Genomic DNA, 115,343 nt, shown 5'->3' with positions numbered 1-115,343 from the left:
GGATCTGCACCCACAAACGCAGGCAAAAATGAGTGATGAATATTAATCACTTGCATCGGCCAACGCTTCACGAAATCAGACGATAGAATCTGCATATAACGCGCTAACACCAGTAAGTCATTACCTACCATCAGCTTATGAATTTGCTTCTCCGCTTCTACCTTATTCTCTTTGGTCACGGGCACATGGTGAAAGGTAATGCCGAAGTTTTCAACCGCTTGTTGTAAATCAGGATGGTTACTCACCACGCAAGTAATCTCGCAATCTAGCAAGCCACGCTGATGTCGCCATAATAAGTCTAATAACGCGTGATCAAACTTTGACACCAAAATACCTACTTTGGTTTTCGTGGCATTGTTATGTAGACGCCAGTCCATGTTATGGCGCTTAGCCACAGTATGCGCAAAGCTGGCCTCAAAGTTATCGATGATATCGCTCAGACCTGCCAAAGCAAACTCCAAACGCATGAAGTACTGACCGCCTTCATGAGCCGTCGAATACTGATCTAAGGTGATGATATTCGCGCCGTAACGATGAATAAATTCAGAGACTGCTTGCACGATGCCAGCCTGATCTTTGCATTTAATGAGTAGCGTCGCTGTATCAGTAAAGCTAGGGATCTGCTTGCTCTGTGAGGCTGTGTTTGTTGTATTTGATGATGAAACCGGTTTGGTATTGTCTGACATAATACGCCCAATATAAGAAGTGATGACTGATCGCTGAAAAATTGCTGGCAGCGTAGTAAGCCGGTTATTTTAATCTTTTTTGCGATGCTTTGCTGAGCGAGTTAGTTGTTTTTGGTTATTTAACTCCATAAAACAAAAACCCCTGACATGTGGTCAAGGGTTTTAAAATATCAACTTTCAATATTGACTAATATTATTCAACCTTTATAGTTCTGGTAAAACCTACTCCGTTACTAACGATTCCTAATGTGGCCCCTAATTCAAACGCTTGATTGAAGTCTACAATATAACTGTTATAACCTTGCGATTGTGTATTTGGTCCGACACCATTAATCGATACTGCATAGCTTGGCTGATATGGTGAAAGTATCACTTTCGTAGTATCTTTTTCGGCATCGATATTAACACTCAAGCTATTCACACAGGTTGCATTACCTGGACCAAACGGGCTCGCATCTGCGATCCAAGGGCTGAATAAGGTATCATCAACGATATCCAAGTCACCATCCAAGTATGGTAGCGAATAGTTCAGGCTTTGGGTGTTTTCACTACCATTTAAGAAGGTTGATGCATCGAATCTGACTTTTACCCAGTTTGAATAGCGGATAGGATAGCGAACTTGGAAATCAGCACGTCCTTCTGCGTCAGTGATAAAAGAATAGCCGTCATCAGCAAATGTTCCACCAATAATAGCAACTGGGTTAATGGTATCCAGTACACCATTGTTGTTTACATCATCGTCATTATCCAAGATGTAATTATACTCCGGACTGTCTTCACTCGTAATCCAGTTAGACCGTAACAAAATGGCAGATTTTTCAGAGAATGTTTTAGGTTCTGGCGTACTGATGTTACCTTCTCCATCTACTATATTAGCCCCTTGATACGAAGTGCTACTATCTAGCAGACACACGCGACCTTGTGCGTACTCCACTGCATAAGACTTGATGGATACCTCTTTGTTAGCAACGGCCTGTCCTGAGCCATCCATAACCGATATCGAGCCACGAACTGTGTAGTAGATGTCGTCAGAAGATATTTTATTAGCAAACGTCAATGTCGTATAAACAGCATCTTTTGACACGGTAATAGTAGTGGACTTGCTACCAATATTGTTAGGGTCATTCAATAGTCGAGCGTTTAGAGTCACACCATTGATCGGTGAGCTGGCGTTTGCCAAATACACTACACGTGCTTGACCTTTACTATCAGTAATAGCAGTTGCAGCAGACAATCGTCCTGCTGAGGAATCAGAAGCACGGCTAAAGACGACTGTCTGTCCTTCTACAGGCACATCATTTTTATCTTTGACGGTTGCGACAAGCTCGGTACTACTACCTGGCGTAATCACTGATCTTACCGCTTGGAACAGTATCTTAGCTGGCGTAGTGGCTCTAAAACGCGTATCCACGGTTGTTTGATACTTGAGCTGACCGTTATTCATCTCACCAAGTACCGTCGCCTGCAATACTGCTGTGCCAGCAAGTGGAGAATTCAGTACGACTGGAACTGTAATAATATTACCTTGAATATTCGCAGCTGTTATCGCTTGGGTCGAGATGACATCATTGTTCGCAAACGTTCCAATCGTTGTTTGTACTTCTAAGAGCTTACCAATAAGTGCATTCGCCTCAGCTACAGAGTTAGTGCGAATCTGTATATTAATATTCTGAGCCATATTAACATCGTAAACATCTTCAATATCGATGAAGCTAATACCTGCTTGCGATACCTTAACCAAATCAATGCTACTGGTACTACGCTGCGTGGTCAGCTCTCGCTCACCCACTGCTCTCACAAAAACACGTAAGTTACCATTGCTATCAAAGCTCAAATCACTTTCGTTGACAGTAAAGCTAGCTTTACCTTCTGCATCAGTGATCGCGGTTGCATCATCAGCAATAAGGTTACCGTCAGTATCAATGAGTTCTACATTGGCATTTGCAATCGCAAGTCCCGTCCCATCAGTTAAAGTAGAAGACAGGGTGGTTGTACTATTATCCTTGAGGTTTTTCTCAGATGCTGTAAGGGTGAGTGTTGTACCAATTGCAGATAAGCTCAGAGACTTTTGTTCACGCACCTGCATATTGACATTACCATCTACATCATATTGCGGCGTGACGATTTTGGCATTAATCACGACACTATGATTCAGGCGAGCATTGATACTATTAGCTGCTAACAATACACCCACATCAACCCGACCACTACTATCGCTTACAACTGTGCTCGATGTGGTCAATGCTGCTCCGCTTGACTCTAGGTTTTCGATGCTTAACTGTACTGGCACACCTGTGAGAATACCACCGTTATTATCTGTTACGATGAATGAAGCTTGGGTTTGGTCGCCACCTGTAGTCAATGTTGGCTTATCAGAAGACGCTATTAGCTGGTAACTCTCAATTGTAGACGTATCCACTGCGACAGTGTATTTTTGCTCTAGCTCGACATTTTCTGCTGTTATCGTTTTCGCTGTTAATCGAATACCATCCTTTTTTAGAACTTCTTGGTTAACGCTAGCACCATCTTCCAATGTAAGGTCAAAAGTTGCCACACCGTCACCATTAGTTGTAACAATGTTATTGCTAATAGTTACGCCAGTTTGTAGAAAATCGTCAACATATAGTTCAACTTTACGATTGGCAATACCTATAGTCTTGTCGGCATTGTCAGCGTTGCCTTTGATGTTATTAGCAACTCGCACAAAGACCTTGAATGTATCTCCTCTGGTATTGACGACTTTATTTGCACCGATGGCAAGGCTTTCAGACGTACCATTAAGATCTGGAATCACTGTCTCAACAGTACTTGTCTGCGTCACAATGTTCCCACTACTATCAGCTGCTGATAATGCCACCACAAAGCTTTCGCCTATTGCCGCCTTTTGAGCATCGGTTAGATTATTAGGTACAGCAATAGTAAAGACTGCTTTGCCTGAATCATCAGTAGTCTGACTGCCACCTGAAACCAAAGTAATCCCTTTACTAGCAACAGATGCTGGCAGTGCGAGGAATACTTTTTGTCCGCTAATCACATTGCCTTTGTTATCTTCTGCTATCACTTCAACCTGTGTTTCACCACCATTTAGGTTTAAAGCACTTACTGGATTACCCAGTAAAGAGATAGCCGCTGTCATAGATTGAACTTTAACCTTGATTTGTTGTTGCTTGCCAGTCAATGTCTCTGTCAAAGTGGCGGTCAATACTTGCTTGCTAAGCGCTTCTTTTTGCTCATCATTCAAGTTATTTGGAACTACAACATTAAAGCTAACCAAACCATTGGCATTTGTACTAGCAATGATATTTGATGATCCAAGCTGACCATTTACTGTGAGCAGGCTTGCTAATTGTGGATTATCAAATATCAACTTCACTGTCTGATTAGTGACTTGCTCACCAGATGACTGATTATTTAGCTGTGCTTGGATAGTGGCAGTACTACCCACATTGTTTAGGATATATCCTGCTTGATTATCGATGTTATTGGTGGCGTTCAAGATATTTAAACTAACGTTAGGCGTAGTGATTTTTACTTTCTGTATCTCTGACTTATAAGAAACGTTGTTTTCAACATAAGTTAGCTGATAGTTGATACCTGTATTCTTTAAATCCTCTCGCTGTACAGCTGTCAAACCTTCAGGTACATTAATAGCAAAAATCGCCTCACCATTAAAATCTGTAGTCGCTGTAGTTTGAGTAACTGTAACACCGTACTCTAATGCTTTTGCACCTAGCTGGATAGTAACTGCTTTGTCTTTGACTGGCTGAGCACTACTCGCTTTGGATGTCAATCTCACACCAATGTTACCGTTACCGCCTAATTCACTAATTTCTGGAGTTGTAATAGAAGCAAATTGTATACTCGTTACTGGCTGCTCAACGTTTACTGTCTGAATAATTTTGGATTGAGTACCATCTTCATCAGTCAATACTGCGGTGTAAGCAATACCTGTTTTTATTAGTTCATCACGCTGTGCTTGGGTCAGATTCTGACTGATACGAACGGTAAATTCTGCCACGCCATTGCTATTTGTGGTTTGTTCGTTACCTTGAATGGTAATACCTGTCGTAAAGCCTTCGTTAATGACAAGCTTAACTGTACGTCCCACAGCAGCGCTGCCATCTTTACGCTTACCTAGGATTTGCAATTCAAACTGCTCATCTAGTATATTTGCAATTGCAGGTACGCTTTGCGCAGTCAATGTAATATCGCTTTGTCCGATATCTGAACCGATACGAATACTCTCACTATTAACGGTGCTCGGTACCCCCGATGCTTCTGTTATATTTGCAGTCAATGCAAAACTACCTGCATTTTCGAGCTTCGCTTTTTGTGACACTGTTAGGTTATTAGGAACTCGTACCGTATAGCTAACTTCACCTTTAGCATTAGTGGTCTGTTCTGAATTATTCTCTAAGGTTAATAGACCTGCAGACGCTAGGCTTGCTGGTAAACTTGCTATTACCTTTTGCCCTGCAACTACACCGCCGCGGCTATCATTAACACGGAAACTAATGACCGCACTACCACCTGAGCTTGATAGCTCTTTTTTGCTGCTTTCGTTGAAGTTGATTTTGTACTTCGCAGTTGGAACAATAACTACGCTAGAAGAGCTTACTGTTGCTGTCGAACGATTCGGTTCTGTGAGTACGATAGTATAACTAATACTTTTGTCTGCAAGCTCCTGACGTTCGGTGACGCTCAATGTTGGTGATATGTTTAATGCTACCGTCGCTTGACCATTGGTATCTAACACCAACTGTTCACTCGCAAGACTCACACCTTTAGGAGCATCATTTAATTTGATTGTTGCCTTTGCACCATTAATTTGAGTCGATACATTTGTATTTTTAGGTGAGGCAGTGATAGTAAGCTGCTGTGTATCACCATAAGCACTAAGCTGTGTTGAATTTCCTGAAACTTTTAAATTATAGTCAGATATCGGTAATGCGACAGATAACTTTCCATTTACTAGCTTGGTCGCACCGCTGTCTTCTTTGATACTAATAGCATAGTTAATACCTTGTAGAAGTGTATTACGTTCAGCAGCAGACAGGTTTTCATCTATTTGTATTATAAAGTTTGCATTACCTCGAGCATCTGTGTTTTGGCTCGCTGCTTCAACAGACACCCCTTTTATAGAACCTAGTCCCAAACCTACTGCCACATTTGGAACCAATGCACCTTGTTCGTTTTTAAGTTGAACACTGAATACCGCACTATCTCCATAAGGGTTCAAGAGATTGTTAGATACGGAATTTGTATCAATGCTAGATTTCACAATGAGTTTGCTTTCGATAACTTGGGTACCATCACCGCTCCCTTCTCTACTAACAGAAACTTTTAACTCCTGCGGTGCGATAGCTGTACCGTCCGCTTTATTCGCAGTAGCTATCAATGTGAAGCCTTCTGTTATTAGTGTTTCTTTATTTGCAACTGCCTGTGGATTCAGCTTTAGTGTATATACAGCATTACCATTGCTATCAGTCACTTGAGTGCTTTGACCTTCAATAGTGATACCATTAGTTTCAGAATCCACTACTTTTAAAGTAACTGCTTTGCCAATCATCGCACCACCTGATCCTACCTCGGCAGCTTTAACTGTAACATTGAAAAGAGCCTGCTCATCAGATAGCTCGATGATAGTAGGTAATGTACTAAGCTTTTGTAAAAAGAAATCAGGCTCAACCTCTGGCACTTGCTCTCCGCCGCCATCGCTACCATTATTTTCGCCAGGCTGCTGAACCCCTAAGTCAGGTGCAGGTGCAACAGAATCTACAGTGTCACCATCACCGCCTCCACCACAACCTGCTAACGCTAGCGCGCAAGTCAAAGAAGTAAGTTGAAATAACTTAGAAGTAAAAGGCAATGAGCTATATGACATGTTTTTGACTCCGCATGAGCAGTAATTTATTCGAGCAAAAAGGCAGAAAACCATTACACAGAATTGAAGAATATTGGTAATGATACTTAGATTTACAGTGATACCGATGTATTAACAGATTGTATTAAATATATAACAGCAACTTTACTGACTTTTGTTATAACTTACAACTAAAAATTAATCTTTACTATTAAACAATCAACAACATAGCGCGCTTATTTCAGGGTATAATAGCCCTCCTTTAATCCAACAGTTATTGTAAAAATATTTGAGTATTCATTTGTTTTATGGTATAAATGTCGGCTTTAAAATTTTCTGAATTGGTCAGCCTGTTATTTGCCTTTAGATAACAGCAAAACCAGCTCAACCTTCATATAGTTTTGTTTGGTGCAAAGCTGCCGCTTGCTGTGTCCATGCCGCAAAAACGTGCAACTTGCCCAGACTGGTATGAGAAAAACTCATACCTCATAGATTAGGAGTTCGCCATGTCTCGAGTTTGCCAAGTGACTGGAAAGCGCCCTATGGTGGGTAATAATGTTTCGCATGCAAACAACAAAACCCGTCGTCGCTTTCTACCAAACCTTCACAACCATCGTTTTTGGGTAGAGTCTGAAAACCGCTTTGTACGTCTACGTGTGTCTACCAAAGGTATGCGCATCATTGACAAACTTGGTATCGATAAAGTGTTAGCGGATCTACGCGCACAAGGTCAAAAAGTTTAAGTTAAAAATAGCAGCTGAGTGATGACTCTCATTATTTAGCTGCCGTTTTGCTACATTGTAGGTAGCGACTTATTCTTCTAGACACGTACCTATCGTTTGAAGACCCCTCATTTACAGGAAAGCTATCATGAGAGATAAAATTAAATTAGTATCAACAGCTGGTACTGGGTATTACTACACCACTACTAAAAACAAGCGCACTATGCCTGGCAAAATGGAAATCAAAAAGTTTGATCCAAAAGTACGCCAGCACGTGATCTTTAAAGAAGCTAAAATCAAATAATCTCCATTTTATAAATGGTACTATTTGAACGAAAAAAGGGTTTATCAATTGATAAACCCTTTTTTCATGCTTGTATATTTAGCTATCTTCAGCTCGCTAATACCCTAAAGATCAACTGTAGTGCGTTGGTTCTTTATCATACACATGCGCATGCCACTTACTCATCTGCTTTTGCATAATAACCTGAATCGCAGCATGAATCATATGTTGACCAATGGCTTGAGTATCGCTACCAAGTAGCTCTTTTAGTTTGTCAGAAAAGTCGATAGTCATTAGCGGCGCTTCGTCTTGCTCGGCATCACGCAACAACAATCTACCATCATCTGCTTCCACCAGCTCTAATGTGGTTTCTTTGGCGAACCCTGCAAATTGATCGCTACTTTCGTTGTCTACTTCTATATCGTTATCGATATCATATGGCATTAATATGTTCCTTATTATCCCGTTTAGTACTGGTAGAGAAACTAGTCATTGCAAAGCAGTTATTGATTGAAAACAAACTCATTCGGCAAATCTATCATCTTACAGTAACGCGGGTAAATCTGTCTTACTCATACAATGGACGCTTTAACACTAGAATTCAAGGGCTATCACATAAGTCTTCACTATAAAAACAAACCTAGATACCTTGCAATAAGGACACATTAGCGCCAATAGCGCAGTTTCGCTAACGTAAATAAGAAAGCAACGAACATCCCAAGGTAATAGACCAGCTTTAGCTCAAGGGTGGGATCACGGTATTTAAAAGGCAGAGCAACAGTCGCCGTTGCAGTCGGAAGTATCAATAACATCAGCAGCCAGTTCTCAATAACATTGAGCCAACCCTGTAAATCTGTCCCGTTACGCAGTGAAGCGAGCCCCATCAAAAGACAAGCTATGATTAAGCTAGTAAACAGGCCATTTGGTAAGTCTTTAGGATATATAATTTTGGCAATACTGGCCGGTACAATTCGCATATAAAATTCCAGCCATACTTACAAAGCAAGGCTTAACGATTAAAAAAGTATAGAAAATAGCTTATGAGAATATTACAACGCTATATTTATGAATAGATACTATCTGCTAAAGCATTTAACTATAAGTACCCATCAGCCATAGCATCGATATACAAGAGGTCAAATAGCCCAAACTAATGGCATTCCAACTCTCGATATGCAGGCCTTTGACTTTATTGAGTATGCGAGAACCCACTAAAAAAAATAGTGGAATACCTAACATGAACGCAGGCACAATGACCGCTGCATGGCGCAACACTGTTCCGACATCATCACCCACCATCAGGCGAAAGCCATAACCTGCCAAGCTAAGTACCAGTGCAAACATAGCCATGCCAATGGTAATGCTTTTGGGCACTAAGCTACGTTGCGGTGTCTCACTTCTTGACTGCCTAGCCTGCTGATTCAACGCTTCATGAGAGTTTGCTTGCTCAGAAGGGTCTGCCGAACTGCTAGAATGTTTTGTGTCCATATTTCACCTTTACGTGACTGACCGTTATCTAGTCATAAGTTATATAGCACATTTTAATAGTATTGTTGAATGGCTAATAGCGTTTATTAACCATCCAACACTTGCTAGCTGTTGTTTGCTAATAACAACTCTGCGCGCATCTCATCAATAGCCGCTTTATAATCTTCTTGATTAAAAATCGCAGAACCCGCAACAAACATATCAGCGCCTGCTTCAGCAATCGCACGGATATTGCTGGCTTTAATACCACCATCAACTTCCAATCGAATGTCTCGACCACTAGTAATGATACGCTGACGTACCTGGCGGACTTTATCTAAAGTACTATCGATAAACGACTGTCCACCATAGCCAGGATTCACACTCATTAATAAAATCTGATCTACTTTATCCATGACATAATCAAGATAATGTAATGGGGTCGCTGGGTTCAATACCAAACCGCACTCTGCACCGCCATCTTTGATAAGTTGAAGTGAGCGATCAATGTGATGACTGGCCTCTGGATGAAAGGTAACGATACTCGCCCCTGCTTCCAAAAACTGCTCAATCATACTATCGACAGGTGAAACCATCAGATGCACATCAATTGGCGCTTCAACACCATAGTCACGCAATGCCTTACAAATCATGCTACCAAACGTCAAATTGGGTACATAATGGTTGTCCATTACATCAAAATGAATCACATCGGCACCCGACTCTAGTACCTTCTCCACTTCTTCGCCCAGCCGCGCGAAATCAGCTGAGAGGATCGACGGTGCAATAAGATAAGGTTTAGCAGGACTGTTCATAATTGGGCTACCTAAGTCATGTTTATATAAAATATTGGTAAATTAAAAAATTCTAATCGGCTCACATATGCTGCGAGCCTTTGACATATTGGTGTTAAATACTTAGTTGTTTAGCGCTGCTTGTATTGGGTCTTACAATAAGCGCGGCCAACTTCAAAAGAGCGCTTTGCCTCATGCTTGGTAGCGCGATTACTCACTCGCTGACGCCATAAGCGAAAGGATGACGGCTTTAGCTCTTGGCGCATGAGTTTGATAACCGCAGTCTCATCGAGACCGTAGCTATGCTCTATCGCACCGAATGGCGTTCTATCTTCCCATGCCATCTCTATCACGCGAGATATTTGTACGTCATCAAGTACTCTATTGCCAGCGTCGTTGACGGTTTTTGCGATATACTCTTTTGCTTTCCCTTCGGACACGTAGTCGCTATCGACATCATGTTGATTTTTTGCCAAAGCTGCATCCATATCAGCCTTCATAGTAGCCTTTGTAGAGCCTGCATCTTCTGATTTATCTTTTATATTAGAAGCGGTCAAATCTTGATAACTTGCCATAAAAGTCACCTGTTGAGCATGAATGAGATCGTCAAAAATGTATCACGGTCGCCTGCACGGTATCTTAACTCAGTTGAGCCATATGCCAATGATGCTCGATATGATCATTCATCATGCTTTGTATAAAATAATAGCTGTGATCATGTCCAGCGTGATAACGTAGTGTCAGTGGTTGCTTGGCTTTTTCGCAGGCCTCTTGGAGTTTAGAAGTCTGTAGCTGACCTTCTGCTAAGAAGTTATCAGCGCCGCCTTGATCCACCAAAATACTGACATACTGCTGACCTGAGTTTGCAATGACTTTTGAGGCATCAAAGTGTTCCCACAGGGCTTTGTCTTCGCCGAAATACTCGGTATACGCTTGTTGCCCCCATGACGACTCACTGGCTGCACACACAGGCGACATGGCTGAGACACTAATAAACTTACTGGGGTGCTTGAAGCCTAATAACAATGACCCGTGTCCGCCCATTGAGTGTCCCATGATACCCATATTGATAATTGGGAACTCTACACGTAGCAAATCATACAACTCATCAACGATGTAGGTTTCCATATTGAAATGCTGCGCCCATGGTGCTTGAGTGGCATCTACATAATAACCTGCACCTTGACCAACAAAATAGCGCTCATCATCAGCCACATCGATATCAGCATGGCTACGTGGAGAGGTATCAGGGGCAATAAAAATAATACCAAGCTCGCTACATTTTTGTTGAAAGTGCCCTTTATGCGTCACATTGTCTGCGTTACACGTCAGACCTGATAGATACAATATCGCAGGACAACGTCGTCCAGCCAACGCTTCGTCAGGCAAATAAATACTGAACGTCATTGGAGACTGGGTGGCTTTTGATTCATGGCTATAATAATGCTGCTCACCATCAAAACAGCGATTCACACTTTTTTGCGTAAGCTGCTTATTGTTAGACAAACTATGACTATAAGAATTTTGCATGAGTGATATCCTTTTTATTCAAAAAACCAACGATAGCGTTTAATAAGTGCTTGTTATTTGATACTAGCATTTGCCAGTTACTAGATCATTTCTCATATTTATTCGATAGCTGCATCTACTTCGCCTACCGATAGATTAGTAGTAGTTTCAGGTAAAACATTAACGGTCGTAGAAGCAGTATTATTCGTAATACTCGCAACTGAAGGTCGCGCTTTATCAAACAGCACTTGCTCAAACGCAGGTAAGGCGGTTTCCATCAAACTACCGATTACCATCTGCGGCTCTGATGGCTCAAATCCCATTGCGCTCTCACGCTCATTGACACGTATACGAGCATCCTTGAAAGCGGACTCAAAACTGGTATTTCCTCGCAAGCTTTCAGCAAAAAATGCTTGACCAAAATACGTCATCTCAGCCGTATTGGTACAGCCAAACGATGCTTTATCAGCGGCTGATGCCGTTATTACCACTGTGGTCGGAGACGCCAGTTCATCGATGAACGACCCTGAATAACAAGCAGAAACCACAATCACCCGCCAGCGAATACCTGACGCATCCAACGCTTCGCGCAGCCATGTGGCATCGAGATTATCCATCGCGATTGGCGGATTCGCTAACTGAACGATATCCTCGTTACCATGTGAAGACAACGTCAAAAACAACACATCTTCATCAGCATTCATCTGCTGACCAATTTTTTTCAATCCGCGTAGGATACTGGTTTTGGTTGCGATTGGCTCATCCAGCCAACTATAGGTATTGTTAATCAAAGACAACGAGTGCCCGCTGGTCCCAAAACGCACATCAAACAGCTCGCGTACCTTATTGATCTCAGAACGAAAGACGTTTTGACCAGAGAACCCCGCCACACCCATAAAGTACCAGTCGGTTTTGCCATCGATACTTGGGTCTATACTATTTAATGCTTGCTGCAACAGCCGGGGCTGCTCATATAGTGCTGCCTCTTCTAACACAGGCTCTACCGGAATTTGCTTAAAGATAGGCTGATCAGCGACATTGCGCTGCCAGATCGTCAACAATGCCACGGCACCAACTAGGATAATAATTCGCTCCCACCATGGTATGCGCAGGCGACGAGAAAAAATCCATAGCAAAGCGAGCGTCTGCCATAAAAACAATACCAAAAATAGTATGGGTAAAAACGAGTAACTCCATTCAGGTAACCAGCCATAGCTACCAAAAAACTGTACCAAACTCTGTAGTAATGCGGATAAAGTATCAGCAACCAACCAAAGAACAACAGGCACAAAAACCAGTGTCTGATTGCTCGCTCGCCGTGCCAAGATAATACCACTTAATAAAATAATCATCGGCCAGATCAAATAACTGACCAAGCCTTGCTCATTGAACGTACTGCTACTTTCAGCCGCTAACCACGAAAATAGGACATTACTACCAAGTGCCAATAAGGCAAATACAGCAAACTGTATAAAGGTGGGCTTTACCCAAGAAAACGCCCGAGTTGAACCCACCAACATCCACAAAGTTGCGATAATATTGGCAGCGAAATTGAGCGAAAAACGCTGGAGCGATACGGTTTTTAACGACGTAAGTGACAAAGACTTAGACCTCTAGCCAGTCGAGAAAAATAAAATGACCCAATGATAACTATCATGATGTCGTCGCCGTTTTATGTAATCGACTTACGATTTTTTCACGGCTGTAGACATCTATTTATATTGAATTCACGATGGAATGTTTATCGAAGATGACTAGCATTAACTAATAGTTTAGCTCGCTAATCTATCGCGATTGTAACGGATTGTCGGTCAAGAGGATAAGGATGATTTGTAAAATTCATTCAAATATGACCATAAACCTCAATAAAAAAGGAGGCCTTGCAGACAAGACCTCCTTTTACATCAATTACCAGACATTATCTCATCAATAGCTCATTAACGCGCTTTAGATAAGCGGCTGGATCTTCTAACTGACCGCCATCTGCTAACAATGCTTGATCAAAAATGACTTGCGCCAAATCATCAAACTGCTCGCTGCTCTCAAGCTTCTTAATCAGTGGATGATCAGGGTTGACCTCTAGCGTTGGCTTACTTGCTGGCACATCCTGACCCATTTGTTGTAGCATCTGGATCATTTGCGGTGATAGCTCACCTTCACCAACGACTAAGCAAGCAGGGCTATCAACCAAACGCGTTGAGACTTTGACATCTTTAGCACGCTCACCTAACGCAGTTTTAAGCTTATCAACGACAGGCTTTAAAGTTTCTTCGGCCTTCTGTGCTTCGGCTTTTTCTGCTTCATCTTGCAAATCGCCTAGATCTACTGCGCCTTTCGCGATGTTTTGCAGCGGCGTGTTATCGAATGAGGTTAAGAAGTTCATTGCCCATTCGTCGACACGGCTGGTCATCAAAATAACCTCGATGCCTTTTTTCTTAAACAGCTCAAGTTGCGGGCTGTTTTTTGCGGCAGCTAGATTATCAGCGGTGAGGTAGTAGATCGCTTTTTGCCCATCTTTCATACGGCCTTTATAATCTTCAAAGCTGGTCTCAAGACCATCTTGCGTGCTGGTGGCATAACGTAATAGCTTAGCAATACGTTCTTTATTACCGGCGTCTTCACCCAAGCCCTCTTTGATGACATCGCCGAACTCTGCATAGAACTGGGCAAATTTCTCTTGCTTCTCACTGTCTTCGCTATTGGCAAGGCTGGCCAGCAAAGTCAAGATACGGCGGGCGTTACCATCACGGATAGATTTTACATCGCGCGACTCTTGTAGTAGCTCACGGCTCACGTTCAATGGCAAGTCGGCTGAATCGATGACCCCTTTCACAAAACGCAAATACATCGGTAGTAGCTGCTCAGCTTCATCCATGATAAAGACGCGTTTTACATAAAGCTTTAGACCGTGCTGCTGCTCGCGAGTGTATAGATCCATCGGTGCTCTTTTAGGGATATATAAAAGCTGCGTATACTGTACACGGCCTTCGACACGGTTATGCGTCCAAGTAAGCGGCCCATCCATGTCATAAGAGATATTCTTATAAAAATCGACATACTCATCATCGTCGATTTCAGAGCTTGAGCGAGTCCATAGTGCACTGGCTTTATTGATGGTCTCCCACTCATCAGTGAGTACCATCTGGCCACCAGCAGGCGTATCATCGTTTTCGTCTTCTTTTACGTCTTCCTGCCAGATCTCTTTACGCATCTGAATAGGCAAGCTGATATGGTCAGAGTATTTATTGACCAAACGCTTGATTTTGCTGCGATCTAGGTAGTTATCTTCGCCCTCGCTATATTCTTCTTTTAGGTGCAAAGTAATCGCTGTACCGCGCGCGTCTTTGGTAATAGGCTCAACAGTAAAGCTACCAGTACCATCTGACACCCAGCGCACGCCTTTATCCGCAGGCTCACCCGCTTTGCGCGATTCAACGCTGATAGTATCAGCCACGATAAAACCAGAGTAGAAACCAACACCGAACTGACCAATCAATTGACCATCTTGTTTTTGTGATTCAGACAGTTTATCCAAAAATGCTTTGGTGCCTGATTTAGCAATCGTACCCAAGTTTTCGATGGCATCCGCTTCGTTCATGCCAATACCGTTATCGGTAAAGGTGATGGTTTTAGCTTCCTCATCGATAGCAATACGGATTTTTAATTCGCCATCATCTTCATAAAGGCTGTCATCATTGGTCGCTTCAAAGCGCAGCTTATCACAAGCATCTGACGCGTTAGATACGAGCTCACGGACGAAAATATCCGCGTTAGAATATAGTGAATGCGTGACCAAATGCAGTAACTGCGCCACTTCCGCTTCAAACGTATGTTTTTTTAATTCTGGATTCAGACCTTCAGCTTGAGTTGCTTCACTCATAAAAACTCCTTTAAATTCTATGAAAGACCTATTATCAGATAACGATATACTCACTAAGGCCGCTCTCATAATGTTAGAGAACCTGCCGTATGTGATACCGTTAAACTGTCTATACTAATAGGGTCATTGAGAAAAAATTCAAGCTCAAAAGCTCTATTCAATAAAAAACACCGCACTTGTTTGTCAAGGCGGTGTTCTAGTATCGATCGTTTTTTAGCGTAAGAACAAAAGCTAACCACTATTCTGAATAAACTTCTATCAATAACTCCCAAATAGTCGTTAGTTTTTTTGAAAATTGAGTATGTGCTTTCATAATAACCTCTATGTCGATTGATATCGTCTGGTTGGTAATATCTTCTTATTAGTTACTATTAAAACCATTTCTCCAATATTTGTATAATTAATTGATTACAACATATCGTTTCGTTTTCCAAAATCACCAGATAAATAATTCTTTCTCTTTTAACGTGGCATCGGACGAATGGTGAGAATTTGTTCACTACGACCGAACGGCCCGTATACATCGTGCAATACTGCACTGGTCAAGCCAATACCATCATCGCCATACTGTTGTACGGCTTCAATACCTAACCAACGACCTTTCGGAGCGCGATGCATATGGATTTGCAAATCCGTATTAGGGAACATCCATTCTAACTTAGACAATCCAAGACCCAATCTTGGTACAACACCATTGGCAGTATCGACCATACCTAATAGATGCACCAAATCATCAGTCAGCTCACCTTCCACCATATCGATATCATTGGTGATCCATACCATGCCGCGTCCGGGTCGACGATCCTCTGTCGCCACTAGACGTACGCTTTCAATAAAGCCGCCCGGCCAGCCTTTCATGTCTTCCCAAACGGGTAACTCTTCAGGTTTATATTTTGCTGGTTGATCTTCAAGTCCGGCAATCTCACTGGTATCTTGCGTAATCAGTCGCCATGCTCTTGCAATGATGGCATCACGGCCTCGGCTACTCATAACCGCTTCAATCAATTCAATGGTTTTACCGGGTCGGATGCAGCGAGTAGTAATGGTAAAGTCATCGAGCGGTATGAGGCCTAAAATATCAAGACTGATACGAGCAATACGGGTATTGGCTTGCGGCGCAAAGTTATTAATCTCAGCTGTCAGAAGACCTGTCGCTGGTGCCATATGCTGCTCGTGCTCATTCCAAGCGCCTTGTGCATGCTTGGTTGGCTGATAATACGCCACACTGACGTCGTCCTCTGGCTGTTCGCGTTTAATAAATTTGTAATAAGCAGTCATAGCTATCCTATATTTGGCACTTTCACCTATATTTTTTATTTATGCTTGTACTGTCTATTTATGGGTAAGCTCTTGTTTTCTTAGTATAAGAATACCGCGAGCTTTTTGTATGAAAAACAGTAAGCAAATCATTATGACTGCGAGTACAGCATAAAGAACGCTTTTTTCTGCCATAAACTTCATGATATTCATAAACAGTACAAAGACCACTGCCACCATCACGAGCATATTGAGTTTCAGTTGCTTATTCACTTCAGCGAGCGTGGCTTCTGCCAATACAAATCTGGCTTTTGGTTCTTTCATGCGAGCTTATCCATATAAATGACGATTCATACAAATACGATGGCGTGTCCTAATTACTTACCAACTTGGGTGATAGGAATCCGTAAGGCTTTTGGCAAACTAAACGTTACGTTTTCTTCAATACCAGATAGCTCACTAGGCAGATCGCCACCCCAGTCCTGCAACTGTTGTAACACTTCTTGGATCAGCACTTCAGGCGCGGATGCACCAGCAGTCACACCGATACTCTGCACACCATCCAACCAACGCTTATCCATCTCACTAGCGTTATCGATTAGATACGCACGGCAGTTCATACGCTCTGCTAGCTCGCGCAGACGATTAGAGTTTGACGAGTTTGGCGAGCCGACAACTAAAACGACTTCGCAGCGACTGGCCAAATCTTTGACCGCATCTTGGCGGTTTTGGGTGGCATAACAAATGTCATCTTTGCGAGGGCCTTGAATACTAGGGAACTTTTCACGCAGTGCATCAATAACGCGAGCCGTATCATCCATCGATAGGGTCGTTTGGGTTACGAATGCCAAGCGTTCGGCATTTTCCACAGTTAGAGCAGCAACATCAGCTTCATCTTCCACTAAATGGATTTGCCCACCGTTTTTTGCATTAAATCGACCCATAGTGCCTTCGACCTCCGGATGTCCGGCATGTCCTATCAATACCGCATCCATACCGTCTTGTGCAAATTTTGCCACTTCGATATGTACTTTAGTGACCAAAGGGCAAGTGGCATCAAATACAGTAATATCACGACGACCAGCCTCATCTTCGACTGCTTTAGAGACGCCGTGAGCAGAGAAAATCACCACAGACCCGTCCGGTACTTCGTGAAGCTCTTCAACAAACACCGCGCCCCGATTGGCCAAATCCGACACCACAAATTTATTATGTACAACTTCATGACGGACATAGATGGGTGGCTCAAAACGTGTTAGTGCTTCATTCACAATCGCAATCGCACGGTCCACACCAGCACAAAATCCACGGGGATTAGCAAGATAAATTTGCATAAAAAGGCCTATCGTCGGATAATTTATATCTAAAGCTTATGTATAAAAGCTTTGATTCAAAAGTTGGGGCAAAATCAATGCTCTACTTTAGCATAATTTAATTTTATTGCCCTCAAAAATAGCAGTGCGCTCATTGCAATATGTCAGGTGCAAACATCAACATGCTAACTACATATTGCAAAACCCGCTTTATCTCACATAAAAGCAGTTTATAATGACGCAACTATTATGATTTCTATCGCCATACATGATGGCATTTTTTCTTTTTTCCAGTCTCTACCATTGACTGAATCGTTTTTTAGTCTATTACTAAGACGCATTTTACTAGCACATATTCTCTTAGGATAAATTGTATGACAGGTTCATTATTTATTGTTACTGCCGCCTCAGGTACAGGCAAGACCTCACTGGTTAAGCAACTGCTTGCTACGACCAACGACTTAACGGTCAGTGTCTCACATACGACTCGCACCCCACGCCCAGGCGAGATTGATGGTCAGCACTATCATTTTATAGATACCGAGAGTTTTACCAATGGTATCAATGCGGGTCTATTTTTAGAGCATGCAGAAGTATTTGGCAACTACTATGGCACGTCAGAGGAAAGTGTACGTACCCAGCTAGCGGCGGGTATTGATGTTATTTTGGAGATTGACTGGCAAGGGGCGACGCAAATCAGAAATATCTTTGCCGATGCCATTATGATTTTCATTCTACCACCTAGTATTGCTACATTGCGCCAACGTCTCTCAACCCGTGCGCAGGATTCTGTAGAGGTGATAGAGCGCCGTCTAGCTGGCGCGGTCACCGAAATGGCACAATACGTGAATGCTGACTATGTGGTGATCAATGATAATTTTGACGTAGCCTTAGCTGAGCTAAAAGCGATTATTGTGGCGGATAGACAAACCCTTAGCCGTCAGCAACAACGTTATCATCGCACGATTAGCAACTTGCTAAATAAGCAAGTAGAAGAGTAAACTAGGCTACAATGCTCGTCAGTTGCTTATCTAATAAGTAGATATAAAAAGCAACTACGCGACTTGGCAAAAAATGCTATAATATTTAGTTATCCCCCTTTATGTATTTGATATTATTTTTATTGAGTGGCGGGCAAGGTCCGTGGCTAATAAAAACAACCGAGGTAGCTATTTATGGCACGAGTGACGATTGAAGATTGTTTGGATAATGTTGATAATCGCTTTGAGCTAATTTTGGTCGCAAGCAAACGCGCCCGTCAATTGGCCAAAGGTATTGCCGAGCCGTTGGTTGATGTCGATAACGACAAGCCTACAGTATTGGCGTTACGTGAAATTGCCGCTGGCAAAATCACCCGCGACATTCTAAATCAACCAGAGCATAACTTTGCAACAAGCTCACTTGATTTGGCATTATCAGGCGATCATAGCTTCTAAAAAGCTATTCTTGATAAGGTTTGTTTTATCAAGTCTTTGAAGCTGATAATGGCTTTATAAGATAAACATGACCTTTATTGATAACAAAGACCACAGCATAGGCTGTGGTTTTTTGGTTGTAACTGTATTGTATTTGCTGTTTTGATAGCCATTTATCTATCAAAATAGCCCACTGAGTCAAATTTTTTCATCGCCTACTCGCTTATCAGTTGACATTGAATGCGATTTGCGATTAATTAGAGGATGGCCTATCCCTACTTAAATTACGTATGGTTGGTCAATATTCAGTCACCATTCACTGCTTACTTCGATCCAGGATCAAGTCAGTCAGTCATGGAAAATAGGATCGTCATTTATGAGTCAAACCCTACCCAAACTCAGTCATCATCTCGTCGATGACGCTCAATATAACTTGCTGCGTTCAGTCGGTTATCTCACTGCTGCTGAGCGCCGTGACATTGTTGATGCCTGTGAGTTCGGTGATATTGCGCACATTAAAGACAAGCGTAAATCAGGGGAACCTTATATCACTCACCCTATCGCAGTGGCTGAGATACTGGCTGGCTTTCGCTTAGATCGAGATACGATTATTGCAGCGATTTTGCATGACACGGTCGAAGACACCGACGTGAGTGACGAGCAGCTCGAGCAGCGCTATGGCAAGATAGTGGCTAGGCTGGTCGATGGTGTGACGAAGCTAAAATCGTCATCTCATAATAAACAACAAAACAAAGCAGCGACCTTTCACAAAATTTTAACAGCCACACTCGCAGATCCACGTGTACTGATCATTAAGCTTGCTGACCGTCTGCATAATATGTCCACGCTTGATGCCGTGCGCCCTGAAAAACAACGTACGACAGCACAAGAAACGTTAGATTTTTATGTGCCATTTGCACGCTTGATGGGTCTTAATGATATCGCTGATTATATTGAGGTGCTGTGTTATCGTAACCTTGATTCTGACATGTACAACAAGATATCTGACAAGCTGCTACAGCATGGACTTGGGCGTAATTTCCAAAGAGAAGCCATTCATCGTTATCTGAGTATCGTGCTCAATAACTTGGGGCTCAACGGACTGGTCAAAGTATTAGACAACCGCGTGGTTATTTACCGTCAGTTTTTCCGCAATCGCGGAGAAATCAACACGCTGCTACGTCACTATGCATTTGAGATTGTCCTCGACAATATCGAAGCTTGTGATAAGTTGGCGTATTACCTTATTAAAAAGTATCAAATTGATGATACGCATATTGCGGATAACATTCGCAGGCCGTTACCAGGTGGCAATCAATCACTCACGCTCATTTACGAGCGCGACAACGATGTCGTAAAAGTGACGATCTTGACCAAGCAAATGCAAAGTGCTGCAAGGCTCGGTGTTATCGGTGCAGAGCATGCTTCTGATGTGAGTCAATCGGTTATTCAAGCGTCACTGCGTAACATGAAAGACTTGGTCGATGAAGACAACTTAAATGAAAACAGTCCTAACTTTTCGGCAGCGGTCTCGACTATTAATGAGCTAATGGATTATTTGCATTCGAGTAAGATTATTTGTTATAGCCCGCAAGGTCGTGCTTATGAGCTACCACAAGGGGCAACCGCGCTAGACTTTGCTTACGCAGTCGGGCCTATGGTCGGTAACGTCGCTGTCGGTGCCAATATCGATGATAAAGCAGCAAAACTCGGTACCGTGGTAAAAAACGGACAGTCCGTTGAAATTGAGATAAACAGTCACTCAGAACCAAAAGCAGAATGGTTAGGATTTGTGGTGACCAACAAAGCGCGTGAAGAGATATTACGTTGGTTCAAAGACTTATCTACCGCTGACAAGCAGCATCATGGCCGTCAAGCGTTAGATCGTGCCCTCAAAACCTATCAAAAAACGCTCGATGACCTAACAGAAGATGATTGGAAAGATCTGACTGAATGGCGCGGTGTGACTGAAAAAAACGCCCTATTCGAACAAATAAGCTCAGGTACACTACTGCCACAGCTTGTAGTCACTCGTTTGTTTAACGATGAAGTCAGTGACGTGCAAGCCAAAGCACACAACGAAGACATGACACAGCCACAGCAGCTGATCGCCAATGCCTCTGGGGTTGAGCTTGATTTTGCTAACTGCTGTCATCCAATCTATGGTGATCCTATCGTTGGGCACTTATCTCGGCACGGCTTGGTCGTTCATCGACACAAATGCTTTTCGCTTGACGACATTCGTAAGGACAATCCCTATCAGGTGATTCAACTGCGTTGGCGTAGTGACAATGCTGTAAAACAAGGTGAAACAGACGAGCATGATATAAAAAATAGCGGCAAAATTCGTTTTCCTGCTTACTTAAAGCTGTCTATTGCGCTTAGCGATGAGCAAATCAGTGAAGTGATTTATCATCTGCGCCAGCTGCATATGGGTGTTGAGACCGTTGACGTGCGTAATAGTGATACTATCATCCACATCATCGTGCGCAGTCGCAATCACTTGGCTCAAGGCATTCGTGAGCTGCGCTCATTACTCGGCTTCCCTAACATCATACGGCTATATCAATTATAATAACCCTGTCTGTCTAGCAAGCTCTTTGTCTAGTCAGATTTGAACGCATCACGCTGAGATTTTGATAATCTCTAAAACAATAATAGGTACTGTTGCTGATTAGCGTGCAACAGACCACCCAATAAAATACGAAAAGGACACAATATGACTCGTCAAACGATCCAAACGGATAAAGCTCCCGCAGCTGTAGGCACTTACTCACAAGCCGTGAAAGTTGGCAACACCGTTTATATTTCAGGTCAGCTTGGTTTTGACCCTGAAACCATGGAATTAAGAGAAGGTTTTAAAGCGCAGGCTGAGCAAGTGTTCGAAAACATTAAAGCGATCTGTGAAGCGGCTGGTGGCAGTATCAATGACGTGGTTAAATTTAATGTATCTTTGACTGATTTAAGTGACTTTGCGGTTTTAAACGAAGTATTTGTGGCGAACTTAAGCGAGCCATATCCTGCTCGTGCTGCCGTACAAGTCGCAGCCCTACCTAAAGGTGGCGTGGTCGAAATCGAATCTATCTTATATATTGACTAAAACTGATAGCAATTTTTGTTTATATAGTTCTATTATTTAGATAATCCTATAACAGTCAATCCATCATAAGCTTAGCATCATGCTAAGCTTATTGGTCTCTGCCTCTTTTTCTCTATTTCACATCCATATTAATCTGATAAGACTGCGAAGCCGTTTATGTTGGTACAAGTTGCGCTGCCCGTACCCCTTTATCGAGTGTTTGACTATAGCTTACCGGCGGATATGCTTGCTTCGCCAGACCGTCTTATGCCGCCAATTGGAAGCCGCGTTGAGGTTTCATTTGGTCGTCAAACCTTAATTGGTATCGTGATTGCTCATGTTTCTGAAGATGAGAGCAGTGTACCCGTCAATAAAATCAAACCGATTAATAAGTGTTTGGATGCTGACCCTATTTTGGATCCCAGCATGCTCAAGCTGGCCTATTGGCTGGCGCGCTATTATCATTATCCGCTCGGCGATGTCTTAGCCGTCATCCTGCCAAGCCTTGTCCGCCAAGGCAAGCCACTAGATCTGCTAATTACTCATTGGCGAATATTGCCACATATCACTGATGATGATTTTCGTGCCAATGCAAAGAAGCAAAAACAGCAGTTTGACATGTTAAAGCTACATGGTGAGCGCGGTGCTAGCGAAGATGTTTTGCTACTAGAAGGTATGCAGCGAGCATTTTTAAAAACGCTCGAAGACAAAGGTCTAATTGAGCGCTATATCCAAACCAAGCAATCCCCTTCTCCCATGAAATTGGCAAAAATGCCACTTAATCTCAATGATGAGCAACAACTTGCCGTTGATGCCATCGTTGCTGCACATGAGTCTGAAATCTATACTGGCTTTTTATTAAATGGTATTACTGGTAGCGGCAAAACTGAAGTCTACCTACAAGCGATGCAGGCGGTACTAGAAGCAGGCAAGCAAGTACTTATTTTGGTACCTGAGATTGGTCTCACACCGCAGACACGTGCACGCTTTGCCAGTCGATTTGCCGCTCATATTGTTTTGTTGCATTCAGGCTTGACTGATACCCATCGCTTGCAAGGCTGGCAAGACTGCCGCACCGGTCATGCACAAATTATCATCGGTACGCGCTCAGCAGTGCTCTATCCATTTGCAGCATTGGGATTGATCGTCGTTGACGAGGCGCATGATGGCTCGTATAAACAGCAAGACACACTGCGTTATCATGCGGCTGATGTCGCACTCTATCGCGGCCTACAGCACAACATTCCAGTCATATTAGGTACGGCAACGCCTTCTCTTGAGCATCTTAAACTGGTCGAAGATGGCAAACTGGTAGAGTGTCAACTATTGACTCGTCCCGGCAATGCCAAGCCTGCAACCATGCAACTGATTGATGCGCGCCTGCAAAGCACTCACCAGCAAGCGCAGGATGATGGCGCTCGCTATGACACGGGGCTGACAGACTCCATGATTGGGGCAATCAAGCAAACGCTAGAAGCCGGTGATCAGGTATTGATATTTTTGAATCGTCGTGGCTATGCCCCTGTTTTATTGTGCGAGGCTTGCGGTTGGCAGGCAGATTGTCCCCGCTGTGACGCTCATTTGACCGTTCACTATAATAGTCAAGCGCAGCGCAGCGGCTATTCAAGTAGCTCTTATTTAAAGTGCCATCATTGCGATTGGCAAGCTTATATTCCTACAGTATGCCCTGATTGTGGCAGTCAAAACCTAGATGCCAAAGGCATGGGTACTACCAGACTCAGTGAAAACCTGCATGCGATCTTTGCCAACCCCCAAACCAGTAAAGAGCTCTATCCGATTATTCAAATTGACCGTGATACCACAAGGCGTAAAGACAGCTGGGAGAACATTTATCAGCAAATTCACCAAGGCAATCCTGCTATATTAGTCGGCACACAAATGGTCGCTAAAGGTCATCATTTTCCTAATGTGACGCTGGTCTGCTTGCCTAATGCTGATCGCGGATTTTTATCAGCAGATTTTCGCTCACCAGAGCATACGGCACAGCTCATGATTCAGGTAGCAGGCCGTGCTGGTCGAGGCGACAAATCTGGTCGCGTATTGATCCAAACTCTACAGCCTGACAACGAGCTACTGTTAAAACTGGTCAAAGATGGCTACTTGTCATTTGCCCGTGAGCTATTGCAAGAACGTAAAATGATGGGCTTACCGCCTCACAGTCATGCCGCACTCATACGCTGTGAGGGCAAGACGCTGGCAGCCACCACTCAAGCGCTCAAAGACGCCATTTCTCATCTGCCAAGCGCCCATAATTTGGCTGTCCTCGGCCCGATTGACGCTCCGATGAGTAAAAAAAATAGCCGCTATCATGCACAGCTGCTGCTCTTAGCCAAAAACCGGCAGCAACTGCACCATGTATTGCATCAATGGTGGCAGCCCGTACTTGCCTTACCAAGTGCTAAATATCTCAAGCTTACCTTAGACATTGACCCCATTGGTTGGTAAAACCGGCATTTATCATTCGTAGGTGTTTCGCATGGCATTGTAATTTTTGTAATATTTATGATTTTTGCATTCTGGTTATTTTTACTTCGTCGTTACAGCTTCTGATACTTGGCTATGTTAAATTTATAACCCTCATTAAATGGTATGTGATCAAAATCTCACGTCTACTCGATCTACAATCGATACTGTTTACTTAACCTAGCTATTCGCTGACTTGAGTGTTGTTATGAATCAGAATAATCCAAACCCTGAAGAGCACAATCATCGTCATCAAAATGATAGCCATGAGCACTCAAGTAACGATTATGACCGTAACGATACTCATAATCACGAGGACAGTCACGACCATGATGATCATTTAGAACAGCAGACAGCATCACGAGACACCAAGGGTTACCAGCGCACCTTGCTCTTTAGCTTTATTATTATCACCGGTTATATGTTTATTGAAGCTATCGGCGGCTGGCTCACTGGTAGCTTGGCATTACTATCCGATGCAGGGCATATGTTAAGCGATGCCATCGCGCTTGGCGCCACCCTAATGGCATTCAAAATTGGCGAAAAAGCAGCCACGCATCAAAAAACGTTTGGCTATAAGCGTTTTGAAATACTGGTCGCGACCCTCAATGGCGCCACGCTCGTTATCATTGCCTTGATGATTTTTTATGAAGCGATCAAACGCTTTAACTCTCCACCAGAAATCGCAACCCAAGGTATGCTAATCGTTGCCACTGTCGGTATGCTGGTCAATATCTTAGTTGCATGGCTCATGCACCGAGGCAGTCAAGGTGGGGAGTCACACGGGCACAATCATGGTAGTAACGATGTCGCATTAACAAAAACACCCGATAACAAAGAACCTGTCAATCTCAATATGCAAAGTGCTTATTTGCACGTACTGAGCGATCTGCTGGGCTCTGTTGCTGCTATTATCGCTGCGCTGTTGATGATGGGATTTGGTTGGGTATGGGCAGATGCCATGGCATCCGTGATTGTCGCCATTCTTATATTAGTCAGTGGATACCGTGTCGTACGTGATTCTGTGCATATATTAATGGAAGGCACCCCTGCCAACATATCGCTAGTCAACATTGAGCAAAAATTACTCGCACACCCTCAAGTACAAAAAGTCCATGACCTACACGTTTGGAGCATTACTAGCGGCTTGAACGCGCTATCTTGCCATGTGGTGGTAGATGGAGAAATGAGTATTCATGAGTCGAGCAGCCTCATTGCCAATCTTGAACAAAGCCTATCAGCGCTCGGTATTCATCATGCGACTATTCAAGTAGAAAGCTTGTCACATCCACAAAACAGCTCACATAGTGAGGCTCTTGTTTGCGATATTGCAGGGCAATCATCTACTGGCAACAGTCATATTGGACATAATCATTAAAAGCAAATATCAGCGTTGATCAAAACCTGACCAATTATTAGTTACTTTTCATTAGATGATAGAAATAAAGCAATATGTGCCAAATAATCCAAGCAGCCACCAACATCCAAATACCGATACCAACCACGAGTAATGTCATTCTGATCGAAGCATCTAGACAGCCATTGCAGATATTTGGCAAATAGACTGAGCCCATGTTTGACATCATCAGCAACCAAAACCCAAGTGCAAATATGACTCCGGTACAAATGACGATAAAGGCTATTTTGCCAATGATTTTCAATGAGGCTCGCCACTTAGGACAGACTATCAGTTCTGATGAGTAGTTGCTCATAAAGGTCATTCTCAATAATCTGATTGGCCATAAATCATTGTTGTCTTATATAGTATTAAAAATAAAAACCTATGAGCCAATAAAATAAGAATATTTCGCTTAAGTTTGCCTCAAACTTGTTTCTACGATTGTAATAGCATGTTAAAAGTGATGAAAAACCCTATCTCTCGACCATATTTTTGATATAAATTCTGTATACTTAAGACTGACTACCCCTTTTCACGATCCATTGATGATATAACATTATGTCTAGACGCTCAGCACCCTTTGTCGCCCCAGACTATATCGATGATCCTACGTCAAAAGACGGCAAAAAACACGCCAAAGTTTTGCTATCGACGTTGCAAGAGGACATTGCAAACTTTCGTCATGAGCAATTTCCGCCTGATATTTTGCGCCAGATTCGCGATATGCCTATCTATGAAGGCAACTTAGCAGAGGTACAGACTTATCAGCAGCGCTGGCAAAATCTACTTGAGCGCGCCAAGGATTTTTATCCAGCGGCCAATATGCCACCTGATTATCTGCCGCTCCCAGCCAGTCTTGAGATACCGCAGTTTATCTACCATGTTCAGCGCCTACATTTAACCAAAACGCGAGCCAAGGAATCTAAAAGCTTTGGCTCAGTTGGTGCGCTGACTGATAAATGTGGACACTACACTGATGATGAAGTTGCCCGTATGACAGCGGTACTGGATAATGATGACGAAGCGCGTTTGGTCGCTCATCGTGAATTTATTGACCTACGTGCTTATGTTTTTTGCCGCGATAGCAAGGGTGAGATGCTAGAGCCTGAACGGGTACGTTTTTATCGTACTGGCCTTATCGTCCATGCTTTGCCTGATTTTAAGATTGTTGATAGCAGGCAAACACCGCGCAAGCGCCGCAACGATGCTTATAACAATTCACTTGCAGATAATGGTGTTTGGAAGATTTATCGCAAAAAATAATATATGTTGATTTTATATTTTTTCGTGATACTAATTTTAGTTATATCCGTTTTAAATTGCTTATTTTGTCCTAATTTCTGAGGATTCCAGATGTTCGCTGCCGCCGCCGGCTCACCAAATCTAATGTTACAAGCCACTATCTTTTTGGGAGCAGCGCTGCTCTTTGTTCCCCTTGGTAAACGCTTCGGTATTGCAACGGTCCTAGGCTACCTCATCACAGGGCTTATACTGGGTCCAAGCGGTTTGGATGTGGCGGGTGACGCTGAAAGTCTATTGCACTTTTCAGAGTTTGGCGTGGTCATGCTGCTGTTCATTATTGGTCTTGAGCTACAGCCCTCACGGCTTTGGGCGCTGCGCCGCTCTATATTCGTTCTTGGCGGTCTACAGGTTGGGCTGACTGGTACGCTATTGATGGGGCTATTGCACCATTTTTTCGCCTTACAGCTAGATACCGCTTTTATCGTTGGCTTTGGTTTGGCACTCTCCTCGACCGCTTTTGTGCTGCAGATATTGACCGAAAAACAGCAGCTTTCAAGCACACATGGCCGCGAAGCTTTTACTATCTTGCTATTCCAAGACATTGCGGTTATTCCTTTATTAGCGGTCATTCCGTTCTTATCAGGAGTTCGTGAGCAAAGCTACGATTTACTCTACTTTGGGAAAGTATTCGCAGTCTTTGCTGGTTTGATTTTTGCCAGTCGTTATGTGGTTCGACCCTTCTTTAAATTTGTGGCCTCAAGCGGTGCTTCAGAATTACTAACGGCGGTCGCGTTGTTTATCGTCATGGGCGTGTCTATTCTGATGGGGCAAATTGGTCTATCAATGGCACTAGGTGCATTTTTGACAGGTGTGTTGTTAGCCGACTCTGAGTATCGACACGAGTTAGAGGCCAGTATCGAGCCGTTTAAAGGATTGCTATTAGGTCTATTTTTCATGTCAGTGGGTATGCTCACTGACGTGAAACTTATTTTGGCCAAGCCGATATTTATTATTGGCTGTGCCCTCGCTTTAATGTTTATCAAGTTTGCAGTGATTGCAGCCATCGCTAAAGTATCCGGTAACCGCTGGCCAACGAGTATCAGATTGGGTGTGACCTTGGCTCAAGGCGGTGAATTTGCCTTTGTCCTGTTCAGTGTCGCCACCGCCCAAAATGTCTTACGTCCTGATCTTGCCAATACGCTGAACCTTGTCGTTACGATCTCGATGGCACTGACACCGCTAGCCTTTTTGTTATTAGAAAAAATAGGCGAACCATTATTTGCCAAGCGCAAACCAAGTCGAGAATATGACACCATTCCTGATCATGAGCATCAGGTGATCATCGCAGGCTTTGGCCGAGTCGGTCAGATCATCGGTCGTGTGCTTCGTATGCATAACATTGAATTCACAGCCATTGAACGTTCTGCCAACCGAGTAGATTTCGTACGTAAATTTGGTAATCAAGTCTATTACGGCGACCCAAAAAACCCTGAGATTCTACGAGCGGCAGGTATTCAAAAGGCGCGTGTCTTTATTTTGGCAATCGATGACCTAGAGCGCTCTATCACCACCGCTCAGTATTTACGCAAAAACTATCCTGAGTTGATTGTATTAGCCAGAGCGCGTGATCGTCAGCATTACTACCGCTTGCGCGAAGTTGGTGTGCGTCACATTTGGCGTGAGACTTACTTGTCATCTTTAGACATGTCACGTGAGTCGCTACAGCTACTCGGTATCTCTCCAGAAAAAGCTCGAGAAACAGTGAAAACGTTCCGTGATTATGATGACGACCTGATTGAGCGTCAGCAAGCCATTTACGATGATGAAGCCAGCATGATTGAGTCCGCACAATCAGCGATGGCAGAGCTTGAAAGCCTATTTGATGAAGATATCGGCAAAGCGCGCAAGATGGATTTGACCGATTTCTACGAAGCCTTGAAGAGCCAAGCGACACCAGTTGACGAAACAGACGATACCGCAACAGACTCTAAACACTAGCAAAAACTAGATAGGTATAGCTCCTAGTCAGACAGGCAGTTTTTAGGGGCTTGTTTTTTATTCAGTGAGCTTGTGCAGTCCCAGTTATCACTGTCTGGTATATGATAAAAAACCAATGTCTGCTCGTTCAGATAGCGGATTGGGAACGTCACATTTTGAATCGTTGCAATCACTGCACAATCAGTCATCGGCACGCCAGCAGCTTGAGTATCGACATACATGCGCACCTGTTGCTCCTCGGTACTGAGTGGCAAATCTACAGGACACCGCCCTGTCTGCTGATAAATCAACGCTACTCGGTTTTGGGCATTTTTGGCAATATCATAAGCATCAAATAGCACTTCATTTTCTTTTGGTTTGGCAATAATAGGTAAAAACTGCACCTTAATGACCAATAATGCAAAGGCAAAAAAACCAAACCCTAATGCCAATCCAAATAAACTAACGCCGCCTTCTTTTTTCAAATGTGCTTGCTGTGCCGCCTCATCTCGCGGATAATCGTTAATTGCATCTGCAATCTCACGTCGCGCCATCCGGTAATAATATGCATCTGTCCAGCGTGCCACCATAGCAGACCAAAACAACCAAATAATCGCAGCAATACCGATTCGCGTCGCCATTTGATAAACGTCTGGTACATAAGACATCGCCACAAACTCAAAGGCAACTAAGACGATAGCAACATTAAGCTGAATAAATGACCACCCTGCCACGCTATATACAATGGCATCCATATAGCGCTTGCGGTATAGCAGCCAAGGAAACGTCATAAAAAATGCGGCCCAATGCCATTTTGGCGACAGATAGCCTTGCCGATCAAACTGCTCAAAGCGCTTGAGATAATAGCGCTGGGTACGATCACCGATAAACCATTGATCCAGTTGCTTGCGTTTAGCAGGTGTTAATGACTCTTGATAAAACGGTGGCGGTGAATCCGTCTCAATAAATAGCATGGCAATACGCTCTACTGACTCTCAGAAAAAATATCTCTTAACGATGACACTATGATAACGCTAAAAACCATATCTAGGATAGAGAAACGACAGAACTGAGCAGCAAACGCGCTAAAATAGGATTGCACGTTCACAGTTGTATGGATTTAACTTATAATGAGCCAACCTCACTCACTTAATTAAGCCTTACAAATCCTATGAGTCAACATTCTGATATCAATGACAGCATCAATAGTAATGATACTACTGATGAGCAAACCTCTAATAATACTAGTGCGCCTATCGATACGGCTGCAAACGCTAGCCAAGAGATTGAACCTAGCTCTGACAAACACATTCGCATCGTTAATACGTTCATGAAACGGCGCACGCATATGAACAAAAACGCCGAGCTAGCACTCACCGCACCAGAATTTTCTGAGTATTTGGTCAATAACAGTTTCGGCGATGGCGACCTTTCAGGTATTGATGACTTGCGAGCATTGTTCGCTGATAGCCCGAATGGTTCTGACGCACCGCTGACCTTAGAGATTGGTTTTGGTTTGGGTGATTCATTTATCGAGATGGCAGCCGCAGAGCCCACGCGCAATTTCGTCGGTGTCGAAGTGCACGAGCCAGGTATTGGTAAATGCGCTTACATGGCAGGAACGCAAGACTTAAGCAATGTCAAAATCATCAATGGCGACGCTATTCAATTGCTGAAGCAACTACCAGAAAATCATATTGACCGTATTCAGCTATACTTTCCTGATCCATGGCAAAAGAAGCGTCATTACAAACGCCGTTTCGTCAGTCCTGAGCGTATGGCTATCGTTACGCGCAGTCTAAAACAAGGCGGTTGGTTTCATACAGCCACTGACTGGGAGCATTATGCATTTTGGATGGTTGAGGTATTGGATGGTTTTGCTGGATTGACCAATAAAGCAGGCGCAGGCAACTTTACCGACCGTCCTGACTTTCGTCCAATGACCAAGTTTGAGCGTCGCGGTCTTGAGCGTGGTCACGGGGTCTGGGATTTGATCTATATCAAAGACTAACAAACACAATCTTGCTATCGATAATTTTGACAAAGCGGCTATTCTATTTAGCCGCTTTTTTGTGCCCGTTTATAAGCTTGCTATCATGGCTATAAATATGCTTAGCGGGTCGTTGGTTGCTTTTATCTCGTCATACTCTTGACTTCAAAGCCCTATAGTATGGTAATACGTGAAAGAATCATAAATTGTAATTATGTGAAACATAGCGCCTAGGGCCCCATTTGTCGATGAAAAATCATCTTTGACACACAACATTGGAAGCTTGCAATATATAACCTATACACGCAAGCATAGATACCATAAGGGCTTCGAGAGTTCTCCCCATAAGCTGTGGATAACCCTGTGTATAAGTCACCACTTGACAACTATATGCCTAGGAAACTTAAAGGATAAGGTAAAATCGTTCATTTTTTGTACAATTAAAAAATTATTTTAAATCAAATACTTATATCAAATACAAAGCCATAAAAAATTATTTTAAATATTTTCAAAAATAATTTAGCCGTTTATAATGTTTCACAATCAATAAAAATAAACACATTATTTGTTGTGGACAACTCATAAGTCTATTGACAAACATAGCTGTTATCAGGTTCAAAAACACATTTGAACAAATGGCTATCTTCGTGAATCCTCACTCTTATATCGTACGACATTCAGTGTCGTTTAGCGTCGTCCAAGACTCAATATAGCGCTTGGATTTTGTTATAATCACTCTATCGAATCAATAGCATTACAGAGACTCAGATAACTATTAGTCATCAATATCCGACTCAAAATCTATTGTAACTGTGATTGATTATGAACTTATTTTTACTTCTCTCGTTATTTAATTTTACTGTATAGTAGAGCGATATCTCGATATTACTACTGATAGCAGTCGTATGACAACCTGTTTATTTAAGCCAGTTGTCAGAGCGCTAATAGCTATGTTATTTACCTTACTAGCGCTGCTCAGTATGCACCAGTTATCACTCTTAGACGTATAAATCTTTTATCTATAGCGCCAAATCAATTATCAAAAAAGGAATCCAGTATGGACGACAATAAAGCCAAAGCCCTCAAAGCGGCATTAGGTCAAATTGAAAAGCAATTTGGTAAAAATACCATCATGCATCTGGGTGATGATTCAGCCATTCTTGATGCCGATGTGGTCTCAACAGGTTCTCTTGGTCTAGATATCGCACTTGGTATTGGTGGATTGCCAAAAGGTCGTATCATCGAGATCTACGGCCCTGAGAGCTCAGGTAAAACCACAATGACCTTGCAAGCAATCGCAGAGTGTCAAAAACAAGGCGGCACCTGTGCGTTTATCGATGCTGAGCATGCGCTTGACCCTGTGTATGCACGCAAGCTGGGCGTCAATACCGATGACTTACTACTATCGCAACCTGATAACGGTGAGCAAGCGCTTGAAATTACTGACATGCTCGTGCGTTCAGGCGCGATCGATATGATCGTTATTGACTCAGTTGCTGCCTTGACTCCGCGTGCAGAAATTGAAGGCGAGATGGGTGACTCACACATGGGTCTGCAAGCGCGTCTGATGAGCCAAGCGCTACGTAAGATTACTGGTAATGCCAAACGCTCTAATTGTATGGTTGTGTTTATTAACCAAATCCGTATGAAAATTGGTGTTATGTTTGGTAGCCCAGAGACTACAACTGGTGGTAATGCCCTTAAGTTTTACGCCTCTGTCCGTATGGACATTCGCCGCATTGGCGCGGTCAAAAATGGTGATGAGATCATCGGTAACCAAACCCGTGTCAAAGTCATCAAAAACAAAATGGCACCACCTTTCCGCCAAGCTGAGTTTGAAATTACTTATGGCGAAGGTACCAACCATTTGGCTGAAGTGATTGACTTGGGCGTCGAGATTGGCGCGGTTGGTAAGGCAGGTTCATGGTACAGCTATGGCGATGAAAAAATCGGTCAAGGTAAAGCGAACTCTGTCCTATTCTTAAAAGAAAACCCTGCTATTGCCAAAGAGATCGAAGATAAAATTCGTGACGAAAAACTTGGTACGAAAAAAGATAGCAAAGCGCCTGAAACTGACGATGTAGAACTGGCACCTGAATCTGTACAATAATGGTTTGCTAGTAACCATTATCAGTGACCGCTATAAATAATCATGACTTATTATGAAAATTAAAACATTGGCTGAAATCTTAGCTGAGTCGGAAACCGACTCAGCTAGTTCTGTTGATAGCAAACGAAAAAAACCTACTAAACACTCCTATCAAAACACATCTAAAAAATCAGGTAAATCTAGCAGGCCTTCCAAATACCCAGCTCAAGATGATTCAAGCACTAGTGAGCCTACTGTTGATACAGCGTATTTTGAAGAATCTTCTGCTAAGATAAAAAAGACCTCCAAATCCAAAAAACGTAAAAAGCGCTTTCATCCAGCTGCTAACTTCACCGCTGAGCCAAGTAATACACCTGCTTATCAGCCACCTGAAGCACAAACCATCAAAGAGATGCTGGCAGAAGTCAAACTCAGCGCTCATCGTGATGAGACAGAGGATAGTTCAGCTATAGACAATAGTATTGAACCGTCTTCAGGAAGCTCGGATCATGAATCCGAATTGTCTACCGCTAATGATAGTGATATAGACAGCCAAGACGATAATATACCAGCCGCTCTCAAAGCTTACTTACGTACCCCTGAACAAAAACAAGCAGAAATCGATGCCATTAAAGCTGAAAGCCGACTACGTTGGCTCGCATTCTATTACTTGTCACGCCGTGAATATGGCAAGGCTGAGCTCAAACAAAAACTGATCGACAAAGAACAAGACCCAGAAAAAATCGATGCCCTACTCGATGAGTTCGCGGAAAAAGGCTATCAGAGCGATTATCGTACTACCCTAATGCTCATACGTGAGAATATTCGTAAAGGTCGTGGACGCGGGCGAATCAAGCAAGAGTTCTATCGTAAACAAATCGCTATGCCAGGCAATATCGATGAATTGATTGATATGGCAAATAGCGACTCTGAAGAATTTAGCGAATTTGTCGATGACAGTGCAGATAATTTGGTCGATGGCGTAGATTGGCTAAAACTCGCTGTGGTAGCCCGTACTAAAAAATACGGTGATGACATACCTACTGAGCAAAAAGACAAAGCCAAACAACTGCGATTTTTGCAGTATCGAGGGTTCAATACAGATATCTGCTTTGCAGCGCTCAACTATACAGTGGAGACGTTAGATGAGCGATTTTAAAACCTTAATACTATTACAATAGACATAAAAAAGAGCACGTCGTCAAACGTACTCTAAATTTATGACTCTAAGCTTTTTTAATTCAATCCGTTACTTTAAAGTACCGAGACGATTAGATAGCTGACTGATAATTTGATCAATCTCTTCGTTGGCTTCAGCCTCATTATCTAGATTGCCATTAGGCGTGAGCTGGTTCATCACCTCAGGCAGTAATTCAGCCAAACCTTGACGTACTTCTGCTTCGTTTGCACCCGTGCGCGCTGCTACTTGCTGGATTTCGTTTTCGTCAAACAGCTGGTTTATTTCATTCGGGTCCAAGTTGTCATTGACCTCATTCGTGCTCATCCAAGAGCGTGCTTGTTCAGCATGACCCATGCCAGTAACTTTTGATAATGCACCGCCTATACCGCCATTACGCTTGATCCAGCTCAGCACCATTGGCATAAGGACAGCGATAAGCATCCCTTTGCCGCCAAAGCCACTACTGTTACGCTGACCGCCCAACACACTACCTAAGATATCTCCCAGTCCACCAGCGCCTGAGCTGACGCTACCACGCTGATTGCCACCAGCCAAACCACCAATGATATCGTCTAGCCCGAAGCCATTATCTGGCTTACGATCGTATTGCTGCGGATTATAGCCACCTCCTTGACTACCGCTGCCCAATACGCTGCCTAATATATCGCCCAAGCCGCCAGTACGACGTGGGTCGGTGCGTTGGTTGACTGGGTTGCGCTGAGCATCGTCTGGATTCATTGCGCTACGTGCGACTTGGCTGACCAAATTCCCTAATAAGCTCATACTCTATTCCTCTTTTTGTCATATTATTTATCATAAAAACCTACTGCCTAATCTTATAAATACTTGCTTTTCGCTTGTATAAATTTGAAAAATAAGACAGTCGGTTTATGTGCTTTGTTATTGACTTTTAATATAACAAAACTCTTTGAGCATCGAGATAGTTGTTTTGTTATGGCATGTAGGTAATCGTAAGCTCATAAAAAAGAGAGAAAAACTGAATAAAGATATGAAGACTAATTAGCAAATTTAACCTTTATTGATATTGGCTAAAATACTAAGCTCTCGCCATTGCTCAAGGCTTACTTGATCGCGAAATATAGTCATTGATAAAGATCGCTGATAAGGCTCAACGATACTGAACTCAAAAACCATTGCCAATTGATAGCGGTTGACAGAGATTAAATGCGCTTGCCATAGCTCATCGCCGCGGCCTGTTCGCATCAACAACTGCCATTGTTTATCCATACGCTGACCAAGGGGTGGTTGGCTAAGATGCAGTATGGTTGGTCGAGATATGGCTAGATAACTTGCAACCGCTGCTGACACTATAAAGATAATTAGGTACTGCCAAAACGCTAAAGAGGCCAGCCATGCCAACACAATCATGATGGCGGCCAAGCTAACATACAGCAGCCAACGTAAGTAACTGGCAGGCTGGATAGCTGTATCAATGCGTAGAGACGTTACTAATGTCATCTATATATGCCAATCAATTGCACAGCATCTATACCAAGTCTTTGGTATGACGCCATGTTTTTATCTTATTGACTAGCGCCCATATGTCATCTTCTTCTGGACGATTCTGATTGGTAAAATAATCTAATAGATCAGGGTCTTCATGGGTGAGCATTTGGGCAAAGGTTTCTTGCTCAGCAGAATCTGCTGTCAGATATAGCTCTTTGACATAAGGATCGATATAAAAATCTAACTCTTTTAAGCCGCGACGAGCTTGATAAATAATACGGCGCTGCTCATTGGTCGGTTCTGGCTGAGTGATACTGGTCATAGAGATACTCTCTTTTATTTCAATAGTTTTTGATGTGATATTCAATCATGGTGGAGAACTGGATTGTAAATATTGCATTTATATGCTTATCGTGATGCATCTTTATCAAGCATTTGTACTAATAATACGATGCTCATGATGGTACGTCGCTAATTGACTCCATAAGGCCACTGCTTGCTGCATCATCCCTACATTATGCGTGCGGATGATGCTTGCACCTTGTTGTAGCGCAAATATCCCAGCAGCAGTCCCTACTGCATCTCGTTCTGTCGCTTGAGTGGTTTGCAATACTTTGAGACCGCTATTGGTCAATACCTCTGCCAAAAAGCGCTTACGTGAAATACCAAACATCATTGGTAAACCCAATGCCCGTAAGCTATCCAACTGACTTAATAAAGCACAATGATGCTCATAGTTTTTGGCAAAACCAAAACCTGGATCAATAATAATATTTTCCTGCTTAACCCCAAGGCGCATTACCTCTTCGATACGTGCGGTCAGTTCTGTGCTCACTTCATCAATCACATCGTCATACTGTGCCAGATTGTTCATCGTCGTTGGCTCACCGCGCATATGCATCAGCATGACAGGAATATCGAGGCTAGCGGCCAGTTCTGCAGCGCCAGTACGTTTTAGTGCTCTGACATCGTTCCAAATATCAGCACCAGCATCAAACGCTGCCTGCATGACCTCTGGATTGCTGGTATCAATAGACAACCAAATACCGTCTCCACAATGCTGGCGTATAGCTTGTACTACTGGCACAACCCGTTGTAGCTCCTCAGCAGTCGCTACAGCATCTGCATTGGGACGAGTAGATTCGCCACCAATATCAATAATAGTAGCACCGTTATCCATCATTCTCTGACAATGAGCAACGGCACTTTCTACCGCATTGAACTGCCCACCATCTGAGAATGAATCTGGCGTTACATTCAAGATACCCATGATATGCGGCTCAGACAAATTCAAGGTTTTATTACGGCTTGATATCTTGTAGTTGGGTAAAGGCTGAAATAATGACATGACCGATCCATCATAAATAAATTGTATAAAATAGCTCGAGGGTTCGTTATCTGTGCTTATGATACCAGTAAATCTTATGACGTCCTAAGCCCTTCATAAAATGAAAGCAATAAAAAAGCCCTTTCTCATAAAGGGCTTTTTATCAAATACAAATCAGATATGTACTACATCGCTGGTAATGGTGGCGGTGTAGAAGTAGTCGTTTTAATGTCGTTTTTTGACAAGTTAACTTCGTTATGCTGATAGACTCTTGGTGGACGCGGTTCTTCACCTGCTAGAATATCTTGCAATTGGTCACGATCAATGGTTTCCCAGTTCATGAGCGCTTCGACCATTGCATGCATTTTATCTTGATTGGCTTCAATCAATTCGCGAGCGATATCGTACTGCTCTTCTAGCATACGGCGCACTTCTTCATCGACCTTTTGCTGCGTGGCTTCTGAAATCGTACGACCACCGCCGCCAAAGTATCCTTGCGAGCTGTCATCATCTTCATACACCATGACACCTAGTGCATCAGACATACCGTACTTCGTGACCATTGCGCGTGCCATTTTGGTTGCACGTTCAAAGTCGTTTGAAGCACCCGTTGACATCTGATTGATAAAGACTTCCTCAGCGATACGACCACCGAACAAAATCGCAATGTCGCTTAACATCTTAGATTTGTACATGCTGGTTTGATCGTGCTCAGGCAACTGCCAAGTAACACCAAGCGCAAAACCACGAGGCATAATAGTGACCTTATGCACAGGATCAGTACCTGGCAGTAGCTCAGCTACTAGCGCATGGCCTGCTTCATGATACGCAGTCGCACGGCGCTCTTCTTCGCGTATCACCATCGATTTACGCTCAGGACCCATGTATAGCTTATCTTTGGCATCTTCAAAGTCATTCATATCGACGCTGGTTTTGTTGCGACGCGCCGCAAATAATGCCGCTTCATTAACAAGGTTTGCTAATTGCGCACCACTAAATCCTGGCGTACCACGAGCAAGAGAACCTGCATCGACACTGATAGTGTTTGGCAGTTTTCTTAAATGCACTTTTAAAATCTGCTCACGGCCTTTGATGTCTGGCAAGCCTACTTGTACCTGACGGTCAAAACGACCTGGACGCAATAGCGCTTTATCTAATACGTCAGCGCGGTTGGTCGCTGCAATGACGATTACCCCTTCATTGCCCTCAAAGCCATCCATCTCAACCAATAACTGGTTCAACGTTTGCTCACGCTCATCATTACCGCCGCCCATACCAGAGCCACGATGACGCCCGACCGCATCAATCTCATCGATAAAGATAATACAAGGCGCGCTCTTTTTCGCCTGCTCGAACATATCGCGTACACGTGATGCACCTACACCAACGAACATCTCAACAAAGTCAGAACCTGAGATTGAGAAGAATGGTACTTTAGCTTCACCAGCAATGGCTCTTGCTAGCAATGTCTTACCCGTACCCGGTGGACCCACCATTAAGATACCACGAGGAATCGTTGCACCAAGTTTGGTAAATTTATCCGGATCACGTAAGAAATCGACCACTTCAACGACTTCTTCTTTGGCTTCTTCACAACCAGCCACATCTTCAAAATTTACCTTGATTTGGTCTTCCGTCAACATCTTCGCTTTTGACTTACCAAAGCTCATTGGGCCGCCGCCTTTACCGCCAGCGCCGCCTTGCATATTACGCATAAAGAATAAAAACAGACCAATAATCAGTAAAATTGGGAAACTGGCTATCAGTAGTTGCATCAATACGCTTTGGCGCTTTGGTGCGGTCCCTTGGACTTCGACTTGGTTCTCACGTAGCATTGGCATCAACTGGTCATCTGTCACAGCTGGTCTAATGGTCTCAAAAGATGAGCCATTTTTCTTCTCGCCGGTGATCTGTTCGCCGTCGATTTCGACACTGGCTACTTGGTTTTCTGACACAGCGGTCACAAACTCAGAGTAGTTAAGGTTATCTGGCTCAGATGATTGATCAAAGCCACTAAACACCAGCACCAAAACGCCGATTACCACCAGCCACAATAAGGTATTTTTTACCATGTCGCTCACTAGTTATTCCCATCCCTTACTTATTGGTGTGTTTACTAAACACGTGACGTCTATAAACGTATTACTCATTTTCGATAAACTTCCTAATATCAAAAAAACTTCACTTAGACTTGTATGATATATAAATAGCATAAAGACTGTTTTTACAAGTAATCAATACAATATAAGTGCAAACTTATCATCATTGAGCTTATAAAACGCTTATTATCAGACGACTTTGCCTAAAACATATGCTAAAAACAAAGGTAATATACCATGATATGTGGTGCCAACCCGTATAATTCAAGCAGCTTTCATGATTATTCAGTTAACGATTGTAGCGATTTTCACCCTATGATAATAATAGTCTATGGTGATTCATTATATCGCTTACAATAGCAGCAACTTATTGATGTTAAAACTATTTAATCGCTATCCAAAACATCTCTTTTGATCGCGGTCGCGAAGCACCTGGCTTTATACTACGAATCTTACTAAAATCCTGCTGCATCTGCTTGCGTAATTCTTGTGTACCTTCACCTTGAAACACTTTCATAATAAGTGCGCCACCTTTGGGTAAGGTTGATAAAGCAAAGTCCACTGCCAGCTCGCATAAGTACATCATACGCGGCTGATCGATAGCGCTATTTCCCGCCGTATTGGGTGCCATATCAGACAATACCACGTCGACTTGCCTATCGCCTACTTCTGCCATAATGGCATCAAACACTTCAGCTTCACGAAAGTCACCCTGAATAAAGGTAACGTCAGGCAAAGCATCCATCGCCAGAATATCAGAGGCAATCAAGATACCGTCGTCACCAACCAACTGTCCCGCTACTTGAGACCAACTGCCAGGCGCACTACCCAAGTCTACAACCGTCATGCCTTTTTTAATCAGGTTGGTTTTTTCATTAATCTCTAATAACTTATAGGCGGCACGGGCACGGTAGCCATCTTTTTGAGCTTTCTGTACATAGTGATCGTCAATGTGCTCTTTCATCCAAGCACTGCTGCTCTTTGATAGTTTTTTGTTTTCGATACGCGTGGCCAAAATACCTGCTCCTATTGCTTGACTAAATCTAGCTGCTTTAATTGCGCTATCACTTACAAACTGATACTAATCCGTTGCGGATTATTCTAAATACGGTGTTAATCAAATTTTTTATTCATGGTTGGTCGCAAACTGACCAAATTCTATTGGTTAAATAACTGTTTTATAAGGCAGTAGCGTTTATAATGTACCAAACATTCAGTTTAACATTTTCGTCACGTAAAATCGTGCAAAATCCTGCTGATCTCATGCAAGATGGTCACAGATTATCTATAATGATCACTAACTGTTTTTGACAGTACCATTTTTATTTTTACCAACACCTAGGAATTCTATGCAACTCGATAACGCTACCATCAAACGTCTAAAAGGCATCGGTCACGAGCTAAAGCCTATCGTTATGATCGGCAACAAGGGTATTACCCCAACCATTACCGAAGAGATTGATCGCGCGCTAACAGATCATGAGCTTATCAAAGTAAAACTGCCTGCTGGCACAAAAGAAGAGCGCGACATCGTTGGCGCTGAACTTGCTAAAGCGGCTAATGCGTCTTTGGTTCATTCTATTGGACGTATGGCATTATTGCTACGTCAAAACCCAAATGCCAACCCTAAACTGTCTAACCTAGCACGTCACGCGCAGTAATATGTCATGACAGGCTTTGTTTGAGTAACAGTACGCCGCATCAGCTTAAATAATGACGGTAATTATAAAAGCCGCGATGCATCTTGCTCGCGGCTTTTATGTTGTCTGCTGGTTTTGGATTTACTTAGTTTGTCGTATCAGCCTAGGGCGTGTCCCTATTTTAAAAATGGTGATAAACGTTTGAATTAGGGATACGCCCTATTTAGTCGGTTGAATCATTTTCCATTACTTTTTAAAAGTACTACAGAGTTTGTTAAACAATGAACCAATTTTTTAATCTTGTTATCGCCACCGAGACGCTGGAAAGTGACGCACAGCAACTGGATGTGACAGTAGAAGAGTTACAGCGTATTTGCGTCAAGGTGAACGCTAAGATCGTTCGACAGCCAGCACTGCAATTACAGTTGACCTATCAAATCGCTTTACCCAGTCAAATATTAGCCAATCAATTGGTTTGGCCGACTTGGCAGCAAACCCAAGTAAGATTTGCTGACTATCTATGGGAAGAAACTTGCCTTGAATGCTTTATCGCTGGTGACACTTCAAGTGATAAAGACATTACTGAGATTCAAGACGCTGAATCTTACATTGAGATTAATACCAACCCTGATGGCCGCTATGCACTCTATAAGTTTAAAAGCTATCGTAAACCTGCCACATTACCACCAACACCTTTATACGAGGCTGATGGACATACACGTGCTTCTATTGAGTGGACGGATAATATAAATACACAGGACATAATACAGAAAGCGTTATTTGATAAATCACCGGAGGCGTATTCGCTTCATTACTATGAGCGAGGCTTTAACATTCCTCTAGTCGAATTTCCTAATCAAAAATACGCCATTGCAAATACGATTATTGAGCAGATACATCCTTGTGTTATTTTACAGCTCGGTGAGACTAGTTTATATTTTGCCCCTCAGCATGCCTCCCCGCCTGATTTTCATAATCGCGACTATTGGCCAAAATTTGTGCTTTGATTTCCTTCTACGAGCTGCGCTTATTTAGATATGGCTATTCTTAGATATCATTATTTAAAGCAAAAAAAACCCAGCAATGTCATAAAGAGCATTACTGAGTTTGGAGAAAACTTTTAATTCATTTAACTGACAATTAATTGTCAGCCATCGCAAGGTAGATACCACGGTCTGATGCATCATCAACATACCGCGAGTCACGCCATGTCGTATAGCTGTAGTTACCGCTATATGGGCTAATGCTGTTTTGACGGAAATCAGATACCCAGTCATTGCCATCAAAAATCTGGATATGACCATGTGGACGGCTTGATGTGCGGTTATAGACAACGACGTCACCAACTTGAGGTTCCATATCGTTACTGATTTTGGTAAAGCCTGCTTGGGCTAGTGTGCCACGAGAGGCATATTGATAAGCTGAAGGATTAGGCGTAAATTCGTAACCTGCTGACTGTAGCGCTTTACGTACATAGCGGGCACAGTAGCCAGAACTTCTAGATAGTGCGACTCGTGATGCGTTTGCCGCTGCGATAGCAGGAGCAGAATTGCGGTCAGGTACACGGCTTGCTTGCTGTTGACGCTGCTCGTATGATAAACGGCTAGTGAGTGACGCAAGCTGATATTCTTTTTGCTTAGCATGAGCGCTTAGGTTGTCAATGGCTTGACTGATCTCATCGTTGCTATATACATGAGCACCACTGTTAGTGCTGTAGATGTTGCGACTAGAACCATAGTTCGCAGAAGTAGAAATATTTGTGATGGTATGACTCAAGGTATTATTTGGTTGAAAGGTTGTTTCAGCAGCACCGCTCGTCTGTGCGATACCCATTCCCAATACTGACAAAATTAATAAAGCTTGTTTCATAAATTTACTACCTATTGTTAATACAAGTCTGCTCGTCATCCGTGACGAAACATCAATTAATTTAGAAGATATAATCATTAAACAAACATGATAAAATCTTTATCACAACAGCTCGTTCTTTTATAGTGACTAACACCAGTATCATCGCCCGTTTAGTCAACTACCTCATAAAATTTTGCTATATATCGCTTTTAGCATGTCTATTCTACATATCGAGTTTGTCACCTAATAGATGAGTCATCACGATGTCAAAAAAACAGCCTAATCGGCTTGCCCAGCTTATAGATCATCAAGCGTTTGCTGGTAGTGCGCTACCTCAAACTCTTGCTAATAACATGCAGCTATATATAGAAGCGACCAATGAGGTAAAAGAGCTGCTGGTAGACTGTCTACCTGAGGAAATCCTCAATACCTGTTGGGTCGTAGGCTTAACCTCTGAGCAGTTAATACTCAGTGTAGGCTCGATGACAGCGGCTAATCATATTCGCTATTTACAAAACGCGTATTTGCAAGTATTAACAGAGCAGTCAATTACATTTAAACAACTCAAGCAAATTCGCGTTGTAGTAGCTAAAACATCTGCTAATAATTATTCATCTAAACAATCATCAGCGTTATCAGCAACCTTGTCCAAACCTTGTAAAGCCAATGAAAATCAGGCTCTTAGCCAAAACACAAAACGGACTATATCACAGGCTGCAGAGCATGTCACCACTGATGAAAATCTAAAAAAAGCCCTCCTACGCCTAGCAAATCACTAAAAATACAGATATTACAATGTAAAGTTATGTAAACAAAACCGTGAAATGAGATTGATAACGCTGCCTTTTTGTAATGTCCTAAACAAAAAAAACCATCTATTGGTGACATTCAATTTATGAATAGAACCAATAGATGATTTGGAAATCACCTACAGCTTTTACGCACTCTGCCTTGGAATAAAATTCACAAAATGCTATAGACTTTATATTCAAAATATTGCATATTATATAAATGTAATTATAGCGTTGCTATGTAATATTGCGTAAATGTTTCGATACTTCGTGTATATTCCTGTATTTATCCTTCAACTGCTAAACCATTTAGCGGTGAATATTCGATTGGGCATGTTACATTGTCATCAAAAGTTACAATTTCAAAGTTATTTTCATCAGAGAGTATTTCACGCACTAACAAATTATTTAATGCATGACCAGATTTGTAGGCATTAAAACGACCGACGATAGGATAACCAATCAGATATAAATCTCCGAGCGCATCTAAAATTTTATGGCGAACAAATTCATCATTAAAGCGTAGGCCTTCTTCATTAAGAATATTGGTATCATCAATGACGATGGCATTTTCCATACTACCGCCCAAGGCCAAATTGTTCTGGCGCATTGCCTCGATATCACGCAAAAAGCCAAAAGTACGTGCTTCGCTTAGCTGCTCAATAAAGTTTTGGGTGGAGAATTGCAACTGAGCATGTTGAAAATTTTTGTCAATAGCAGGGTGATCAAAGTCAATCTCAAAGTTCAATTCAAACCCGTCATAAGGACGTAGCTCTGCCCATTTATCATCTACTTTGACTCGTACTGGTCGTACAATCTTAATGAATTTCTTTAAAGCATCTTGTTCACAGAATCCTGCATCAAGTAGCAAAGCAACAAAAGGAGCGGCACTACCATCCATAATCGGTATTTCTGAAGCAGAAACACGAATCAATAGATTATCTACGCCAAGCCCAGCGATCGCACTTAACAAGTGCTCAACCGTACCTACGCGCGTACCACCAAATACTAAGTTTGATGACATCATCGTGTCTTGCACCAAAAAAGCACTTGCTGGAATAGGTTCGCTGCCTACAATATCAGAGCGCTCGAAAACAATACCAGTATCAACCGGCTGTGGATGAAACTCCAAGTCAACAGGCTGACCACTATGGAGACCAGTACCTGTAACGGCTATCGCTGTCTTTATGGTTCTTTGGTTCATGGCTGTCTTCTCACATATTTTGTTACAATTGACATAGTGTACCACTACCTCCCCCATATTCGCTACAAATAAAAAGCGTTAATTTCCTTATCTCTTTGATTGATAACACTTATCGTCATTATCTCACCATATGTTTTCACAGTTTTATGCCCTATTAAACGCTTTAAAACACTAAATTCTGGACATATTTTTCGATCAGAAACATTTTGCGATACTCCTGATTTTGTCGTTCTTCTTTTATAAGCTAGTATTTTCTATGCAGACACAAAAAAGCCAGCGTTTGAGCGCTGGCTTTTTTTAACTGAATACTAAAAAACTATTTGTTCTGTTGACGCTTCAGATAGTCTTGGATGCTGTTGGTTTTGGTTTTTGTCTGCTCTTGAGGCGCACTTGGGCGTGCAGTATTAACGTTATCTTGATGCAGTTGAGCTTGTGATTTCTTCTGGCTATTTAATGCACTGGTATGTACATTAGGATCGACAGGTTGTGTACTATTCACAGAAGGAACAGGTTGCTCAACCACTTCTGGCTCTTGGCCTGCGTTTTCATCTAAGGTCAGACCCGTTGCAATAACCGTCACATGCAAGTCATCACCCATTTTTTCATCGATTACAGAACCGTAGAAAATATGAGCATCGTCGATATCAGTGATTTCTTCAACAATAATGCTGATTTTGCTCATCTCATCGAGTGATAGTGACTCAGAAGAAATCACGTTGACAAGTAAGCCTTTGGCATTCTCTAGACGTAAATCATCAAGTAGTGGTGATCTGATGGCTTTTTCGGTGGCTTGACGCGCACGATCATCACCGCTTGCACGGCCAATACCCATCATTGCATGACCTTTAGCTGTCATTGCCGTACGAATGTCGTTAAAGTCAATATTGATCATACCTTCGCTAGCGATCGTCTCTGCAATACCTTGAACCGCATGTAGCAAAACATCGTCCGCTTTTTTGAAAGCGTCTTGCATAGAGATGTTGCCGTATACGCTCATCAACTTATCATTTGGAATCGTGATAATTGAATCAACGAAATTGGTCAACTGCTCGATACCTGCTTTCGCAGCTTTGATACGTTTGCCACCTTCAAATTTAAATGGTGTGGTCACAACAGCAACCGTCAATACTTCCATTTCTTTGGCAATACGTGCAACCACTGGTGCTGCACCTGTACCTGTACCACCACCCATACCAGCAGTGATAAATACCATATCTGAGTGTTCAAGCAATGCACGGATAGCTTCTTCTTCGCTTTCTGCTGCTTCACGACCAACTTCTGGATTTGCACCTGCACCTAGACCACGGTTCGTTTTTGCACCCAGTTGTAGTTTGTGCGGTGCAGTCAGACGATCTAGCGCTTGCTTATCTGTATTAGCACAGACGAACGTTACACCTCTAATCCCTTGTTGTACCATATGTTCAACCGCATTACCGCCGCCGCCGCCAACACCGAATACAGTGAAGCTCGCTTGGCCGTTATTTTGAAGCTGGTTATCATCTGGCATGGTGTATTTTGACATAAAAAAGATTCTCCAGTTGCAGATAGCGTGTAGGTCGATACGTAGTAACGCACTCATATGGCGCGCTATCGACATACTATATATAAATGTATTTAAATAAAACAGGGCTATGGATCAAATAGTTCAGCGCGGACCATAATAGGTCATCATCGCTTAAGGTATTACTGTTACTGTTTAGCGCATTGCTTTCAATATGACTTCAATTTTTGCTTACTTTATTTAAGAGCATCCTACAAAAGCGTTTATGCTCTACATATTTGGTAGGTATGTCTATAGTATTTTTTTCAACACATCAGCAAAGCGTTTGCCTGCGCTTTGAAAGACCCCTGTGACTCGATTTTTTTGAATCGTATCAGGTTCGCTTTTTTCACTGCGGTGAAACTGCTCACTTTGACTATATAATAGTGTGCCAAAAGCTGTTTGGTAAGCCCGGTCATTGACCTGACTATTAAGCTGTTTAAATGACTCATCGTTATCAAAATGATTGTAAGCACTAATAGCAGGATGTGTATTGGTCAATACCACTGGCATTTTGAGCAGCCGTTTAGCAAACGGTATCATTCCTTTAATCGTACTACCGCCACCTGTCAGCACGATACCTTTGTCAATATAGCCTATTAAACCTGCTTCATGCAGTTGACGAGCGACTTCAGTGAATATCTGCACATAACGCGCTTCAATGATACGTGCTAAATTATAGATACCGATGTTGATTTCATCACTCGATCCTTGCGGTTTAAACAAAAAGAATGAGCTTGGGTCGACACTATTGGCATCAGCGGTACCATGAGACTTTTTCAGTTTCTCAGCTTCAATCATCGATATACCAAAATCAGCGGAGATATCCATTGTCACTTCATGGCTGCCAGTAGCAATGCAGTGCGTAAAAATCAATTTGTTTTCTTTGTAGACGCAGATACTGGTCGTACTAGCACCGATATCTACTAAGCAAACCCCTTGCTGACGCTCTTCAGGCATTAGGCTATATTCAGCACTGGTCACTGCATCAAATACGATATGGTCAATACCAACATCGCAGCTTTGTAGTAGTTTTTGAATATTTTGGCGGCTAGCGACAGGCATCATCATCATGTGGTACATCACAGTGATATTATGTGCCATCATCTCAATCACATCGTCGACCATGAAGTCTTGATCATCAACATAGATACCTTGCTGGCAGCAATGCATGAGATAGTAATCGGATGGCAGATCGCGCGACTTGGCATTAGACAAGGCCTGTACCATATCTTTGGCACGTACGAACTCGTCCTCAACCCTCACCTCTCCAGCACTGTTTTTACTAGATAGCTCAGGTGTTGCGAGCGTCAACCACACGCTATGCACGCGGCAATTGGCAGTATCCTCTGCTTCTTGGATGGCTTGCTTGATAGCACCTTGTAGGCGTTCACGATGCTTAATTTGGCCTTGATAAAAATCGCTATTTTTAACTTGCCCTACGCCTAAGATACGAATGTCTTTTGCAGAGACAACATTGCCAATTACGACATACACTGCCGTGGCACTTAGATGGACAACAACCAAATTTTCGTTATATTTCATGGTACCAGACAAATTATTACTAAATAGGAGCGCAAATAACGCCATCCTATTGAATCATTAAAAAAAAGCGCTGTTAATACGCTATGATGTTGTACATATATTATTCATTTTGGGCAAACAGTTTCGACTCAAGTAATCACTCATCAGTATTGCTTTAATTATTTGGGCTCATCAACTGGCGGCGCTGACATATCCCAAGCAATCGTAAAACCGTTCTTGTAGCGTAAGTCTACAGACTGCATCTCATCTCGGCGTCCGCTTAACTGATTACCCAGTAACTGGCTTAGATTCAGTAGTTTTTGTGCGGTATTCTCATTATCGACGATGACGCGCAAACCATTATCAAAACGAATGAGCCAAGTCATTCTTGGTGACAAAATAATGTCTTCAACCTGCATATCAAGTGGCGCATACCAATCATTGACTTGCTGCATTTGCTGCATAATGACTGGCGCTTGAGCCATTTCACCTTGCAGAGTAGCAAAGCGCTCTTGCGTCAAGTCATTACTATCAGCAGGAACGAACACAGATCCTTTTGCATCAACCAAGCGCTCTGTCCCAAAATTAGCGACTGCTTGCTTAGGTAGTGCAGTAACTACAATGCCGCGTTGCCAGTCTCGAGAGATACTCACTTGATCAACCCATGCAAGGCTTGTCGTAATATCTCTTAATGCTTGCAAATCAGAAGTAAAAAAACTGCTGACCTTTTGCTGGTCCATCACTGTCTGCAATGAGTTATATTGAGCGGTAGAGAGCCCTTGGTTGCTGACATGAATCTCAGCAGGCGGTGCATCACGTAACGCTTTACCACCCATTATCAATATTAGTACCAATAATCCTAATACCAATATCATAAAAAGATATCGGGCCGAGGTCGGTAGTTGGAGTTTAGATACTGGGCGACCGGCTTTATCACTCATCAAGTCAGTTACCTCGTTGACAGTTTGAGCCATAACGACCTTTGTCCCTATATTTGCATAAAACTGATCATGCTAATTATTGATGTAAACCTGCAAGTTTTTGCAGAAGCTTATTAAGGCAATATATTATCAAAGACTGTCAATAAAAATACTGATAGTCAGCGATTATTCTTATTTAAACGTAACATTTTTCTTAGGTTATGAATAACTTATAGGTTATCCCTACAAAAAACGTAAATATTACTAAAACAAAGCTATTCTTACAATATTAACGTATTTTATAGGCAAACAATAGCGTAACGCTCGCTAGCAGCCTTGAATTTACACAAGTTTACATGAAACTGTGTTATAGCAGCTCTAGTGACACATTAACGACTTTTTTGGCTAAAATCGCCATGCTACAAAAGTGATAAAGCTGAGCAGTTATAAACTTCTACATAATTTATCATTGCCCATGCTTTAACATGGCTCATTTACTCGAAGTGATTGTCATCAGACTCATTGTTAAAAAATTATGATAAATACGATGAACATCACATCAAAAAATTAGACTGTCTGCGATAATATGTGCCAGCACAACGTATCAAAATCCATGCCTCGAGCTTTGGCTGCCATCGGTACCAAACTATGACTGGTCATACCGGGCACAGTATTGATCTCAAGCAACCAAAAATTCCCTGCTTCATCCTGCATGGCGTCAATACGTCCCCAGCCTTTTGCATCCACTGCACGGAATGCCGCCAGACTTAAATCTTGCAGATGCTTCTCATCAGCAGCACTCAATCCGCAAGGAATATAGTAGCTGGTATCGTTACGATTGTACTTAGCTTCAAAGTCATAGAAGTTTGTGATATCAGCAGGCTCAAGGCGAATGACAGGGTAAGCTTCGTCATCGATAATCACAATCGTAAACTCACGGCCTGTGATCCAGCGCTCAGCCATCACGGCATCACCACACTGCACTGCTGTGGCATAGGCAGCAGGTAGCTCATCAAGATGGTTGACCTTGGTCATACCAATACTTGAACCTTCATGAACGGGTTTAATAATAAGTGGTAGCCCTAGCATGTTGACCACTTGCTGCCAGTCGGTATCAGCCGTCAATAATGAAAACGGCGCTGTGGATAAGCCGCAACCTTGCCATAGTTGTTTGGTACGCACTTTGTCCATACCCAGCGCTGATGCCAAAATGCCAGATCCCGTTTGCGGTATATCAAACCACTGTAGTACACCTTGCAATAGGCCATCTTCGCCGCCACGACCGTGCAAGACATTAAACACACGATCGTACTCACGCAATTCTGTAATGTCTTGATGCTTAGGGTCAAAATGAGTGGCGTCGACACCTTGGTTTTGCAGTGCTTGCAGTACGGCCGCACCGCTATCCAAAGACACGCTGCGCTCATTGCTGCTACCACCATAGATCACAGCGACTTTACCAAACTGAGCGGCATCTTTTACATGACCAGTCATCGTACTGATAGATTTTTCATTCGCTTTTTCATTTGGCGAAATGCTCGCGTCGCTTTGTCCTGCTTGTGCAGCCGCCGCCAATGCTGGTTCTGGATTGCTAATGGCTGACTTATCTTCGGTATCATCGATAGCGAGATTCTGAGTACTCATGTTTTCTTTATTATTAGTCGTCATGAAGATGGTTCCTAAATTTTAGCTTACTTGATGTAAAGATTATTGGCAGCCAAATCAATAGCGATCTGCCCCACATTACCCGCGCCTTGCGTGATAAGCATGTCATTGGCTTTTAATAAACGCTGCATCACAGGGGCAAGATTGTCTTTGTCAATAATCGTCGGTTCAACTTCACCGCGCAGACGGATACTACGTGCTAATGACTTGGTATCAGCGCCTATAATCGGGCTTTCACCTGCTGAATATACATCCAATAGTAGCAGCTCATCAACACTTGATAGCACTTCAACAAAATCGTCATAGCAATCACGGGTACGGCTATAACGATGCGGTTGAAATAACATCACTAAACGGCGATCAGGAAAGCTTTGGCGAGCGGCTTTGATGGTTGCGTCAACTTCTTTTGGATGATGACCGTAATCGTCAATCAATAGGACATTGCCATCATCGATATCGACCGAGGCATGCTGCTCAAATCGGCGGCCTACCCCTTCGAATTTCTGCAAGGCACGCTCAATCGCTGCATCATCGACACCTTCGTCCGTTGCCATGGTGATAGCAGCCAGTGCGTTGTAGACATTGTGTGTACCAGGAATGTTTAACGTCAGACGCAATGGTTCACGGTCACGGCGCAATACCGTAAAGTGAGTCTTGGTACCTTCTGTCACCAAATCGACAGCTTGTACGTCATTAAATGGCTCAAGGCCAAAGGTCAATACTGGACGACCAATATCATCGATCATTGCATACAGCTCAGGGTCATCACCGCATACCACGGCCAAACCATAAAACGGCATATTATGTAAAAATTGAATGTATGCGGCTTTTAAATTATCAAAGCTGTTGCCATAGGTTTCCATGTGATCTTGATCGATATTGGTCACAATTGCTGCCATTGGACGCAGTGATAAAAAAGACGCATCGGACTCGTCCGCTTCTGCTACCAAGAAACGGCTATTACCTAGTGCTGCATTTTTACCTGAGGCATTTAGCTTACCACCAATCACATAGGTAGGATCTAGCTGTCCTTCTGCCATCATGGTGGTGAGCAAACTGGTCGTCGTTGTTTTACCATGAGCACCAGCAACGGCAATACCATGACGATAGCGCATCAACTCGCCAAGCATATCGGCGCGGCGTACGACTGGCAGGCGAGCTTCAAGCGCGGCTTTTACCTCAGGATTGCTACGATCAATCGCTGATGACACGACAATGACATCAGCGTTGGCAATGTTTTTGGAGTCATGACCAATCGATATTTTGATGCCAATCTGCTGTAGACGCTTGGTCACCAAGCTTTCTGCAATGTCAGAACCACTGACTTGATAGCCTTGATTGTTCATTACCTCAGCGATACCGCACATGCCTGAGCCACCAATACCAATAAAATGCAAATGCTGAATACGGCGCATTTCTGGTATTTCAATCAAACGCTTAGGAAGGGCTTTGGCAGAGGTAGACATAAAATTTTCTCTTTATTAAGGGATAATAAAAATTAAAGGACAGTAAAATATGATCAGTAAAAAATAACGAGTGGCAAAAGGCGAAACTATAAAGCTTGCCAAATAATATCAGCCACTTGCGTACTCGCACTACGATTGGCAAGCGCATGACCTTTTTTGGCCATCTCAAGGCATTTCTCTCGACTAAGTACGCTAAGCTCATCACTTAAACGTTTGGCCGTTAGCTCTGACTGTGGCAATAAGATCGCAGCAGCATGTGAAGTCAATGTGCGCGCATTGGCGGTTTGATGGTCATCAACCGCATGTGGTAGCGGTACAAAAATAGCAGCAATACCGACATTTTGGATTTCAGTCACTGTCAATGCACCAGCGCGACAAACGATAATATCTGCCCAGTTGTAGGCCGCCGCCATATCATCGATAAAGGGCTGCACTGTGAACTGATGCTTGCTTAAATCTTGCTCGCTATAAGCCGCCTGGGTGGCTGCTTCGTTATTGCGTCCGCATTGATGAAGGACTTCAAATGGCTGGTTGAGTAACGCTAGTGCTTTTGGCACGGTATCATTCAATACCTGAGCACCAAGCGAACCACCCACGACCAGCAGTTTAAGCGGTGAGCTATCATTGACGTCATAACGCACCGTTGGCTCTGCGACACCAGTGATGGCGTTACGCACAGGATTGCCAACTGTTTCAAGCTTGGCATCTTGTTCACTATTGGCAAAGGTGTTCTCGAATGCTTGTAATACTTTGGTAGACAGCTTAGACAGATAACGATTGCTCATACCAGCGATGGCATTTTGTTCATGGATAATCAGCGGTGTATTGGTCAGACGTGCAGCAAGTCCACCAGGCGCACTTACATAGCCACCAAAACCAACGACTACGTCAATCTGATTGCTGCGAATCACTTTCACCGCAGCCATCGTCGCTGACAATAACGTTACTGGCAGCTTAACTAAACGACCAACCCCTTTACCACGCAGCCCCTGCATATTGATGGCATGAAAAGGATAACCCGTCGGTTCAACCAAACCGTTTTCCATACCGTTTGGCGTTCCAAGCCAATGAATAACCGCACCGCGACCGGTCAGCTCGTCGCTCACTGCAAGCGCAGGAAAAACATGTCCGCCCGTCCCAGCTGCCATCATCAATATGTGCGGTGTTTTCATGAATATCTGCCTATCTTTACTTTACTTATATGAAGGATTTGTCCTACTACTATGATGTCATTTACTAAAAAAATGACACGGTAAAAGCCCGCATAGTATAGAGGAAATCATTGTCTTATATACAGTACTTTATGCAGCAGAAATAACAAAAAAACCAAGCCATGAGCTGGCACGACTTGGCGTCATGTACTACTGACACACGACCATAAAAGGCAGTGCTAAACGAGGTATTAAGACGTACTTTCTTTAATGAACATGTGTCTTAGACTGCCTAAAACTATACCGTAAATTTATTTTCGATTGCCATTATAAAGTCGGTCGCGATATCGGTACCGCATTGATCATCAATCTCACGTACGCACGTTGGGCTGGTGACATTAATCTCAGTAATACGCCCACCGATCAAGTCCAAACCCACAAACATCAAACCTTTTTCTTTAACAATTGGCGCCACGACTTCTGCCACTTGACGCTCAATATCGGTTAATGGCATCGCCACACCGCTACCACCTGCGGCAAGATTGCCACGGGTCTCGCCTTTGCTTGGGATACGCGCCAAGCTATAGTCGACCACGACGCCATCCACGATAAGTACGCGTTTATCGCCATCGACGATCTCTGGCAAATAACGCTGCGCCATGATTGGCAAAGTCTCAAGCTCAGTCAGCACCTCAATCGTTACGCCAATATTTGGACTATCAGCAGTCAGACGGAAGATACCCGTACCGCCCATACCATCTAGCGGTTTAACGATGACATCTTGATGCTCAGCGATAAACTGACGAATGTGAGCTTGTTTGCTGGTTACGATCGTTGGGCTCATATAATCACTGAACCACGTCGCAAATAATTTCTCATTACAATCACGGATGGCTTTTGGATCATTGACCACAAGCACGCCTGCTGCTTTGGCATGATCAAGCATATAAGTGGCATAAATAAAGCGCATATCAAACGGTGGGTCTTTGCGCATCAAAATCACGTCATAGTCAGCAACCGAGCCTGTCGTTTTATCACCCAGTGTATAAAAATCTGCAGGATCACGCTGCACCGTAAGCGGCTGCGTATCAACCATTAACTGTCCACGATCCAACCACAAGTCATGAATCTGACAATAACCAAGCTGATGGCCACGGTCTTGAGCGGCCCACATCATAGCGAGACTGGTGTCTTTTTTATAATTGACCCGCTCGATAGGATCCATAATAACGAGTATTTTTAGCGATTTTTCTTGGTTTTGTTGGCTCATTGTTTGACTCATAGTGGGGCTCACTTACGTTATATTATTAGTATAAAACAGGCTCAGTGCCTAACTATACGCCGTACTGCTCACGGTAATGTTGCATTTTGGCTAACTGGGTCGCGTCTTTATATTGGCTATTTTCGTCTGCCAGATAACTGATTAAATCGTCGATATCAACCAATGCACGCACTGGCACTGCTAATGTGGCAGCAAGCTCTTGAATAGCAGAGTGCTCAGCTTGACCTTTTTCTTTGCGGTCAAGCGCGACGATAATACCCGCAACGCTTGCCCCTGCTTGCTCTAGAATCTCCACCACTTCGCGCATCGCTGTACCCGCTGTGATGACATCGTCAAGCACCCAAACAGCCTTGCCACTTACGTCAGCACCGACCAAATTGCCCCCTTCACCGTGGGTTTTGGTTTCTTTGCGGTTGTAACCCCATTTGGCATTGATGCCATGATGTAGCCATAACGCTTGCGCGGTCGCTGCGACAAAAGGAATACCTTTGTAAGCTGCACCGAAAATAACCAGCTCTTGCTCATCTGTGCCATCAGTTGCCGCGCTCATTTGTTCAGCCAAGGCATCCGCATAGCCGCGTGCTAGCAGTGATAACATCTCACCCGTTGCAAGCAGGCCTGCATTAAAAAAATATGGACTGATACGACCTGATTTGAGGACAAACTCGCCGAATTTAAGTACTTGGTTATCTAAAGCCAGTTGAATAAATTGATGAGATGAAAACGTAGGGTCTTGCGGGCGTGATACGTGAGACATGGTGACATTCCTATCGGCAAAAAGAGGGGCGAAAAAATTTGCATTATTGTACGCATTATTGATCAGCTTGACCAACCATTGATCTCGTAATCCTGCATATTGGCATAGCGAGTCAACAAACCGCTACGCGACGAGATATTAAAATAGCTCTGGCCATCTGCTCGCACTTGTATCTCCCAGCCTAAATGATAAGCAGCAACAATAATGTGACCAGCAAAAACTCGAATCTGTCGATACGCGTGACGCTGCGTAGGCTCACAGACAATCTGACTCAGCAAATAACTACGTACGTGCTGGCAAATTTGCGCGGCACTATAGCTATGATTGATACTTTTGCGGGTGCTGCATTGCTTGAGAGCATGGACGGCAGCGCTACACGCCATAATATCTGTTGCCAAACTGCCCTCACCTGTCTCAAATTGCTGCGGTTGCAAAATCACTTGCCAATCATCGGCATACAGGCTACTCAGCAGCTCATCAGGATTATAGCGTTTGATCAATGCGCGCAGAGAGGCTGAAGACTCGTTGATGTCGTTATTGTTATTTGGATCAGCCATCTCGTCGCGGTCAGCAGAACCAAACCCGTAACGGTTGAGTTTTGGATAGGCACGAATCGCCTGCTGGATATCTGACATGTCTAATAATGTCATCTCTGATAATGGCGATAATAAGGGCTGATCACTGTGGTTTTGATAAAAGCTATCAGGCAACTCGACAAGCTGTGCCGCCTTGAGTAACGATAGATGCTCCGCCAAGGCTTCTGAAGCAATCAGTGACCATTTTGACAAGCTGGCATCATTAGGCTGATAAAACCGCGTCGAATTACCATAAAGCCGGCGCAATTGACCGTTTAAGCGGCGGGCAGGCTCAGGAATATCACTCAACGGTCTGGCAGGATCAAGGGGTGACTGTTTGGGATCAAAGTTCGGATGTACGATCGCAGGTTGCTGTGAATCAGCTAGCATAGAAGACTGCCCAGCATCGCCTTTTGTGAGCTTGCTACCTTCTGCTGCCAGACTAGCATGAGACAAACGGTCATCAGAAGTAGAAGGCTGGGTCATGAAATCTCCATACAAAATAAAATATAAAACCAATAAAAACGATCGAACTAAGAGACGATCTTAAGCTCAAGAGCTTATACTTAAATACTTACGCTGAAAAACTTACCCTTGATGGTCTAAAATATCACGGTAGCCTGTTTGCCAATCAGCATAATCAAGCCAAGCTAACGGAATATTGCTGTGCAAGCGCTTTCCTGTCACTGACGTCTTTTTTTCATCGATAATAGGCGCAGTTTCACCGATTTGTTCACTCAACCAAACGCCAAGCTCAAAGGTGGTCACAGGTCTGTAGTCTGTCGCAAGATAGAGTGGCTTTGGTGCTTCTGTCGTCAATACGTTAGCGATAATAGTGATCAAGTCGCGATCCATAATACGATTGCTCCAATGCTCGGCGGCTACTGGCTCTTTTTGTGGCTCGCGAGCTTTGCGTAATCGCATAAGACGCTCACGTCCATAAATACCGCTAGGACGAATGATGATGGCTTTATCACCAAAGCTTTGTTGCAGTGCTTGTTCTGCTTGCAGTATGACCTTTGATGCGTCACGCTCAGGCGTCATAGGTTCAGTATGCTCGTCGATCCATTCGCCATTATCTTGACCATAGACACCAGTAGAAGAAATAAACACGACGCGCTGTAGAGTCGCCAGACTAGCAGCAAGCGTTGCCAAATGCTGGCTGATCGCTAAATAGCTGTCATGATAACCGCTGGTCGAATACTCATCAGGAGTGACGATAATCGCAATATGCGTAAATGCGTGCAGCTGCTCGGTTGTCAGAGTTAGCGCATCAGCCTGCAAAAAATGGGCGCTATCCACTAATGCATAGTGATCACGCTCACTACGAGCCAGCCCTGTCACCGAAAAGCCATCTTGTGCCAGCTTATTGGTGACTGGCAAGCCGATATCGCCTTGACCGATAATGAGTATATTTGATGTATTCATAAAGCATCTTTCCTTTTATACAACTTATACAACGATTACAGCGCTAAGAGACACCCTTAGCTAAAAGTACCGTCTGTATGACAGCTGTATATCCTCATTCGCATCGACGCGCTCTTGCCAGTCATAACTGGCGTTGATACGTAGTGCTTGTTTTTTATCAATGTCGTATTGTAGACCGAGGCTTGAGATCGGTTGCCAATAATGACCACGAACGTTGGACTCATCGCTGCTGCCATGATACCAATATGGCAATTGCAATTCAGCTTGCGCACGTAACTGATTGTTAATCTGATAACGACAGCCTGCATTGACGCCTGCACCTACCCGAAAACCTTTATTGATAGCGCGCCCTACTTGCGCTGTCCCTGCCAAAAACGTATAGCATAGTTGCGGCGACATCTCACCCGTACCTGTGCTTGGCGTACCAAATGCCCAAGACCACCCCGTCTCGTAACCCACACTACCCACCAGATGATCACGCCCGCCCTCTTGTGAGCCATCATTCACTCGCGTCGCCTCAATACTTGCGCCCCACGTTTTGCCTTTTTTGCCAGCATTGATAGGATTAAAAGAGCGTCCACGAATCAAAGTCGCATTTTGCAAGACCACACTATCTGGTTGATTGGATTTATTATCATCTGTGTCATATAGACGTAAGGTCGCAGCCAACCCTTCTAAATTAAAAAACTGTGGATACCCTGACGCGTGGTCAAGCGTATCATGAAACCCTGCTCTAAACCCAATATCGATATAGTCATTGTCACCGTACTGACCGATGCCTATCGTCCCCAGCTGTAGTGAATGCCTGTCTATTGGGTTATTATCCGATACGTCGATTTGACGTTTGCGTAACCGTTGTCCATCATCTGATAGGCTTGATACAGGATTGAGCTGTGCCGACTTTATCTCATTTAAGGTTTGTTTGGCGCTGTTATGATAGCCAAGCTGCGCGCGTTGTTGCTTAACGTCATTAAGCTGAGCTTGACGCAACGTATTATCGGCCGGTGTGTAAGTGGCATTTGCCAAAAGGTTTTTGCTGTTCAATAGTTGAATAACATCAGAGGGCACGACCACATAAGCCAGTTGCTTCAGTAGACTTTGCTGCGGACGAACCACGTCGATCAGGCGCAGGATCTCAGAAGCACAATTATCTGTGGTGAAGTAGTACGGCATTTTTAGCGCTTTGGTCTCCCAAACATGGCGCATAATCTGCTTTACTTCACTAGGTGTCAGATTCAACTGATACGTCCACGTATCACGCTCATCGTCTTGTAAATATTTTGCGAGCTTCTCTGGATAAGGGTCTATCTCGATGGCGCTATCATAACGGCCAATCATAGACTTGGTCGCATAGATTGGAAAGCTATCGTCTGGATCACCATCCACCGTATAATTGAGCGCATACGCCTGGCTGATTTGATTAGGGTCTGCTACGCTGGATTTTGAATCAATGCGCAGTAGCGTATGACCAAAGGCAGAGAGTGGATTGTCCAGATACTCTTCAGCAAACACAATAGAGAGCTGCTCAGGGGCCAATGTCGACATCCATTCATCCAGTTCTGGACACTCAGCCGAGAGACTTGCATCATCGATGGCTAACTTCTCTTTTAGCCATGCCACTCGCGCTGGGAAACGGCACAAAACGGAACCATTATCTGCTTGGGTTTTTGTATAAATGTTTGCTTGGTTATTACCAGTCGCCGTCGACGATGTCAGTTCTTTTGCCAATGCAACCAGTGTCGCATCTAATTCTGCCGCTGAGTCTTTCTGACCATTATCATTCAAAAAAAAGCGTGGATCATCGACCAAACTCTGCGTTTGCTTTTGAGCAAATATGCTATTTTTATCATCGTAAAAATACAATAAGCGTCGCCATGTTGTATGCTGTGCTAGATTCTCAGTTTTTGCCTGTCGACGCCATGTTGCCAGTAACTGCTCTGTCGCCATAGCTGACCCAGACGCAGTATTATTTTGACTATTGTTTCCAGTATCACTGAGATTAGATGTCTCAATGCGAACAGTAGCTTTAGCGTCATTAGGTGACATACTATCTGATAATTCAGATGAAAGCACACCTTCAGTGACCAATAAAGGTGTCGGTAAAAATGCCTGCGTGTTTGTAGAAAACAATAGCGCCGCTATCGCCAATGGTAGTCGCGCTCGCTGACCAATGGTTATTAGAGTATAAGTTCCAGACGTAGACATCAGTTTTATAGACATGAGGCAGGCTCTCACACGTTATTATTTATACGCTCTTCGCGCTGTTAAGGTTTACTATGCTAGAAACTCAAATGACATAAACAGGCTGTGACTATTTAGGGACACGCCCTAGCTACTTTGATAAACTTTTTATCACAACATCACCAATACTATTATAAAAAGAGAGCTTTATGCCCGCTTCATCCTCAAATTCATCATCATCTACATTGCCAATGACAATCACAGAGGGTCTGCTATCAGCCGCTACTTGGCTGGCCTCGCCAAACTATAATGTCAGACCAAAAGGTGTCAGTATTGATGCCATCATTATTCATAATATTAGCCTACCACCCAATGAGTTTGGTGCGTGCGACCCTAGTGGCACACATTATGTAAAGGCATTATTCACCAATCAACTAGAATGGGATGCACATCCTTACTTTCAGACTATCAAAGGTGCAGAAGTGTCAGCGCACCTGTTTATCGAGCGTGATGGGGCTATCACACAGTTTGTCAATTTTAACGAACGCGCTTGGCACGCTGGACGGTCTAGCTACTTGGGCCGACCTGAATGTAATGATTATAGCATTGGCATTGAGCTTGAAGGGTCAGATTTTGTGTCCTTCACTTCTGCTCAATATGAGAAGCTCGCAGCGGTAATTGCGGCTATTTATGAAGCCTACCCCAAAACACAGCGACATTTGACAGGGCACAGTGATATTGCGCCAGGGCGTAAGACCGATCCTGGGGATTATTTTGAATGGGCAAGGTTGCGGGAGCTAATTGCAGGGTTATTATGAAATAACTCTTTATCACTGCAAAAATGATTTCCACATCCAATCCATTTATCTCAGTGATGAAAGTGCTATAATTCGTCAGTTTTTTTGCAGCGGCAAATCAGTACACCCCCTCTTATACAACCCTATACACAACTTAGCAAGATAGGTTCTCATGGCAAAAAGTCGGTTATTTCGTTCAACCATGGTAGTCAGCAGTATGACCATGTTGTCTCGTATTTTAGGTTTGGTACGTGATGTCGTATTGTTAGGGGTTTTTGGGGCTGGTGGTTTGATGGACGCCTTTTTGGTCGCGTTCAAAATCCCAAATTTTTTGCGACGACTGTTTGCTGAAGGGGCGTTTAGCCAAGCATTCGTTCCTGTGCTGTCTGAGTACAAGGAAAAATACAGCTTACAGCAAGTACAGATTTTAGTCAGTCGCACCTCAGGCGCGCTCTTGCTGGTGTTGTCAATGCTGACAGTGGTTGTCATCTTAATCGCACCTTGGGTAGTGACGTTGTTTGCCCCCGGGTTTGCCGATCAGCCTGACAAATTTGCCATTACCGCTGAATTACTCCGTCTTACCTTCCCCTATTTGCTGTTTATTTCTATGACGGCTTTTGCCAGTGGTATTTTGCAAAGTTATGGCCGTTTTGCTGCGCCCGCCTTTGCCCCAGTCCTATTGAATTTATGCATGATTGGTGGTGCGCTGATTTTTGCACCGATGTTTGATACCCCTATTATGGCGCTTGGCTATTCCGTAGCGATAGCAGGACTATTGCAATTTTTAATACAACTGCCGCAGCTATGGCAACAAAAACTACTGGTCGCGCCCAAGATTGACTTTCAGCACGAGGGTGTTCGCCGCATTCTAAAATTAATGCTACCGGCTATCTTTGGTGTGTCTGTCACTCAGATTAACTTATTGCTGAACACCGTTTTTGCCTCGTTGATGATTGGTGGTTCGGTTTCTTGGCTCTACGCGGCTGAGCGTATGAGCGAGTTACCACTAGGGCTGATTGGTGTGGCGATTGGCACGGTCATATTACCAAGTCTGTCAAAAAGTGAAGCGCAAAAAGACGATGTTAGTTTCAAAAAGACCATCGACTGGGCCGCGCGCCTTATCATTTTGGTCGGTGTGCCTGCCTCGGCTGCGCTCTTTGTGCTCGCAGATGTATTGATGCAAGCGCTGTTTTTACGTGGTGAGTTTACCCTCCGTGATGCACAGATGAGCTCGCTGGCTCTGCGTAGTATGGCAGGTGGTATCTTAGGATTCATGCTGATCAAGATCTTTGCTCCTGCATTTTTTGCGCGTCAAGACACCAGAACACCTGTCAAAATCGGCATCATTTCTGTTATTGCCAACATGGTATTTAGTGTCATCTTTATTGGGATATTCTACTTCTTAGAGATACCACTACATGGTGGCCTAGCCTTGGCAACGACGGGCGCAGCGTTCGTAAACGCAGGCTTGCTCTATTACTTCTTACACAAGCGTGATATTTTCCGTTTTGGCCCCCATTGGAACAAACTATTCACGCAGTTTGCCATTTCGACTGGCTCCATGATTGGTGTGCTTTATCTCATGTTGCCCTACTTCCCTACTGATGAAGCCCAATGGCAACGCATCATCGCACTCGTGATTATGTGCGTCGTGGGAGCGCTCGTCTATGGCGTGGTATTGCTAGCGACAGGTTTCCGTCCTCGCCAGCTCAAACACGGATAAGCCAACGTAGATATAGGCATGAGCTTGGCTTACGAAACCAAAACAAGCCTATCATCAGAATTGACAATGCTTGCCACCGATCGTTGTCATAATGACCTATTAATGAATAACTGACATTTGAGGTTTGATATGACAACGAAACAGCCACTCTTCCAGCGCTTACCGCTTCTACTTGCAACAGGTGTCCTTGGTACTGGACTACTGCTGAGCGGTTGCAGCAACAATGAGTCTGCAGACACTGAAACTGCTGCCAATAATGAAGAGGTTGCAGCTGTCGTTGATACTTCAGAAGAAGGCACAGCTGAGCAAAAAGAGACAGCAGATAGCACGAGCGAAACGACTCAAGCCACAGATGATACTGAGAATAAAACGACCATTGATAATGACAATATCAATCCAGTCACTGCCCCGACCAACCAAAAAAGCCTAGTGACCAATCCGACTCAAGCTGGTACACCAGAGGACACGGTCAAAAAAGCACTAAATAGTTTGTATTATGGTGATGTAAAGGATGCAGCAGGCTACTATCAAGTAGATATGGCAAACTTTGAGCAAGAGCTTGCCAACACTCAATCGGCATTTCAACAAACGGTCGATGGCGTGACTATTACTGATACAACATACAATGATGACAAAACGCGCGCTACCATTACTGGCGAGTTGATGCTCAAAGGACAAAGCGACCCTGCACCATTGACCTATCAACTACAGAAAATCGACGGTCAATGGAAGATCTTGGGTTAAGGTATTTTTGTCTAATTATCTGAAATGTCGTCCGATGCCACGGCTTTACCAAGCATCACGACATCAGCGATAAACCCGTCCATATCGCAAACTTCTGGCATATATCCCCACTGCTCAAAGCCAAGTTTACGGAACAGTCCCAGACTTGGCTGATTGTGAGCAAAGATAAGGGCAACGATATTTCTGATTCCTAAGCTGGGCGCTTGCGTCAGCATCCAGCGTGTCAACAGACTGCCCAGCCCTTTACTCTGATAATCTTGGTTTAGATAAATGCTAATCTCAGTACTGATATGATAAGCGGTACGCGCATATAAATCACTAAAGCTACCCCATGCAACAATTGGCAGTTTTGTACTTTGTCTATCGGCATCACCTTCTGGTAATGCTTTAACTACATAAATAGGCCTCGTTGGACTATCTAAATGCTCCTCAAACCAAGCTGTGCGTTCTTCGACCGTTACTAACGCCAAATTTGCCGTTGCTTGTTTGCCAGGAATACTTTGGTTATAAATCGCCAAGACTTCTGCTAAGTCTTCTTTACTGGCACGTTGCACCATAAATTGCTGATTCAGTTGATGTGTCAACAGGTCAGTTGCTATGACATTTAAGGCAACATCGGACATAGAGTCTCCATATTGATTGGCATTATTATTGGCATTCATGATGATAGTAAAAAATCGTCATACTGATAATAAACGTAAGTACGAACCATGAAATTCATAGAGCGTCATTCATACTTGCATTATCCGTAGACTATAGGATGTTAGTGTGGCTATTTTACTTTATAATGGCTAATTTTCGACACATCAATTTTGACCATAGATGTGTTTTTTCGTTTTTTATCTGGTCTCATCATAGCTGAAAACTTATGAAAACCTATTTTCTTGAGCAACTGATTGCATCATCAAATGCCGCGTTTACTACTAATGACCCAGTAGAATTAGCGCCTTGTGTGCTCACTATTGGCAATTTTGATGGCGTACACCTTGGTCATCAGGCAATGCTGGCCCAAGTTCGTGATATCGCGCATACTCAAAACTTGGACGCTGCGGTCATGATATTTGAGCCACAACCACGTGAGTTTTTTGCGCCAGCTAAAGCTCCTGCGCGTTTGACCAATCTAGCAGAGAAGCAGGCACTCCTAGCACAATATGGGGTTAAAACCTTAGTGGTGGCAGGTTTTGATGAGGACTTTCGCTCGTTATCAGCACAAGCCTTTGCCGAGATATTAGCCACGCGCTTAAATGTAAAAGCGCTGGTATTAGGTGACGACTTTCGCTTCGGTCATGATCGTACTGGCGATAGTCAGTTTTTGCGCGATTATGGTTTGGATGTGACTAACCTAGATACCGTCACTGATAGCAATATTGACAACGACCACTTGAATGATGTCAATAATGAGGCTGCACGTATTAGCTCTACTCGCATCCGTAATTTGCTATTGGCAGGTGATATTCATGCTGCCAATATACTTCTAGACCGCGACTACGCCATTACGGGGTCAGTCGTCCGTGGTGATCAAATTGGTCGCACCATGGACTTTCCTACTGCCAATATTGATTTGCAGCGAATAAAACCCGCTTTGCACGGTATTTTTGCCGTTGATGTCGTCAGCTTAGATGAGAATGGAGATGTCATACCTGATGGTTTAATAAAGCTGGCTACTGATAACAATATAGGCGTCGCAGGTTTGCGTCCACATAGTTTGTTCGGTACCGCTAACATTGGCAAAAGACCTTCTGTTGATAAAGGTGATGATTGGCGATTGGAAGTACACTTTCCCAAACTAAAAGCAGATTTATACGGGTTGACCCTACAAGTACGCTTCTTGCACTTTTTGCATGGTGAACGTCGCTATGATGGTTTGGACGCTTTGAAAGCCGGTATTCATCAAGATGTCATTAACCTACTGGCTTGGCGTGATAACCAAGTTTAGCAGTCAGACATATCCTACATAAATAAAAAACCCCACGATATGAATATTATCGTGGGATTTTTTTATTATACTTTTATGTGCTCTTAAGCATCAGGATGCATGCGCACATTTAGATCATCAATCACTTCTACCCATGCTGCATCTTTTTGCCATTCTTCTTGTAAGAACATACGCTGGCTATCGGTCCAGACATCAGCTTCTATCAATTTCTCTTCACTTGATAGCTGGTTGTCTGCGATAAACTTATCAATCGCTTCATCAGAGCTATCTAGACCTAACTGAGCAAACAACTCATTCATATTATATTCTGGCTCACCTAACATATTTTTCTCCTTAAATGGTGTAGAGGTAATTGTGCTTATCATTCAAATTAACCCATTTATTGTAGCAAGCTTTATACTAATAGCTGTTAATCAACGTTTATCTAACGTTATCAATTGTATTGACAGCAAACAGGTATTGCCATTTAAAAGGATGCGATAGATTACTTTTTACTTCATCATATATTTTGAATAAAAAAATCTTATAGACACAAAAAAGCCCTCCTATTTAAGAGGGCTTTTTTTTCACGCATTACTTAAGTTAAGACAGCTATATAACTGCTTAGCTTATGGTAGCAAGTGTGCTACTGCATCACGCTCTTCACTAAGCTCTTGCTCAGTGGCAGCCATTTTCTCTTTAGAGAAATCTGATGATACGTCAACGCCGTCCACGATAGACCAGTCGCCGTTAGTACATGTGCATGGGAATGAGTAGATCAAACCTTCAGCGATACCATATTCTCCGTTTGAGTAAACACCCATAGAGACCCAATCGTTCTCGTCAGTACCTAGTGCCCACGTACGCATATGTGCGATAGCAGCATTGGCAGCAGAAGCGGCAGATGATGCACCGCGAGCTTTAATGATCGCAGCACCACGTTGTTGTACTTCTGGGATATACGTGTTTTCGTACCAGTCGCGATCAACAAGATCTAGCGCAGGCTTGCCGTTTACTGTACAAGCAGTTAAATCTGGATACTGAGTTGACGAATGGTTGCCCCAGATAGTCATGTTTTTGATGTCATTCACTGTGCTGTCAGTCTTGTCAGCCAACTGTGCCATCGCACGGTTGTGATCTAGACGAGTCATGGCAGTGAAGTTACGTGGATCAAGATCTGGTGCGTTACGCTGAGCGATAAGCGCGTTGGTGTTGGCAGGGTTACCGACGACCAATACTTTTACATCACGGCTAGCGACTTCGTTCAATGCTTTACCTTGTGCTGAGAAGATCGCAGCATTGGCTTCTAGCAAGTCCTTACGCTCCATACCTGGGCCACGAGGACGTGCGCCAACTAGCAAAGCATAATCGATATCTTTGAATGCAACATTGGCATCATCAGTCTGGACAATACCAGCAAGCAATGGAAATGCACAGTCTTCTAATTCCATGACCACACCCTTTAGGGCGTCAAGCGCTGGCGTAATTTCAAGTAATTGCAAAATAACTGGCTGATCTTTACCTAGCATCTCGCCAGATGCAATACGAAATAGCATCGCGTAGCTGATATTACCAGCGGCACCAGTGACGGCAACACGTAAAGGCTGTTTCATTGACATTGAATACTCCCTAATTGATGATTGGATAATGCATAGTTTTAATTGATGATTATCATTATAGATATCGACTTGTCTGCCGCATTGCAGCACACATAAACCGAGAGCTAGTGTAGCACTTCATCACAGCGACCGTCTAGATACAGTCATAGACCCATCAGGGACTATATTGTTACATTTTATACGAAAAGAATATCTATAGGCTCAAAGCCTGTGCATAAAGGGCTGTAGAATTTTCCGATACGGTCCATAGTATGTTTTATCGCTATGAGACGAGTAAATAAGAGCATAAAAATGACAATGTAATACTGCCAAGTTCACTCAGATTTCATTAGAAATAGGATTGAAAAGGATGTAGAAAAAGAAAGGTAGAGTATCTAAAAAATAGTTGAATAAAGGCTATCTACCACCTGAAATGATGAATTGGCTACCACAGTTATCTACAACATTGTGACAAGTACCAAAACTGCTGCTCTCATAGCACACATGAATATCCGTCAGTATCGATTGACGACGACTGCCTTCTTGGCAAATGAGATCAACACTATTTGATGACATACCCCTATTTAGACGCGTCATTTGACTAATAAATCGAGATTTAGAGACTGTATAACTGTTGCCCGTATTCAGCTCGTTAGGCAGTTTTAGTTCACCAGCGTAGTTAGTGATTTGTCGGAAGTAACTACTGGCACTCAATGGGCTACAAGCACCATAGCGCTGCCACGTTTGGCTACGTACTGTCGTATCAGGCATGATCCGATTGACGACCTTTAGTTGTAGTGGCGTCAAACGTGGCTCGCTACCACGACCACAGCGTTCGCCGTAGCCCATGTCTAGACCTGAAACTGTCAATGAATAGCCTTCTAGACATTGACGCATGCGGGCTCTTGTCGGCTGCATGCTACATAACGCGGGGGTCATTTCGACCATCAATACGCGCTGACCAGCTTTGGCCGTACTCGCCGCATATGCTGGCGTAAGCATAAGACCTTGTATGATTAACAAAGCACCAAAACTCGTCGTCTTATTAACTTTACCCATATGATGCCTATTTATCAAACTTCCACTTATCAAACTTCCACGGAACTGCACCAAGAAACTGGATGTCTTAAATTTTGAGCTTGTTTCTGCTTTTGTATTAGATAACGGGGGCGCCTGAATCAGTAACGGTTGCCGAGTTTTCGATAATACAGACAGTTTGAAGTATTTTTTGATCATAGGGCTGGGAGCAATTAGCAATGATAAAACATGGACTATCACTTAAATCATTGTGCTAACAGCATTAAACACATAGCGATCTAAGAACAAGATTAAAGAACTTAAACATTAATTAAAGCAATGGTAACAAAATGTCTTTTTTAATCTATAGCAAAAACGTAAACGTTGTCGTACTCGTCAACAATTACAAAACTAAGTCCAGTATTTATTATGCAGAATAGAAAAACTTGCTGTCATTTAGCCCATAAAAAATAGACCATTAACTATAAAAGCTAGTGGTCTATTAAATACGAATTCACTGATTAAAATGCAGCAGGTACTGTACCCATACGTTGACTGATTGGCTGGCTACGACCCAACAGACTACTATAAATAGTGGCGTTTTCCATCACGTGTTTGACATAGTTACGCGTTTCAGGAAAGGCAATCGATTCGACATATTGATCTGCGGCGATTGCGCCATAGGTTGGCTGCCAGCGTTTGGCATTATTAGGACCCGCGTTATAGCCTGCAGTTGCTAACACTGGCTGATAGTTCAGTTTACTTAAGATATCACCCATATACCATGTACCATAACGGATATTGGTATCACCACTGTTAGCTCGGCTCGCACTATAAGTCTCACCTAGATTACGAGCGATATATTTTGCCGTATCAGGCATGACTTGCATTAACCCACTGGCACCCACATTTGAGCGCGCAGAAGACACAAAACGGCTCTCTTGACGCATGATGCCATAAGCCCACGCTGGATCAATGCCCGCTGACTGGCTATAGCGCACCACTGAATCTTGGTGCGGCATTGGATGCGAAAGTGCGAGACTATCAACTCTATCGGTATTATCAACGGCATAAATCGCCCGATCGAGCCAGCCCATGTCATAGGCTTGACGCGCCGCCGCAATAATCAAATTGTCATCACGATTATCGCGTGCTTGCTTCACAGCCCAGTTCCACTCGCGGTTGGCATACGCGCGGCTAGCATCAGAGTTATATAAGGCAAATGCACGAGCAAAGTTGCCATCTTGCATCACGCGCGCGCGGTCAGCGGTACTGACATTAGGTAAATTGCTACCACCTAGGCGGCTGGCATCAAATCGCTGACCGATTCTGTCTTTTGCCATCAAGCCATAGTAATCGTTACTTTTCGCTAGATTTTGATACATCTTTTTAGCGGTATTGCGTTTGCTACTATTGCTCGATTGCTCATAAGCACGAGCCAGCCAGTATTGCCACTGACCATCCTTTTGAATTTCACCATCCATTTTTGAGATAGCTTCAACAACATCATCCCAGCGGCCAAAGCGAATCGCTGCCATAGCGTAGTCTTCCGCTTCTTCAAAGTTAAAGTCATCATCTAAGCTATTGCGGAACCAATCAACAGCCTCAACATTAAAGCCGTCATCTGTATTGTGGTTCATGCGCTTAACACCAAGTGTACGATAGGCGTAACGACGTGTTTCATCATTCAATAGTTTGATAGCGCGCTGATTGTCTTGCTTGATATCAAAATCTAATTGTAGTGCTGCTTCTCGATAGGATTTATCTGCGACACGGCCAATAGCATATAGGTATAGGTATTGATTGGTTTGGCTGGCAGGCTCGCGACCAAAGCGGCTAAAAAACGACGAGGGATTTAGCTGAATTTCACTGAGCGCCGAATACGCAATCGGCGTACCTAGGCGTGACGACAGTGCCATAATGTCACCTGTTTTGCCTATTCGTAGCATACGCTTGAGACGAGAAGCGCGATCCTGATTGCTAATGAGCGCGTTATTATTCATCTCCATCGCTAGCTGGTCACACAAGGCGGGCTGCTTTTTGGTGGTTAACCAAACATCAGATTTGGCAGCCATGGCACGCATGGTATCACCGCCATTATTGAACCCAAGGGCGATAGCGCAGCGCTCGCTAGCATCGGCATTGGTGATGAGATTCGCCACTTGTCTGACAGAGGCGTAGTCATTCGATCCCGCTTTGGTCTCCGCAAAATCAGCCACTAACTTCTCGGCCATGACCGTATCTGGATACTGGCGTACAAACTGCGATACTGCCGCTGAACTTTGTGAATTGAGATCTAGATTCATCCGCCAGTAAGTTGGATACATGGCAAATAGACCACCGCTCATTATTTGCTCATAATTATAGAGAGCACCCACATCGCCGCGATCCGCTGCGATAGCCGCCGCTGTAAACGAATCAATACTGCTGTCTTGTTGATAGTTGCTCTCTTGTTGGTAGCTTTCCTCATCGCCCCACGTCAACTCCGCGCAAGCCACTTGCGACATACCAAGTGCACTTACCGCTGTTGCCACGCTAAACGCACTCATCCGTAACGTACCGGCTGCGATCCGCTTCGACGCGCGCTTTTGACTGACTGATTCTTCATCCTTGATGCTATGCGCAACACGCAACTTTGTCATACTGACTCTCTTTATGATATCTCTACAAATATATGAATAACGGTTCGCTAGGTACCGCCAAGGGTATATCAATCATCATACTATACTCATTGTACTTTCAACTATCTCCTTTACCTTTTGTTAATAAATAGGACAGCACGGTGTAACATAGAAATGATGACGAGCCTCAGTTTTTATAAATGGTAATATTAATCACAGTAAATAATTGATACTGCTATGAATTATTTATCATATTGACGACCCATCGCCTATGCTAATTTTTCACATTGGTACAGGGTTGTGATAAAATACGCCACTTGTTAATCGGCTACTCCGCTATATTTTTGGTCAATCATGGACTTATCCTTATGAGTGTTACTGTATTCAATCCCCGCATCGATGACGATGCTGCTGCTGAGACGACTGTCACCGCACGTGCTGTCACTGCACTCAAAGAACCTGGTTCAGCCCAAGCGCCCGTCGAAAAAGCCGCAACCAAGAAGGTATTCATCACAACCCAAGGCTGTCAGATGAATGTCTATGACTCTGACAAAATGCTAGACGTGCTTGGCGATTCACACGGTATGGAAGTGACTCATGACATTGATGAGGCTGACGTGCTGCTGATGAACACCTGCTCCATCCGTGAAAAAGCCCAAGAAAAAGTATTCTCAGAACTCGGCCGCTGGCGCAAGCTCAAAGAAAAACGTCCTGATCTCGTGATTGGCGTTGGTGGCTGCGTGGCTTCACAAGAAGGCGACAGCATCCAAAAACGCGCGCCTTATGTGGACATGGTGTTTGGCCCACAAACCCTGCATCGCCTGCCAGAACTATATGATCAATCACATGAGCAGCGTGGTATCGCGCCCAAAAACCGTATCGGTACGATTGACGTGTCCTTCCCCAGTATTGAAAAGTTCGACTTTTTACCAGAACCAAGAGTAGAAGGCTACAAAGCCTTTGTCTCGATTATGGAAGGCTGCTCAAAGTATTGCTCATTCTGCGTCGTGCCTTATACGCGTGGCGAAGAATTATCACGTCCACTCGATGATGTGTTGGCTGAGATTGATAGCCTTGCCGAGCAAGGTGTGCGTGAAATCAATCTACTCGGTCAAAACGTCAACGGCTATCGCGGCGAAAAAGACGACGGCAGCATTTGCCGTTTCGCTGAGCTGCTGCATTATGTCTCGCACGTCGATGGTGTCGAGCGTATTCGCTATACAACCAGCCATCCGCTTGAGTTTACCGATGATATCATTGATGCTTATGCACAATTGCCAGAACTGGTATCGCACTTGCATCTACCTGTTCAAAGTGGCTCAAATGCTATCTTGGCAGCGATGAAGCGCAACCATACCATTGATGTTTATATCAATCAGATCAATAAGCTTAAAGCCATTCGTCCAGATATTCACTTGTCGAGCGACTTTATTATTGGTTTCCCAGGCGAGACGGAACAAGACTTCCAAGATACCTTGAACTTAGCGAAAGAATTGAACTTCGATCACTCGTACAGCTTTATCTACTCTAAACGTCCGGGTACGCCAGCAGCAGAACTGCCAGATGATGTCAGCTTTACGACCAAAAAAGCGCGCTTGGCTGAGTTCCAAAAAGTTATTATCGACTCAACGCTTGCCAAAACGCATGAGATGGTCGGCACCACGACTCGCGTCTTGGTTGAACAAATTGCTAATCGTCACCCTGACTGCCTAATCGGTACAGCGGATAATACCCGTACGGTCATGTTCCCTTATAACGAAGACAAAATGGATGAGTTACTTGGTAAACTCGTCAGCGTGCGCATCACTGATTTTGTCAGCCCGCACATGGTAAAAGGCGAGCTAATCGAAGTATTGGCATAGAACTACATATAACAGTTCTAGTTAAATAAAAAAAGGCCGTTCACTATAATAGCGAACGGCTTTTTTGCAGGTGAATGTTAATCATCACTATTCTGACAACCAATCTGTCTTCCGTAACTGCTGCTTGGTCTCACGACGACGTTTTTTTCGGACGATATCAATATCTTCTTTTTCATGGATACCGCCTTTTCTTAACAGCGGATCAAGCGCCAAATAATTACGCGGCTTGACAGTGCCTAGCGAGTGTTGCGTACCTGATTCAGCTTGTTGCTCTAACTGCCGCTCAATTTTTTTGGCCTTTTTTAAGGTTTGTTTTAAGCTCATTATCTTATCCTTTATTCTTTGCTACATTTTCTATAGCTTTCAATTTTTGTGGCATATCTTCACCTGTGACCATCAAGATGTCATGGTGATTGTTACAGATGAGCCAATCATAATTTTTAGAAACAAAATAGCACTCGTCAAAGAAGCAGATTTCATCGAGTATTTTTATTATTGCCTCAATTTTACCCTCGTAAAACCAGATTTTCGAACGCTCCTTAAATGTTCCTGTGACACCAAACCAAACACTTTCGTTGGGCTGAATTAAACGTTACAAGTAATTCTCGAGAGAATCTTTGATTTCTATTGAATACGTTTCTTGTATCAGATTTTGCCATAACCAAACTGGACGGCTTTTACCATTTTCAATTTTGCAAAAGGTTTGATAAATCTGCTCTTCTATGCCTTTGTAATCATCGTAAGGGGTTAGAACTCGAAAAGATTTATCCGTTAAATTCAGCTCAGTTTTCAAGCACATAATCTCTGCTCGTATATCAGCCCATTCTTTTGATTGGGGTCTTTTTTTACCATTCTTATTGATATAAGGATAATCTCTCATAATTGTCTCCTCAATTTGATCTTGCGTTATAAGATGCTGACAGTTAAAACAAGATCAAGTTTCATGAAAAAGCTAGCCCTTAATACACATGACTTGCTTCAACGTATGCACCACTTCAACCAAGTCTTTTTGATTAGCCATCACTTCATCAATGTCTTTGTACGCGCCAGGTATCTCATCGATAACGCCTTTGTCTTTACGACATTCAACACCATCGGTTTGCGCTTTTAGCTCATCAATGGTGAACGCGCGTATCGCTTTACCACGGCTCATCTGTCGCCCTGCCCCATGTGAGCAAGAACAAAACGACTCTGCCGCGCCTAAACCACGCACGATAAAAGATTTTGCACCCATAGAGCCGGGGATAATGCCAAGCTCACCGGCATAGGCACTGATTGCGCCTTTACGCGTCACGTAAACCTGCTCGCCGAAATGCACCTCTTCATTAACGTAGTTGTGATGGCAATTGATGGCTTCTTTGGTCAGGGCAAACCGTGGCAATCCTGCTTGCGGCGATTGCAGCGCCTTAATCACCAAACGCATCATCTCGCGGCGATTCTCTAGCGCGTAATCCTGCGCCCAACCAACTGCCTCAACATAATCAGCAAAGCTGTCAGAGCCTTGGGCAAAGTAAGACAAATCACGATCGGGCACATGACCAAAGCGTGATTGACGCTCTTTTTTGGCCAGATTGATAAAATAGCGCCCGATACAATTACCAATACCGCGACTACCAGAATGCAGCATCACCCAGACATCTTGGTTTTCATCCAAGCACAGCTCGATGAAATGATTGCCACCACCAAGTGTACCCAACTGTTTGGCCCACGTACGCTCAAAGCCTTTAAGCATTTTGAGCAATCCTGGATGCTTATCGGTAATTGGCTTTAGGCGTTTGCCTAATGGATCAAGTGTGGAGTTCTTCGCTTGGATTTGCTTGTGCATGTCGAAACCCACAGGCACTTGCTGTTCCACTACCAAACGTAATGACCTTAAGCTATCAGGTAAATCACTTGCCGTCAGGGATAAGCGCACGGCGTTCATACCGCAGCCGATATCCACACCGACCGCCGCAGGAATAATCGCAGACTTGGTCGGAATCACGCTGCCAACGGTTGCGCCTTTGCCAACGTGTACATCAGGCATCACCGCAATGTGCGAATGTATAAACTCCAGCTGCGCCAAGTTGCGTAGCTGCTGCATCGCGCCTTGCTCGACATCTGAGGTATAGATTTTGACAGGCACGCCATGTTTGCCATTTTTATTTAACGTTAATTGAATGCTCATTATTTTTATTTCCATTCTTTTATTTTAAAGCCATGTATTTTTTTAATTTGCCTATTTATATTTTTTAGACATTACTTATCTGTTTCGATTAAACATAATGTTTAACAAGAAATAAAATCATCAATTAAGAAATAATAGACAATAAAAAACCGTATTTTTATTAATTAAAAATCAATAAAAATTCATGGCTGCTTTATTATGGACATTTTAAAGAAGAGTCTTTCATACCAAAAATAAGAGCGTAAAAATTATGCGCACAGGTAGACAATCGCTAAGTGTTAGCGTGAATAATTTTTTGGTAATAAAGATACAGCAGAATGTTGGATAAACAGATAACGGCAAGCGCGAAACTACTTAGCACTATCGCATCGCTATTTTAACAAAGTAGATGTAGAAGAAGGATGGAGCGAGTACATATAGAAGGCTATTCATTGATATGAATAGATTGAATATCACTCAATAGCTATATATAAATTTAGCCAAACCTTTTCGAAGTCTTCATTGTTGTCATGCTTTTCATACATTCATTCTTTAAAAACGTCTTAACAGTTATATAGGACACGATGATTCCTCCATAGGTTGTGGCTAATGTCAGGGCGACAGTAGCAGATTTATTAGAAATTTATAGCAAGACTATAAATCAGTGAGATAATAATAACGATTTAAAAAATATTGTCAACTATTAATTTTTAAATAACAAAAAAAAACGCAGTACTATAGCAATTCATTTAACAAATTAATTATTTCAAATAATAACTAATAACTTTTTATACCATAAAACTATTAATTACTTCAGCAAACAAAGCCGCTGCAATTATGATAAAGATAATGCCGCAACCACGATTGAGCCACGCTAAGCGATTACCGACATCAAGCCAGCTTGCCAGCTTTTTACCACCCAAGGTATATACGATCTGCCAAATGGTTTCGCTCATGAAAAGCCCTATAGTCAATAGGACATATTGTGGCCATAGCGGCGCACTAAAATTAATAAATTTAGGAAAAAAGGCCGCGAAGAATAAAATGGCTTTTGGATTGGATAAGGATACCCAAACACCCGTACGAAACAGAATAAGATTACTGGGGCTTGCCTTGACCGCTGCACTCGACAGCGAGCGCGGCTGCGGTGTACCAGCTTGACCTTCAGAAGCAGCATAATCAGCTTCAACCTCCGCACTTAACTCTTTGGCATCGTTCATCAAGCTACCATCACCTGCATCGCGCCATGAGCTGATACCTAAATAAATCAAATATGCCGCGCCCACCGCTTTGATAATTGTGAGTAGCCAAGGCGATTGACGGCTGATCACATCCAGCCCCAGCAATGTCGATAGCAGTAATACAAATAGACCAAGGCTTAAACCTGCCAGCGTCCATAACGTCCGCTTCACACCATAGTTCATACCATACTGGAATGCCAGTAGCATGTTAGGACCTGGGGTCGCGGAAATCAAAAATGTACTTGCGAAAAACACTGCAAACAGATGCCAAGACATCAGCTAACCCCTACTTTGTTATATATAAATGGCTCTCATACGGACAGCTGCATAGCCAAAAAAAAGAAATACCGCCATGAAGACGGTATTTTTTATACTTACTTATATTATATACATATGTCTGGCAGTTTTATAGACTACTTAACGGTACAACTGTCTAATAGTTTTTGCAAAAAGCCGTCACAACGTTCGATTTCGATCAACTCAACATATTCATCCGCTTTGTGCGCCTGCTCAATACTACCAGGGCCGCAGATGATCGTTGAGATACCTGCATTGGTAAACTGACCACCTTCCGTTGCGTAAGCGACTTTATGACGCTCGTCGTCCCCTGTCAGTGCCACTATCAATGATTGCAACTCAGCGCTATCGCTGTCCGTCATTGCTGGAACGCTCTCTTCTTGCATCAGCTCGATGCCCGTCTCAGGCGCACGCGCTTGCATTTGCGCATTTAGCTCAGCGACTTTTGCTTGAATAGGCGCCAGTATATCGTCTTGCGTCATGTGCGGCAGGTTACGGTAGTCAAAGGTGAACTCGCACAGATTGGGCACGATATTGGTGGCTGTGCCGCCGTGTATCGTACCTACTGACAATGTTGAATAAGGCACCGTAAACAATGCATCGTTATCGTCACGAGCGCTCAGCTCTTCGGCAAGCGTATCGACATAGCCAACCAATTTGCTTGCATAACTGATCGCATTGACCCCTTGTGCAATCAATGAAGAATGCGCTGATTTGCCATGGACACGGCAACGATATACTGCGATACCTTTGTGCGCGACCACCATCGCCATATTGGTCGGCTCACCAACGATGCAGTAATCAGGGGTGATACCGCGCGCTTTTAGGTCTGCCAAAATTAATGGTGCGCCCAAGCAGCCCACCTCTTCATCGAACGACAGGGCCAGATGCAATGGGCGACGCAGCTGACCGCTGTTAGATAGCTGTACTGCTTGTGGCAACATCGTTAACGCACACGCGATAAAACCTTTCATATCGCACGCACCGCGTCCATATAGTTTGTCACCACGTATCGTTGCCGTAAATGGATCTGACTGCCAGTCTTGACCATCAACGGGTACGACGTCCGTATGGCCAGACAACACCAAACCGTTATTAATTTGGTCGGCGTTTTCGCCAGCGGGTACAGTCGCAAACAAGTTGGCCTTAGTTTTTGCCTCGTTAAAGGTCAAATCTACCGTCAGACCCAACTGCTCACAGTACGCTTTCACATCATTGATCAGTGCTAGGTTAGAGTGTCGACTGACCGTATCGAAGGCGATAAGGCGCGTCAGCCAATCAAGGCTATTACTCGGGTGCGTAGCAGGGTTTAACTGTTGGTCATTGCTAGCATTGTCATTAGTATCTTGGATCATAAAATATCCCTATTATGATTTTTAAGCGTTATATCTTAAAAGCCATTTCTTAAAAACTATGAGGTATCAGATTTGTCTTATGATGGATTATTCTGATTCATGACGTCAAGCACTGGTGGCATAGGTTTTGGTAACTTGCCTTCTGCTTGCAGCTCTTTGGTGGTTTTGGCATTGATAGATAGTCCAGCAATCAGCGCAATGTCTTTCACAGGCTTGCGTTTACGCGTCGCAAAGCTCACTGGCACCATACGAGCAAACTCATAGATATATAGATAAGATTCTTCACCACCTTCAAAATCTTCATCTTCCTCTAAGCGAATCGCACCAATCTTAGCCAAATCAGATAGCATCTCGTTCTCTTCACTGGTCAAACCGCAATCAGTAATACCAAAACCGGTCATAAAGCCGTTTGACCACTGTTTCAATGCCATCACACGCTCGTATAAATCATGTTCATCATCAGGGATGAGCGGCATATAGGCATAGGCATCATCTTTATCTTTTAGCTGAAACACGGTGTCTTCTGCTTCCTCTGTCAGCAAGGTCAATGCAGCCTCTGGTAGTGGCGCAAAGCTCAGCTCTTCAAACACCTTTGCCCAAGTTGCTTCGTCGGGCGCATTACAGGCCGTAATGAGCCCTGTCATCAGGCCATGCACTTCACTGATAGACACATCAGTCCAGTCGTCAAACGCAGTCAGCCAAGTATTCCAGCCAGAGATATTATCATTCATAACAGATGTCCTAGTGATTAAGTGTTACTTATAAAATAAAAAATCGCGATAAAATGTCGGAGACAAATCATCGATAAATAAAAGTAAAAATACAAAGCCTTGTGCTTGTAATTACTTTGTTGATATAGATATTATGCGGTCACCTATGGCATTATTAAATGCAGCGAACAAAATTCATTCACGCTTACTTGTTAAGGATAAAAACTGACTATGTATGATCAACTTAGAATATTAGAAAAAATGGTACTCGACATCAAAAAACAGTATCAGCTTGTCAGTGCTGAACTTAGCAGCCTCAAACAACATCCTGTCACCGACTCTAAAGAATTTGCCGACCTAAAAACTAAGCTCGATAACAGTCATAGCGAACGTGACGGCGCCAAAAAGCAACTGAACGATCTCGACAAGCGCTATCAGAGTCTCGCAGAAGCGCATCATATGATCGGTGAAGAGCAAGACAAACTGCAAAAACAAATCAGCCAATTACAACAACAAAATAGCGAGCTACAAAAGCACAATAATGAATTGAAGCAGCAATATAGCGATATCAAACAACAAAACAGTGAACTGCAAAAGAAGAACCAATTGGCCGCCGAGCGCACGCAAGTAGTATTACAACGCCTGACCCTTATCGATCAAGCAGAAGGCTAACCCATCCCTGTAATAGATAGCAAAACATGCTACTTATTAAACCGCCCAATGCTATTTGTAAAACCTGATATTACTCATTTCACTGACCAGACACTGTAGGATGTATCATGACCGATGACCAAAGTAAATCGATAGACAAACAACCAAAAAATACTCAAGCGCCAAATGCACTATCAGCAGCGCAAAAAACGACAGCCACAGGATCAAATATATCAAACGCCATGGCACAATCTAATACCAAGACACCTAAAGCGCCAGAACCACAAATCAAAAAAGTAGATATCGCGATTGCTGGGGTTACTTATCCAATTTTTTGCCCAGTACATGAGCAAGAAGAACTGCTATCAGCGGTGTCTTATATCAATAACTATGCGCTTGATCTAAAGCGAGATGCACCAAGCCTCAGTCAAGAAAGCATACTGGTGCTGTGCTGCTTAAACTTATACGAAAAAATCCATGCCAATCAAAGAAGTGATGAAGACCGTGTACAAAAAGATAAGCAATCACAGGCATTGTTAAATAAAATCATGAAAGACGCTCACTCTATTTTGTAATAGTCGCGGCGTTGTATCAGCAGACAGATCGTTCAAAACATGCATGATCTAATAGTGCGCGATGTGATGACAAAGCATCAAATCTACTAGCGCTTAGCCTACTAAAGCTAAGCGCTTTTTTATGGTCAATCGTTTTTATCTATTTGCTTACGCATAAGGTTTGTAAGTCTTGCCTGCGTGAAAGTCTGCCTGATGCTCATAATTACAAAAGAATAATTCTTGATTGGCGTCGATAGCATTATCACTATTGGCAGCGACATTCGGCTTGGTTTCAAGGACACCGCGATACTCCGCCAAACTGTTACCACAAAAATTGCACTGACGCGGTGTGGTGACATCACCCTCTTTTGGCATCATGCTTTTGGGTGGACGTGGGTACATAAACTTGTAAAAAGCCCACATGGAAGCCCAGATAATAAGAATGACAATAATAACGGCAAACACGGCAGCGCTCCTTCAATGACAAATAAACGTAATGAATAACAAGAGTGATGACACTTACCATGATCCAATACGCTCGAATGCATAAATTTTACCGTCAATAATGGTAATGGCACAATGCCTTTACGGTTAATTGTTGATTATGCTGGATTGTCATTAATGGCACTGACAAATACCCAAGTGCTATAGCAACAAAAAACTGGCCACATTGAGCCAGTTTTTATATCAAAATTTAAAATTAAAGGCTAGCAGAACTAAAGCTGTAGCTCGCTGATATCTGCCACAGTCAAGAACAAGGCGCGTACCTGCTTGAGCAATGCCAGGCGGTTGTTTTTCAAGGCCTCATCGTCGCTATTGACCATCACATTATCAAAGAACTGTGTCAATGGCTCATCTAAGCTCGCCAGTGTCTGCAATACTTGCGTATAGTCCGCTTGCTCAAGTAGCGGTGTTACTGCCATCTGTGCCTCGCGAACATGGTTATACAAGTTCTGTTCAGCAGGCTCAGACAGTAGCGCCTCATCAACCGTATCAGCAACGCTCACTTCTGATTTGGCCAATATATTGGCCACACGCTTGTTTGAATCAGCCAACATCGACGCTTGTGAAAGCTCGCTAAATGCTTGTACGGCGCGAATACGCTGATCAAAATCAAGCGGCATATGCGGGTTAATCGCTTGTACGGCCTGAATCGTATCAACGCTAACGCCCTGCTCGGTATACATCGCACGATAGCGCGAGTTTAAGAACGCCATGACTTGGGTAAAAGTATCGCCCATTTTGGCAATCTTGCTACCTTCGGCATCACTGTAGCCTTTAATTGCTTGCTCAACCAATGCAACCAAATTGATCGGTAGCTGCTTCTCGATCAAAATACGCAAGATACCAATGGCAGAACGACGTAAGCTAAACGGATCTTTTGAACCCGTTGGTGCTTGATCAATCGCAAAAATACCAACGAGCGTATCTAGGCGATCAGCTAGTGCTAGGCAAATACCAACTGGTGTTTGCGGTAATACATCACCACTGAACTTGGGCAGGTATTGCTCTTCCAAGCTTGCCGCAACTGCCTCAGGTTCCTCATTCAGACGCGCATAATACGTGCCTGCGATACCCTGCAATTCAGGGTACTCGCCGACAAGCGAGCTTGCCAAATCCGCTTTGGATAAAATGCCTGCACGTACGGTGTCATCGACATTGATATCGTGACCTTGCTGCTGCATCAACGTGGCGATAAACGCGGCAAGCTTAGCAATACGCTCAGACTTCTCCCAAATCGTACCCAATTTGTCTTGGAATACACGAGTTTTTAAGCTCTCTGTGAGTGCAAACAACGGCTGCTTTTGATCTTGTAAAAAGAAAAACTCAGCATCAGCCAAACGCGGACGCACCACTTTTTCATTACCTTCGATAATCTGATTGGGGTCTTTAGACTCAATATTTGTAATAAAGATAAAGTACGGCTGCAATTTGCCAGCTTTATCGGTTAAGCAGAAATATTTCTGATCCGCTTGCATGGTCGAGATAAGCGCTTCTTGTGGCACTTGTAAAAAGCGCGCTTCAAAGCTTGCTCGTAGCGCAATTGGGAAATCAACCAATGCGGTGACTTCGTCCAATAAATCCTGCGGTACGATGGCATCAGAATTAACTTCATCTGCCAATGCTTTGACTTGGTTTTTGATCAGCATTTGACGCTTATCAAAATCTGCCACGACTTTTAAACCACTTAGTAATTCTTCATAGTCATTGGCATGAGTAATATCATGGTAGTCAGGGCTGTGGAAACGGTGCCCACGAGTTTGCGAGCCTGTCTCATGCCCTTGGATAGTGGCATCAATGACAGCGTCATCCTGCATCAATACTACCCACTGTACGGGACGAACAAACTCGTTGCGACTTGCGCCTGAGCGCATACGTTTGGCAATCGGTAGACTATCTAACGCCGTTTGAAAAATAGCTGGCAGTAGCTCGGTAGTCGCTTGGCCACTGATCGTTTGCTCAAAGCCGACATAGTCACCTTTATCGGTGTTAATGGTCGTAAGCTCGCTCGCTTCAATACCTAAGCCTTTGGCAAAACCCATCGCCGCACGGGTTGGATTGCCATCGCTATCAAATGCCGCTTTGATAGCTGGTCCGCGTTTTTGCTCAGTGCGGTCAGGTTGCTTGTCGCTAATGCCTTCAATTTGAATCGCCAAACGGCGCGGTGCGGCAAAGGCTTTGATGCTATCAAAGGTAATCTCAGCTGCAGACAACTGCTCAGCGACACTGGCTTGCAGCGCATCGCGTAATGGTTTTAGGCTCTTTGGAGGTAGCTCTTCACACCCCAGTTCAAATAGAATAGTACTCATGGGATGCTCCTATTGCTTGTTCGTCGGTTGATTGTTGTCAGTAGTTTCTTTGGCTAAGCTGTCTGTTTCTGTATCTTCTTTTGGCAAATACTTCTCAAGAGCTTCGGCGCGGTGTGCTTCATCAGCCAATGGGAAGCCTAACTTAGCACGAGCTTCGACATAACCAAACGCAACTTTACGCGCAAGTGTGCGTACACGCAGGATAAAACGTTGACGCTCTGTGACTGAAATCGCACCACGTGCATCAAGCAAGTTAAACGCATGAGAGGCTTTTAACACCATCTCATAAGCAGGCAATGGCAATCCTGCTTCCACTAGCTTATCTGCTTGCTGCTCATAAAAATCAAACATCTCGCCCATCATTGGCACATCAGCGTGCTCAAAGTTGTAGGTCGACTGCTCGACTTCGTTTTGATGGAACACATCGCCATAGGTGACGCGGCCAAACTCCCCATCTGCCCAGACCAAGTCATAAACACTATCGACGCCCTGCACATACATAGCTAAGCGCTCAAGACCGTAAGTAATCTCACCTGTCACTGGGAAACACTCAATACCGCCGACTTGCTGGAAGTAGGTAAACTGCGTCACTTCCATACCGTTTAGCCAGATCTCCCAGCCAAGTCCCCAGGCGCCAAGCGTTGGTGATTCCCAGTTGTCTTCCACGAAACGCACATCATGCACCAATGGATCGATACCAATAGCGCGTAGCGAATCCAGATATAGCTCTTGGATATTAGGTGGATTCGGCTTTAGCACGACTTGGAACTGATAATAATGTTGTAGGCGGTTTGGATTGTCACCATAGCGACCATCAGTCGGGCGACGTGACGGCTGTACATACGCTGCATTCCAACGCTCAGGACCTAACGAGCGCAAAAACGTGGCGGTATGAAACGTGCCCGCGCCGACTTCCATATCGTAAGGTTGCAATACCACGCAGCCCTTGTCAGCCCAATAATTCTGTAGGGTTAAGATTAAGTCCTGAAAAGTCATCGGTTGAGAGTCTTTGTCTTGTATCATCGGGGTTGTCGCTTCGGATGTCATAGTTTGGGTTTTCATAGTAAGTCACTGTGAAATGGGTATGATTAAATAAATCTCTGATAGCACTCGTCACCTATTTGGCAACGACGCTATTTGCCTGCTCACCTTACTAAAAATTGACTATTTTATCCATATTTACGTTAACTAAATTTGCGTTGTCGATAAAAACACGCGGTTGTATCTCTGATTTACGACCAAATCATCATAAAAAATGCCTGACCGGCGACTAATCTTGAAAACAAAAAAATACCCAAATGCGTGAGCATTCGGGCAGGAGGAAAATTATGTCTTGGGCATCCTGATGATTCAGGCTTTTTATTTTTGGAGACTACTTTTTGGACAACTGCTTGTGGTACAAACTTACTTCTTTTAACGGGTCTTAATGTCTAGATATTAAGCTTGGTTACTGATAGGAATCACTATTGGCTTTTGGCATGATTATCCATAACACGATATAAATCAAAATACCCGGTACAGCAGCACTTAGCGACGAGACAATTACAAATAGTAATCTGACCCACGTAGGTGACCAACCGACATATTCTGCAATACCGCCCATCACACCCGCTATCATGCGATTATTTTGTGAGCGATGTAATTTTGCTAACTTAGCCAAACTAAATACCTCTCTATTGTCTATTTTTATAATGTATTTTTTCTTTTTTTCTTACTTTTTTAGTCTTAAGGCTACCTCGCCTTACTAACTTACAAATAAGTATATCAACTCTTGAAAATTTATCTGTTGAAGGTATAGACGTACTTTGTGAGTTTATGATACGTAAGCTTGCCCTAACCTGTCATACCACCACGCAAGCCCCTGATTTTAAATAGTTATTTCAAAATGTTTCAGAATCCACTTTGTTGCTAAAACCTTGCTTTAGCTAATTACACAGTTCATTATTTTTTAAATGAATCAAAGAGATAAGTGGCGTTTTGCTAAATATTTGATAGTAATAATGACCACTTAAACCTTCAATTGTCGAAAAATCACCATTCGCTTTTTATTTTTAGACTTATACAAAAACCGATGATGAAAAAGTTAAGAATCTGCGTAAGAGTCAAATATAAGTCAGATTTACAATAACCTACCTGTAAATCCTCCAAAACATTTATACCATGCTGATAAGTAACTCAGGTTTTAGAGGGTTTGCCCTTAAATCTGAAACAAATATAAGCCTAAAACAAAATAAGGATGGCTATGTACGACAACGGATTGATGATTGGACACTTTGAGCCCTTACATTTGGGGCAAATGCGCAGCATATTAGAAGCAGCAGGACAAGCGAAGACCCTGCATATCGTCATTATGGCGCATCCATCACCGCATCCAGATTTTACGATCACCTTACAAGACAAAGCACGTTGGCTACAGATGGCCTGTGCAGATTTGCCATTTATTCATATTCATACCACTGATGAGATCGAGTTACCGCTTCATGAGCATCTTTATGATAGCAGCGAGGATGTCAGGATCGATGTGGCGATTAGCAATGCTAAGTTGCAGCGGTTGATAAAGGCACTTGCACTTCCTACAGAGACAGTATTGTTTATGGCGGAGAACCACCCGCTAACGCAGAGTGATATACAGGAGCAACTTATCCTACAAGTGGTCACGACAGCGCTACAGCCTGAGTTTGACTCGTACGCCATTGCTCGCGACCCAGTCGCCTATTGGTCAGCGATTCATCCAGAGGCCCGCGTCGACTATACCAAGACTGTCGCTATCGTCGGCGGTGAAAGCTCAGGTAAGACAACACTGGTGCATAAGCTAGCTAATTATTACGGGGCGAGCTTTGCGCTGGAGATGGGCCGTATATATGTGGGCACAGATTTGGGCGGTAGCGAGGTTGGACTACAGTACAGCGATTACGGCCCTATTTGTCTCGACCATGCTCAAGCGATACGAGAGGCTAAAGCCCGTGCAACAGCGCCCCTCACGATCGTCGATACAGATTTTGTGACGACGCAAGCATTTTGTGAAGAGTACGAAGGTCGCACCCATCCTTTTGTCGCTGCATGTATTGATGAGTTTCGGTTAGACCACACCATCATGCTCGACAACAACACGCCATGGGTCGATGATGGCATGCGCTCTTTGGGTACGCCTGAAGCACGTGGACGGTTCGAGCAGCGCCTACTAGACATTTTTGCGCGTCACAATATCGCGCCACACATGATTGACCAGCCGGATTACGATGCTCGCTATCAGCAAGCGTTGTTATTTATCGACAAGCATATCTATGGCAAAAAACCGTAAGCTATACCAATAAGCGCCCTATTTATAATAATAATTTATTCAGCTAACGCAGTGCCGTTAGCCTCATATTGAAATCAGTGTCAATTTTAGAGGAAAAAGTTATGCGTATTCAGCTATTGGATAACATCACCGGAAAATGGTCGATGCAATGGATTATTATTTGGTTTATTTGCGGTGTGATTGCTCTGTCCGCCGGTTTTTGGCTCACCACAGACCATACTACGCTTGATTGGTTTTACTTGGCTGTCTCATTTATTGGCTTGGTTTGCGTCGTCTCGCTGTCATTTCGCAAAAACGTCATGGGCAATGGCTTTGGCATGGGCGCAACCGCAGGGGAAGTCATTGTACAAGCAACATCTGGCGCAGTGGGTCTAATGCTCGCGCCCCTATTTAACTTTTTCACTCATGTATATGGCATCTTTTACTGGTCAAAACACACCGACCCTGATGGCGACATGATACCAAAATCAGCGAGCAAAGCCGTTTGGTTAATCACTGCCGCATTTATCATCATTGGTCTTGCCCTTTTCCCAACCGTCAATGATCTACTGGCAAGCTACGGTTATGCAGTCGTAGAAGATGATAATAGTCTGTTTTTGGGATTCATCTCTTTCTTTTGGATCAACGTCATAGCCTTTGTGCTTTCTATTACCGCGCAAGCCGCCATGATTCTGCGTTATTCCTTTAACTGGTGGTTATGGATCATCGTCAACTTTGTTTGGCTGATCGTCAATCTTATGTCTGGTAACTATATTTTTGCGATTCAAACCATGGTGTATCAAGTAAACGCCTTTGTCGGTCTCTATGAGTGGCATCGCAGCGAACGAGGTTGATAGCAACATATGTAGAAAAAAGCGTTTGAGATATTGAGATAAGTCTTACTAATATCGCATTGGTAATACGAGCGAAATTGACTGTACCGTCTATCAGATAAAATGGTAGACACACGCAATTAGTGCTACAACTGGTCCTAATTGCGCATGTTGATATTTAAGTCAATAGCGCATGTCAGTGTCTTATTTCATTTACTAACAAGGAGGTTAGTATGTCTCGTCAACCCAAAATGTCCAAACGCACGCTTGAGCAGTGGCTCAGTGAGTACGCGGTCAGTCACCAAAACTTAATCAACAAAAAAATCCATTGGCTATGTGTCCCAACGATTTTTGTTAGCCTGCTGGGCATGGGAATGTCGCTGTCTGTGTGGTTTACTCTCGTACTGAGCGCGTTGGTATTACTGTTTTATATACGCTTATCTACGCCGCTATTTTTGGCAATGGGGCTGTTTATTCTGATTTGTCTGTCGGTTATGGCGGCTATGCCATGGGGATTCAAAGCGTGGGCGGCAGTATTTGTCGTTGCTTGGATTGGTCAGTTTATTGGTCATAAAATCGAAGGCAAAAAACCCTCGTTTTTTGAAGATTTACAGTTTTTGTTAATCGGTCCAGCATGGGTCGCCAACAGTTTAATGCAACGCAAATAATCATTAAATTGTCGCATCAGTTCTGCAAACATCCAGTATAGCTGTACTGTCTTTAATTTTTATTATTCATAAAAAACGCCACCCAATGATTGGGTGGCGTTTTTTATGTGGTATATATTCTATTTAGGATACTGCCTAAAATAAAGCAATAGGCTGCTTATCTTAAGCACCAAACACTTTCATACGCTCATCAAGTGGCTTGAATTCTTTGTCGCCTGCTGACTGCTCAATCTTACCGAATACCAGTTGCGCTTTTAGTTCCCAATCTGCATCGATGTTCCAAGTGCTTGCGACTTTCTGATCGATTACTGGATTGTAGTGCTGCAAGTTTGCACCGACATCAATGCTTGCTAGCGCCGTCCAAATGACGTACTGATGCATCGCGTTGGCCTGAGTTGCCCAAATTGGGAAATTGTCAGCATATAAAGGCGCCGCTTCTTGCATGCCTCTCACCACTGCTTTATCTTCAAAGAACAATACAGTGCCAGCACCCGCTCTAAAACCAGCAATTTTGTCTTTGGTAGACTTAAATGCTTCTTCATCACCGACGATTGCACGTAGTGCTTCTTCAGTCATATCCCATAGTTTGTGATGATCATCACCGAATAACACAACGACACGCGTTGATTGCGAGTTGAATGATGATGGTGTATGCAAGACAGCATGCTCAACTACTTTTACGACTTCATCATTCGATACTGGTAACTGGTCGCTTAGTGCATAAATAGTACGGCGTTTCTCTGCTAATTGCTGTAAGTCTTTTAGTTCTGACATAGTACTTCTCCATATTATTGTAGGAATGATTTGCTTTGGGTTGATAGACCTTGTCAATCTTATGATCAACAAGTTTTTATGAAATAGTTTGTTTATTTGCGCTATTATCTGAACAATTTACTTAAAACCCCATAACTTTTTTGTAAAAAAAACTTAACGATAGGGATTGTCTCTGAAAAATAGGTTAATAAATCTTGCGTGTTGGTAATTAGCCTTTGAAGCCTTTGGGTAGTTCGGGTGCCACCAGACGCTGCATATCAGAATCAACCTCGCCGAAGCGCTCATGGCCATTGTTCCAGTCGATCACCGATTGCTCAAGCGCTTCTTTGCTATCAGCGACAAAATTCCACCACAGTAATACTCGGTTATCTAAAGGCTCACCGCCAATAAACATTAAGCGTGTGCCCTTCTTGGCTAACAGCTTTATAGAGGTATTGTTAGTCATGTCATCACGATGAAAACGTAATAACTGGTCCTTTTTATACACCTGACCTTCAGACTCTAACGTACCGACAACCACCAAAATACCGTACTCAAAGCTTGCTTCCAAATTCAGCGTGACGTCTCCATCTTCTAAAAAATGCACATCGATACCAACCATCTTGGAGTACTGCAACGTTGGCGCTTGATGGTGCTCACCAGACGCTGATTTGTAACTACCCGTAGTCAGAATCAGCTTGACGTTGCCCTCAGTCCATGTTGGCAGCTCCGGATAGTGATGAAAACTGCGTTCGATCTGCTGGTCAGTGGGTAAAGCGATCCATAGCTGTATCATATTGATGCTACGTGCAGCAGCGCTTGTATCAGTATTGTCTGAGTCAGCGCTGTCCAAAAATACGCTTTGCTCTGTATGGCTGATGCCTTGTGTCAGCCCAGTACCTGCTGTCATGAGGTTGACTTGGTTTTTGGCAATGACTTGCGTGCTGCCCAAGCTGTCTTTATGTAAAATCTCACCCTCAATCATCCAACTAAACGTCTGTAGGTTGGTATGCGGATGGCGCCCAACCTGAACCCCTGAATCATCTTGATCAAACTCAGCTGGCCCTGCATGATCCAAAAAGCACCACGCGCCAATGGGCTGTTTGCCTTTGTTAGGCAGTAATCGAGCAATAGGAACACCGCCAACCTCAGTCATTCGTGGTTCTAGAGTTCTAATTGTCATGTGACACCTCTTGGTATATGTCCTATTTGTCTACAAAGATAGCGGTACTTCCATCAGCAATACTTTCGCAGCCTCTTTCACTTCCATAGTGAAGTGCTTAGTATCCCAGACCCCGAGGCCATCTCGAGTAGCCAAAATGTTACCGTTTACAACGACTTTGCCACTGATAACAAAAATATAAACACCGTTATTAGGATTGTTTAGCTGATAGGTCTGCGTCACGCCTTTATCAAACTCTCCCATGCTAAACCAAGCATCTTGATGAATCCAAACCCCTGCATCATCCGCATTTGGTGATAGCACCTGATTGAATTCATTGGGCGTCATGATGGTCCCCATGTGCACTTGCTGATAGCGAGGAGCAACGTTCATTTTATTTGGCATGACCCAGATTTGTAAAAACCTTACTGCTTCTTCACGACTGCCATTCATTTCACTATGGGTGATGCCTGTGCCCGCTGACATGACTTGGATCTCACCCGTCTCAATCATGCCCTCATTGCCGATACTATCGCCATGCGCCAGTTTGCCAGCTAAAGGAATGCTGATAATTTCCATATCACGGTGCGAGTGGTTGCCAAACCCTTGACCACCAATGACAAAATCATCATTGATGACACGTAACACCCCAAAGCCCATACGCTCAGGATTATAGTAATTGGCAAAGCTAAAGGTATGACGGCTTTTGAGCCAACCATGGTTGGCATTACCGCGGGAGTATGCTGCATGATAGATCGTTTTCATTATTTATCCTTAATTATCAACACGTTTATCATCTATATATTTGTTATTAATTCACATGATTGAACAATGTAACTATTATAATTGTTGACTATACAGAGATAAACAGACATAAATGCAAATAACTATTCTTTTTATTAGAACAATTATGAGGCATCGATAATGGGACAGTTAGAAGACATGGCGATGTTTGTACGCATTGTCGAGGCAGGCAGTATCACTAAAGCTGCCGAACAATTAAATATTGCAAAATCAGCCGTCAGCCGCCGTCTAAAAGATTTGGAAACGCGCCTAGGCACTCAATTGATCAGCCGTACGACGCGCCACTCTCACTTGACACAAGCAGGTGAGCAGTATTATCAGCAGGTCAACAGTATCTTAAACGCGGTTGATGCCTTGAACGAGACTACTAGTGACACGCCAACGCGCATTGGGGGTACGCTAAAGATGACAGCGCCATTATCGTTTGGTCTTATGCATCTGACTGATGTGATTGATGAATACGCCAATCAGCACCCAAACCTAAAGTTTGAGTTGGATTTTTCTGATCGGCATGTTGATTTGATTGAAGAAGGATATGAGCTGGCTATTCGAATCAGAGAGCTACGAGATTCTAGTTATCAAGCAAAGCCGCTGGCACGAATTCGTTGCGTCATCTGCGCCAGCCCCGACTATCTAAAAAGAATGGGCACACCTGATACATTAGAAGATTTGGAGGGGCATGAGTTTTTGCAATACAGTCTTGGTCAAACAAACAGCATAGAGCTGATTGATGCCCAAGGAAAAAAGCATTATCACGCGATGAACGCCAAAATTAAAGCCACCAATGGTGAGTTTTTAACGGATTTGGCAGTAAAAGGACATGGCATTACTGTCATTCCAACTTTTATCGCTTATAAAAAACTGGCGCGTGGTGAGCTTGTACCGATTTTGCAGCAGTATCAATTGCCAATACTAAACGCGTATGCCGTCTATCCAAAAAATCGATTTTTATCGCAGCGTTGTCGTTATTTGATTGACTTCATTGCCGAGCGCTTTGGTGATCACCCCTATTGGGATGATTTTTGATAGGGTTTGTTTGAGCAGGGTTAATCTTTTACATAGTATAGCGCCGTAGTTACTCTACGAAGCACTCTACTATCAATAATTTCACTCTACTCAGTAATCGCCGAGATTTCACCAATCAGCTTCTTAGTCTTATATCTTGCTTCTGCTAATGCCATCTTGTCTTGTGCCACAACGGTCAATACACATGGCTTGCCGATATAGTCCGTTTTGACAAATAGCATGTTGCCGGTTGTGGCTTCAACGATCGTGATATCGCACTTACCTTGTTTCATCTGGGTAGCTGATGAGTCGCTGAGCGCTGATAGCGTACTACTCATCGCCGCAAACTTATCGGATTGGTTGCTCAACTCTTTGATCGAAAAGCAGCTGATAGGAAAACCATCTGTGGTGCATAGGCTGACCAATATAATTTCTCTATTGGCTTCACACAAGGCTTTCATGTGCTTTAAGAGTTCTATTTTTGCTGGTGATTTTTCGTTTTGTGTAGTCATATCTAACATCAACCTTGATTGTTCAGGGTATTAAATAATGATAATAGAGACACGGCGGACTCTTTATTTCTAGGATCTGTATTGATTACTGGAGCCACTATATCGTGCTCCATCAGCATGACTCTGATTTCTTGTCCGAGCGCTGCCAAGCTTTGTTTATCAGCATCTTCGCAATGTGTAATACCAATAATACAAGTCGTTTGCTTTTCTGCTGGGGCAAAAAAATGTAGCAGTTTATCTAAGTTAGCGTAATCAGGTGTCTCGCCATGCTTGATCAAGATCAGCAAACCCCACAAGGAGTGATTGACGAATTCCCACAAAAACGAAAAACGCTCTTGACCTGGAACCCCATAGATACCTAATGCCATATCATCAGACAGGGTGATTCTTCCATAATCAATACCAACGGTGGTGTACTCTTTACCAATATCGATACTAGATTTTGCTTCTGTCTCGAAAGGACTTATCTCACTTAAAGTCTTAACCATTCGAGTTTTTCCGGCGCCCACTTCACCAATGATAGCTAGCTTTTGATAATTCAATTTTTTACCTCATTCCTAAGAATCTTTTGATCGCACCGTAAAATTTGTTAGGCTTTTTTTCACTAACCTTTTGCTCATCTAATGGCTGTGCGTCTGTCACATTTAGTATACCTGATTGCTCAAATCCCACTATCATTTTTGTGACTTGATCAAGTGAGCCAAACTCACCACTATCCACTAACGAATCAAATGGATACGGTTTTTTGGTCAATTTAACACACAAATCCATAACCATTTGAGGGTTACTTTCATGATTTAAGTCAGGCCAAGCCAATAACTTAAGACTTTTGCCTTGGTAGTCTTTTTTTGAGGCGTTATTAGATTTTTTTGTGTCAAAAAAAGGCTGAATACGCTTGGTTTGTAGTTCATCAAAACCATTTAAAACCGCACTATTATTTTCAATAAAAGTATCAAAAAAAGTGCCTTTATCTACAAAGTCAAATACGCTGACGCCCCAATTATCAAAGCTGCGCTCTGTCACATTTTTTTCAAGAAAAACCCAAATATCTTCATGCCTGGGATCAGATGCTATCTTGGCCATCAACTTATCTACTGCAGCATAAGGGCCTTCAAGCACTTGAAGGTACTGCCCTTCGCGATAGGATATGATACCAGTGATTTGTAACTCTGGATTATGCTTGCTAGAGACTCTGACAATATCTGATAATCCAGCAGGCATACGAACACTGCGATCTTTGATAGGCGCTCTGCTGACATATGCAACACATTTCATTTTGTCACCATTTGATAGAACATCCAAAACTCAATAAATTTTTTATAACTATATATAAAATAATAATTCGTTATACACAGTACGCATATAACGAATTTGACCTTATTGCTCATAATGTTTGACACACTATCAGCAATAAGCAGGACTCAACAAACCAACGACGGCTTGATTGATGTTAGCCAAATTATATTTCTAATTTGCTTTCAACTGATTGTACTTTACGGCGTGCCAATGCAAGGTTCGCTTTTGATTTATCAAGTACTAGGTAGATGAATAAATCTTCATGACTGGCTGTCGGACGAATGATGTGCAGCTGAGACTCTAGTGTGATCAACATATCTTCGATTTCACCTTTGATATCTAATGATTTCATCGTTGCTACTTTTGCTTTTACGACTTGCGAGTTACCAGCAGCAGCCAGTTCTAAATCAACACCGCCACCAATCATTCCTAGTACCATACCTGACATATAATCAACGATACAGGCACCCATAGCACCATCAAGATCCATTAATTCTTTCAAAGACTCATTAATATTTGACATACTTTTTTCCTATCCATTTGTTTGTGTGTAGATGAGATAATTTCTCTTGAAAACGCTTGTGTAATTCAATCGTAATAAACTGCTTGATACTTATTCACCACTTACCTAATTATTAGATAAACTTAAATTATTTGATTTATATTGAAGAGGATGATGATAATTCAATATAGATATTTAAGTGTGTTTTTAGGTACAGGAACTATAGCGTGCTCGTAAACAAAGCCAGTATTCCGTAGTGACAACCATTATATTCTATATAGCAACTCAGAGCACATTTGTACCTAACCATTCAAGAACAAATAACGACCGCTCGGTAGGAAAAACCATACCAATCAATAATCATTCTACTTTAGGGCGCAAAATTACATTTTTGATTTTGAATTTAATAGATTTTTTCGCAGGCTTCATCAAACAATAAGAGAAACATAATGTCAGATTTACTCATAAAAAATGCCCGATTGGCCAATCGAGAAAACTTGGTCAATATCAGTATAAATGGCTCTCATATTGAGAGTATTAACAACATCTCGGAGGCATTTAAAAATAATGATAATGAGACAACCGTTATTTTTGATGCTAAAGGCAATTTTGTCTGCTCAGGATTTTTTGAGAGCCACATTCATCTTGACAAAGCCTGCATCCTAAATCGTTGCACGATAGAGCAAGGCGATTTAGACGAAGCCGTTGAAGAAACCAGCAAGGCGAAAGCAGAATTTACAGAAGCAGATGTGTTTGAGCGCGCATCAAAAGTGATTGAAATGGCCATCAAAAAAGGCACGGTTGGTCTGCGTAGTTTTGTCGAAACCGATTCAAAAACAGAAATGCGGGCGTTTAATGCCATAAAAAAAGCGCGGGATAAATACGCATTTGCCATTGATATAGAGATTTGTGCTTTTGCCCAATCAGGATTAACCAATGCGCCACATACCTATGAGCTACTAGAACTCGCATTGTCGCAAGGCGCTGATTTAGTTGGCGGTTGTCCTTATAAAGATGATAACCCTGACAAACATATCGAGATGGTGTTTGATTTGGCAGAACAATTTGACGTCGATGTTGATTTTCATCTCGATTTTGATTTGGATCCAAAAGACTCCAGCATTCCAAAACTGGTTGAAGAAACCATCAAACGCCATTACCAAGGCCGTGTGTCTATCGGCCATGTGACCAAACTGTCTGCAATGGACAAAGACAAGCGCACAGAGATGGCAGCGTTATTGAAACTCGCCGATATTACTTTGACTGTTTTACCTGCTACCGATATATTTTTGAATGGGCGGGATTATGATTTGCTAATTCCTAGAGGCATGGTGAATGCTAATGAGCTTTTAGAGATGGGTATCAATACGACCCTCTCTAGTAATAATATTTTGAATGCTTTCACACCTTATGGCGATGCCTCATTGGTCAGAATGGCGAATATGTACGCCAATGTCGCACAGTTAGCGAAGAATAAGCAAATAGTAGATGTGTTCAATATGATTACCAAGAACGCAGCTCAGCTACTGTCAAAGCAGACAGAAATAGCAGTAGGAGCACCAGCGACGTTCGTGGTACTAGAAGCAAAAGACGCGGTAGAGACGATTAGAACCAACGCTCAAGCATTGGCAGGCTTTAAAAATGGTAAGCAAACATTCTGTAATGACGCCGCTCGCATTTGTTTTGAATGATATAAACGATATCACTTGGAGATGTTCAGTTAATTAAAGGATTCAATCTATTGGAATACGATATTTCCAAAAGTTCTCATCAATTTAAAAGTTATCAAAAATTGTCATGACTAAAATCATAAAAGCATCATCCGACTACTCATTGGATGATGCTTTTTGCAACTTATATACACCTACTCTACTGTCACGTTCAGATATCAGATATCTACACTCTCAAATAAAGCAATACGTGTCTCACCACAAATAACTGTACTAATATATGCTTCGGATCTTAAGATAAGAAATAAGTTAACTATTATAAAAGTAGCACTATCTATAAACTGTCCTTATTAAAATTACTACCTGCTCACCCTTTTACTAATCGTCACTCCAGTAAAGCCAAACAGCAGTGTTAATAGCAATGACAAATAACAGAAAAACGCATACGGCAAATACTCTAATACCGGCACCCCTAATGCCTGACTGATAAACACCCCGCACACACTCCAAGGCACTAGTGGATTGATCACCGTTCCCGCATCCTCAATCGTCCGAGACAGATTCTTCGGATGTAGTTGCAGACGCTCAAACGTTGAACGAAACGCCGTACCAGATAATAGAATACTCAAATACTGCTCACCGATCAGCACATTAATGCTCAATGCCGACATCGCTGCCGCAAAGATCGCTCGTCCAGACGTCGTCAGTGTATCTTTAATACCGGATAGTAATGCAGGTAGAATCCCTAGTGCCGTCAACAGACCACCCAAGCTTAATGCCAATATCACAATCGCCTGAGTAAAGAACATACTCTGTACACCGCCGCGTGACAGCATACCACCCACCTCACCTAACTCTAATGACTCAGCAGGCGCATAACCGGCAAACAGATAGCCGCCCAGTTGACCAAAGCTTGGTGAGCTATGGATATAAGTAATGATCAGCGCTGCGGCAATGGTGCAGATAATCGTATAAATCGCATTGACCCGAAACAGGGCTAACCCTACCAATATCACAAAGGGTAATACCGAATACCCATGTACCAGACCACTCTCTATTAGCTGACCTTGTAGTATGGTGACTTGACTCAGATCAGCACTGGTCGTCTGGCCTGAGAACATCCAGAACAAGATAACTGTCAGTATCCACGCAGGGACTGTCGTATACATCATGTTGCGAATATGCTCAAACAGATCAATACCCACCACAGAGGATGCAATCGTACAAGTATCAGACAAGGGCGACATCTTATCGCCAAAGAACGCACCTGATACCACCGCACCTGCTGCTATCGCCACATTGGCATCAAAGGCATTGCTCATGCCAATAAAGGCGACACCTAAGGTGGCAGCGGTCGTCAAACTACTCCCCAGAGCAATACCAATAATAGACGTCAAGATAAAGGCAGAAATATAGTAGTACTCAGGTGAGATCAGCTGAAAGCCAAAATACATAAGTGTGGGAATGGCCCCTGACATCATGAGAGCGGCAACCATCAGACCAATAAAGAAGAACAGGTAGATGGCGCCGATACCGCGCATGACGCCTGAGGCCATTTGTGCTTGCATGTCATCAAAGCTCAGACCTTTGGTCATACCAATAGCCAGTAGCACACAGATGGCAAGGATGAGAGACAAATGCGGTACCCAGCCAAAGCCAATCATGGTAATACCCATGATGGCGATGACGATGGCGGAGATAACAAAGGCGAGCTTGGCGCTGATCTGGGTGAGCGGTTTTGGTGGCATGACACATCCTTAAAATGCCAGCTCAGGCTGGCATTAGATTGGGTTTGAATTTGGGAGCGTTAGAGAACTGGTTTGCTAGTGAATAACCGAATGGGTTACGAGTTACTTATCAAGTAACTCATCGGTTTTAGCCGCCATGACGAAATCATTACGATGCAGACCTTTGATACTGTGTGACCACCATGTGACCGTTGCTTTGCCCCACTCTACCAATATACCCGGATGATGCCCTTCTGCTTCAGCAATGTCTGCCAATTGGTTGGCAAATGCCATCGCTGCGACGAAGTTTTTAAATTTGTACTGACGCTGCAATTGCTGGATACCATCTACCTCAATCAATGACCAATCAGGAATTTGTGGTAATAGTTCGCGTGCCTCGGCATCGTCGACTTTTGGTGCGCCAATTCGGCAAGCTTCGCAACTGTTTTGTGATAGTGCTGTCATAATAAAATCCTTTTAAGTTGTTTGTTTTTAATAGCTGTTTTTTTAATACTCGTACATCCATGTTGAAATAACTGTACCGCTATTTCAATTCTCCGCACTGAAGTGATTGCATTTACGTTTACATTTAAATTCTAACGGGTTTTTTCTGGATAGGACGGCTCAAACAACCCAAGTGACATCGCCTGCTTGACCGTACCCATGATGTCGCTATCAACGATATCAAATAGCGTATCTAATTCGTCAATCACATAATAAATCGGCTGTATTTGATCAATACGATAAGGCGTACGCAATACATCAAGCAAATCAAATGCTCGGTGTTCAGGTTGAGATTGCGGCTTATTTTGAGCGATTGTAAGCCCTTGCGGCATCTGATCAAGCGCATAGATGGTTTCAGAAGGCGAGCTCAATATACCACCGCCGTAGATTCTACGGCCTTCAGGCTGACTACCCACCAAGCCAAACTCGATGGTAAACCAATACAGCCGTGCTAAAAACCATCTTTCTTCTTTGGTTGCACTCAGACCAAGCTTGCCATACGTCTCGTTAAAAGCTGCAAATGCTGGATGAGTCAATAGCGGGCAGTGCCCAACGATTTCGTGAAAAATATCCGGCTCTTCGATATAGTCCATGTCCTCAAATCGGCGAATAAACGTCGCGACAGGAAAGGATTTATTGGCGAGCAATTTGAAGAATTTACCGAAGCTGATTAATGCAGGCACCGCAGCGGTTTGCCAACCGGTAGTCGCTTGCAATACCTCGTCAATATCATGCAACTGCGGGATATATGTCGTCGGTAGGTTTAACTTAGTCAAGCCCTCTAGATATGCTGAGCAAGCGCGATTGGGCGTTTGCTCAGCTTGACGCGTAAGCAACGCTTGCCACATTGCATTTTCATCATCACTATAATGAATATGACCGTTGGCATGAGGCTGATGTGAGATGTAGGGTTGCTTTTTATCGGTCGCGTTATGATGAGCAGACGCATCACCACCCTGCTGATTGACTACAGAACTATTGGCACCGATGGCCGTATTAGAAGAATCTATCTGTGAGAGGCGTTCCATGCCTGTGTTCCTTTTATCGCAGTGAGTACGTTACCTTTATATCTATACTTGTCAGTAACGTATCTATTAAAAAGTACCTGTTAAAGTGTGTCTATTAAGGACAAGCCAAATTCCTTTTGCCTTGTCCGTTTGTTTTTTAAATTTTTTCTAAATGTAGTGTGATCTACGGCGTTTCTGTTTCTGACTGATTGGTCTCTTGCTGACCGACTGTGCCACGACGCACTTGGTCACGCTCTATCGATTCAAACAATGCTTTGAAATTACCTTCACCAAAACCGTCTGCATAATCCCCTTTACGCTGGATAAATTCAAAAAATACTGGACTGCCTAAGATGGTCTCAGAGAAAATCTGTAGCAGTAGACGCGGTGCGCCGCCCTCTGTTGTACCGTCTAATAAGATACCGCGCGTTTGCAAGTCAGCAACGTTTTCACCATGGTTTGGTAAGCGCTCGCTCAGCATCTCGTAGTAGGCTGCATTTGGTGCAGTCATAAGTGGAATACCGGCGGCTTTTAGCATATCGATACTGGCAAACAAGTCATCACTGGCGAGCGCAATGTGCTGAATCCCCTCGCCATTGAAGTGCATTAAGTACTCTTCGATCTGTCCACCGCCCTGCTTGGCTTCTTCATTGAGCGGAATACGGATTTTGCCATCCGGTGCGGTCATGGCCTTACTGGTCAGCCCCGTGTACTCGCCTTTGATATCAAAATAGCGAATCTCGCGGAAATTAAAGATGCGCTCATAGAATTTTGCCCAGTACGCCATGCGTCCGCGATAGACGTTGTGCGTGAGATGATCGATGACTTTGAAGCCATAGCCGACAGGGTTTCTATCCACATCTGCAAAGAACTCAAAGTCGACATCATAGATAGATTCGCCGTCTTTATAACGGTCAATCAAATAGATCAGTGAGCCGCCGATACCTTTGATCGCTGGCAGTCTCAGCTCCATCACGCCAGTTGGCACCTCTACTGGCTGCGCGCCCATTTCCACAGCACGCTCGTATGCTTTTTTGGCATCTTTTACCCGAAAGCCCATGCTGCAAGCACCAGCGCCATGCTCTTCAACGAAGTAACTGGCTTGGCTTTTTGGCTCGCGGTTTAGGATCAGGTTGATGTCACCTTGGCGATATAGCGCCACGTCTTTTGATCTGTGATTAGCGATATGTGCAAATCCCAGCTGTTTGAACAATGCGTCGACCGCATCAGGCTGAGGGGAAGCGAACTCGACGAAATCAAACCCGTTTAGTCCCATTGGGTTATCAAATAAATCTGCCATTGCAATCATCCTTAATGTCAATTAGTCGTAAAGCCAATTAGTAGTAAAAGTCGATAAAACGATTGGTAATCAATCTTTATTGTTGACGTTGTATTTATATTAGATTAGCTTTATTTATAAGACTAATTGTTTTTTATGATTTATTTATCAGGTTTACTTATGAATATCAGCATTCGCCAATTGACCGCATTTATCAAAGTCGCTGACAACGGCAGTTTCACTCGTGCCAGCGAACAGATGTATCTAACCCAGTCTGCTGTTAGCGGACTGATCAAAGAGCTAGAGACTGGCCTCGGCATCGTGTTATTTGACCGTACTACCCGACAGCTGTCTTTGTCGGCAGTAGGACGACATCTGTTGCCACAGGCGCGGCGTATTTTGAATGAGATGCAGCTGTTCGAAAATGAAGCGAGCAGCTTGACCAGCTTGGCTCAGGGTCAGGTACGCTTAGCGGTGTCACAGTTTGCAGCGTCCTCCCTGCCCGCCGTCATCGCACAATTTGCTAAGGAATATCCAAACATTGGGGTGTCACTACTGGATTGCTCAGCAGAGAATTTGCTCAAGCATGTCCAAGACATTGAGGTTGATTTGGGGGTTGGGACTGAGCTTAGTTTTATAGAGACTGAAGATGATATCGGTGCTGATCTGTTATACAAGCTGCCATTTTGCGTGGTTATGCCAGACAACCATGCATTGGCGCAAAAAACCGAAATTACTTGGCAGGATTTATTAGATATTCCGCTTATTACCCTACAAGGTCCATTTCTTGAGCAGGTGACCGCCGAGCTGGATGATGCTATTGCCACTCACGTTCAGCAAGCACGCTACAAGGTGAACTTTATGTCCACCGCGCTTGAGATGACCCGCCAAGGGTTTGGCATTACCTTATGCCTCCCTTATATGCCCGAGGTCATTGATTGGGTCAGCGCCAACGGCTTACAAATGCGCCCCCTCACGCAACCGGTAAAAATGCGTCAGTTCTTTATCTATCAGCGCGCCTCACGGGCATTGTCCCCTGCTACGATTGCCTTTAAGCAGTTTTTGCAAACGTACTTTGCCACCCACTACAACGACTTGCATCAGCCTGAAACGCTGTCGATTAAGTGATGCATCACGCCGTAAACTCGTCTGCTAGACAGAGAGATAAGATATTTGGTGATTTATTTTATTAATTGCTCAAGATAACCCACTCTCATGTTGAGTTCATCGGCAATTTGCTCTATGATTTTCGGCTGCTTGGTTTATATTCTTATAAGGAAATGGCATGTTTGAACGTATCGATTATTACGCTGGCGATCCAATTTTGGGTCTGATGGAAAAATACTCAGCAGATAGCAATCCTAACAAGGTCAACTTGGGCATTGGTATTTATTACGACGAAAATGGCGTCCTGCCTGTACTCGAGTGTGTCAAAATCGCCGAGGCACGCATTGCTGATCCTATCGCCCCGCGCCCCTATCTACCGATGGCAGGGTTGCCGGGACACCGTAAAGGCTGTCAGGAATTATTGTTTGGTAAAGACGCGCAAATCTTACAAGACGGTTTGGTCGCGACCATCGCCACTATCGGTGGTTCTGGCGCGCTAAAAGTGGGCGCTGAGTTTATCCATGAATGGTTCCCACAGTCTAAGTGCTATGTCAGTGACCCGACGTGGGGCAATCATATCGCTATCTTTGAAGGCTCTGACGTTGAAGTGGGCAAATACCCGTACTACGACAAAGCCAACAGCAGCATCAAATTTGATGAGATGATTGCGTTTTTTGAGACATTGAACAAAAACGATGTCATCTTGCTACATCCTTGTTGCCACAATCCAACGGGGCTGGATTTGACTCAAGCGCAATGGGACACGGTACTCAACGTCATCAAAGCACGTGAATTGATTCCATTCATGGATATCGCTTACCAAGGGTTTGGCGAAGACATGGACAGCGATGCTTACGCTATTCGTAAAGCCGTTGAGATGGGCTTGCCACTGTTTGTTAGCAACTCATTCTCTAAAAACCTATCGCTATATGGCGAGCGCGTTGGCGGTCTGTCAGTTGTCTGTCTCACCGTAGATGAAGCCGAGCGCGTATTTGGTCAGCTAAATGCGATGGTACGCCGCATCTACTCAAGCCCGCCATCACATGGTGGTCATGTGGTTGATATCGTCATGAACGATGGAGCACTACATGAGCAGTGGGTTGGCGAAGTCTATGCTATGCGTGACCGTATCAAAGCCATGCGCCTAAAGCTAAAATCGGTACTAGAAGCAAAAATCCCTAACCGTAACTTTGACTACATCACGCGTCAAAACGGTATGTTTAGCTTTACTGGATTGACGCCTGAACAGGTCGAGCGCCTACAAAGCGAGTATGGTATTTATATGGTATCTAACTCACGTATGTGTGTAGCTGGCCTAAATACCAGCAACATCGACTATGTGGCCAACGCGATGGCAGATGTTTTAAAAGACTAAATTCATCAGAAGTAAAGACTAAGAAATGAAAAAAGGCTGAGCGATTGCTCGGCCTTTTTTTGTGCTTAGGGTTTGTTTCATCAATCAGCAAGCAAAAGACATGGCACAAAAAACTTGCAATCAACATATCAATAAATTACATTATACGTAAGTCATTAACTATAACGTAATTAAATTATATTTTTAGCAAGGAGCAAATCATGTCAACGACTGACAGTACTCTCACTTCTTTTATCGACATCAAAGCAGACTCTGATTTTTCTATCCATAATCTGCCTTATGGCATCTTTAGCGAAACCAGAGACGGCGCTCGCCGTGCAGGGGTTGCCATTGGTGAGCATGTGCTCGACTTGTCTGTATTAGAATCAGAAGGATTATTGAGTCTAAATGGCGGGCCTTATTTTGATCAGCCGACGCTAAACGCCTTTATCGACTCTGGTCGAGACAATTGGATGCAAGCACGCACGACCATTCAAACGCTACTGTCTAGCGATAATGACACGTTACGTGACAATACGGACTTGCAGAACAAAGCCCTGTTCAAGCAAGCAGACGTCACCATGCACCTGCCCGTTCAAGTGCCGGGCTTTACCGATTTTTATTCATCGAAAGAACACGCGACCAACGTCGGTACGATGTTCCGCGATCCAAACAATGCCCTGCTACCTAACTGGACCGAAATGCCAGTTGGTTATAACGGACGCGCTAGTACTGTCATCGTCAGTGGAAATGATGTCGTACGTCCCTCAGGTCAGCTAAAGCCCAACCCTGATGACCGTCCTATTTTCTCTGCCTGTAAGCGTTTGGATTTTGAGCTCGAGACCGCTTTTGTCGTGGGCAAAGGCAACCATATTGGTCAACCAATCGCCGTAGATGAAGCGGCTGATCATATCTTTGGCATGGTACTACTCAACGACTGGTCAGCTCGAGATATCCAAAAGTGGGAATATGTGCCGCTAGGTCCTTTCAATGCTAAGACGTTCGCCTCGCAAGTTTCTCCTTGGATTGTGACTATGGATGCATTGGCGCCATTTAGCACCGCTTGCCCAACCCAAGAACCCAAGCCGCTTGCTTATTTGAACGAAAAAGCGAGTGATAACAGTTTTGACATCAATCTATCAGTCGAACTACTGCCTGAAAATGCAAAAACAGCGACAGTCATTTGCGAGACCAATTTTAAATACATGTACTGGTCAATGGCGCAGCAGCTGACGCATCACACCATCACTGGCTGTAAAGTAGAAGTCGGTGACATGATGGGCTCGGGCACAATTTCAGGGCCAACGCCTGATTCTTATGGCTCGATGCTAGAGATTGCTTGGAATGCTACTAAACCAGTAACACTTGAGGGCGGTGAGTCGCGCACCTTCATCGAAGATGGCGATACCGTCATTATGAAAGGCTATAGCGAAAAAGATGGCGTGCGTGTTGGCTTTGGTGAAGTACGTGGCAAAGTATTGCCTGCGCTTAACTTTAATTTTAACGAATAATAGTGGAATAGGAAAAAGGCGTAGTGACAGTAGATTTGAGCCGTCAGAACCATCATGACATTTGGTCTATTAGTACGGGCATCGTTCCTCTTGCATTCACGCTACGCCTTATCAAAAGGAGTTTGATATGAGCTTTCAAATTGAAAAAATCCATCACGTGGCTTATCGCTGCAAGGATGCCAAAGAAACCGTCGAATGGTACAAGAAAAACCTTAATATGGATTTTATCTTGGCATTTGCAGAAGACCATGTACCTTCAACCAAAGCCTTTGACCCTTATATGCACGTCTTTTTGGACGCTGGTAATGGTAATGTATTGGCATTTTTTGAAGTGCCCAACCAGCCTGAAATGGGCTTTGACCCCAATACCCCAAACTGGGTGCAACACTTGGCGCTAAAAGTCAAAGATCGTGATGAGCTAATGGTTGCCAAAGAGCATCTTGAGGCCGCAGGTATTGATGTCATTGGCGTGACCAATCACGGTATCTTTCACTCGATATATTTCTTCGATCCTAATGGACATCGTCTCGAGTTGACCTATGACGACCCGACCTCAGAAGATAAAGTCTCGATGATTACAGATGCCATCAAGCAAGACATGCTAGATGAGTGGTCGCGCACCAAACGCGCGCCAGCACATACGCAGTTTTTGCATAGTGATGAGTTGGCTGAAGCACGCGACGTTGCACCTGTCGGAGAGTAACTGCGTCGTCTTTCTACTTGCTACCTTTTTTACATTATCTATCAATCATTATTTTGAAATTAAATAAGTAGTGATCAGTTCAAAATAATAAAGAGATGGCATAGCTTGCGAACCATATTTAACCATCATGAAAGGACTCAATGATGAAAGTAAAATTCCCTTTAGGCATACTCTTAGCGGCCTCAGTTGCGATGACTGGCTGCTCTAACAACGATCAAAATGAACAAGCCTCAAGCGCGGATGTCAATACAAGCGACGTGACGACACTGAGATTTTCACATTTTATGACGGCCAATGACAACATCAATACCGAAGCATTGGAGCCATGGGCAAAGAAAATCGAAGAAGACTCAAATGGTCGTTTAAAGATTGAGATTTACCCCTCTGCTACTCTCAGTAAGCCAGGTGCCACCTATGATGCGACTGCAAAAGGCATCGTCGATATCGGTATGCAAGCACAAGGATATACAGCAGGACGGTTTCCTTTGACGCAGATTGTAGAACTGCCAGGTATTACCAATACCGCACAGCAGCAAAGCTGTATCCTTCATAAACTTTATGATGAGGGCGTCATTAAAAATGAGTACGAAGATACTCACTTGCTCGCGCTCATTGGGACAGGACAAGGCGCCCTTCATACGGTTGATAAACCGATTCGCACGCCAGCCGATATGAAAGGCTTACGTATTCGCCAACCTTCTGCCGTTGCTAGCCACATTATCGAGGCGACTGGTGCCGCACCCGTTGGCATGCCTGTCAGTGATACTTATACCTCGCTTCAGCGCGGTGTTATTGATGGGCTTAGCTTTACTTGGCAACCCATTCAGGCCTTCCGTCTTGATGAGCTCATCAATACACATACCAACATTCCTTTTTATAACTCCACCTTTGTCATCAGTATGAATAAAGACAAATATGACAAGTTGCCCGATGATCTCAAAAAAGTGATTGATGGCAATTCAGGCGCGCAGATGGCAGCACGTGTCTCTAAAGTATTTGATATCAGTAATGCCAAAGCCATGGCTGCCGCCAAAGAAAAAGGCGATGTCATGATTGATATTCCTGACCCACTTAATGACCCAGACTGGAGGGGCCCATTGATGGAAGGCTCGCAGCACTATCTAGATGAAGTCAATGCCACTGGTCTAGATGCTAATAATGTATACGAAAAAGCAAAAGCGGCCAGTAGCGGCTGCGTGGTTTAGAGGATGGACTGAATGAGACAACATGAGTAAATAAATCTCTCGACGCGATAACGCGATAGCCAGTCAGCTTATAGTTAACATTTTAGCTATGCTATTTGATAGCGCTGCGCGATTGCTAGTATTTGCTCGACTACGTTCTGTTGCTCACTCATTGGCAGTTGCTCTGTGGTTCCGATGATAGTGATGGCGTATTCTAGCGGTAGAGCCTCGCTAGCGGTTTTATCACTCATCGCGGATAGATTGGCAACACTATTGGCAAGATGCGGCAATATCACAGGTATCGTAATAGCGTTGATACCCATAAGCATATCGCCCGTCACCGTCGCATAGCCTTGAGTACGAATTTTGGCTTGCAGCTGAGCAAAACTCTCCCACTTCTCTACCATATCTGCTTCGGCATTACTCGACTGCCATTCAGCGTTGACCAATGGCTGAATGACCGCATCGGGTTGGTAACTGGCAAATAATTGCCCTGTGGCTGATGTCGTCAAAGGCATACGTGAACCAATACGAGTAATGATGCTAATCGGACTGTCTGGTTCAACGGACTGAATAATAATTGGGCCTTCGCTAAACCACTTAGCAATTTGTACACCGCAATTTAGGGTATCTTTAATCTCATTGGCCACCTGCGTGAGACGCGCCAAGAGATTGTTTTGACTGAGCTCAGTATGTCCTAATGCTGCCAATGCATTTACTCTATCGCCAAGCCCGTAGCGACCATCATCAAGCTTACGAGCGTAATTTTTGCGAATGAGGCTGACCAAGTAACGATGAGATTTTGCTGGATGCATCTGCATGGTTTCAGCGATATCCTTTAGCATCATAGGCTCATTGCGATCGATAAGCACATCTAGTATCGACAATCCAATCTCAAGTGACTGGATGCCACTCTGGTTTTTACTCGTGACGGATTTATCTAAAAAATTTTTATCTGCTGGCATGATGGCTCGTCTCTAGTGTACTTAATTATTGTTTCTTGATACTGAATTGTTCAATGAGAATTGCTCAATGAACTGGCGGTGACATACAGGTCAAATTAATAGTGACACGGCTCAATAATACTTACTTTATCTCACATAAGCTTGACACAAATAACCTATCACAATAAGGACATAAATAATGATGACACTTTACGGCTATTTTCGCAGTGGTACTTCTCACCGTACCCGTATTGCCTTGAATTTAAAAGGCTTAGATTATGATGATATCGCGATCAATCTGGCACAAGATGAGCAGTTAGAGGATGCATTTAAAGCGATTAATCCGCAAGGACTGGTGCCGGTCCTAAAAGCGGACGATTTATTATTATACCAAAGTCCTGCTATCTTGGAGTGGTTAGAAGAGACCTACCCTGAGCACGCTTTATTGCCCCAAGATACCGCTGGTCGCATGCACGTGCGTGCGCTAAGTGCGATGATTGGCAGTGATATCCATCCGATTAATAACCGCCGCATTTTACAGTACTTACGTAATGAGTTGTCAGTAGATAAAGAAGCAGTCATTGCATGGTGCAATCGTTGGATTACTGAAGGGTTTGCAGCGTTAGAGACACGGTTGGTAGCAGATAAAAACCGAGGACAATTCTGCTATGGTGATAGGCCCACTTTTGCAGACTGCTATTTAATCCCGCAGGTTTCTTCTGCACGGCGCTTCGAAGTGGACCTGACTCCTTATCCTAATATTGTCGCTATTGATACGCATTGTCGCACGCTCAAAGCCTTTGCAGATGCTGATCCTATGATGCAGCCTGATGCGCCAAATTCTTGATAAATAACAATATATTTAAACCAATAAATTGATAGACACAATACAGCAAAAGAGTGTATATTTAAAAACGACTTAATAAGGATATTATTTCGTTAACTGGTAATTGCAAGTGAGATCGACTCTTAACCGCCCTATCACTCAAAGTTTCTTTACAAGGATCCGTATGAAACATGCTACCAAGGCTCTAATAGCAGCAATGGCACTGTGCGTAAGCGCAAGCGCCGTTGCCTCAAGTCACCGTGAAGCTCCTTCCATCACCAAAACCCCAAAAGTCGATGCGTCTGACTTTTATATGTTCAATAGCTACGAGAATAATCGAGCAGATTACGTCACGATTATTGCCAACTATTTGCCGCTACAAGATGCTTATGGTGGGCCCAACTACTTCGCCTTAGATCCAGATGCACTCTATGAGATTCATATTGATAACAACGGCGATGCGGTTGAAGACATCACGTTCCAATTTGATTTCACTCAAAACCTAAACAGTATTGAAATTGACTCAGACGGCAATCCCTCAACGCCAAAGGTTGCCATTCCTTTATCTAACGCTGGCGATGCCTCACAAGCCGCAAATGTACAAACGAGTGAAAGCTATAATGTCACGATGGTCAAAGGCGATCGCCGTAGCGGCGCGCGAACCTCTTTAGGCAACTTCCAAAAGCCATTCGACTATATCGGAACGAAATCGTTTGCAGACTATCCAACATATGCAAAAAGCTTTATCAAACCTTTGAACTTAGGAAGCTGTGGTCAAGGTCGAGTGTTTGTCGGTCAACGTGCTGAAGGTTTTGCTATTGATTTGGGCAGAGTATTTGACTTAGTGAATCTAAACCCGTTAGACACGCGTACTTCCGGAACCAACATACTAGCAGACAAAAACGTCACCTCGATTGCGATGGAGGTTCCCAAATCTTGCCTCGTCAATAGCACTAGTAAAGACCCTGTGATTGGTGCTTGGACCACAGCCAGTGTCCGTCAGGCAACCTTAGTAAACCCTTCGCCTGCTTCTGGTATCAGCACGACTGCCAAAAAAGGCGGTGCATGGACACAGGTTTCAAGACTGGGTATGCCACTGGTCAACGAAGTAGTGATTGGTCTCAAAGATAAAGACAAATTTAATGCGTCAGAGCCAAAAGATGATGTGGCGAATTTTGCCCCTTATGTCTTTTATCCTACCCTTCCAGCATTGATCCAAACCTTGTACCCAACCGCACCTGCACCAACGAACTTCCCACGTCAAGATTTAGTGACCGCATTTTTGACGGGGGTTCCTGGTGTTAATAAGCCTGCGAATGCAAATCAAGTACCTGCCGATATGCTGCGCTTGAATACTGATATTGCGGCCGTACCTGCTGCCATGCAAAATGACTTGGGTGTGATTAGTATTATTCCTGGTCAGACCGATGGTCGTCCCAAAGCAGATGCCAAAGATACTGCAGGGTTCCCAAATGGTAGACGCCCTGGTGATGACGTTACTGACATTGCATTGAGAGTATCGATGGGTGCCCTATGTCACGCAGGTCTATCCGCTGACGCAACTTGCGTACCTGCTGATGCCAAAGCGGGCAAAGCACTACTCACTGATGGCGCCCTCAAACCTGCTACCGAGTTTGATTCAGCCTTTCCTTATTTGACGACTCCAACCCCAGGTGCCAGATAAGCTGAAACTCAACCAAGGAGAAATACTATGCGCTATATAATGTTAGCCGTATTGATCACTGGATCAGCTGCACTTTCTGGTTGTTTCAATGATAACGATAGTTCGTCAAATATAGGTAAAAATGATGTTGCAGTAGACCAAGCAAAAGCTGAACTTGCTGTCAAAAGAACGTCTGATGTGATTGACGCCAGCAATAATCTAGATACCGATGAGCCTCAGGATATTGATCGAATTATACTTCCTGAAGCCAATTTGGCAGAGCCTGTTGCAATAAAAGACCCCAACGCTTCACTATAATATGATGCGAGATAGTTCCAGCACCTGATCAGTCCACTGATTGGGTGTTTCTTTATCTACTGATCTGAGGTGCTTTTTTATGCATTGGATTAAAACGCTTGCCGAATTATTCTTTCTTTTACTCATCAGTAGCCAGCTTGTTCATGCGGCCCCTTTTATCCCCACAGACGATCAACAAGTTCTTGCGACTTTACCTGATAACTCACCACCACCGCGCTACCTTAGCGCTGCTGACTTTGTATCGGATACAGGGTCAAACAACCTTGATCAAACCAGTGAGCTATTAGAACGCGCCTATTTACAAGGTGATCCGCGAGCGTTAGGACAAGCACGCGCACAATTAGATCAGACCACAGATCAAAGTATAGATACCCTAATGCTACAAGCGCGAGCATTTCAATCGGATCACAAATTTGCCAAAGCAGAAGAACTATTAAAGCAAATCTTGAGTCAAGATGCTGCGCATCCAGATGCGTTATTGACACTATCTTCTTTATTGCTCGTCCAAGGGCAATTTAGCGATGCCATGAGCTACTGCCAACAGCTCGATGACCCTGCTCTACGCGTTTATGAGTTGGCGTGTGCCGCTCAAATACAAAGCATGACGGGGGAACTTGATGCAGCAAAACAAACGCTTAGTGGGCTGGCCGCTATCGCTCCTGGCCTAGACGCATCGACAGCACGCTGGATCTATCTGATTCAAGCAGACGCTGCATTGCGTAGTCAAGATGCCACGCTTGCCAAGCAGGTATTTGACGTCATGGATGATCAGACCGTACCAGCACTTATGGCTCGAGCCGATTGGCTACTGAGTATCGGTGAGTACACACAAGTTCGCGACTTGCTACAAGAGCATACCGATAAAGACGCGCTGTTGCTACGGCTTATTACGGCTCAGATGAAATTGAATGATCCCAAAGCCAAGCAAAATTTAGCACTGATGAAAGAACGTATTGATGTCTGGCAAATACGTCAAGAAAACGCTCATATGCGAGAACAAGCAACCTATGCTCTGCTTGCCAATCAAGTGGACTCAGCGCTTCGGCTGGCTCAGGAGAACTGGCAACAGCAACGTGAAACAGCAGATATCGAGCTGTATGCCACCGCAGCACTGAGGGCAAACAGCCAAAAAGATATCGACTTGATACGCCAGTTTATAACCGACACACAGTTTCAATATCCAGCATTAGAGCGTGATCTACGCTCGGGGAAAATAAGTGATTGTTTAAATTGCCAAGCGGTACGCAAGCAACACTCAGCTATCCAAACGCAAAATGCACCTGTTAAAAGTGCGCCCGTTAGTACAAACGAGCACTCAAGTACACAAGCTACGAATAAGGATGACACTATATGAGCGCGCTTTGCAGACTTGTTTGGAGTCACACTTATCGTTACTTCACTTTACTAATGCTCATGCTCGCCTGTACTTTTAGTCAAGCGCATGAGTCCAGTACCGCTTATTTGAACATTACTATTGATGACGCTGATAGTGCCACAAACATTATGTACGATGCTACATACGAGTTATCACTGCGCGATCTGGCATTGCTCGTCGATATAGATCCAAACAAAGACAGTCAGGTCAGCTGGGCAGAAGTGAAATCACAGACGCCGCTTATAGAACAGCTCATAACTGCCAAAGTAAAGCTAGAAAACGCGGCACAAACGTGTCAAACAGCAAATTTCTCACCACTCGCAATCAATTCACGTGGGGGTTTTAACTATTTATATACCAATTTTGCAATAAGCTGTGAGCAGCCAATCGATAATCTTGATTATCAGATATTAGCAGGTATTGATGCCAATCATCGCCTAATATTGACGCAAGCAGATTCTGACGCACCCCTACAAGTCTTAACGGTCGGACAAAGCCCGTTAGGGTCAGGGGCTGATTCTGGCTGGATGGCGACAGCGACAAACTTCCTAAAAAGTGGTATACATCATCTGCTCATTGGCCTCGATCACTTGCTGTTTTTATTTGTATTGCTCATTCCTGCGGTATACATTCGTAAGCAAAAGCAGTTAGTTGCCGTTGCCAATCCAAAAGCGGCGCTACTTGAAGTGTTTTGGATTGCGACATCATTTACACTCGCGCATTCCATCACATTGAGCTTAGCAGCGCTACAGATCGTCAGTATCCCTGCCCGCTTTATTGAATCTGTTATCGCATTGTCTATTGCGTTTGCTGCACTCAATAATTTGGTGCCAATGCTGCGAGTACGCGCTGTCTATTTGGCTTTCTTTTTTGGTCTCATTCATGGCTTTGGCTTTGCCAATGTGTTGGTAGATTTGCCACTCGCCACAAGCGCACGTGTACTGGCATTATTGAGCTTCAATATTGGTATCGAGTTGGGGCAGCTAGTATTTATCGCTGTGGTATTTCCAATAGCATTGTTGCTGCGGCACACGCAATTCTATAAATGGGGCATATTTTATATAGGGTCTTTGATTGGTATTTTAGTGGCGCTCTGGTGGTTTTTTGAGCGCGCCTTTTAGATTTAATAGCGCAAAAGATTGAGTCTTGCTTTTTTGTTATCTTATGAACAGCGGGCATTAAGGTCTTTCATAAACCAGTGACATCGGTACAATGGCATCAACTACCTTATCGTGGTTTGATATAGGATTTAGTTGCCCCGTTCTCACCTGAGTGGTGGCGACAGCGTCAATAACAGGACTACCTGACGACTCAAGCACTTGCACCTCCATGATATGACCATCTATATCAACGTGCAGCTCCAGCATAACGATAAAAACATCGCCCAATTGAGGATCAATATTACGCCATATCAGCGATGGGATACTGGTACTAGGTTCCTTCCCATTACTCCAGCTGCCATACTCTGCAACAAAGACTGAGTCTTCCTTAACCTTATCTTCTACCATATCTTGGTTGTTTTCTTGCTTTTCAGCTTGATTAGCAGCCATCACTAGCATATGGCTGAATGCCTCATAATCAGCTTGCCATTTTTCTTGTTCGGCGCGCTTTTGATTGGCTTGTTTGGCAGCTGAACGTTTTTGCGCAGCTTGATCGTGATTAAACTGCTCTGTCACACTACGTATCATGTCAGACAGATCACCCTCTTCTTTATCTTTTGTGCTGCCTGTTTGATTAGAGGCGCTCACTACTTTTCTGGATTCTGTTATAGTCAGTTTTTGTACCGATGACAGATTGGTAGGCTGCATGTCTGTGTCAGACTTCTCTTTAGACAGCTCCGTACTTTTTACGGTAGTCGCTTGTTTTTCTTCTACTTTGGTTATGATTGGCTCAATTGACTCTGTCTTTAAGTCTGTAGAAACTTCTATCTTTGGCAAAGGTTTGGTGGGTTCAGCTTTTTCTATTGGCTCAGTTGGTAACTTTTTAGGAGGTAAAGATTCAGATGATACAGGCTTGGTCTGGGATTCTGCGTTAGGTAAGTTTTTAGCCGGTTCAGCTAACGTTATTAATTCCAATTGAATGGCTTTTGGCCTATTTTTCGGCTCGATAGGCGGCGGGCTATATAGGGACATCATCGCCCACACAGTGACACCATGCAGGACAATAACCACAATGGTGATCCAAGCTGTAATAGGACGAGTAAAAGAATTGGGTATCATAGTACTTATTAGAATACTTATTAAAAACAAACCTGTATATGGGTTTTTTAATGCGTTTTTGAATAATTAAAAACGAATAATCTAACAATCCTTACTCTCTATATTTTTAATATGCTTGCCTTCTTAAAACTGGCAAATTGATTAAAGAAATGATTATATGATAGTCAAGATTTATACGATTAATATCGTTATTACATTAAATATTTACTCTTCACCCATAAAAAAGCAAGACATCTAATGCCTTGCTTTTTATATCTTACTGACAGTTACCGTTGAGTAGCTTTTTTAGTCAAAATGGAACCCTGCACCAATCGCGCCACCGACGTTGCCTTGAGTATCTGCCGTACCGTTTACTTTGATAACCCAGCGACCGTCGTTAGAGAGTTTTGAGAAACCGATAGCTACTGCACTTTCTCCATTGTACGTACTCACACCGCCACCGATGAGTGACTTGCCTGAAATAAAGGCCTGAGGTAGTGCAGACATTGCCATCGCAGCTGAGATACCTGCATTGGCATCGTCTTCTACTTCATCGATTCTGTAGCCAAGGTCGTTCATGTTGTTATTGAGTCGGCTATCAAGTGCACTAAGCTGACTGTAGTTGACAGCATCTTTCGGCTCAATACCATCAGCAACACCAGTTAAGCGCTGATTGCCTGCATATAAACCTTGAGAGGTCATACTTGGGCCATCTTGCATAGTAATGCCACTACTATTGATAACTGTATTGCCAGCCGTCACACTATCAACGCTGATATTACCGTTCAAATCAAACTTGATGCTACTACCCTCTGCGGTGGTGGTGATGTTATTACCACCTGTGAAGCTCAGGACACTTTCATCCCCAACTGGCTTGTTGATGGTAGCGCCACTATCGGCACCAAAGTTGAGTCCAGCATCGAGCTTATCCGTGTTGGTCTTGATGTTGGTAGTGTTGGTCGTAATATTGGTGGTATTGGTCATGATATTGCTAGTATTAGTAGCAATGTTTGTGGTATTGGCCGCGATATCAGTTGTGTTATTGGTGATATTGGTCGTATTGACCTGTACGTTTTCATTGATTTCTATCGTGCCTTGTCTAATAGAAGCAATCGCACCATCGATATTACTTTGACCAGTTCCGCCGATATTGCTGTTGGTAAAAGAACCATCGTCAGGATTATAGACCGTGTTGCCACCGATGATGCTACTGATACCAGTGCCTTGTGCATAGAGCTGACTACCGTTGATAGCATCTTGGCTTTCTGCAGTCACTTCGCCGTTTTGGACATTGGTAACCTTGTTATCAGCGGCATCAATACCACTTTTTGTGATACTAGGGCCACCTGCAATCGTAAGTCCATTATCATTGATGGTCGTATCGCCAGCTGTGACGCTAACGATGCTGATGTCTGGATTTAGATCAAAGCTAATATCATTAGCGCCAGCAGGTACAGCAGCTAGGCGTGTATTAGCATCAAGAGCAGCCCCATTATTGACTAAGGTTCTAGATACTTTGATATTACCGTCTCTGCTATTAAGATCGATTGCATCTCCTTGTCTTACCTGAGTAGCAACATCACCTTGAGCAGTAATATCCCAACCTCGATCCAAGGCAATGGTCACTTCTCTTAGTTGCCCGACGTTTACGGCATCAGAATTTAGCTCGCCTCTGCCAACGTTGCGGATAGGGTTGCCGCCGTTGTCAAGGCCAGTGCTGCTTAGTCTGACGGTTCTACCCATGCCATTATCAACAAAGGTAAAACCTGTGCTGTTCATGATGCTATTGCCTATTTGCATACGACCTTCGTCGCCCAAGTCCAACTGATTGTTGAGCGTAACTTGGACACCCGTTGCAGAAGCTGTGGTGGTCAGATTACTATCACCAGTAATATTGATCGTATCACCTAGCGCAAACTGCTGGTCGTTGTCGCTATTGCCATCACCAATTTTGATACCTTTGGCAATTTCGTTATTGGTCGTTGTGAGCTGTGCAAAGTTGACAGCATCAGTTGGCGCAATACCTTCACCAACCTTGATAATTCTGTTGTTACCATTATCAAGACCTTCGTTGCTTAAGGTAATGGTCTGATTAGGACCATTAGTGATGGTGACACCTGCATTGTTAAGTACCGTGCTTTCCATTCTCACGCTACCATCTCTACCAAGCATTACATCTTCAGCCAATCTAACGTTTAGATTACCTTCTTCATCAGCGACCACTCCGATGTTATTCTCAGTCAACTCTGTCGCGCCGCCTTGGATCGTCAAGGTTTGACCTAACTTACGATTGACGACAACTGCGGTATCGTCTCCTGTAAAGTCCAACCCTAAGTCAACTGTACTGTTGGTTGCATTCAATTGTCTAACATTAACGGCATCTGTATCGTCTTCACCATCAGCAACCTCAGTGATTCTGTTGCCGCCGTTATCAAGACCCATGCTGCTCAGTCTAACTGTGCTACCGCCAAGGAAGCTGACACCACCTGTGTTCAACAAAGTATCCCCTGTGGTTACACTAGTAAAGGTGACATTTTCTGCTGTCGAAACTTTAATACCACCATCTTCAGAACTGAGAACAATGTTCTTACCACTAAGGAAGTTAGCGGTGTTGTTATCTTTGGTCAGTGTCTTGACATCTTCACCATCGATTTGAGTCACCACACTTTGCATAGCGCTATCAGCTTTTACTAGACTCGCTTTACTGTCGGCACTTAAGTCAACGGCATAGTCGGTTATGTTGGTCGCGTCTTTGGCGCCCGCTGTGACAGTAACAGCGGAAGATCCTGCTGAAGTAGTAACGCCATCTGCATTGACGGTGTAGACGTCTTGACCGTTCTGACCTGTAGATTTCACAACACCAGCCACGTTAGTACCTGCGGCAACTTCTGTTTTGGCAGCGGCAGATGCACTATTAAGCTGGCTGACATTGACGGCGTCTTTAGCCTGTACGCCGTCGTCAACGTTAATAACTTTTTTGTTACCGGCATTGATACCACCTGATTTGGTCACGCTTGGGCCGCCGATAATATTGAGTCCATTACCGGATAGAAGGGTCGTAGAGAGAGGGCTTGAGACTGCTACACCCACGCTGCTAACGGTTGTATTAATCAACCCATTACCTGTTCTGACACCTAAGCCATCTACAGTCGTACTAAAGTATGAGTTACCTGTTGTTAGACCAGAGCGATCAAGTGTCGTTGTGCTACCCAGTCCAAAAGGAGAACTTGAGCCCATTTCTACGCTACCGTTATCGCCTAGATCTAGGTTGTTGTTAAGCTCGAATGAGACGTCATTGCTGTTTGCTGTTTTAGACACCCTAATGTTGCTATTTTTACTATTGAAGTCAACGGCTTCACCAGGTCCTACATTACTTGCGGTAGTGCTGTTACCTTGTGCACTGATATCCCAGCCTTTGTTAGCGGTTTCTATCACACCATTTAGCTGCCTGATATTGACAGCGTCAGTATCTGCCGCGCCATCACCTACGTTAGTAATCTGATTGCCGCCGTTATCAAGCCCCATACTGCTTAGTCTAACCGTGCTACCGCCAAGGAAGCTGACGCCACCTGTGTTCAACAAAGTATCCCCTGTGGTTACACTAGTAAAGGTGACATTTT

The 115,343-nt window shown here is 43.6% G+C and carries 100 protein-coding genes and 1 pseudogene (1 of these 101 running past the window's edge); 38 read left to right on the top strand and 63 right to left on the bottom strand.

All coding sequences use genetic code 11. The features are described from left to right. Together purU and I3255_RS06330 are read right to left on the bottom strand one after the other, a co-directional pair. A protein-coding gene (gene purU / locus I3255_RS06335; RefSeq protein WP_238037991.1) for a formyltetrahydrofolate deformylase crosses the window boundary here: on the bottom strand, positions 1-686 show its 5' portion. Its footprint begins 244 nt before the window's first position; only the first 686 of its 930 coding nucleotides appear in the window; its start codon is at positions 684-686; its stop codon lies beyond the left edge, outside the window. Positions 687-879: 193 nt separating this feature from the next. Next, positions 880-6,570, bottom strand: a complete 5,691-nt coding sequence (locus I3255_RS06330; protein WP_238037987.1) for a hypothetical protein — start codon at positions 6,568-6,570, stop codon at positions 880-882. Between the two features lie 485 nt (positions 6,571-7,055). Here I3255_RS06330 and rpmB point away from each other — a divergent pair, with 485 nt between their 5' ends. Beyond that, positions 7,056-7,292, top strand: coding sequence for a 50S ribosomal protein L28 (gene rpmB, locus I3255_RS06325; RefSeq protein WP_057761372.1), 237 nt, complete (start codon positions 7,056-7,058; stop codon positions 7,290-7,292). Between the two features lie 127 nt (positions 7,293-7,419). Next, positions 7,420-7,575, top strand: coding sequence for a 50S ribosomal protein L33 (gene rpmG / locus I3255_RS06320; RefSeq protein ID WP_010201403.1), 156 nt, complete (start codon positions 7,420-7,422; stop codon positions 7,573-7,575). Positions 7,576-7,686: 111 nt separating this feature from the next. Here the strand turns inward: rpmG and I3255_RS06315 are convergent, their stop codons facing one another. From I3255_RS06315 to ispH, 11 genes are all read right to left on the bottom strand, one after another. Next, on the bottom strand, positions 7,687-7,998 hold the full coding sequence (locus tag I3255_RS06315; protein ID WP_101205798.1) for a hypothetical protein: 312 nt from the start codon (positions 7,996-7,998) through the stop codon (positions 7,687-7,689). A gap of 221 nt (positions 7,999-8,219) precedes the next feature. Further along, entirely contained in the window at positions 8,220-8,531 is a 312-nt protein-coding gene (locus I3255_RS06310) for a hypothetical protein (RefSeq protein ID WP_058024609.1), read from the bottom strand. 115 nt (positions 8,532-8,646) lie between these two features. Then, the gene (locus I3255_RS06305) at positions 8,647-9,042 is read right to left on the bottom strand and encodes a hypothetical protein (RefSeq protein ID WP_238037983.1); all 396 of its coding nucleotides are present in this window, start codon (positions 9,040-9,042) and stop codon (positions 8,647-8,649) included. 104 nt (positions 9,043-9,146) lie between these two features. Further along, complete coding sequence (gene rpe, locus I3255_RS06300; RefSeq protein ID WP_238037980.1) at positions 9,147-9,836, bottom strand: ribulose-phosphate 3-epimerase; 690 nt, start codon at positions 9,834-9,836, stop codon at positions 9,147-9,149. 110 nt (positions 9,837-9,946) lie between these two features. Continuing rightward, a complete protein-coding gene (locus I3255_RS14945; RefSeq protein WP_346268620.1) occupies positions 9,947-10,228 on the bottom strand; it encodes a TIGR03643 family protein in 282 nt (93 codons plus the stop codon). Positions 10,229-10,454: 226 nt separating this feature from the next. Further along, positions 10,455-11,345 carry an S-formylglutathione hydrolase gene (gene fghA / locus I3255_RS06290; RefSeq protein WP_238037976.1) on the bottom strand — a complete coding sequence of 297 codons (891 nt, stop codon included), beginning with the start codon at positions 11,343-11,345 and terminating at the stop codon, positions 10,455-10,457. A 98-nt stretch (positions 11,346-11,443) separates the two neighbouring features. Beyond that, positions 11,444-12,925 (bottom strand): C13 family peptidase, encoded by a 1,482-nt coding sequence (locus tag I3255_RS06285; protein ID WP_238037973.1) that lies wholly within the window; start codon positions 12,923-12,925, stop codon positions 11,444-11,446. Between the two features lie 317 nt (positions 12,926-13,242). Then, positions 13,243-15,204, bottom strand: coding sequence for a molecular chaperone HtpG (htpG, locus tag I3255_RS06280; RefSeq protein WP_238037970.1), 1,962 nt, complete (start codon positions 15,202-15,204; stop codon positions 13,243-13,245). A 462-nt stretch (positions 15,205-15,666) separates the two neighbouring features. Next, positions 15,667-16,482: a thioesterase family protein gene (locus tag I3255_RS06275; protein ID WP_238037967.1), complete on the bottom strand. Its 816-nt coding sequence runs from the start codon at positions 16,480-16,482 to the stop codon at positions 15,667-15,669. A 54-nt stretch (positions 16,483-16,536) separates the two neighbouring features. After that, positions 16,537-16,785: a hypothetical protein gene (locus I3255_RS06270; RefSeq protein ID WP_058024603.1), complete on the bottom strand. Its 249-nt coding sequence runs from the start codon at positions 16,783-16,785 to the stop codon at positions 16,537-16,539. Between the two features lie 53 nt (positions 16,786-16,838). Next, positions 16,839-17,795 carry a 4-hydroxy-3-methylbut-2-enyl diphosphate reductase gene (gene ispH, locus I3255_RS06265; RefSeq protein ID WP_238037964.1) on the bottom strand — a complete coding sequence of 319 codons (957 nt, stop codon included), beginning with the start codon at positions 17,793-17,795 and terminating at the stop codon, positions 16,839-16,841. A 353-nt stretch (positions 17,796-18,148) separates the two neighbouring features. Here ispH and gmk point away from each other — a divergent pair, with 353 nt between their 5' ends. From gmk to I3255_RS06235, 6 genes are all read left to right on the top strand, one after another. Next, positions 18,149-18,775: a guanylate kinase gene (gene gmk / locus I3255_RS06260; protein ID WP_238037962.1), complete on the top strand. Its 627-nt coding sequence runs from the start codon at positions 18,149-18,151 to the stop codon at positions 18,773-18,775. A 174-nt stretch (positions 18,776-18,949) separates the two neighbouring features. Next, positions 18,950-19,210: a DNA-directed RNA polymerase subunit omega gene (rpoZ, locus tag I3255_RS06255; RefSeq protein WP_057761396.1), complete on the top strand. Its 261-nt coding sequence runs from the start codon at positions 18,950-18,952 to the stop codon at positions 19,208-19,210. 355 nt (positions 19,211-19,565) lie between these two features. Further along, the gene (locus tag I3255_RS06250) at positions 19,566-21,764 is read left to right on the top strand and encodes an HD domain-containing protein (RefSeq protein ID WP_075107190.1); all 2,199 of its coding nucleotides are present in this window, start codon (positions 19,566-19,568) and stop codon (positions 21,762-21,764) included. Between the two features lie 144 nt (positions 21,765-21,908). After that, entirely contained in the window at positions 21,909-22,289 is a 381-nt protein-coding gene (locus I3255_RS06245; RefSeq protein ID WP_058024599.1) for a RidA family protein, read from the top strand. A 156-nt stretch (positions 22,290-22,445) separates the two neighbouring features. Beyond that, on the top strand, positions 22,446-24,734 hold the full coding sequence (locus tag I3255_RS06240) for a primosomal protein N' (RefSeq protein ID WP_238037959.1): 2,289 nt from the start codon (positions 22,446-22,448) through the stop codon (positions 24,732-24,734). 226 nt (positions 24,735-24,960) lie between these two features. Beyond that, positions 24,961-26,130, top strand: a complete 1,170-nt coding sequence (locus I3255_RS06235; protein WP_238037957.1) for a cation diffusion facilitator family transporter — start codon at positions 24,961-24,963, stop codon at positions 26,128-26,130. Between the two features lie 37 nt (positions 26,131-26,167). Here I3255_RS06235 and I3255_RS06230 read toward each other — a convergent pair whose 3' ends face one another. Continuing rightward, the gene (locus tag I3255_RS06230) at positions 26,168-26,464 is read right to left on the bottom strand and encodes a hypothetical protein (protein ID WP_238037955.1); all 297 of its coding nucleotides are present in this window, start codon (positions 26,462-26,464) and stop codon (positions 26,168-26,170) included. 245 nt (positions 26,465-26,709) lie between these two features. On the opposite strand from I3255_RS06230, the gene I3255_RS06225 reads away from it, so the two are divergent. Then, positions 26,710-27,414 (top strand): hypothetical protein, encoded by a 705-nt coding sequence (locus I3255_RS06225; protein ID WP_238037953.1) that lies wholly within the window; start codon positions 26,710-26,712, stop codon positions 27,412-27,414. A gap of 90 nt (positions 27,415-27,504) precedes the next feature. Then, positions 27,505-29,391, top strand: coding sequence for a monovalent cation:proton antiporter-2 (CPA2) family protein (locus I3255_RS06220; RefSeq protein ID WP_238037952.1), 1,887 nt, complete (start codon positions 27,505-27,507; stop codon positions 29,389-29,391). A gap of 23 nt (positions 29,392-29,414) precedes the next feature. On the opposite strand, the gene I3255_RS06215 is transcribed toward I3255_RS06220, so the two are convergent. Then, complete coding sequence (locus I3255_RS06215; RefSeq protein WP_238037950.1) at positions 29,415-30,344, bottom strand: DUF2628 domain-containing protein; 930 nt, start codon at positions 30,342-30,344, stop codon at positions 29,415-29,417. A 197-nt stretch (positions 30,345-30,541) separates the two neighbouring features. On the opposite strand from I3255_RS06215, the gene trmB reads away from it, so the two are divergent. The 3 genes from trmB to I3255_RS06200 all read left to right on the top strand — a co-directional run bounded on the left by trmB (position 30,542) and on the right by I3255_RS06200 (position 34,608). Then, a complete protein-coding gene (gene trmB / locus I3255_RS06210; protein ID WP_238037948.1) occupies positions 30,542-31,381 on the top strand; it encodes a tRNA (guanosine(46)-N7)-methyltransferase TrmB in 840 nt (279 codons plus the stop codon). Positions 31,382-32,417: 1,036 nt separating this feature from the next. After that, a complete protein-coding gene (gene recA / locus I3255_RS06205) occupies positions 32,418-33,470 on the top strand; it encodes a recombinase RecA (protein WP_238037946.1) in 1,053 nt (350 codons plus the stop codon). Positions 33,471-33,522: 52 nt separating this feature from the next. Beyond that, positions 33,523-34,608, top strand: a complete 1,086-nt coding sequence (locus tag I3255_RS06200; RefSeq protein ID WP_238037945.1) for a regulatory protein RecX — start codon at positions 33,523-33,525, stop codon at positions 34,606-34,608. Positions 34,609-34,698: 90 nt separating this feature from the next. On the opposite strand, the gene I3255_RS06195 is transcribed toward I3255_RS06200, so the two are convergent. The 6 genes from I3255_RS06195 to I3255_RS06170 all read right to left on the bottom strand — a co-directional run bounded on the left by I3255_RS06195 (position 34,699) and on the right by I3255_RS06170 (position 40,537). After that, positions 34,699-35,412 (bottom strand): YidB family protein, encoded by a 714-nt coding sequence (locus I3255_RS06195; protein ID WP_238037942.1) that lies wholly within the window; start codon positions 35,410-35,412, stop codon positions 34,699-34,701. A 246-nt stretch (positions 35,413-35,658) separates the two neighbouring features. Next, a complete protein-coding gene (locus I3255_RS06190) occupies positions 35,659-36,108 on the bottom strand; it encodes a hypothetical protein (RefSeq protein ID WP_238037940.1) in 450 nt (149 codons plus the stop codon). Between the two features lie 28 nt (positions 36,109-36,136). Beyond that, positions 36,137-36,418 carry a succinate dehydrogenase assembly factor 2 gene (locus I3255_RS06185; RefSeq protein ID WP_201598062.1) on the bottom strand — a complete coding sequence of 94 codons (282 nt, stop codon included), beginning with the start codon at positions 36,416-36,418 and terminating at the stop codon, positions 36,137-36,139. Positions 36,419-36,523: 105 nt separating this feature from the next. Then, positions 36,524-37,444 carry a dihydropteroate synthase gene (gene folP, locus I3255_RS06180; protein ID WP_238037937.1) on the bottom strand — a complete coding sequence of 307 codons (921 nt, stop codon included), beginning with the start codon at positions 37,442-37,444 and terminating at the stop codon, positions 36,524-36,526. A gap of 164 nt (positions 37,445-37,608) precedes the next feature. Beyond that, entirely contained in the window at positions 37,609-39,504 is a 1,896-nt protein-coding gene (gene ftsH / locus I3255_RS06175; RefSeq protein WP_238037935.1) for an ATP-dependent zinc metalloprotease FtsH, read from the bottom strand. A gap of 400 nt (positions 39,505-39,904) precedes the next feature. Further along, positions 39,905-40,537, bottom strand: coding sequence for an SAM-dependent methyltransferase (locus tag I3255_RS06170; protein WP_238037932.1), 633 nt, complete (start codon positions 40,535-40,537; stop codon positions 39,905-39,907). A 334-nt stretch (positions 40,538-40,871) separates the two neighbouring features. Between I3255_RS06170 and I3255_RS06165 the strand changes: the two genes are divergently transcribed. Then, on the top strand, positions 40,872-41,183 hold the full coding sequence (locus tag I3255_RS06165; protein ID WP_058024582.1) for a YhbY family RNA-binding protein: 312 nt from the start codon (positions 40,872-40,874) through the stop codon (positions 41,181-41,183). Between the two features lie 260 nt (positions 41,184-41,443). Beyond that, positions 41,444-42,169 carry a hypothetical protein gene (locus I3255_RS06160; protein ID WP_238037930.1) on the top strand — a complete coding sequence of 242 codons (726 nt, stop codon included), beginning with the start codon at positions 41,444-41,446 and terminating at the stop codon, positions 42,167-42,169. 133 nt (positions 42,170-42,302) lie between these two features. On the opposite strand, the gene I3255_RS06155 is transcribed toward I3255_RS06160, so the two are convergent. Further along, positions 42,303-43,031: a CHAP domain-containing protein gene (locus tag I3255_RS06155; protein ID WP_238037927.1), complete on the bottom strand. Its 729-nt coding sequence runs from the start codon at positions 43,029-43,031 to the stop codon at positions 42,303-42,305. A 245-nt stretch (positions 43,032-43,276) separates the two neighbouring features. Here I3255_RS06155 and I3255_RS06150 point away from each other — a divergent pair, with 245 nt between their 5' ends. Continuing rightward, entirely contained in the window at positions 43,277-43,792 is a 516-nt protein-coding gene (locus tag I3255_RS06150) for a hypothetical protein (RefSeq protein ID WP_238037925.1), read from the top strand. A 298-nt stretch (positions 43,793-44,090) separates the two neighbouring features. Here the strand turns inward: I3255_RS06150 and lpxC are convergent, their stop codons facing one another. From lpxC to I3255_RS06090, 12 genes are all read right to left on the bottom strand, one after another. Further along, positions 44,091-45,008: a UDP-3-O-acyl-N-acetylglucosamine deacetylase gene (gene lpxC / locus I3255_RS06145; RefSeq protein WP_238037922.1), complete on the bottom strand. Its 918-nt coding sequence runs from the start codon at positions 45,006-45,008 to the stop codon at positions 44,091-44,093. 316 nt (positions 45,009-45,324) lie between these two features. Then, positions 45,325-46,530, bottom strand: a complete 1,206-nt coding sequence (gene ftsZ / locus I3255_RS06140) for a cell division protein FtsZ (protein ID WP_058024577.1) — start codon at positions 46,528-46,530, stop codon at positions 45,325-45,327. 270 nt (positions 46,531-46,800) lie between these two features. After that, positions 46,801-48,138: a cell division protein FtsA gene (gene ftsA, locus I3255_RS06135; protein ID WP_238037920.1), complete on the bottom strand. Its 1,338-nt coding sequence runs from the start codon at positions 48,136-48,138 to the stop codon at positions 46,801-46,803. Positions 48,139-48,251: 113 nt separating this feature from the next. Further along, complete coding sequence (locus tag I3255_RS06130; protein ID WP_238037918.1) at positions 48,252-49,046, bottom strand: cell division protein FtsQ/DivIB; 795 nt, start codon at positions 49,044-49,046, stop codon at positions 48,252-48,254. Between the two features lie 513 nt (positions 49,047-49,559). Next, positions 49,560-50,486 (bottom strand): D-alanine--D-alanine ligase, encoded by a 927-nt coding sequence (locus I3255_RS06125; RefSeq protein ID WP_201598195.1) that lies wholly within the window; start codon positions 50,484-50,486, stop codon positions 49,560-49,562. Between the two features lie 197 nt (positions 50,487-50,683). Then, positions 50,684-52,123 carry a UDP-N-acetylmuramate--L-alanine ligase gene (gene murC, locus I3255_RS06120; RefSeq protein WP_238037916.1) on the bottom strand — a complete coding sequence of 480 codons (1,440 nt, stop codon included), beginning with the start codon at positions 52,121-52,123 and terminating at the stop codon, positions 50,684-50,686. An 86-nt stretch (positions 52,124-52,209) separates the two neighbouring features. Further along, positions 52,210-53,295: an undecaprenyldiphospho-muramoylpentapeptide beta-N-acetylglucosaminyltransferase gene (gene murG / locus I3255_RS06115; RefSeq protein ID WP_238037914.1), complete on the bottom strand. Its 1,086-nt coding sequence runs from the start codon at positions 53,293-53,295 to the stop codon at positions 52,210-52,212. A gap of 277 nt (positions 53,296-53,572) precedes the next feature. Beyond that, positions 53,573-54,544, bottom strand: a complete 972-nt coding sequence (gene gshB / locus I3255_RS06110) for a glutathione synthase (protein WP_238037912.1) — start codon at positions 54,542-54,544, stop codon at positions 53,573-53,575. A 64-nt stretch (positions 54,545-54,608) separates the two neighbouring features. After that, positions 54,609-55,313, bottom strand: coding sequence for an orotate phosphoribosyltransferase (gene pyrE, locus I3255_RS06105; RefSeq protein WP_238037910.1), 705 nt, complete (start codon positions 55,311-55,313; stop codon positions 54,609-54,611). 62 nt (positions 55,314-55,375) lie between these two features. After that, positions 55,376-56,374 (bottom strand): hypothetical protein, encoded by a 999-nt coding sequence (locus tag I3255_RS06100; protein WP_238037908.1) that lies wholly within the window; start codon positions 56,372-56,374, stop codon positions 55,376-55,378. 102 nt (positions 56,375-56,476) lie between these two features. Next, entirely contained in the window at positions 56,477-57,316 is an 840-nt protein-coding gene (locus I3255_RS06095) for an SDR family oxidoreductase (RefSeq protein WP_238037906.1), read from the bottom strand. 60 nt (positions 57,317-57,376) lie between these two features. Then, positions 57,377-59,536 (bottom strand): DUF4105 domain-containing protein, encoded by a 2,160-nt coding sequence (locus tag I3255_RS06090; protein WP_238037903.1) that lies wholly within the window; start codon positions 59,534-59,536, stop codon positions 57,377-57,379. A 170-nt stretch (positions 59,537-59,706) separates the two neighbouring features. Here I3255_RS06090 and ampD point away from each other — a divergent pair, with 170 nt between their 5' ends. The 3 genes from ampD (at position 59,707) to I3255_RS06075 (ending at position 62,761) form a co-directional block, all read left to right on the top strand. Beyond that, positions 59,707-60,315 carry a 1,6-anhydro-N-acetylmuramyl-L-alanine amidase AmpD gene (gene ampD, locus I3255_RS06085; RefSeq protein WP_238037902.1) on the top strand — a complete coding sequence of 203 codons (609 nt, stop codon included), beginning with the start codon at positions 59,707-59,709 and terminating at the stop codon, positions 60,313-60,315. A 151-nt stretch (positions 60,316-60,466) separates the two neighbouring features. Next, positions 60,467-62,017 (top strand): murein biosynthesis integral membrane protein MurJ, encoded by a 1,551-nt coding sequence (gene murJ / locus I3255_RS06080; protein WP_238037899.1) that lies wholly within the window; start codon positions 60,467-60,469, stop codon positions 62,015-62,017. A 129-nt stretch (positions 62,018-62,146) separates the two neighbouring features. Further along, a complete protein-coding gene (locus I3255_RS06075; RefSeq protein ID WP_238037898.1) occupies positions 62,147-62,761 on the top strand; it encodes a hypothetical protein in 615 nt (204 codons plus the stop codon). An 11-nt stretch (positions 62,762-62,772) separates the two neighbouring features. On the opposite strand, the gene I3255_RS06070 is transcribed toward I3255_RS06075, so the two are convergent. Beyond that, a complete protein-coding gene (locus tag I3255_RS06070) occupies positions 62,773-63,384 on the bottom strand; it encodes a GNAT family N-acetyltransferase (RefSeq protein WP_238037895.1) in 612 nt (203 codons plus the stop codon). A gap of 245 nt (positions 63,385-63,629) precedes the next feature. On the opposite strand from I3255_RS06070, the gene ribF reads away from it, so the two are divergent. Next, positions 63,630-64,697, top strand: coding sequence for a riboflavin biosynthesis protein RibF (gene ribF / locus I3255_RS06065; protein WP_238037892.1), 1,068 nt, complete (start codon positions 63,630-63,632; stop codon positions 64,695-64,697). An 83-nt stretch (positions 64,698-64,780) separates the two neighbouring features. Here the strand turns inward: ribF and I3255_RS06060 are convergent, their stop codons facing one another. From I3255_RS06060 to I3255_RS06045, 4 genes are all read right to left on the bottom strand, one after another. Then, complete coding sequence (locus I3255_RS06060) at positions 64,781-65,020, bottom strand: DUF2789 family protein (RefSeq protein WP_238037890.1); 240 nt, start codon at positions 65,018-65,020, stop codon at positions 64,781-64,783. A 285-nt stretch (positions 65,021-65,305) separates the two neighbouring features. Continuing rightward, the gene (locus I3255_RS06055) at positions 65,306-66,295 is read right to left on the bottom strand and encodes a malate dehydrogenase (RefSeq protein WP_238037888.1); all 990 of its coding nucleotides are present in this window, start codon (positions 66,293-66,295) and stop codon (positions 65,306-65,308) included. Positions 66,296-66,691: 396 nt separating this feature from the next. Beyond that, on the bottom strand, positions 66,692-67,333 hold the full coding sequence (locus I3255_RS06050; RefSeq protein ID WP_238037886.1) for a hypothetical protein: 642 nt from the start codon (positions 67,331-67,333) through the stop codon (positions 66,692-66,694). A gap of 479 nt (positions 67,334-67,812) precedes the next feature. Continuing rightward, entirely contained in the window at positions 67,813-69,933 is a 2,121-nt protein-coding gene (locus I3255_RS06045) for a lytic transglycosylase domain-containing protein (RefSeq protein ID WP_238037884.1), read from the bottom strand. A gap of 347 nt (positions 69,934-70,280) precedes the next feature. On the opposite strand from I3255_RS06045, the gene miaB reads away from it, so the two are divergent. Then, positions 70,281-71,774 (top strand): tRNA (N6-isopentenyl adenosine(37)-C2)-methylthiotransferase MiaB, encoded by a 1,494-nt coding sequence (gene miaB, locus I3255_RS06040; protein ID WP_238037882.1) that lies wholly within the window; start codon positions 70,281-70,283, stop codon positions 71,772-71,774. An 87-nt stretch (positions 71,775-71,861) separates the two neighbouring features. Here the strand turns inward: miaB and I3255_RS06035 are convergent, their stop codons facing one another. The 6 genes and pseudogenes from I3255_RS06035 to I3255_RS06010 form a co-directional block, all read right to left on the bottom strand. Continuing rightward, positions 71,862-72,098, bottom strand: a complete 237-nt coding sequence (locus I3255_RS06035) for a hypothetical protein (protein WP_238037880.1) — start codon at positions 72,096-72,098, stop codon at positions 71,862-71,864. A gap of 4 nt (positions 72,099-72,102) precedes the next feature. Further along, a pseudogene (locus I3255_RS14940) lies at positions 72,103-72,654 on the bottom strand (DUF6756 family protein). Positions 72,655-72,726: 72 nt separating this feature from the next. After that, entirely contained in the window at positions 72,727-73,941 is a 1,215-nt protein-coding gene (locus tag I3255_RS06025) for an RtcB family protein (protein ID WP_238037876.1), read from the bottom strand. A 767-nt stretch (positions 73,942-74,708) separates the two neighbouring features. After that, the gene (locus I3255_RS06020) at positions 74,709-75,437 is read right to left on the bottom strand and encodes a LysE family translocator (protein WP_238037873.1); all 729 of its coding nucleotides are present in this window, start codon (positions 75,435-75,437) and stop codon (positions 74,709-74,711) included. A gap of 137 nt (positions 75,438-75,574) precedes the next feature. Continuing rightward, positions 75,575-76,813: an acetylornithine deacetylase gene (gene argE / locus I3255_RS06015; RefSeq protein ID WP_238037870.1), complete on the bottom strand. Its 1,239-nt coding sequence runs from the start codon at positions 76,811-76,813 to the stop codon at positions 75,575-75,577. A gap of 77 nt (positions 76,814-76,890) precedes the next feature. Next, positions 76,891-77,544, bottom strand: a complete 654-nt coding sequence (locus I3255_RS06010) for a UPF0149 family protein (protein WP_238037868.1) — start codon at positions 77,542-77,544, stop codon at positions 76,891-76,893. Between the two features lie 210 nt (positions 77,545-77,754). Here I3255_RS06010 and I3255_RS06005 point away from each other — a divergent pair, with 210 nt between their 5' ends. Both I3255_RS06005 and I3255_RS06000 read left to right on the top strand, forming a co-directional pair. Beyond that, a complete protein-coding gene (locus tag I3255_RS06005) occupies positions 77,755-78,195 on the top strand; it encodes a hypothetical protein (protein ID WP_238037866.1) in 441 nt (146 codons plus the stop codon). 107 nt (positions 78,196-78,302) lie between these two features. Continuing rightward, on the top strand, positions 78,303-78,749 hold the full coding sequence (locus tag I3255_RS06000; RefSeq protein WP_238037864.1) for a cell division protein ZapA: 447 nt from the start codon (positions 78,303-78,305) through the stop codon (positions 78,747-78,749). 147 nt (positions 78,750-78,896) lie between these two features. Here the strand turns inward: I3255_RS06000 and I3255_RS05995 are convergent, their stop codons facing one another. The 4 genes from I3255_RS05995 to I3255_RS05980 form a co-directional block, all read right to left on the bottom strand. Next, on the bottom strand, positions 78,897-79,193 hold the full coding sequence (locus tag I3255_RS05995; RefSeq protein WP_238037862.1) for a hypothetical protein: 297 nt from the start codon (positions 79,191-79,193) through the stop codon (positions 78,897-78,899). A 251-nt stretch (positions 79,194-79,444) separates the two neighbouring features. Then, positions 79,445-81,538, bottom strand: a complete 2,094-nt coding sequence (glyS, locus tag I3255_RS05990; RefSeq protein WP_238037860.1) for a glycine--tRNA ligase subunit beta — start codon at positions 81,536-81,538, stop codon at positions 79,445-79,447. A gap of 9 nt (positions 81,539-81,547) precedes the next feature. Then, positions 81,548-82,534 (bottom strand): glycine--tRNA ligase subunit alpha, encoded by a 987-nt coding sequence (gene glyQ / locus I3255_RS05985; protein ID WP_238038214.1) that lies wholly within the window; start codon positions 82,532-82,534, stop codon positions 81,548-81,550. Positions 82,535-82,985: 451 nt separating this feature from the next. Beyond that, the gene (locus I3255_RS05980; protein ID WP_201597988.1) at positions 82,986-83,198 is read right to left on the bottom strand and encodes a PspC domain-containing protein; all 213 of its coding nucleotides are present in this window, start codon (positions 83,196-83,198) and stop codon (positions 82,986-82,988) included. A gap of 582 nt (positions 83,199-83,780) precedes the next feature. Between I3255_RS05980 and nadR the strand changes: the two genes are divergently transcribed. From nadR to I3255_RS05965, 3 genes are all read left to right on the top strand, one after another. Then, positions 83,781-84,839, top strand: a complete 1,059-nt coding sequence (gene nadR / locus I3255_RS05975) for a multifunctional transcriptional regulator/nicotinamide-nucleotide adenylyltransferase/ribosylnicotinamide kinase NadR (protein ID WP_238037858.1) — start codon at positions 83,781-83,783, stop codon at positions 84,837-84,839. Between the two features lie 101 nt (positions 84,840-84,940). Next, positions 84,941-85,672, top strand: a complete 732-nt coding sequence (gene pnuC, locus I3255_RS05970) for a nicotinamide riboside transporter PnuC (RefSeq protein ID WP_238037856.1) — start codon at positions 84,941-84,943, stop codon at positions 85,670-85,672. 212 nt (positions 85,673-85,884) lie between these two features. Further along, positions 85,885-86,319: an Mpo1-like protein gene (locus tag I3255_RS05965; RefSeq protein WP_071003023.1), complete on the top strand. Its 435-nt coding sequence runs from the start codon at positions 85,885-85,887 to the stop codon at positions 86,317-86,319. A 162-nt stretch (positions 86,320-86,481) separates the two neighbouring features. Here I3255_RS05965 and I3255_RS05960 read toward each other — a convergent pair whose 3' ends face one another. From I3255_RS05960 to I3255_RS05950, 3 genes are all read right to left on the bottom strand, one after another. Next, positions 86,482-87,093: a nitroreductase family protein gene (locus I3255_RS05960; RefSeq protein WP_238037854.1), complete on the bottom strand. Its 612-nt coding sequence runs from the start codon at positions 87,091-87,093 to the stop codon at positions 86,482-86,484. A 208-nt stretch (positions 87,094-87,301) separates the two neighbouring features. Beyond that, complete coding sequence (locus I3255_RS05955; RefSeq protein ID WP_238037852.1) at positions 87,302-88,255, bottom strand: pirin family protein; 954 nt, start codon at positions 88,253-88,255, stop codon at positions 87,302-87,304. A gap of 30 nt (positions 88,256-88,285) precedes the next feature. Next, a complete protein-coding gene (locus I3255_RS05950) occupies positions 88,286-88,999 on the bottom strand; it encodes a pirin family protein (RefSeq protein ID WP_238037850.1) in 714 nt (237 codons plus the stop codon). Positions 89,000-89,158: 159 nt separating this feature from the next. Between I3255_RS05950 and I3255_RS05945 the strand changes: the two genes are divergently transcribed. Continuing rightward, the gene (locus I3255_RS05945) at positions 89,159-90,064 is read left to right on the top strand and encodes a LysR family transcriptional regulator (RefSeq protein ID WP_238037848.1); all 906 of its coding nucleotides are present in this window, start codon (positions 89,159-89,161) and stop codon (positions 90,062-90,064) included. 86 nt (positions 90,065-90,150) lie between these two features. Here I3255_RS05945 and I3255_RS05940 read toward each other — a convergent pair whose 3' ends face one another. From I3255_RS05940 to I3255_RS05925, 4 genes are all read right to left on the bottom strand, one after another. Next, entirely contained in the window at positions 90,151-90,555 is a 405-nt protein-coding gene (locus I3255_RS05940) for a hypothetical protein (RefSeq protein ID WP_238037846.1), read from the bottom strand. An 8-nt stretch (positions 90,556-90,563) separates the two neighbouring features. Next, a complete protein-coding gene (locus tag I3255_RS05935) occupies positions 90,564-91,097 on the bottom strand; it encodes a hypothetical protein (RefSeq protein ID WP_201597974.1) in 534 nt (177 codons plus the stop codon). Positions 91,098-91,101: 4 nt separating this feature from the next. After that, entirely contained in the window at positions 91,102-91,830 is a 729-nt protein-coding gene (locus I3255_RS05930; protein WP_269117283.1) for a BLUF domain-containing protein, read from the bottom strand. 184 nt (positions 91,831-92,014) lie between these two features. Further along, positions 92,015-92,374 carry a hypothetical protein gene (locus tag I3255_RS05925; RefSeq protein WP_238037842.1) on the bottom strand — a complete coding sequence of 120 codons (360 nt, stop codon included), beginning with the start codon at positions 92,372-92,374 and terminating at the stop codon, positions 92,015-92,017. A 428-nt stretch (positions 92,375-92,802) separates the two neighbouring features. Between I3255_RS05925 and I3255_RS05920 the strand changes: the two genes are divergently transcribed. Beyond that, positions 92,803-94,044 carry an amidohydrolase family protein gene (locus tag I3255_RS05920; RefSeq protein ID WP_238037840.1) on the top strand — a complete coding sequence of 414 codons (1,242 nt, stop codon included), beginning with the start codon at positions 92,803-92,805 and terminating at the stop codon, positions 94,042-94,044. A gap of 338 nt (positions 94,045-94,382) precedes the next feature. On the opposite strand, the gene I3255_RS05915 is transcribed toward I3255_RS05920, so the two are convergent. The 4 genes from I3255_RS05915 to hppD all read right to left on the bottom strand — a co-directional run bounded on the left by I3255_RS05915 (position 94,383) and on the right by hppD (position 98,561). After that, positions 94,383-95,771, bottom strand: a complete 1,389-nt coding sequence (locus I3255_RS05915) for a Na+/H+ antiporter NhaC family protein (RefSeq protein ID WP_238037838.1) — start codon at positions 95,769-95,771, stop codon at positions 94,383-94,385. A gap of 102 nt (positions 95,772-95,873) precedes the next feature. Then, a complete protein-coding gene (locus I3255_RS05910) occupies positions 95,874-96,215 on the bottom strand; it encodes a 4a-hydroxytetrahydrobiopterin dehydratase (protein ID WP_201602423.1) in 342 nt (113 codons plus the stop codon). Positions 96,216-96,346: 131 nt separating this feature from the next. Next, positions 96,347-97,282 carry a phenylalanine 4-monooxygenase gene (phhA, locus tag I3255_RS05905; protein ID WP_238037835.1) on the bottom strand — a complete coding sequence of 312 codons (936 nt, stop codon included), beginning with the start codon at positions 97,280-97,282 and terminating at the stop codon, positions 96,347-96,349. A 163-nt stretch (positions 97,283-97,445) separates the two neighbouring features. After that, the gene (hppD, locus tag I3255_RS05900) at positions 97,446-98,561 is read right to left on the bottom strand and encodes a 4-hydroxyphenylpyruvate dioxygenase (RefSeq protein WP_238037833.1); all 1,116 of its coding nucleotides are present in this window, start codon (positions 98,559-98,561) and stop codon (positions 97,446-97,448) included. Positions 98,562-98,720: 159 nt separating this feature from the next. On the opposite strand from hppD, the gene I3255_RS05895 reads away from it, so the two are divergent. The 5 genes from I3255_RS05895 (at position 98,721) to I3255_RS05875 (ending at position 104,420) form a co-directional block, all read left to right on the top strand. Continuing rightward, positions 98,721-99,668, top strand: coding sequence for a LysR family transcriptional regulator (locus tag I3255_RS05895; protein WP_201602429.1), 948 nt, complete (start codon positions 98,721-98,723; stop codon positions 99,666-99,668). 157 nt (positions 99,669-99,825) lie between these two features. Beyond that, on the top strand, positions 99,826-101,022 hold the full coding sequence (locus tag I3255_RS05890; protein ID WP_238037831.1) for an amino acid aminotransferase: 1,197 nt from the start codon (positions 99,826-99,828) through the stop codon (positions 101,020-101,022). Positions 101,023-101,222: 200 nt separating this feature from the next. Beyond that, positions 101,223-102,512, top strand: a complete 1,290-nt coding sequence (gene fahA, locus I3255_RS05885) for a fumarylacetoacetase (protein ID WP_238037830.1) — start codon at positions 101,223-101,225, stop codon at positions 102,510-102,512. A 127-nt stretch (positions 102,513-102,639) separates the two neighbouring features. Further along, positions 102,640-103,215: a VOC family protein gene (locus tag I3255_RS05880; RefSeq protein ID WP_201602438.1), complete on the top strand. Its 576-nt coding sequence runs from the start codon at positions 102,640-102,642 to the stop codon at positions 103,213-103,215. 143 nt (positions 103,216-103,358) lie between these two features. Continuing rightward, positions 103,359-104,420: a TRAP transporter substrate-binding protein gene (locus tag I3255_RS05875; protein WP_238037828.1), complete on the top strand. Its 1,062-nt coding sequence runs from the start codon at positions 103,359-103,361 to the stop codon at positions 104,418-104,420. Between the two features lie 86 nt (positions 104,421-104,506). On the opposite strand, the gene I3255_RS05870 is transcribed toward I3255_RS05875, so the two are convergent. Continuing rightward, on the bottom strand, positions 104,507-105,364 hold the full coding sequence (locus I3255_RS05870; RefSeq protein ID WP_238037827.1) for an IclR family transcriptional regulator C-terminal domain-containing protein: 858 nt from the start codon (positions 105,362-105,364) through the stop codon (positions 104,507-104,509). Between the two features lie 181 nt (positions 105,365-105,545). Between I3255_RS05870 and maiA the strand changes: the two genes are divergently transcribed. The 5 genes from maiA to I3255_RS05845 all read left to right on the top strand — a co-directional run bounded on the left by maiA (position 105,546) and on the right by I3255_RS05845 (position 110,646). Beyond that, positions 105,546-106,190 carry a maleylacetoacetate isomerase gene (gene maiA, locus I3255_RS05865; protein ID WP_238038213.1) on the top strand — a complete coding sequence of 215 codons (645 nt, stop codon included), beginning with the start codon at positions 105,546-105,548 and terminating at the stop codon, positions 106,188-106,190. A gap of 163 nt (positions 106,191-106,353) precedes the next feature. After that, the gene (locus I3255_RS05860) at positions 106,354-107,853 is read left to right on the top strand and encodes a DUF4331 domain-containing protein (protein ID WP_238037825.1); all 1,500 of its coding nucleotides are present in this window, start codon (positions 106,354-106,356) and stop codon (positions 107,851-107,853) included. 27 nt (positions 107,854-107,880) lie between these two features. After that, positions 107,881-108,150: a hypothetical protein gene (locus I3255_RS05855; protein WP_238037823.1), complete on the top strand. Its 270-nt coding sequence runs from the start codon at positions 107,881-107,883 to the stop codon at positions 108,148-108,150. A gap of 79 nt (positions 108,151-108,229) precedes the next feature. Beyond that, complete coding sequence (locus tag I3255_RS05850) at positions 108,230-109,504, top strand: tetratricopeptide repeat protein (protein ID WP_238037821.1); 1,275 nt, start codon at positions 108,230-108,232, stop codon at positions 109,502-109,504. Beyond that, positions 109,501-110,646, top strand: a complete 1,146-nt coding sequence (locus I3255_RS05845) for a HupE/UreJ family protein (RefSeq protein WP_238037818.1) — start codon at positions 109,501-109,503, stop codon at positions 110,644-110,646. The genes I3255_RS05850 and I3255_RS05845 overlap by 4 nt, the downstream gene beginning before the upstream one ends. 57 nt (positions 110,647-110,703) lie before the next feature. Here I3255_RS05845 and I3255_RS05840 read toward each other — a convergent pair whose 3' ends face one another. Both I3255_RS05840 and I3255_RS05835 read right to left on the bottom strand, forming a co-directional pair. After that, positions 110,704-111,744, bottom strand: coding sequence for an energy transducer TonB (locus I3255_RS05840; protein WP_238037815.1), 1,041 nt, complete (start codon positions 111,742-111,744; stop codon positions 110,704-110,706). A gap of 285 nt (positions 111,745-112,029) precedes the next feature. Continuing rightward, on the bottom strand, positions 112,030-115,343 hold a 3,314-nt coding region (locus I3255_RS05835; protein WP_238037812.1), incomplete at its 5' end, for a YadA-like family protein.

The sequence above is a fragment of the Psychrobacter sp. Ps6 genome, assembly GCF_022129235.1.
Classification (GTDB): Bacteria; Pseudomonadota; Gammaproteobacteria; order Pseudomonadales; family Moraxellaceae; genus Psychrobacter.
Note: the sequence above shows the minus strand (reverse complement) of the source record. Positions and strands in the feature narration are given on the sequence as shown.

Bases quoted from the DNA above. Each gene is read 5' to 3' on its own strand.
- I3255_RS06150 (WP_238037925.1), top strand. From the start codon at position 43,277: ATGTCAAAAAAACAGCCTAATCGGCTTGCCCAGCTTATAGATCATCAA.
- I3255_RS06250 (WP_075107190.1), top strand. From the start codon at position 19,566: ATGAGTCAAACCCTACCCAAACTCAGTCATCATCTCGTCGATGACGCT.
- I3255_RS06315 (WP_101205798.1), bottom strand. From the start codon at position 7,998: ATGCCATATGATATCGATAACGATATAGAAGTAGACAACGAAAGTAGC.
- I3255_RS05875 (WP_238037828.1), top strand. From the start codon at position 103,359: ATGAAAGTAAAATTCCCTTTAGGCATACTCTTAGCGGCCTCAGTTGCG.
- I3255_RS06000 (WP_238037864.1), top strand. From the start codon at position 78,303: ATGACCGATGACCAAAGTAAATCGATAGACAAACAACCAAAAAATACT.
- I3255_RS06055 (WP_238037888.1), bottom strand. From the start codon at position 66,295: ATGTCAATGAAACAGCCTTTACGTGTTGCCGTCACTGGTGCCGCTGGT.
- I3255_RS06330 (WP_238037987.1), bottom strand. From the start codon at position 6,570: ATGTCATATAGCTCATTGCCTTTTACTTCTAAGTTATTTCAACTTACT.
- nadR (WP_238037858.1), top strand. From the start codon at position 83,781: ATGTACGACAACGGATTGATGATTGGACACTTTGAGCCCTTACATTTG.
- maiA (WP_238038213.1), top strand. From the start codon at position 105,546: ATGACACTTTACGGCTATTTTCGCAGTGGTACTTCTCACCGTACCCGT.
- I3255_RS06240 (WP_238037959.1), top strand. From the start codon at position 22,446: ATGTTGGTACAAGTTGCGCTGCCCGTACCCCTTTATCGAGTGTTTGAC.
- I3255_RS06245 (WP_058024599.1), top strand. From the start codon at position 21,909: ATGACTCGTCAAACGATCCAAACGGATAAAGCTCCCGCAGCTGTAGGC.
- I3255_RS06160 (WP_238037930.1), top strand. From the start codon at position 41,444: ATGAACCAATTTTTTAATCTTGTTATCGCCACCGAGACGCTGGAAAGT.
- ispH (WP_238037964.1), bottom strand. From the start codon at position 17,795: ATGCAAATTTATCTTGCTAATCCCCGTGGATTTTGTGCTGGTGTGGAC.
- I3255_RS06235 (WP_238037957.1), top strand. From the start codon at position 24,961: ATGAATCAGAATAATCCAAACCCTGAAGAGCACAATCATCGTCATCAA.
- I3255_RS06305 (WP_238037983.1), bottom strand. From the start codon at position 9,042: ATGGACACAAAACATTCTAGCAGTTCGGCAGACCCTTCTGAGCAAGCA.
- I3255_RS05890 (WP_238037831.1), top strand. From the start codon at position 99,826: ATGTTTGAACGTATCGATTATTACGCTGGCGATCCAATTTTGGGTCTG.
- I3255_RS06225 (WP_238037953.1), top strand. From the start codon at position 26,710: ATGTCTAGACGCTCAGCACCCTTTGTCGCCCCAGACTATATCGATGAT.
- I3255_RS05880 (WP_201602438.1), top strand. From the start codon at position 102,640: ATGAGCTTTCAAATTGAAAAAATCCATCACGTGGCTTATCGCTGCAAG.
- argE (WP_238037870.1), bottom strand. From the start codon at position 76,813: ATGATCCAAGATACTAATGACAATGCTAGCAATGACCAACAGTTAAAC.
- I3255_RS05955 (WP_238037852.1), bottom strand. From the start codon at position 88,255: ATGACAATTAGAACTCTAGAACCACGAATGACTGAGGTTGGCGGTGTT.
- I3255_RS06195 (WP_238037942.1), bottom strand. From the start codon at position 35,412: ATGAGCTTATTAGGGAATTTGGTCAGCCAAGTCGCACGTAGCGCAATG.
- I3255_RS05920 (WP_238037840.1), top strand. From the start codon at position 92,803: ATGTCAGATTTACTCATAAAAAATGCCCGATTGGCCAATCGAGAAAAC.
- ftsZ (WP_058024577.1), bottom strand. From the start codon at position 46,530: ATGTCAAAATACACCATGCCAGATGATAACCAGCTTCAAAATAACGGC.
- I3255_RS06010 (WP_238037868.1), bottom strand. From the start codon at position 77,544: ATGAATGATAATATCTCTGGCTGGAATACTTGGCTGACTGCGTTTGAC.
- I3255_RS06020 (WP_238037873.1), bottom strand. From the start codon at position 75,437: ATGTCTTGGCATCTGTTTGCAGTGTTTTTCGCAAGTACATTTTTGATT.
- phhA (WP_238037835.1), bottom strand. From the start codon at position 97,282: ATGGAACGCCTCTCACAGATAGATTCTTCTAATACGGCCATCGGTGCC.
- I3255_RS05915 (WP_238037838.1), bottom strand. From the start codon at position 95,771: ATGCCACCAAAACCGCTCACCCAGATCAGCGCCAAGCTCGCCTTTGTT.
- trmB (WP_238037948.1), top strand. From the start codon at position 30,542: ATGAGTCAACATTCTGATATCAATGACAGCATCAATAGTAATGATACT.
- fahA (WP_238037830.1), top strand. From the start codon at position 101,223: ATGTCAACGACTGACAGTACTCTCACTTCTTTTATCGACATCAAAGCA.
- I3255_RS05960 (WP_238037854.1), bottom strand. From the start codon at position 87,093: ATGTCAGAACTAAAAGACTTACAGCAATTAGCAGAGAAACGCCGTACT.
- I3255_RS06060 (WP_238037890.1), bottom strand. From the start codon at position 65,020: ATGTTAGGTGAGCCAGAATATAATATGAATGAGTTGTTTGCTCAGTTA.
- rpmB (WP_057761372.1), top strand. From the start codon at position 7,056: ATGTCTCGAGTTTGCCAAGTGACTGGAAAGCGCCCTATGGTGGGTAAT.
- murC (WP_238037916.1), bottom strand. From the start codon at position 52,123: ATGTCTACCTCTGCCAAAGCCCTTCCTAAGCGTTTGATTGAAATACCA.
- I3255_RS06090 (WP_238037903.1), bottom strand. From the start codon at position 59,536: ATGTCTATAAAACTGATGTCTACGTCTGGAACTTATACTCTAATAACC.
- I3255_RS06230 (WP_238037955.1), bottom strand. From the start codon at position 26,464: ATGAGCAACTACTCATCAGAACTGATAGTCTGTCCTAAGTGGCGAGCC.
- lpxC (WP_238037922.1), bottom strand. From the start codon at position 45,008: ATGAACCAAAGAACCATAAAGACAGCGATAGCCGTTACAGGTACTGGT.
- I3255_RS05845 (WP_238037818.1), top strand. From the start codon at position 109,501: ATGAGCGCGCTTTGCAGACTTGTTTGGAGTCACACTTATCGTTACTTC.
- fghA (WP_238037976.1), bottom strand. From the start codon at position 11,345: ATGCAAAATTCTTATAGTCATAGTTTGTCTAACAATAAGCAGCTTACG.
- I3255_RS06185 (WP_201598062.1), bottom strand. From the start codon at position 36,418: ATGACCAGTATCACTCAGCCAGAACCGACCAATGAGCAGCGCCGTATT.
- I3255_RS05945 (WP_238037848.1), top strand. From the start codon at position 89,159: ATGGGACAGTTAGAAGACATGGCGATGTTTGTACGCATTGTCGAGGCA.
- murG (WP_238037914.1), bottom strand. From the start codon at position 53,295: ATGAAAACACCGCACATATTGATGATGGCAGCTGGGACGGGCGGACAT.
- I3255_RS05940 (WP_238037846.1), bottom strand. From the start codon at position 90,555: ATGACTACACAAAACGAAAAATCACCAGCAAAAATAGAACTCTTAAAG.
- I3255_RS05855 (WP_238037823.1), top strand. From the start codon at position 107,881: ATGCGCTATATAATGTTAGCCGTATTGATCACTGGATCAGCTGCACTT.
- I3255_RS06095 (WP_238037906.1), bottom strand. From the start codon at position 57,316: ATGAATACATCAAATATACTCATTATCGGTCAAGGCGATATCGGCTTG.
- recA (WP_238037946.1), top strand. From the start codon at position 32,418: ATGGACGACAATAAAGCCAAAGCCCTCAAAGCGGCATTAGGTCAAATT.
- glyS (WP_238037860.1), bottom strand. From the start codon at position 81,538: ATGAGTACTATTCTATTTGAACTGGGGTGTGAAGAGCTACCTCCAAAG.
- I3255_RS06220 (WP_238037952.1), top strand. From the start codon at position 27,505: ATGTTCGCTGCCGCCGCCGGCTCACCAAATCTAATGTTACAAGCCACT.
- hppD (WP_238037833.1), bottom strand. From the start codon at position 98,561: ATGGCAGATTTATTTGATAACCCAATGGGACTAAACGGGTTTGATTTC.
- I3255_RS06165 (WP_058024582.1), top strand. From the start codon at position 40,872: ATGCAACTCGATAACGCTACCATCAAACGTCTAAAAGGCATCGGTCAC.
- rpe (WP_238037980.1), bottom strand. From the start codon at position 9,836: ATGAACAGTCCTGCTAAACCTTATCTTATTGCACCGTCGATCCTCTCA.
- I3255_RS06045 (WP_238037884.1), bottom strand. From the start codon at position 69,933: ATGACAAAGTTGCGTGTTGCGCATAGCATCAAGGATGAAGAATCAGTC.
- I3255_RS05870 (WP_238037827.1), bottom strand. From the start codon at position 105,364: ATGCCAGCAGATAAAAATTTTTTAGATAAATCCGTCACGAGTAAAAAC.
- I3255_RS05850 (WP_238037821.1), top strand. From the start codon at position 108,230: ATGCATTGGATTAAAACGCTTGCCGAATTATTCTTTCTTTTACTCATC.
- I3255_RS06130 (WP_238037918.1), bottom strand. From the start codon at position 49,046: ATGGCTCAAACTGTCAACGAGGTAACTGACTTGATGAGTGATAAAGCC.
- htpG (WP_238037970.1), bottom strand. From the start codon at position 15,204: ATGAGTGAAGCAACTCAAGCTGAAGGTCTGAATCCAGAATTAAAAAAA.
- rpmG (WP_010201403.1), top strand. From the start codon at position 7,420: ATGAGAGATAAAATTAAATTAGTATCAACAGCTGGTACTGGGTATTAC.
- I3255_RS06200 (WP_238037945.1), top strand. From the start codon at position 33,523: ATGAAAATTAAAACATTGGCTGAAATCTTAGCTGAGTCGGAAACCGAC.
- I3255_RS05895 (WP_201602429.1), top strand. From the start codon at position 98,721: ATGAATATCAGCATTCGCCAATTGACCGCATTTATCAAAGTCGCTGAC.
- I3255_RS06155 (WP_238037927.1), bottom strand. From the start codon at position 43,031: ATGAAACAAGCTTTATTAATTTTGTCAGTATTGGGAATGGGTATCGCA.
- I3255_RS06125 (WP_201598195.1), bottom strand. From the start codon at position 50,486: ATGACTGGTCATGTAAAAGATGCCGCTCAGTTTGGTAAAGTCGCTGTG.
- pnuC (WP_238037856.1), top strand. From the start codon at position 84,941: ATGCGTATTCAGCTATTGGATAACATCACCGGAAAATGGTCGATGCAA.
- I3255_RS05930 (WP_269117283.1), bottom strand. From the start codon at position 91,830: ATGAAATGTGTTGCATATGTCAGCAGAGCGCCTATCAAAGATCGCAGT.
- I3255_RS05965 (WP_071003023.1), top strand. From the start codon at position 85,885: ATGTCTCGTCAACCCAAAATGTCCAAACGCACGCTTGAGCAGTGGCTC.
- I3255_RS06075 (WP_238037898.1), top strand. From the start codon at position 62,147: ATGACAACGAAACAGCCACTCTTCCAGCGCTTACCGCTTCTACTTGCA.
- ribF (WP_238037892.1), top strand. From the start codon at position 63,630: ATGAAAACCTATTTTCTTGAGCAACTGATTGCATCATCAAATGCCGCG.
- I3255_RS05925 (WP_238037842.1), bottom strand. From the start codon at position 92,374: ATGTCAAATATTAATGAGTCTTTGAAAGAATTAATGGATCTTGATGGT.
- I3255_RS06190 (WP_238037940.1), bottom strand. From the start codon at position 36,108: ATGACATTAGTAACGTCTCTACGCATTGATACAGCTATCCAGCCTGCC.
- I3255_RS06035 (WP_238037880.1), bottom strand. From the start codon at position 72,098: ATGAGCTTAAAACAAACCTTAAAAAAGGCCAAAAAAATTGAGCGGCAG.
- I3255_RS06100 (WP_238037908.1), bottom strand. From the start codon at position 56,374: ATGACCCAGCCTTCTACTTCTGATGACCGTTTGTCTCATGCTAGTCTG.
- I3255_RS05950 (WP_238037850.1), bottom strand. From the start codon at position 88,999: ATGAAAACGATCTATCATGCAGCATACTCCCGCGGTAATGCCAACCAT.
- murJ (WP_238037899.1), top strand. From the start codon at position 60,467: ATGGCAAAAAGTCGGTTATTTCGTTCAACCATGGTAGTCAGCAGTATG.
- ftsA (WP_238037920.1), bottom strand. From the start codon at position 48,138: ATGGCGTTATTTGCGCTCCTATTTAGTAATAATTTGTCTGGTACCATG.
- I3255_RS06215 (WP_238037950.1), bottom strand. From the start codon at position 30,344: ATGCTATTTATTGAGACGGATTCACCGCCACCGTTTTATCAAGAGTCA.
- pyrE (WP_238037910.1), bottom strand. From the start codon at position 55,313: ATGTCTCACGTATCACGCCCGCAAGACCCTACGTTTTCATCTCATCAA.
- I3255_RS06070 (WP_238037895.1), bottom strand. From the start codon at position 63,384: ATGTCCGATGTTGCCTTAAATGTCATAGCAACTGACCTGTTGACACAT.
- I3255_RS06005 (WP_238037866.1), top strand. From the start codon at position 77,755: ATGTATGATCAACTTAGAATATTAGAAAAAATGGTACTCGACATCAAA.
- I3255_RS05910 (WP_201602423.1), bottom strand. From the start codon at position 96,215: ATGACAGCACTATCACAAAACAGTTGCGAAGCTTGCCGAATTGGCGCA.
- gmk (WP_238037962.1), top strand. From the start codon at position 18,149: ATGACAGGTTCATTATTTATTGTTACTGCCGCCTCAGGTACAGGCAAG.
- rpoZ (WP_057761396.1), top strand. From the start codon at position 18,950: ATGGCACGAGTGACGATTGAAGATTGTTTGGATAATGTTGATAATCGC.
- I3255_RS05860 (WP_238037825.1), top strand. From the start codon at position 106,354: ATGAAACATGCTACCAAGGCTCTAATAGCAGCAATGGCACTGTGCGTA.
- ampD (WP_238037902.1), top strand. From the start codon at position 59,707: ATGCCCGCTTCATCCTCAAATTCATCATCATCTACATTGCCAATGACA.
- folP (WP_238037937.1), bottom strand. From the start codon at position 37,444: ATGTCATTATTTCAGCCTTTACCCAACTACAAGATATCAAGCCGTAAT.
- I3255_RS06275 (WP_238037967.1), bottom strand. From the start codon at position 16,482: ATGACTGCTTATTACAAATTTATTAAACGCGAACAGCCAGAGGACGAC.
- I3255_RS06270 (WP_058024603.1), bottom strand. From the start codon at position 16,785: ATGAAAGAACCAAAAGCCAGATTTGTATTGGCAGAAGCCACGCTCGCT.
- gshB (WP_238037912.1), bottom strand. From the start codon at position 54,544: ATGAGCCAACAAAACCAAGAAAAATCGCTAAAAATACTCGTTATTATG.
- I3255_RS06050 (WP_238037886.1), bottom strand. From the start codon at position 67,333: ATGGGTAAAGTTAATAAGACGACGAGTTTTGGTGCTTTGTTAATCATA.
- miaB (WP_238037882.1), top strand. From the start codon at position 70,281: ATGAGTGTTACTGTATTCAATCCCCGCATCGATGACGATGCTGCTGCT.
- glyQ (WP_238038214.1), bottom strand. From the start codon at position 82,534: ATGACTTTTCAGGACTTAATCTTAACCCTACAGAATTATTGGGCTGAC.
- I3255_RS05840 (WP_238037815.1), bottom strand. From the start codon at position 111,744: ATGATACCCAATTCTTTTACTCGTCCTATTACAGCTTGGATCACCATT.
- I3255_RS06310 (WP_058024609.1), bottom strand. From the start codon at position 8,531: ATGCGAATTGTACCGGCCAGTATTGCCAAAATTATATATCCTAAAGAC.
- I3255_RS06025 (WP_238037876.1), bottom strand. From the start codon at position 73,941: ATGAGCATTCAATTAACGTTAAATAAAAATGGCAAACATGGCGTGCCT.